The sequence below is a fragment of the Marinagarivorans cellulosilyticus genome (assembly GCF_021655555.1).
GTDB lineage: Bacteria > Pseudomonadota > Gammaproteobacteria > Pseudomonadales > Cellvibrionaceae > Marinagarivorans > Marinagarivorans cellulosilyticus.
This window is the reverse complement of record NZ_AP023086.1, coordinates 4,200,086-4,315,428: the sequence shown is the minus strand read 5'-3', so window position 1 is coordinate 4,315,428 and position 115,343 is coordinate 4,200,086. Positions and strand designations below refer to the sequence as shown.

Below are 115,343 nucleotides of genomic sequence, written 5' to 3'. Positions count from 1 at the left end.
ATCCTCAAGAAAGAATCAGTTTACTTGAACCCTATTTGGAAGAAAAAAGCAGTAATAAAAATGATGTGTTGAAAGTTTTTTTTGTGGCAGAAGCGTTAACTGTATTGGGTTGCAGGGGGGCATTAGCAAAATTATTGGAGCTTGTTAAAAGCAGGTTCCATCATAAAACAGGGGTTGTATCTCCACATAGAATAGATGGGCGAGAGCAGGTTTATGATGAGCTTTTACAAAGCCTAGTGATTTTTTCTGGTAAATTAAATTCGGAAGATGCTGCGCATGAAGAGCTCATATCAATAATTTCTATTATTCTGGACATTACGATGGAGGAAGAGTTGGAATTCGATTACGAATTATTTGTCCCTGTAACCTTTAATTCTGGTTTTACTCTACCGTCTAGATTGTTGTTTGAGCGATATAAATCGGCTCTTGAAGAACATGCTAATCAATTGAGGCGCCGCAGTGATCAGGTATCAAAAGAAAAGCTTGAGCAGTGCACTGCTATATTTCATCATTATCAAGGGGGTCATGAAGTTCCCCGCTAGGAGGATTTACCAATATGGCTGCTAATTATTGCCACCAATGTGGAGGAGGTTTGCATCTTGGCAAGGTTGCAGGAGATGGCATTCTGAGGTTAAGTTGTGAGCGCTGTGATTTTATTTTGTATGAAAATCCAAAAAATATTTGCTGCGGGCTAGTTGTGGATGGCGAAAAGCTAATGTTGTGTAAGCGGGCAATCGAGCCTAGAATTGGCCGATGGACTTTGCCTGGAGGCTATATGGAGTGCGGAGAAACATCAAAACAGGCTGTCGCAAGAGAAGTTAAGGAGGAGACTGGCGCGGATGTTTCGGTGAGAAAGTTAGTTTCTATAGTTAACGCCAGCTCTCATAATCAGGTATTTTTTTATTATTCTTGTGAATTGCAATCGGATTTTTTAGATTCAACTCCAGAGTGTTTGGAGGTGCGGCTCTTTAATCGTGATGAGTTGGAAGGGCTAGATTATGCCTTTAGCCCGATTAAGAAGGTGGTTCATTACTTCCTTAGTCAACAAGATAGCTCGAATTTCGATATATTTGAATTGGATGTGTAAATAATGATCGCTGGGGCGGCTAAAGTGGCACACTGAATCTGGCCACCAAATTAAAGGTGTTAAACTCACCTCATCAGCAATATAGATGAATCATGAGTAAACCCGGTTAGTAGGGGCAGTCACTCTAAGCTCGTTTGATTTCTTGCCCTCCCGCCAGCGCCCCGCTCAAACCGGCACCGGGTTGGCGATGGATTTTACCAAGTTCCCGAAGGGACTTCATTCACTACCTATGCACGCCCAGGCTCTACTATTCAAATGAATATCGGAAATAAAGTTGATTCTGGGAAAAAATTATCAAAATACGAGATATACAAACGAACTTACCTCCCCGGCGACGTAGTTCCGAACTATGCTCTCCACCCTGCACCAGAATTAAACATTAACGGCGGGGCGAATGTTAGGACAGTAAATCAAGCAACACATATCAATGAAATGCTAATGCCAAATCAGGGCGCGGCACATTGGTCGGCTTGTTGTTCGATACTCAGAACTGACTGGGAATATAATAAGAAATATCCATCTCTAGCATTAGGTCCAGAACCGACAAAGCCTTCATGGGGAGGGAAGTCGCTTAGTTTGTATAATCAAACACGGCCTAAGAAACCTAATCAGCTATATCGTTGGCTAACGAAGGATAACGAATAATGTATTTTCAGGATAATAGTCGATATCAGTATGATGAGCTATTTGATGCCGCAGCACTTGAGATCAAAAATGTAGGATGGCTGGATTCCAAATTTGAATATAGTCAGGGGAGTGTCTCACAGGCGAATATTGATAGGATCTTTGATCTTTGTCGTTCGCCTGTGAATTTAACAAAAGGGTCACACAACACCTACAGGGACAGTCACTCTAAAAACCACTGTTTTTGGCCCTGAAACCAGCGCCATGTCCCACTCAAACCGGCACAGGGTGGCACTAACCTCCGGCACGGTGGGGCATCGGGGCCAGTCCCTACATTATGATCGAAAAATATTGTCGCGACTGCAGAGCCTAAAGTCTAATGTAGCTCGAGATGTGTGTGGTAACCCCCAATTAGCGATGATTATTAGTTGTTCAATAGATTTGTTGGCAAGCGCACTAATTAGAGGAATACTTAAAGCAACACTGTAGACAGTTTTATGAGGCAATAAGCCCGTAATCACTCAGCTCATCGTACACATTACAGACTTTAATCGATTTCAGGTTTACACCTAACCTCTCAAAAACTCTTGAGAGCAGATGCTGGTTGGACTTTCGTCGCTTCCAGCTCGCTATCGATATGACCGTTTTCTCAGCCGTTTGTTTTTTATCTCTATCCTCAAATTTTAATAGATTGAGAGCCGTTAATGATGCATTGACCTGATTATTGATGGCCTCCGAACGGCGTGATTGGCAATGTGTCAAGCCGGTGTATTGTTTAGCATCCCTGAATAAAAATTCGATTTGAAATCGAGCCCTGTAATAAGATATTAATGTCAGTGCGTCTAAATTTTTATCTGTCGAGAAAAATATCGCTCTTGTCGATACGGCTGAGTCCGACGATCGAAGAAGTACTACGTGTACCTCACGCTTCAATGAAACGCTATACGCGATGGCGCTGTATATTTCAGTGTCATTTTCATAGGATCCAATGTACTGAAAGCGCGATAGATCATTTTCAAAATTGATTTTCCCGTCGTATTGCTTGGGCCTCCCGCAGCCCGAGTATTCTCCCCCATAAAGCCATTTTAAGTTAGCATCGACTCGTAGCTTGCCGATCATGTGCAGCCCTGTATTCACAACCCTGTTCACAAATTTATACTTGCTATAAAATGAATCAGCGGCTAGATACTGAATCTCTAAACGCTTCAATTCATCCGCCATGTCGGCAACATGGTCAGCATAAAGGTCGGCGCGTGTTTTACCTTCTACATCGATGGTTTGCCGCGCATCAATCGAGTAAGCCGTATGGCTTTTAATATTCACTGCGCTAATGAGTGACGTTTCTAGTCCTCGTTCACTAGCCCCTTGGGCACCGTTATAAAACCAGCCTAGCCCCTCTGTCTTTTTACCTGACTTTTTCATAAAGCTCGCGTCAATGGCTGCAATATTTTCCTGCGACCGTCCCAGTGAATGCAAGAGAAGCTCTGTGTTGAATTGCGCAAATGGAAAATCACGTCGATACCAACGCGCGAATCGCTTCTCACTCATATCGCTATAGCGACTCATATTTCTGAATGTCGCTCGACCGTGAAATACAACCAATGTGGCAATCAGGCCAGCCATAAATACACGTTGAGGCTTATTGATACTAGGCATTAAACTGAAAATAGTGTTTACTAGTTCTGTCATGGGTAAATCTTGTGGGTTGTTTGATTTCAGAAACCAAATTATCTCAAAATTTATCCATGACACCTAATAACATAGCAAAATTCTATACCCTTCCTGCCGACCCTACATGACTACTTTGGGCCTATTTGGGTGCTTAAAACTGTCCGAAGTGTTGTTAAAGAACAGTTTAAAAAAAGAGATTTTTATTATTTGGTGTCAAGATACGTTCGCAGGAATCAATCTGCTCTGGCGAGCACATTGGGGTCGTAGATCTGTGCTTGAGTTTTGGAACTTCGCCGAGTCTATATACTCAGAATGTTTAAGTAATGTTTTTTTGTTAACAATAATATGCGTCTAGACATTTTTTTTTAACGTTAGTTTCAGTTTTTATTTTGGTTATAACTAAAGAGTATAGTTGGGTGATTATTTTGTGCTTTTAATGGGGCTGCGGAATAAATAAGTTAGTCTAGGTTTTCTTAAAAATTTAAAGTATTAAATATATTTCGGTAATATGTGATTGCTATTTTAAGGGTGGCTCCACAACTCCATTCTTAGTGTCACGCTAACATCAGCGTTGCGTAAGGTTTTCACCTACACATTCAGTCAGTGGAATTCTCGCTCGTGCGCTCTAAGTCGTCAACCGCTTTATCGCGCTGTTCTTTTACGTCGATGGCCATTGCCTGTAACGCTCTTCAGTTTCGACATCAAAGCTTGTTCGGCGACAATTATGATGACCGGTTGGTTGTAACACTAGGCCTTTGTTTTCCATAGCGGAGTTCAAAGGGGGGCTGGTTTACATATCACCAACCGACAAGAGGAACTGTGTATGCAGCATCGACAATAAGGTGGCAGCCAAGAAACAGCTGCGGCTAAAGCTGGTATCTACGTTCGTTCTGGGCGGCAAATCGTAGCATCGGATTCATTACACCATGAGCGCGATAGGGATTGGCGCACACGAGAAGATCCGCTTGAGACCGTATGGCATAGCGAGCTCGTTCCGATACTTGAGCGTGAAGCCTTATTGACCGGCACCACCTTGCTGGACTATTTGGAGGAGCATTACCCCGAACTCTATGATCAGCGCAGCGCGCCTTGCGGCGTCGCGTCAAGCATTGGAAAGCCTTACATGGCCCAGGCAAAGACGTTATTTTTCGTCAGCAGGCCGTGATAGCACAACAGGGGCTTTCCAAGTGATAGGCTATCACGAGTAAAGGTGAGCCCTTCTAGAGCCTGCTTTATCAATTTAGACTAGCCTACAGCGGATGGTGCTCGGTGACCGTTGTGCAAGGTGGAGAAAGCTATGCGGCACTCATCTGTGGCTTGCAGCGCGCACTTACAAACTGGCGTCGCACTGATAGTATAAGTGCGGCACGCAATACTCGAGAAAACGTATGGGTAGAGGCCTACTGAGCGCTGTGCGCACACTACCGGACCTAACCCACCCGCAATAACCTGAAGTAGTCTCATGAGAACTGCTGATTCGGACTGAATGGTTGTGCGGACCTGTTCTATATTCACTGCTGTTTAGTGTGGTGTTGAAGTTTCTTAATGCGTGTTTTGTTATCCTAAATTTAGTCATTTCTAAACTGAACACCTTGTTAATCCCTTAGGAGGATGGCGTTTATCGAGTATTTAGACTCTGATGTTGATGTGATAGAGCGTGTGGTTATCGTTGAGTGCTTAACCTAAACTATGCTCAATGTTGGCTTGATGCGATTGTTTTATTGTGTCTCCCTTACATGGTAGTTGTTATTTACGAAGTTGAAGATGCAGCTCATATCGAGGTAGAAAGGCGTCGACGATGCGGTTTGAAGTTTTGAGTATATTGGCCTTATTTGGTGATATTTCAGGTTAATTTCAAAGTCCAATAAAAGATATATAAAACAATGAGTTATGTTTTTCTTCTCACCACACTGGGGGTGTGGGGGTCGTAGGTTCAAATCCTGCTGTCCCGACCATATTATCCGTTGATTATCAACGACTTAGAAGCCTGCTTTTATAGCGGGCTTTTTTGTGTCTGATTTTTGTTGCCCTAGAGTGTGTTTCTCCCCTAATCGGCGGCGCTGCCAGTCGTTATTTGGCTGATCAGCCGCTTATTCCTCTCAACTTTCCTCACGCCGCTAGGCTTAACTTAGCTTGGGTATATGGCTTGTTGTTCTAGGAATGCATTTTGATAGCCTGCGGTCATAAGGCAGCGAGCTACAGCTTTATTTGAAAAATATTGCTGACTCTGAAACAGGGGGGCGGATAGTTTTGATTTTTTTAGAGTGAGTGTCCCTTTTCGTTATTCCGGTTTTGCTATACCTAAAAGAGAGCTGTTTGTTGGAGTGTGTTATGACTAAGTCCAGAAAGTTAATAGTTTCGCTGGATCAAACGTCTTGGTTCCAGCCGCTCGCCTCTCGAATCCAGTTTCCCGAATCCCGCTTCGTATTTTCTGCCCCCGCTTCAAATTTCTTCCGCCTCTAGCGCCACCACCTGCCGCTGCGCCTTACTAAATTCCACCCCAATGCCATAAATAGTCCAGCCTTCTTTTACATATTTCTGCGCATAATTATTGGCTTTAATTTGCGCTAGCGCATTACCCAGGGGCTTATCTTCCACCACTTTAAATTCAAAGATAAACGTCGTGCTATTAAATTGAATAGTCATATCCACTTTGCCATTCACACTAGAATCTTCCACCGCCACCTGCAAACCTAAAGCCGCAAAGTGGCTGTAAAAAATGCTCGCGTAGTGGCCTTCGTAGTTATTAATGGGATTGTTGCGGTACCAATCGTGGGGGATGCTGGCGTATAAAGCTTTTAGGTGTTGCTTTAGTAATTCGAAATTGCGGGTTTTTAGAGCTTTTAATATTCCCATGCTGCTGAGTAATGCGGTTTCGGCATCTACGCCTAGGGCGGGCAATAGCGCCTCATTTAAACTGCACTGCACTTCTTGGTTGGGGTAACTTAGCTCGTAAACCCATTTTCCGTGGGTAAATTCTTCGCGGTTCTTAATAGTCAAGTAGCCCGTTTGAAAAAGTAGTGCTTCTGTACCTATATTTTCTACATCAAAGCGTGAAATTAGCGCCTCACTGGTTTGTAAGAAGTTAAGCTTAGGGGTAAAAAAGCAGCGCTCTTTGAGCATCTTTATCAAAAAAGTAGGTGTCGCGCTTTCAAACCAATAGGGTTTAAATTCGCGTTTTTCTAATAGTAAAAGCACATCAAATGGGTTGTACACAGAGGCGCCAAGCCAATTATAACCCTTATACCACTCACGAATTTTGTCGCGGTCTAGGCCTGCGAGTTCAAACTCAAATATCTCATCAATATCAGTATCGGTATAACCACAAATGGCAGAATATTTGGCATCTAAGGTAATATCGTTTAAATTATTTAAACCACTAAACAAACTCACCTTGCTAAATTTGCTCACACCCGTTAGCAGCACAAATTTTAAAAACGGGTCGGCGTCTTTTATTACGCTATACAGGTTTTTTAAGCCCTCACGGTTTTGGGTGGCTATTTCGGTGTTTTCGATGTTATCGAGAATGGGCTTGTCGTATTCGTCGATGAGCAATACAACGCCTTGGCCGTATTTTTTGTGGGCGCCTATTAGAAGCGTGCGAAATTGCCCGAGAATATCATCAGTGGGGTGTATTTTTACACCCAAACGCTCAGCATTACTGCGTAGCTGGTAGCCAATGCGCTCATCGAGTGCAGTACGCCCTTGTGCAACGCCATCACCGAAGCTAAAGCGCACCACAGGGTTTGTTATTTCCCAGTCCCATTTGTCTTCAATAAAAAGGCCGTTAAATAACTCACGCCGCCCTTCAAATAATTGTTGTAGGGTGTCTAAAAATAAACTCTTACCAAAACGGCGTGGGCGGGAGAGGAAATAGAATTTACCTTGCTCTATCAAGGCGTGGGCGTAGGGGGTTTTATCAACATAGTAATAACCGCCGTTAATAATTTCGCTTAACGATTGAATGCCAATAGGGAGTTTGCGTTTGCTTGCCATGTGTTGTGCCTAGCCCGTGATTACGCACCCAGTATAACAGTTTGAAAAGCTGTCGCCGAAGACTCAGGTGTAAGCTTTTTTGCAGGCGGCGGTTTGGGGCTGGCGAGAAGCCTTGGCGTTACTGATGCTAATGGCCTTGCCTCCGCCGTTATTGTCGTCAGTTGTTACATTGGCGCCGCTAGCATTCAAGTGCGTTCTGGCGATGCAAGCCTCGACGCGAAGTGGCGCACCTCCTTAGTCTTTAGAGTGTAGGGTTGAAAAGGTGTCATTGTTGGCGGTGCTGTTGGTGTCGACGGGGGCGTTGTTTGCACTGCCTAAGTTGCCCGATGGCCTTTTGGTAACACATAGCATTACTATTGTTACCTACGCTATTGCAGTTGCCGGTGTTATTGGTATTGTTGTGTTTGTTGCCAGCTAGTTGCCACTGATGGTAGTGCGCAAGTTGTCGCCGCGAGAGGCTATTGGCTTTCAAAGGTGACGTCGGAATAGGTGGCTGGCGAGTAAACATTATTACTTTGTACCTTACCCGCGTAGTGGGTAGTTTTGAGTCGAGAGAAAAGCAGTGTCTACGACAAGTCGTCAAGTCTTTGGTCTTACGGTGTTAAATAATAATCACCGTGATATTCGAGCGCTAAGGCGCGAGCATGGCCAACCTAGCCATCATGGCAATAAGCTGTGGCGCTCGAGTTTGCTTCTGATGGATTACCTACAGGAATTCCCTATTGAGCAAGGCGCTCGCGTTTTAGAGGTGGGTTGTGGCTGGGGGTTGACCGGCATTTATTGCGCTAAACAGTTTGATGCGCAAGTTACCTGTTTGGATGTGGATGCTAGCGTTATTCCGTTTGTGGAACATCATGCCGCGTTAAATGGCGTATCGGTCACGCCTTGGGTTAAAGGGTATCAGGCGGTGACGGCTGCACAATTAGCGCAATTCGATGTCATTGTTGGTGGCGACATTTGTTTTTGGGACAACCTAGCACCTTTGCTATTTAACTTATTGCGGCGCGCGCAAAAACAAGGTGTGCGCTCAATTATTACCGACCCTGGTCGGCAACCATTTACCGATATGGCTACGCGCGCTTGTGAAAAGCTCGATGCCCTTTGCGACGCTTGGTTTGTTCCACATCCTTATAATGCTCGCGGTTATGTGTTGGATGTTCCTGTGGCATAGTGTGTCCATTAAAGCCCATTGTCGATGGATCAAAAAACTGTATGAAAACCGTCTTAGCTTGTGTAAGTGGCATTTTTTTTAGTGTGGCGAGTGTGCTTGCCTGTGCCGGCGGGCAAACAGCTAGTGCGGATTATGCTGTTGTGCTGCCAGAGCAAAAAGGTGCGATAGCCACTGTGCAGCCTTTGGCAACGCAGGCGGCTGTTGATGCTTTTAATCGAGGTGGCAATGCCATTGATGCGGCATTAGCGGCGGCATTCACGCTAGGTGTGGTCGATAGCCATAATTCGGGTATTGGTGGCGGTTGTTTTATTTTGGCGCGCTTAGCTAACGGTGAAATTATTGCAATAGATGGCCGCGAAATGGCGCCAGCCAAAGCGCACCGTGCACTTTATTTAAAACCGCAAAGCGCAGCCGAACTGGCGCAAGGCGTTACGCCTGAGGTTAATCGTGGCCTTAGTAAAACGGGGGCTTTGGCGGTGGGGGTGCCAGGTTCGGTACAAGCGCTATACGATTTACAACAAATGGGCGGTAAGCTCAATTTTGCCGATGTTTTATCGCCGGCAGCCGAACTTGCGGAATTGGGTTTCCCTATCGATAACACCTTGGCTAAGCGGCTATCGGCCAAAGCGGGTGATATTGCTAAATTCCCCGCAACAGCAAAAGTATTTCTAACTCCGCAAGGCAAACCTTTAGCCGCGGGCGCTGTACTAAAGCAGGCTGATCTGGCGGCAACGTACCGTTTGTTAGCAAAGCATGGGCCGCAATGGTTTTACCGCGGCGCTTTTGCAGCTAAAACAGCGCAATGGATGCAAGCCAACGGGGGCATGGTGACGGCAGAGGATTTTGCCGCTTATAAAACAGTGCACCGCAAGCCGGTACATAGCCAGTTTATGGGTTACGACATTTACGGTTTTGGGCCGCCTAGTTCTGGTGGCGCACATATTGCGCAAATGCTTAATATTTTGGCGGCAGAGCCTTTGGCCAAAATGCCCGAGGCCGAACGCTACCATGTTATTGCCGAAGCAATGAAGCTGGCTTTTGCCGACCGCGCCTATTGGTTAGGGGATGCCGATTTCAGCCCTGTGCCGCGCGGCTTAATCTCGCCAGAATACGGCGCCAGCTTGCGCAAGCAAATAGATTTATCTAAAGCGGCTGATGTGAAAGGGCATAGCCTTCCTCCTGGTGCCAGTAAAGACTTCTTTTATCAGCAACTTAATAAGCACACCACGCACCTAACGACGGCCGATGCCAAGGGCAATTGGGTCGCGATTACGACAACATTAAATACCAGTTTCGGTAGTAAGGTGATTGTGCCGGGAACCGGCGTATTGCTGAACAACCAAATGGATGATTTTTCGGCGTTGCCTGGGGTGCCCAATGCATTTGGTTTGGTTGGTGCTGAGGCCAACAGTATTGCGCCAGGCAAACGGCCGCTTTCCAGTATGAGCCCCACATTAGTTCTTAAAAACGGTGCGCCGGTACTTACTCTGGGGGCAGCCGGTGGTCCCACAATTATTTCCCAGGTTCTACAGGCGCTAGTCAATACGCTGGCTTTAGATAAACCTTTACTTAGCGCTATAGATACACCGCGTGTGCACCATCAGTGGCGGCCCAATTGGTTGTTTACCGAGTTGCCGCTTGATGGCGAGGTGGCAAAAGCACTTAAGGCCAAAGGACACCCTTTACGCGCGGCTGGTGATTTTGGTGGCACGCAAGCGATATCGTTTAAAGATGGCAAATTTACGGCTGTAACCGAGCCCAGAGTTATAAGGCGCAACCAGAGGGCTGTCCCCTAGGTTATGTGGTTTAAAAACCTGTTTGATAACGGTGGTAAGCGTTTTCGAGCTCTTGTGCCGTGCGCATTCTTTTTATCGCTTCAAAAAAAGGTTTTGCTTCGGGGTAGTTGAGTTGTAAATACATTAGCCACTGTTTAAGCCGGTTGCCTGCGTACTTGGGGTCGTAGCTTTCTAGCGTAGAAAGGTGGTATTGCCATACTTTGGGCAAAATGTGCTGCCAAGGCATAAAGCAGTATGCTTGGTTGTTGTGCAACGCTTTTACCGCAAGTGCTAAGTCTGGCGTGGCTAATAAACCGCGCCCCAGCATAACGTCGGTACAGCCAGATTCGTCAAGGCATTGTTTTACATCGTTAGGTGTCCACATTTCACCGTTGGCGATAACGGGAATATTCAAGGCGCTTTGTATTTCGCCTATGGCATGCCAGTAGGCCGGTGGTTTATAGCCATCCACTTTGGAGCGGCCGTGGACGAATAGCTCTGCAATACCGCCGCTGGCCAGTGCTTGAGCATTTTCGATGTAGCCTTCTCTGGCGTTAAAGCCCAAGCGCATTTTGGCGGTTACGGGTATGTGTTGCGGCACTGCGGTGCGCACTGCACTTGCAATGTCGTGCAGTAAGTTGGGTTCTTGCAATAGGCAGGCGCCGCCTCGGCTTTTGTTAACGGTTTTTGCGGGGCAGCCAAAGTTTAGGTCGATACCAATTGCGCCCAAGTCGGCAAGGCGCTTGGCGTGCTCTGCTAAATTGGCGGGGTCGCTGCCTAATAGTTGCACGCGCACAGGGATTTTAATAGGTTGGGTTAGCTCTGGGCACAGGCGGTAAAAGACATGGTCGGGCAGGCGGCTTTGCGATACCCGGATAAATTCGGTTACGGCATAATCCACACCGCCAATCGCGCAGTAAAGTTTGCGAAGGTTGTGGTCGACTACCCCCTCCATGGGGGCAAGAAATATACGCATGAGAGGCCGCGCGCTGGTTAAAAAACGGGCGCGGATTGTATCATGGTCATGAAATGTGTCATCCTGCGCGGCCTTTTAGGTGGGGCTGGGCTTAGGTGCTGCTGCAGTAAAGCGCTGGCTTTTGGCGCCTAAAACCTTGTTTTTATTAAGGCCTTCGCTGCCATTGTGGTGGGCGAAAGCCTAGCGTTTTGACTGTTTTCAAGCTCAAAATCGCAATAATTCTAGGATAAGGTGGTCGCGTTTTTTTGTGTTTGAGGTAGAATGTGCCCGCTTTTTGCAGGGGTGCCGACGGTGCACTCAAGTGTTAACAGGGCGTTTAACGCCAAATTGGCTGCGGAGTTAGAACATGCAACAAACAATAATGGAACAAGGTTTTGACCTGATGATCTTTGGGATGGGCGCGGTATTCGTCTTCCTAACGTTGCTCGTCTTTTTAACGCGTACGATGTCTTGGTTTGTGAATCGTTATATTCCCGAGCCGGAACAGCCCATCCCCGTCGAACCTGTTAAACCTGCTGCATCAACAGCACCTGTTGATCCTAAAGTCCTAACCGTTATTCAGGAAGCTATTCATCAGCATCGCGCTAAGCAGGCCCGCTAATTATTTGAGCCAGTACAAAAGCGCTTCAACACTTGTGTTGCAACCCGAATTGTAGAGAAGAAATTATGACTAAAGTTCAAAAGCCATTAGGTATTACCGATGTTGTCCTGCGTGATGCGCATCAATCATTGTTTGCTACGCGCATGCGCATTGACGACATGCTGCCAATCGCAGAAAAACTCGATAAAGTGGGCTTTTGGTCTTTGGAATCTTGGGGTGGGGCGACCTTTGATAGCTGCATTCGCTACTTAGGGGAAGACCCTTGGGACCGTATTCGCGAACTTAAAAAAGCCATGCCCAATACGCCGCAACAAATGCTGTTCCGCGGGCAAAATATTTTAGGTTACCGCCATTATGCGGATGACGTGGTCTTCAAATTTGTAGAGCGCGCAGCCCATAATGGTGTTGATGTCTTCCGCGTATTTGATGCCATGAACGATATGCGCAATATCGAAACCGCATTAAAAGCAGTAAAAGAAACTGGTAAGCATGCGCAAGGTACTATCTCTTATACGCTAAGTCCTGTGCACACTATGGACTTATGGGTAGAGCAGGGCAAAAAAATCGAGGACATGGGCGCCGACTCTATCGCCATTAAAGATATGGCCGGTCTGTTAAAACCCTATGAAGGTTACGAGTTGGTTAAACGCCTTAAAGAATCCTGCGATATTCCTATTCATATGCAGTGCCACGCGACGACGGGCTTGGCCCATGCCACCATTCTTAAGTGCGTGGAAGCGGGTATTGATAATGTCGATACCGCCATTTCTTCAATGTCGATGACTTATGGCCACAGCCCCACCGAAACCCTCGTGGCTACACTTGAGGGCACCGAGCGCGAAACGGGGTTAGATCTCGCCTTGCTGCAAGATATCGCGCTTTACTTCCGCGATGTACGCAAAAAATACGCTAAGTTTGAAGGCGCGCTTAAAGGTGTGGATGTACGCATTCTTACTGCACAAGTGCCAGGCGGCATGCTGACCAATATGGAAGGGCAACTTAAGGAGCAAGGCGCTGCCGATCGTTTGGACGAGGTGCTTGAAGAAATCCCGCGCGTACGTGAAGACCTTGGCTTTTTGCCTTTAGTAACGCCAACTTCACAAATTGTTGGTACACAGGCGGTTATTAATGTTTTAAGTGGCAAGCGCTACGCCACTATTTCGAAAGAAACCCAAGGTGTTTTACGCGGCGAATATGGCGCGACGCCAGCCCCTGTTAATGCCGAGCTACAAGCCCAAGTACTAGAGGGCAAAGAACCCATTACTTGTCGCCCAGCCGATTTGATTGAGCCAGAACTAGACAAGCTTGCGAAGGCGCTAAAAGACGAGGCGCAAAAGCGCAATATTTCGCTAGCCGCTGGCGATAATGAAATCGACGATGTACTGACCTATGCGCTGTTTAATCAGGTAGGTTTGAAATTCCTAGAAAACCGCAACAACCCAAGCGCATTCGAACCTGTGCCCACCGGTAGCGAAAGTGCTGTAGTTACCACCGATGGCGGTGAAGAGATTTACACCGTTAATGTGGAGGGTACAAGTTATACCGTAACGGTTAATAATGGTGGCGATGTAACAGGTGTTGTGCCTGTAGCTGGTGGCGCAGTACCTGCAGCGCCAGCCGCTGCTGGTGGTGGAGCCGGTGCACCAGTTAAAGCACCGTTGGCGGGTAATATTGTTCGCGTGCTGGTTACGCCAGGCCAGCAAGTACAAGAGGGGCAGCCTGTTGTGATACTTGAAGCGATGAAGATGGAGACGGAAGTCAGTGCTCCGGCGGCAGGTGTCGTAGGTGAAGTTAGCGTGCGCGAGGGTAACGTTGTTACCGTTGGCGACACTTTAATCACCATCGCTTGAGGTTGATACGATGGAGAATTTATTAGGTTTATGGTTCGAGTCCGGCATCTACCAAATGACTTACGGTCAGGCGGGGATGATGCTTATTTGTTCTGGTTTGTTGTTCTTGGCTATCAGAAAAGGGTTTGAACCTTTGCTGTTGGTGCCAATTGGCTTTGGCGGCCTAATGGCTAATATTCCAGGCGCGGGCTTAGCTTTTAGTGCGGCAGAAAATGCCATATTAGCGGGCGATCCTGGCTTTTTGTTAGATGTTTCGCGCTTACTTGGTGCAGAAATAGGTGCGAGTGCACATGAGCTTGTGAAGCTTTATGGTGCGTCTAATTACGAAACTCATCATGCGATAACCGAGCTGGCTAGCGCGGCCGATTACCACGATGGCATGTTATATAGCTTCTATAAAGTGGCTATTGCCAGCGGTGTTGCCCCCTTGTTAATTTTTATGGGTGTTGGTGCAATGACCGATTTCGGCCCTTTGTTGGCTAACCCTAAAACACTATTTTTAGGTGCTGCGGCGCAGTTCGGTATTTTTGCTACGGTAATTGGTGCGGTATCACTTAGCGCTTTTGGCCTGATGGACTTTAGCATTGCAGATGCCGCGGCCATTGGCATCATCGGTGGCGCCGACGGTCCAACGGCCATTTATGTGGCCAGTAAATTAGCGCCCGACCTACTCGGTGCGATTGCGGTAGCGGCTTATTCTTATATGGCGCTAGTGCCATTAATTCAGCCGCCCATTATGAAATTACTTACTACCAAAGAAGAGCGCAAAATTGTGATGACGCAATTGCGACCAGTGTCTAAGCGCGAAAAGATCTTCTTCCCGATGGTGCTGTTGGTTCTGGTGGCATTAATATTGCCTTCTGCTGCTCCGTTATTAGGTATGTTCTGCTTGGGTAACTTAATGCGCGAGTGTGGTGTTGTCGATCGTCTAAGCGATACTGCTCAAAACGCATTAATTAATATTGTTACCATTTTCTTGGGCTTATCTGTTGGCTCGAAGTTAGAAGCGGATAAATTCTTAGACCCTAAAACGCTGGGTATTTTATTGCTCGGTATAGTGGCCTTTGGTATTGGTACCGGCTGCGGTGTTTTGATGGCTAAGTTGATGAATAAGGTCAGCAAGCAAAAAATTAACCCGCTTATTGGTTCTGCGGGCGTTTCTGCTGTGCCGATGGCTGCGCGGGTTTCTAATAAGGTCGGCCTAGAAGCCAACGGGCAGAACTTCCTGTTAATGCACGCAATGGGCCCCAATGTGGCCGGTGTGATCGGCTCGGCGGTTGCTGCTGGTGTCATGATCTCGATTGTAAGTGGAATGACTGGCGTTTAAAGCGCCAAAAATTTTGAGTAAAACCTTGCTAGAAGGCAGGTTTTTTATAATTTAGGCGCGCAAAGTGATAAACTGCGCGCCGTTTAGACAAGCCCAACTATTTCGGAGCCCAACCTATGTTAAGACGTACCAAAATTGTCAGCACCCTTGGACCTGCCACCGATGAACCCGGTGTATTAGAAAAGCTGATATTGGCCGGAGTGAATGTTGTACGCCTTAACTTCTCCCACGGTAGCCCTGAAGACCACAAAAAACGTTGCGACATGACCCGCGAATACGCGGCTAAGCACGGTCGTCACGTGGCGGTATTGGGTGACTTACAAGGTCCTAAAATTCGTATTGCTCGCTTTGCCGATGGCCCTATTGAATTAAAACTTGGCGATAAGTTTGTATTGGATGCCGATTTAGAGCGCGATGCTGGCAACCAAAACCAAGTGGGCATTGACTACAAAGAACTGCCCAATGATGTTAACCCAGACGACTTATTGTTGTTGGACGATGGCCGCGTTGTTTTACGCGTGGACTCAGTAGAAGGTAACAAGGTTTTTTGTACTACCACTGTTGCTGGTAAGTTATCTAATAACAAAGGTATTAACCGCCAAGGTGGTGGCCTAACGGCGCCAGCGCTAACAGAAAAAGACCGCGCAGACATTAAAACCGCTGTGGCTATCGATGTTGATTACCTGGCTGTATCTTTCCCGCGCAGTGCAGAAGATATGCACCTAACACGCTCGTTGGTTCGTGAAGCCGGCGGCGATATCGCTTTGGTTTCAAAAGTTGAGCGCGCTGAAGCGGTTGAAGACGATGCTGTATTAGACGGCATTATTTTAGCGTCTGATGCGGTTATGGTTGCCCGTGGCGACTTGGGTGTTGAAATCGGTGATGCTGCACTAATTGGTGTACAAAAGCACATTATCGCTCGTTCACGCGCTTTGAATCGTGCGGTAATTTCTGCCACACAAATGATGGAATCAATGATCAGCAGTTCGTTGCCAACTCGCGCAGAAGTTTTTGACGTAGCCAACGCGGTACTCGATGGTACTGATGCTGTGATGTTGTCAGCTGAAACAGCGGCGGGTCAATTCCCAGTAGAAACCGTTGAAGCGATGGTTCGCGTTATTCTTGGTGCAGAAGGCCATCCACATGCAACTCAAGATGCTGCACGCGATATGCCAGAAACCATGGCAATTGACCAAGCTATTGCGCAGGCCGCTATGTTTACTGCAAACCATATGCCTGGTGTTGCTGCCATTATCAGCATGACCGAGTCGGGTTCTACCCCTTTCTTGATGAGCCGCTTTGGTGCTCGCTTGCCAATTTTTGCATTATCAACGCATGCAAAAACTTTGCAAAAAACCGCTTTGTATCGTGGTGTTTATCCTGTGCCATTCCCGCTACACGATATTCCTTTTAGCGAAGCCAACGACCGCGCCGTTAACGAACTGCGCACTCGTGGTGTGGTAAAAGATGGCGATTTAGTGATCATCTCCCAAGGCGATACTCGTCAAAATGTGGGCGGCACTAACGCTATGAAAATTGTTGAAGTTGGCAAAGCCGCCATCTAAAGCGAATTGAAAAAGGCGCGCTAAGGCGCGCTTTTTTTTGCCTTAAATTTTATCCAACGACTCACTTAACAGCGGTTTTCTTCATGTATAAATATATTCGCCCATTACTGTTTAAGCTTGATCCAGAGGTCAGCCACGAATTGTCGCTGGATTGGATGGGTGCATTGGAGCGGCTAAAATTGCTATCGCTGTTCTCTTCAGAGCGAGTGCACGACCCTGTTGAAGTGTTGGGTTTGAAGTTTCCTAATGCGGTTGGGTTGGCTGCGGGCCTCGATAAAAACGGCGATTACTTTAACGCCCTAGGCGCCTTAGGTTTTGGTTTCGTCGAAATTGGTACCGTTACGCCCAAGGCGCAAGGCGGTAACCCAAAGCCCCGTTTATTTAGGCTAGAAGAAGAGCAGGGCGTTATTAACCGTATGGGGTTTAATAACAAAGGTGTAGAGCATTTAGTTAACCAAGTTAAGCAAACGCGCCGCTTTAATGGTGTGCTGGGTATTAATATTGGTAAAAACAAAACTACACCAGAAGAAAACGCATTAGATGATTATTTGATTTGTTTGGATGCCGTTTACCCGCATGCAGACTACGTTACGGTGAACATATCGTCCCCAAATACACCGGGTTTGCGCAATTTGCAGTTTGGTGAAACGCTTAATCAATTATTGGCGGGCATAAAAAAACGGCAAAAATTATTGGCTGCAGAATACGATAAGTATGTGCCGATTCTAGTGAAAATTGCCCCCGATATGACCGACGATGAATTAAAGGCAACCGCCGAAAGCTTTTTGGCGCAAGGTATTGATGGCGTTATTGCCACCAATACAACAATTGGCCGCGAAGGTGTTGAGCTTTCGCCTCACGCTGAAGAGGCTGGCGGTTTAAGTGGCCTGCCCGTTAAAGATAAATCGACGCATGCCATTAAAGTATTAGCGCAGGCGCTAGATAATAAAATCCCGATTATTGGTGTGGGTGGTATTTTGTCTGGCGATGATGCAGCAGAAAAGCTAGCGGCTGGTGCCAGCTTGGTGCAGTTGTACAGCGGCTTTATTTATCGTGGTCCAGAGCTAGTCGGCGAGGCTGCCAGTGCATGCGCAAAACATCGCCGTACACCTTCCTAATAGTAAAAGCGGGAGCATACCCTTTGTGGTTTCAGGGGGTGTTTTGCCGTCTATTAGCCGCTAAAGCGAAAAAAGGTCACAATTCGTCAGGCTGTTGTCGCTTATATCAACATATGTTCGGTTGAGGTATTCATCTTGATGTACAGTCAGTAAAGAGCGGCTGTTCAGAGGTGGAGATGCGACTATTTTCGAGCTATACATTACTATTACTTTGCATTGCTGTTGTTGGTTGTGCGCAAAATCGACCGGTTGCGAGTGTGCAGCCGGTGATAAAGCCCAGTATAGATTTTTCTGCCCCGCAATATTTTGGCGCAGCATTAACGATCGAAAGTGAAGATGAACTATTCACTTTAAGTGACGAGCAACGCCGCGATTTCTTAGAGTTTTATAATCACTTCTTACGTCAGAACTCGCCGGGCTATGAGCGCGTTTTTGATTATTTAGAGCGCGAAACGCGCAACTTTAACTACGAATCTAAAACCTATACCGCGGCTCAAACGTTGGCCAGCTTAAAGGGTAATTGTATGAGCTTGGCGGTGTTAACCACCGCGCTGGCTAATGTGGTGAAGGATGTCGAAATTCGCTACCAGCTGGTGGATTCTTCGCCGGTATTCTACAAAGAAAGCGATGTGGTGGTTAAAGGCGTGCATGTTCGTTCTAAATTGTACGAACGGTTGTTGGCAAATAATAATGTTTACCTTACCCGTTCGAGCTTAGTGGTCGATTATTTACCCGATGACAAAACGCGTTTTATTGGCAATATCACCCGCGATAAATTCTTAGCGCTTTATTACGGTAATCGCGCTGTTGAATTTATGGCGCAAGAACAGCTTGCAGAAGCTTATTGGTATACCCGTAAGGCACTAGAGTACCAGCCTGAAGATGCCGCCAATATTAATACCATGGCAGTGATTTTTCGCCGCGTAGGTGACGAGGCTAAAGCCGAGGACATCTATGTTTACGGTTTAGCCGTAGCAGACAATAAATTGACCTTGCTTAAAAATTATCGTTTGTTATTGCAGGCCCAAGGCCGTGAAATCGATGCCCAGCGTATTGCTCGTGAAATGGCCGATTACGATGATCCAAGCCCTTTTGGTTGGCTAGATGCTGCCAATGTTGCTTACAATAATGGCGATTATCGCGAAGCCGAAATGTTTTACCAAAAATCCATCGATGCGGCGCCATACCTCGATTACGGCTACTTTGGTTTGGCTAAGGTGAAATACCACCAAGGGGAGTTAATTGGCGCTAAACGCATGTTAATTAAGGCGATGGAAAACACCTTCAAAGAAGAAGGCCGAGAGCTGTACCAAGCTAAGCTCTCGCGTTTAGAAAAAGAAATTTAGCGGCTTGTTAGCTGGGCTGCGCTTGGAATTGCGCGCCACTAACGCCAAGGCTGGCGGGGCCCAATAAATACAAGTAGCGGTTGGCGTGCGCACTGGGGGCTGTAACCTCCGATGGGTTCTCGGCGGGATAGGCTTTAGCGCGCATTTGGGTGCGGGTGGCGCCAGGGTTAATTGAGTTAAAGCGTAAGTGGGGGTGCTCGCTGTATTCGTCGGCAAGTGTTTGCATTATGTTTTCTACTGCTGCTTTGCTAGCGGCGTAAGCACCCCAGTAAGCCCGCCCGCGATAACCTACAGTAGAACCGGTAAAAACCACGCTCGCATCGGTCGATTTTTTCAGTAATGGCAGCAAGCTTTGTGTCAACATAAAGGGCGCCGTCGCGTTAACTTGCATCAGTACTTCCCACTCGCTAGCGCTGTATTGCTCTGCCGGCGCATTCGTGCCCAGCGCGCCAGCGTTATGCAGCAAGCCATCAATCAAGCCAAATTCTTCGTTTAGGGCATCTTTGAGCTGTTGGTAATCTTGTTTGGTGGCGCTTTCGAAATTGATGGGGAAAATAGCGGGCTGTGGGCCACCCAGCTGCTCAATGGCATCGTATACAGCTTCGAGTTTTTGCATGGTTCGCCCTAGCAAGACGACAGTGGCGCCGGCTGTAGCGCACGCGATAGCAATGGCTTTGCCAATCCCGTCGCCAGCGCCTGTAATTACAATAATACGGCCTTTTAATATATCTTTGCTGGGGGGCGTGTAAGCAAGAAAGTCGGTTTGATGAGTCATAAAAGAAATCACTTCTGTTAGTGCTGCTACATAAGCGCTGTTGTGCTGAGTTAGCAGGTTAACCTTTTGGCTTGTGCAGTTGTTGAATAATGGGCCAAATTTCAGTGGCGCAGTCCACAGTATAATCGGCCTGCCACTGATGGTGGCAGTTTTGTGTGCTGGTAAAGCCATAACCTACGGCAATAGTTTTCATACCTGCGTTTTTCCCGGCCTGAATATCACGTAAATGGTCGCCCACATAGACGCAGTGCGCCGGTGCACAATTGGCTTGTTGGCATGCGAGCAATAGGCCTTCTGGGTCTGGCTTGGCGGCTTTTAGCGCATCGGGGCTCACCGTGGCCGCAGGAGCAGTGGCGAATTGAAATTGAGCCATCAACGCATTGGTGTATAGCGCGGGCTTATTTGTTACAACCCCCCAGTGAATCCGTTCGTCGCTAAGCATCTGTATAAGCGGTTCAATGCCCTTAAAGGTAAAAGTGTACTCGGCAATATTGGCTAAATAATAATCGAGCAATGCTTGACGGTAAAATTGATGCTGGTCGGCCGTTAAACCCTCTCCAAAGCCAAGCTTAATCAATGCATTGGCACCATTAGAAACCTCTGCGCGGGTTATGTGGTCTGGCAGGGGAGGCAAACCTTCTGCTTGCCGTACGGCGTTTAGTGCTGCACCAAGGTCTTTGCTGGTGTCCATTAAGGTGCCATCTAGGTCAAAAAATACCGCTTCAATCATTGCGCTTTAGGCTCTTTTAAGTAAGGGCGACATTTAAGCTCGAATGCGCCAGCGATACAAGTTGCGCATGCGTACGGGACAATCATTTAACTTTAGAGGCGTAACCGCTAGACTAGCGCCTAGGAGGGCTTGTGCCGATGAGATTTCAGTTTTTACTGCAAGTGGTGAGTGTATTTTGGGTGGCGTCGCAGGCAAATGCGGCGACCTTCGAGGGGGCGTGGGTACAAGGCGCGCTTATTATTGGGCAGGCGAAGGCCGGCGAGCAGGTCTTTTATCAAGGCCGCGAACTTAAGCAAAGTGCTCAAGGCCGGTTTGCTTTGGGGTTGGGGCGTGATGCACCTAGCCGCGTTTCCGTATTGGTTAAAAAAGGCGAGCAGCAAGAAACACTAAGTTTCGACGTGCGTCAGCGTGAATACAACATTCAGCGCATAGAAGGCGTAAAACAAAAGCACGTAACGCCACCGGCAGAGCTAACGCAGCGTATACAGCAAGAATCTGCGGCGGTAAAAGCCGCGCGTAAACGCAACGACAATCGCACAGATTTTTTATCCCATTTTATTTGGCCGGCAAAAGGCCCAATAACAGGTGTTTATGGCAGCCAGCGCTTTTACAATGGTACACCCAAAAGCCCGCATTACGGTGTTGATATTGCCGGTCCAACAGGTGCAAAAGTAATTGCGCCAGCAGCCGGTGTTGTAACATTTGCTAATGACGACTTGTATTATTCTGGCGGCACCTTAATTGTGGATCACGGGCATGGCGTTTCGTCGACATTTATACATTTGAGTAAATTAGAGGTAGCCGTAGGCGATACGGTAAAACAAGGCGACCTAATTGCCCGTATTGGCGCTAGCGGCCGTGCGACAGGACCACACCTTGATTGGCGCATGAACTGGTTTAATGAGCGTTTAGACCCGCAGCTACTATTCCCCGAAAATTCAAAACCCGAACTTCCTTAATAGCCAAACGATGATTAGAGAAAAAACATGCTAGATAAAAAATTGCTAAGTATTCTTGTATGCCCTGTAACCAAAGGGCCATTAATTTGGGATGCCCCCAACAACGAATTGGTGAGCCTATCGGCCGGCTTAGCCTACCCAGTGCGAGACGATATTCCCGTAATGTTAGAGGGCGAGGCCCGAGAAATTACTCTAGCTGAAAAAGAAGCTTGGCAAAATAAATAAAGGAATTGTTATGAGCGATACAATTTTTAGTAAGATTATTGCAGGCGAAATTCCTGCGCCGCGCGTATACGAAGACGAGCATTGCATTTGCATTAATGATATATCCCCGCAAGCGCCAACCCATGTTTTAATTATCCCTAAAAAACCAATTGCCAAATTGGCGGATGCTCAAGACGAACATCAAGCGCTACTGGGCCATTTAATGCTGGCAGCTGGTAAAATCGCACGCCAGTTGGGTGTTGATGATGCTTTTCGTTTAATTGTGAATAACGGCGAAGGTGCAGGGCAAACGGTATTTCATTTACATTTACATTTGTTGGCCGGTAAAGCTTTCGCCGAAGGTTCGCTGGCTTAGTTGAGCGTACTGATACTGTCGGCATACGATGCCCAAAGTCATCGCCGGTGGCATAAAGGTCTAGTTAAACACCTTGCATTTTCCTTTACTATTATGGCGCTGCCTGCGCGCTTTTTTAGTTGGCGAATACGCGGTAATGCGATGACTTGGGCATTTGCTAATAGGGCGGCGCTATTGGCAAAGCCTTGGGATGTCATTGTAGCGACCTCCATGGTGGATTTGGCAACCCTCAAAGGTTTGGTGCCAGAATTGGCCCATGTGCCAACGCTGCTTTATTTTCACGAAAATCAATTTTCTTACCCCGCTAATACAGCGGCTGGCCAGACTGTGCATAGCATAGAGCCACAAATGGTGACTTTGTACGGCGCACTTGCGGCTAACCAGGTAGTATTTAATAGTGCGCATAACCAAAAATCCTTTTTGTTGGGGGTTTCGGCTTTACTCAAAAAACTGCCGGATCACGTGCCGGGGGATATTATTGAGCAACTAGAGGAAAAGTCACAAGTTATTCCCGTACCGCTTGAGCCGTCGTGTTTTGAATTGGCCAAACTGCGGGCAGCGTTAAATAAAAACCAATCGTCATCAGCGCAAGAACTCACAATTTTGTGGAATCACCGCTGGGAGTACGACAAAGGCCCTGAGCGCCTATTGGCTATTGTTACAGCGCTGGCACAACAAACCCCTAGTATGCACATGCGCTTCCATATTGTGGGCCAACAATTTCGGCAGGTGCCTGCAGCTTTTTCACAATTAAAAGCAGTATTAACAGAGCAAGGCTGGTTAGGGGAGTGGGGTTTTTTGCCGTTACAGCGCTATCACTCAGTATTGGCAAGTAGCGATATTGTTTTATCAACCGCGTTGCATGATTTCCAAGGTCTAGCCGTTTTAGACGCCGTGGCTGCCGGCTGTACGCCGCTGCTACCCAAACGCGTGGCTTACCCCGACTTTTTCAGCGCGGAATATTTATACTTGAGTGAAGAGGGCGCAACCTACAGCAACGAAACATCAAGTGCAGTAAAAGCCCTTGTGGCGTATGGCAGTGGTGTAACCGCCTTAAATGCACCAGATATTACGCAATATAGCTGGCGGGCATTAACGCAGCAGTACCAAAATGCAATACATCAACTTGCAAGCCAATAACTTGCGAATATAACAACAACGAATTCTTAAAGAGCATTTATGGCCCTTAAATCCAAAGTGTACAAAACCAGTTTGATAGTGAGTAATACGGACAGTCATCATTACAATACTTATGATTTTAAAGTTGCTTGTCACCCGTCAGAAACTGAAGGCCGCATGTGTTTGCGCTTAGCGGCTTTTGCACTATTTGCGCACGAAAATCTTAGTTTTACCCGCGGCCTTTGCGCCACCGACGAGCCGGATATTTGGCAAAAAGATGATACCGGTTTAATCGAGCGCTGGATTGATTTGGGATGGCCAGACGAAAAACGAATAGCGAAAGCCTGCGGCCAAGCGAGCGAGGTTATTGTTATTGCCTATGGCCGCAATACGGCACCTTGGTGGCAAGGCTTGGCGGATAAAACACCGCGCTTTAAACGTTTAACAGTAATTGATGCGGGCGAAAGCATTATCGAGGATTTAGCGCCCCTGGTGGCATCCAGTATGGCGCTAACAGCAACCATTAGCGATGGTATTTTATGGTTAAGTAATGGCGTAGATACTGTAGAGATGCCGCTCATTTACTTAAAAGGCGCTTAATTAAAATGGTTTTAGGTTTAACCAAGCCGCGCCACGTACACCGCTAGAGTCGCCATGCTTAGATTGTACAACTTGGGTGTCGCACTCTTTACCAAATACCATTTTTGGTAGCATTTTGTTTATAGCAGGGTATAGCTTTGGCCAATTAGAAACCCCGCCACCGAGTACAATAATATCTGGGTCTAGCAGGTTGACTACCATTGCTAGTGCCGCAACAACCTGTTGTTGGTATTGCGCTAAAATGGCGAGAGCATTTTTTTCACCGTCTTCGGCCCGATGAATTATTTTCTGAACATTAATGGTCTCGCCGGTTTTTAGCGTGTAGCTGGTTTGTAAGCCGGTGCCGCTAATAAATGTTTCTATGCAGCCAGCTTTGCCGCAGTAGCAAGGCCTTGCGTTGCGTTCGGCGTCGCTAGCGGTCGGGTGGTTAATATGCCCCCATTCACCTGCTAGGCCGTTGGGGCCGATTAATGCTTGCTGTGCGATACTAATACCTGCGCCGCAACCCGTGCCTAAAATCGCAGCAAACACTGTTGCGTGCCCGCTGCCAGCACCGTCGACAGCTTCGGATACCGCTAGGCAGTTTGCGTCGTTCATAATTTTAATGGGGCGTTTTAATAACAGCTCCATATCGGCGGTCATGGCTTGGCCATTTAGCCATGTGGAATTGGCATTTTTAACGCAGCCTGTTTTACGGCTAATCGTCCCTGGAATGCCAATGCCGACAGGAAGGCTGTCTAGCTTTAAGTGTGCTTGGGCCTCTAAAACCAAAGTTGTAATGTTGTTAAGTGTGGCGGGGTAATCGTGTTGTGGCGTTGGGGTTCTTTTTCGATAGTGTTCTTGGCTATTTTCGTCGAGCACAATAACTTCTGTTTTTGTGCCACCAAGGTCAATGCCTGCATAATATTGCATGGTTGTCCTCATCTTATAGACTTTAGAGGTTAGTTTGGTATTGGCTCGAAAGACCACGCCAGAATGCGCGTTATCTTTTGGCCTTGTTTCATTTCTATTTCTTTAATGTTTGCGGCGTGTAGTTTTTGTAATAGCTTTTTGGCGGGCTTAAGGTTATCGCTTTTAGAAACTAGTGTTGTAAACCAGCGGCATTGCTTTGAATAAATATGGCTTTCTTTAATCATTGTGCGCAAAAATTTATGCTCGCCGCCTTTGCACCATAGTTCTGCATTCTGGCCGCCAAAATTTAGTGCCGGTAATGTGGCTAACGAGGCACTTTGAGGGGAGGCGCTTAAGCGTTTAGCTTCTAAGTTGTGCCGCTTTTTTCGGTTACCTTTTAGCGCTTCATCAAGCGAGGCGTGAAAGGGCGGGTTGCACACGCTCACGTCAAAGTACTCATTATCGTGAATAATGCCGGTAAAAATATGCGATTTATCACTTTGTAAGCGTAAGGTTAAATTGCCTTTTATCGATTTATTTTTTTCGACTATGGTTTCCACATTGTTTAAGGCGGTTGGGTTGATATCGCTTGCGGTGCAATGCCAGCCGTAAGCTTTGCAGGCAAGCAACGCATAAATGCCATTGGCGCCAGTGCCAATATCCAATAGCTTAATTTTTGCGGCTGCTGCGTTTGTATCGCCCACCTTGAGTAAGTCGGCTATGTAATGCAGGTAATCGACGCGCCCTGGTACCGGTGGGCATAAAAAACCGTCTGGAATATCCCAAGCATCTATGTTGTAGTCTTTTTTTAGTAGAGCCTTATTCAGGTTTTTTACCGCCGCAGGGTCGGCAAAATTAATAGCGCTATTGCCGTATATGTTTTGCACAATATACGGCTTAAGATCGGGGCAAGCGATGGCAAGTTGCTCAAAGTTATAGCCGTCGCGGTGAATGTTGCGTGGGTGTAAGCCTTTGCTACCGCTATGTGCTTTTTTGCGTGATGTTTTTGGTGGTGTAGTCACAGTGGGTGGCGCGCTTCTGATAAAAGGTCAGTATAGTGGGCGAGTATACCTGTTGTCCCAAGTCGCGGCCATCTCCCCTAGCTTGGGGTAATCTATAACCATTAGGAGCGTACCATGCACCACTTTCGAGTGACTATTGCCTACAAAGGTACGCGTTATTTCGGCTGGCAAGCGCAAAGCGCCACTACTCGCAATGAAGTAAAGCCCACCATTGAGGGCACCTTGCGCAACGCATTAAGTGATATAACCCATCACCAATCGTGTACCGTATCGTGCGCTAGCCGAACCGATGGCGGGGTTCATGCGCAAGGTCAAGTTGCCAAAATCACTCTGCCCATTGCGATTAGTGCCCAGCATTTATTGCAGGGTTTAAATTCACTACTACCTACCGATATCCGTATTCTTAATTGCGAAGAGTCAACGCAGGCGTATCAGCCTAATCGCCATAACTCGGGTAAAGAGTACCATTATTATTTTTCGGTTTCTGCAATTGATAATACGGCCGTATCCGAAATTGCTTTTCATTACTTGAATGTAAATCCCACCTTCGATCCAGCGCTTATGCGCGAAGCATGTAAGCTTTTTGTTGGCTCGCACGATTTTAGATGTTTTAGCAGTCACGATAAAAAGCGGCTATCAACAGTAAGGGATATTTTTTACTGCGATATTTTGCCGGCAAATTTCGCCCCCTTGGCAACAAATGTTTATTACCTCAAAATAGTGGGTGATGGTTTTTTAAAGCATATGGTGCGCTATGTGATGGGAGCCTTATTGGCATTGGATAAGAAGCGTATATCGCTATCTGACTTATCGTTAGCTTTAGAAGGAGAAGGGACGCTTAAGCTGAGTGCTAAAGCGAAGGCTAAAGGGCTTCATTTGATGGGGGTGTTGGATTGAGTTTTTCGATTCAGACGAGCGATTGCGTAAAATTGACGCTAAATATACTTTGGTTAGCCTGAAAGGACTCATTGGCTGGGAGGTGTTTAGGCCAACATTAAGCTTGGTTTGCCAAAAAGAACGTAAAAGTTCTGCAGACTGCAAAATTCGCGGTGTCGTCCTGATGTTAAAAGTGCTGATGCTTCCACTTTTGTATGACGTTTCAGATGATCAAGCCGAGTGCTAAATTTGATGTATGTTGTCTTTTATGCGTTATTAAAGTTAATAAGCGTGTTGTTTTGTAACCACGTCTTGTGTTTTTATTATCCTTCGAAAATACGTATTTAGATATGCCCTTTAATAAAGCATTCAGCTAGCTCTCGATACTATATTGTTAGGATCGTTAGACAATCGCGCATTGTATAGGTTTTTATGTTTTTTTGGGGCGCCCTGTATTATTAAATAAATTAGTTTTGATTTTTTGTGATTATGTCGAATAAAGAATTAACAGTATTGCTCATTGAAGATAACCTCATTATTGCTCGTCAGTTGTGTGATTTTTTGATGGGGGTGGGGTGGCTCGTGGAGCATTGTGTGAAGGGTGTACAAGGTGTCGAATTAGCGTTGGAGCAGGTATACGACGTGATTATTTTAGATTTAAACCTCCCCGACATGGATGGCTTACAAGTCTGTGAGCGCATAAAACAGCAGTCTCTTACACATATCCCTATGCTTATGCTTACTGCACGCGATGCGTTTGAGGATAAAGCCGAAGGTTTTGGCTTAGGGGCAGACGATTATGTAACGAAACCTTTTGAGCTGCGCGAGCTAGTATTGCGTTGTTCGGCGCTAGCGCGACGAAACTTACTACACCAAAATAAAAGCATAAAAATAGGGGAGTTAGAGGTTGATAGGGTGCAGCGCATTGCCAAGCGTAGCGGCCAAGCACTCAAACTTACAAAGGTCAGTTTTGATGTTCTTGCGGTATTAGCGCAAGCTTATCCGCAGCCGGTTACGCGTTCGCGCTTAATTCATGAAGTGTGGGGTGATAATCCCCCAGATAGTGATGCTTTGCGCACCCATATATTTAGCTTGCGCAGTGTGCTCGATAAACCTTTTGCTTCGCCAATGCTAACAACGCTTATTAATGTGGGCTATAAATTAGAGTCTCCCAGTGAAGTTTAAACAGGGTATTCAGCAGCGTATATCGTGGTTTTTTGGTGGCTTTGTCTTGGTGCTTGCCCTTAGTTACTCGGCCGCAAGCATTGTTGTCGCCTATATTATTGAGGATGAAGTACTGAATAGGCTTGTTAGTTTAGAAATAGAGCGAATGCAACGTCATTACCAAAAAACGGGCAGCATAGCGCCCCCAAGTGCCGCGTATTTTACCGTTTATGATTCGATTAACTCGGCACCTAGTGAAATTGCTCGTGTGGCAAAGGCCAATGCGGCAGGTGAAGTTTTTAGTGCATCGGGTAGGCATTACCATATTCGCAATTTACGTATCGGGCCTAGCTTACCAAGTTATGCCAATGCTATTTTGGTGGCTGATGTTACTGAATTACTTGCCGTAAGAAATTTACCCATAAATATTGTTGTTTTCCTTGCTGGCTTGATTGTATTGGCAATAACGATTGCGCTAGTAGGCGCTTTGGTTATTGCACAGCGTATATCAAGCCCAATAGTGGCGCTGGCTGAAAAAGTAGATGGTTATGAATATACCGGCTTGCTCAAAAATGGAAAATCGACAGGGGCGAAAGCAAAAGAGGACTTGGTTGTGCCGTTGGATAATGAGGTAGATTATTTAACGTTAACAATCGAAAGCACGTTTAAGAAATTGCAGGCTGTTATCGAAAGGGAAAGCCAGTTTAACCGCGATGTGAGTCACGAATTACGCACGCCCTTAACCGAAATTATCAATACGTTAGCGCTTACAGAGCAGCAAAGGTTAAATGCCAAAGCGGTGAGCCAGCTTGCATGTTCTGCCTATAAAATGAAAAATATTGTTGATGTTTTGTTGGCGTTAGCAAGAGCTGAAAGCACTAAAACGGACACTTTTCCTTTACTGCCGCTGATTGAAGAATGTGTGTTAAACCAATATGCCAAGATTAAAGAGAACAATTTTAAAATAGAGTGTGATCTTTCAGCTTTAACCGTTGTAGGTAATTAATCATTAGGTAAACCCCCAGCTCTGCTGGGGTGACTCCCATAGGTTCTACCTATACCGCGGTACAGGTAGTCTCTGATCTCGACCAAAAGATAAGAGATAAACCTATGCGAGATCCGAAGAGTTTGGCCCATACGAGATGGGATTGTAAGTACCATGTGGTGTTTATTCCGAAGAAGAGACGCAAGCTGTTATTTGGATCGTTACGACACCACTTGGGAGATATTTTTCATGAATTGGCGCGCCAGAAGGGTGTGGTTATCGAGGAGGGTCATGTGATGCCTGACCGTGTCCACACGTGCTTGAGTATTCCGCCGAAAATGTCAGTATCAAGTGCCGTTGGTTTTATAAAAGGAAAAAGCGCAATTTCAATAGCGAGGCGCTTTAAGGGTAAGCAGCGTAACTTTAATGGAGAGGCATTTTGGGCTAGAGGCTATTATGTGTCGACGGTAGGTCTTGATGAAATGATGGTGCGGGAATACATAAGAAACCAAGAGAAAAATGATATCCATCGGGATCAGTTGAATCTCGAGGTATAGCGCCTTGGGCGCTTAATTTGAGCCCTTCGAGGGCGTCATCCAATAAGCCTCCGGCTTTGCCGGAGGTCAGTTAACTATCAGTTGGTTCTTCTGGTTATCAGTAATTTAATCGATAATGCTATCAACCATAGCGGTAAACCTGCGTTAAAAATTTCGGTGAGTGAACAAACACTGCATTTTGAAAATACTGTTTTAGAACTTCCTTCAACCGATTTAACCGCCCCTAATAGCCGCCACCCAGAAAGTGACGGTCTAGGGCAAGGGCTATACCTTGTAATACGCGTATTAGAGGCTCTAGATTGGCAGTATTGCATTAGTACCTGTGCGGCTACTTATCGTTTTTCTATATTGCCAAAACTCGCGCGCCATCATTTAACGCGGATTTAACACGCCCTCGATTATGCTGGGGTTTTCGATTCAGGAGAGCCTTATGTTTAAAAAAGTAGCCGTATGGTTTGGCGTGTTTATAGTGTGTTGTGTGGTGGCAGTTATCAGCACAGCTACATGGCTAAGCACTTTAATGATGGGTGATGCCTTGCGCGAATCTATCCGTAACACACAAGCGTCAGACTTGGCTTATGTCAATAATGAGGTTAAAGGGGCGCGCGGGCGCATTCTTGCGGTGCTCACCAGTACGGGTTCTTCTGCGATACCTGGCAAAAACTTAGGTTACGAGTTAACCGAACTGTCGCGGGCCTATTATGTGTTTCAAACCAATGGTTTTGAGGTGGACGTCGCTAGCACGCTCGGTGGAGAGCCTGAAGTTGTTATCGACGGAGATGATATTGGCGTATACGATTATGCCTTCCTTAATGATGCAGCTGCGCAAGCAAAAGTTGCAAATACAACCCCTATCGCGAATGTTAATGCAGAGGATTATGCTGCAATTTACTTTGTGGGCGGTAAAGGGGCATTATTTGATTTTCCCGATAATAAAACGATTCAATCGGTTGTGCGTCATATGTTTCAGAAAGGCAAAGTGGTGGGTGCTATTTGTCACGGCCCTGCGGCCCTGCTTAATGTGGAGCTCAGTAATGGGGATTTTTTATTAGCCGGTAAGCAAGTTACAGGATTTACCAATGCGGAAGAGCTCTTTCTAATGCCGTCTGCAAAAGAAGTATTCCCTTTTTTACTCGAGAGCGAATTAAAGCGTCGCAATGCTCGCTTTTTTGCAGGCCCACTATACTTAGATAACATAGTTACCGACGGTAAACTGATAACCGGTCAAAACCCTTGGTCGGTGTGGCGCACGGCAGATGCTATGATTAGCGCGCTGGGGTATACGCCAGTGTCTAGGGCAATAACATCACAAGAGCGTGCCATAAATGTCCTTATGGCCTATCAAGACGGTGGCAATCCGGTTGCACAGCAGGTGATAGATGTTAGCTCCAAAAGCTGCGTAAATTGCCTAGATGGAAATCTAATTGTCATGCACGCACTGGTGGCTGCGTTACAGGGAAAAATAGGTAAAACGATAGATTTAATCGCCTTAGCCCGCAGAGCAAAAAAGCATGCACAAGGCTGACCGGGTAAGCAAGGTGGCCTGTAAAATCCCGTTAAAAATTATATTTTACGTTATTGCAATTGCGTCAGGAACCTAACTCGTGTTTTGCAAACACCGCCGGGCCGACCAGTAATAGTTGACCAATATGTCTAAGGTTTCCTCGTTTTTATAACCCTTAGCAAGACTTGAGCGACTTTAGATCAGAGCACCATTCACATGATAAGCGCTTGATCTAATCGATATTAACGGTGCCGTTGTTACAACGGATGCAATGGGGTGCCAAGTCAAAGTAGTCGATAAAGTCCGCTGTAAGGGAGGCGATTGTGCTCCAACTAAAAGACAACCAAAACGCGTTACGTACTGAAATAGAAGCGTATTACCACAAATTAAGACGCGAAGACTTTGCCAATATACCCCATGACACCGATGAATAAGTTGATAAAGGTCATGGTCGAATTGAGCAAAGAAAAACGCATCATGTAGAAAGTAGCGACTGGGTTAATTCAGCGAGAAAATGGTGCGATGCTAATTCACTGATTCGTGTCGAACACCAAAACAATAAAAGGCGAAAAAAGTCCTCAGAAGTTTCTTGGTATTTAAGCTCTTTGACAGTTGACGCGAAACGCGGGGTCTTTGCAGTTCGAAGCCACTGGCAACTCGATGTTACCTTTAAAGAGGATGAATGTAGGCTCGCATCTGGAGCGGCTGCAATGGCTGTTATAAAAAGGTTTTGGATGAATCTGCTAAAGGTTAACGATAGGAGTAAGCGCAGATTAAAACACCGAGTCATGGCCTCCGCTATTGATGATGACTATAGAGCAAAAATTCTACTGACTGTCTAATTATTACTAGGCGGCCCTGAGCTGACGGCGGCTTGGAGCTAGTCAGTAGCCTTGACGCTACCGATGCGAAAAGTGGGGCAACTAATGCGCATTATGGTAGAGCGGGATCTGCGGCCATAATAAAACCAACTGCCGCGTCGAATAGGTTTACATCGTTGATACGAAAGTGTCCTAAGCTACTGTTTATTATGGTTTTATTTTTCTGGCTTAGGCTCTTCTCCGCTTTAGTGAGGTGATCTAGTGGCTTCCATAGAACATGGATTGCTCGTCAGGCATCGATGATTGCCTTATTTTTAGCTTGAAGTACTCGGTATCCTTGATGCCTCTTGCTCGCTTGCGAATCATGCCAATGCTGACATTGCCGGCTTCAATTCTGGCGCTAGTCAGCCCGTGTTTTCCGTAGTTACAAATGCCTACGCTATGCTTCCTTAGTGACTTTGCAAATTTCTTGAGATAGAGCATATTCGTCTGTTCCGCGATGTCGCACCACTGCTCCAATGCATTCATCATGGCGTCATAATTCCCTGCATTCCACAAAGCTTGGAGCTGCTCTTTGAGTATATAAAGTGTATTGATATTGGAATTATTTTCGAGCAATGTCTGGAGTTTATTGGCTTGTTTATCATTTAACTTGTCGGCATTTTTTAACAACAGGTAGTGGGTACCTTTAAGCTGCTCTTTGCCTGCGCGATCCGCCTTTCTGAACTCGATCCTACGCTGATTGCTCATGGCTTTACTGTAGTTTTGCATCACATGAAACCGATCGAAAACAATGTCAGCATTAGGCAAGCATTCGCGTACCGATTTTTGATAGGCTGGCCCCATATCCATGGCTACCGCCTCTATGTTTTCAGCGGTTTGTGCTGGTAAGCGCTTTAGAAACGCTGTCAACACCTCGGCTTTACGGCCTGTCTCAACGCCAATTAAATGACCGGATTCCATGTCATAAATCACCGTCATATAATCATGGCCTTTGGCTCTAGCGACTTCATCGACCCCAAGATATTTTAAGTCAATTAATTTTTCAGGATTAAGTGCAGGCAACGTTTTCTCTAGGTGAAATTTATCCATATTTTTCACCGTTTCCCATCGTAGCTTTAGGTGCCGACTGACCGTGCTGATACTCATATGGCGACACAATCCGCTCACCAACTGGCAAAATCTTTGAGTATAGCGATTGCCTGTATCGACAAATTCGCAAGCCTCCATTAGACGCCTACCGCAAGTCGTCACAACTTGAGCGAGCTCAACTTCCAAATAGCACTCGAAGCCACACAAAGGGACATCACGGATCGTTCTGCGCAAGTATCGGTTGATGTTGGCCGCCTCATTACTTGACGGGTCAATCGCTCTATAACGACGGTCTCGCTTGCAGTGTATAGTCAATCTTTGCAGGGCCAAGTCATGCTGAACTTGTTTGACACGCTGACCAGGAAGGCTCAAAATTTTGCTGGAGATGTTAAGGCTCATATATTCGTTTAAGTGTAGTGGCGTGAGAACCTTACATTTCAACGGATATGGCGGGTCTTAGCATCTCTTTTTACCTCACTAAAGCGGAGAAGACCCCTGGCTTATTACTTGCTTTATCGAGCCGCTGAATGTGAACAATTAATAAGGTTAAACATGTCTAAATTTGCTTTACTTACGAAAATCAAATTCGCCACGCTAGGCGCTGCAGCTAGCATGCTAATGTCCACTCAAGCGTTCGCAGTTGACTGTGATGCCAGCGACTTCCAGGTCCTAGCGCCACTATCCGCCGACTACCTCAGTGCTAACGATTGCCAATCCGGCAGTAACAAGAAAAAAGATATAGACGCTGCCGTGACAAACTGGCTGTTCAATGACTGGTCACTTGCCGGTACTTTTGAATACGACACTGGCACCGAAACTGGAAGCCTTTCCGCCACCACGGGCACCAGCGGCAACTACTTTTGGGAGTTTGATAGTGCTGCGTTGAGCAACTTTGAAGATGCGATGTTTGTCGTAAAACAAGGTAGCGACAAACAGAGCGAAAACTGGTCAGCGTACTACTTTGCTGGCCTCGGCAACAATAGCGGCCGTTTCCAGCCAGACGAAGACTTCGTTGGCGACGAGTATTCATACGTTCGCATGTATACCCGCGGCGAAGCTCACTCGGTACCCGAAATCGATGCTGCCTCTGGCGGTATCGCTATGGCGCTCCTTATTGGCTTGCTTACGGTTGTGAGAGAGCGTAAGCGTTCACGCTCACTAACCTAAGCTATTCATCTTGTCGCCTTGTGTCGCCTTGACTGACCAAGGTCACAGGCGACGCCTTGTAGCTTAAGCCCCCTAAGCGCTGATATCTTCAGCGCTTTTTTGGTTCGTTATCAACATCCTCTTTTTGCTTGTATTTTTAGGAATAGTTAAGCCAGTAGCCCCGGCACTGGTCCGCGTACTAAGCTGGCTTTTCCAAAGCTGGTTACGTCCGAAAGACCGACCCCTTGTGCCAAGGATACATACACATCATTGTGTGCCAGTGAATTACCGGAGAAATCCAAAAACTGGCCAGTGTTAAATGCCCCCCCGAGCCCGCCCGCCAAGAAAAATGGAATGTTAGTTCGCCCGTGCTGTTGGGCACCGTTGTGCTCCGATGTCCATAAAATGACGGTATTGTCGAGTACGCTACCGCTACCCTCCGGAATCGACTTGAGTTTTTCGATAAAGTATTTGAAGCGCTCGGCATACCAACCAGCAATTTGTGCGCGTTTACCCGCGTTGGGGCCGAAATTATCGTGTGTGAGATCATGGTGGCCTTCATCGATGCCTAGCGAGCTAAAACGAATACCCGAGGCACCGTTCGCCCACTGCAAGGTGGCAACACGGGTTTGATCACAGGCGAAGGCATTGGCGATGATGTCCATCATGTTCGTGCCTTTAAGTCGATGTTGATCGTCTTGTGATCCGGGTGTGCCACGTAGGTTGGGCACCTCGCAGGCTGCCCCCGCCGAAGATTGCTGATCAAAATCGAGGCGCTGTTCGATTTCGCGAATAGCATTGATATGGGATTCAATTTTCTGTTTATCGGCGCTACCGACTCGCGACAAAACAGCATTCAGCTCATCCTGCACAGAATCGACAACACTTTTACGCCGGGCCAGTTCGGCGATCAACGCAGGGTCTGGTTGGCCGCCGCCCGGGGTGACGCCCTCGAATATACGCGCGTGCAAATTACCGGCGTTATTTTCTGGGAATATGGGCTCTTGCGGTTGGCGATAAACTTGCTGCCAAGCAAATGCGCCGCAATCGGCACCCGCGACAATCGATCGAAAACGCGTCTGCGTGGCGGGGTTAGCCATTAGCCGATCCGCTAAGAATTGGTCGATGGATTGACCGCTTGCTAGCCAAGTACCCGAAACAGCTGGGTTGCTGCCGTCCATAGGGTCAATCGAATCCGATGCGGTTAACAGCTGATGGATGACCGGCGGGTGGTCGTTGGGGATTCGGTTGGTGGTGTAGGTTTTTAAATCAATGCCGCGCAGATAGGTGATATCCGAGCGGACATCATTCAGGGTGCTTGCGGCCGAACCAAATTGCCAATTGGTTTGGCTGCCTACAGGCTCCACTTCGGGGGCGATGCCGTTCGGCGTGGTCATAATAATTACGCGTTTGGGTGCCGAATCCTGTGCATCTGCTTCTAGCACGGGCAGCAGTGCCGATGCCGCCCCAACGCCCATGCCACGAATTAAAGCTCGGCGAGTCCATTTATTTTTATCCGTTTTGATCAGAATACTCATAACAATGCTCCGATGACTCTGTGGCTTATTGCGCGGGTTCAGCGCGGCGAAAGCGGAATGCGTCCGATTGAGTGATGGCAATCATCACCTCGCGGATGTTGTAGTTTTCGTTGCTGGCTATTTGATTGATCTCGGCCAGCGCACAGCTGTCTTTTAGGCCTGGCTGACGACCAATCGCAAACCTAAACCATTGCACGGCATAGCAGGCCTGGGTGTCTACACTGGTGGATAAGATTTGCTGCAGCTCGACATGGCCATCGAATAAGCCATCGATATCGGTAGTTTCAACGATCTCGCCGGTGGCATCGACTGGCCAAGTGCCCACCATCGAGCGCCACTGACCGTGGTCGTCATAATGGTCAAAGCCAAAGCCAAGAGGGTCCATCAGTCGGTGGCAGCCGCCGCAAGCGGGGTTGGTCACATGCTCGGCCCAGCGTTCGCGCGGTGGACTATTGGGGTCGCCCTCTGGTGCCTCCGGAATAAAATCTGCCGGCGGCAGCGGAATGACGCCACACAATAGTTGCTCACGAACGAATTTGCCGCGACCAGACGGTGGGGTGTTAAAGCTCAAGAAGCCGGCACGGCTTAAAATGCCGCCGCGCTGGATGGGGGCAAGCGCGTATTTATCGAACCCGTTCGAGCCGAGCGCGGTGGCAGAACCTGTCACGCTGTACAGGTCTTTAGTGACATCGTTCAAGAAACCATAAGACACGGAAAACAAGTCTTTAAAGTCGCCGTTGTCGGCGTAAGTTAGCTCAGTCACGGTGCGTACGGTATCTTCGATGGCTGCGATTGCTTCGGCCTCGTTGGCGGCACCGGCCTCGGGGTAGGCGAGTTTAAGCCACTCTAGGTGGAAGCGCCCAACAGCGACCTTTGCGCGCGGGTCTTGCAGCATGCGCCGTGCTTGGCTTTCGATTTGCGCGGGCGTTTGCAGCTGGTTGGCTTGTGCTGCCGATAGCAGCGCTGCATCTGGCGCACTGCGCCACAAGAAGAACGATAGCCGAGCCGCTATCTCGTGTGACGATAAAGGCACTACGCCCGACGGTAGGTGTTGGTCTGTACCAAATTCCAAGTGATATAGGAAATAGGGCGAGGACAATACCGCTTGCAGCATAGTAGCCAACGCGGTTTCAAAGCCACCAGCGGAGTCTTGGAAGATCGCCAGCAAGCGTGCTCTGTCGTCGGAGGTTAACGGGCGGCGGTAGGCGCGGCTGACGACATTATCGATAATGTCGTTAACGCAATTAACGTCTTCAGAGGTGCACGGTGCCCAACGGTTTAGATTGGCCGCCGCAGATTGCGCTACAGTGGCGCCAACTTCCATATACTGGTCGGTTTGTAAGCCAGAGATAGGCACTTCAACATTGATATTGAAGTTGCCCAGCTTGCCGTCTTTGCCGAAGTTGCCGGTATAGTCGTTGGTGTCGTTGAACAGCTGTGAAACTAAGTTTTGATACTCAACACGCGTCAAGCGACGTAGGCCGCCAAAGGCTGCATCTTCGCCTTGCTCGCAAGCGGCAATATCGCCCGCAAGCGGGACTTGTTCAACGGGAGCCTCTTCGGGAATCCCGTTAAAGCCCGCGAAGTTATCGAGGATGTAATTAGCGACATCGATGCTGCACTGACCTTTACACCAAGACGCCTTGGTAGCCGGCATGGCGATATCGATAAAGCTTGCTAAATTGTCGAGTGAAGAGCAAGCGCGGCATTCAGATGCGGTAAGCGCGCCGCCGGTGATAGCAGCCTCGCCTTTTTCATTGCCGTGACAGCCAAGGCATTGCTGACGATAAATATCGCCACCATTGGGTTCACGATAGACGACAATAGCGGAAATTTTGGGGTTGTCGAGGGTTCCTGTCAGCTCGATTGTTAATGTACCATCGCTGACCTCAACACCATGGTATTGGATGTCATGTGCGGCTAAAGGGCCGACTTGGGCTACCAGATCTAAGCCCGTAGTTACGGCTGTGCCCTCAAGTGCGATGTCAAAAGCACGAGCGCCGGCGGTATCGTGGAAGACTTCCGCAAATTTAAGCGTGATATCGTAGATGCCATTGGCCATGGGAATTTCGTAAAGTAAATTGCCCGCGTTCCATCGCTCCGATTGATAAAGCGCATCATTGTCTGTGAGATCAATTGCGCCTTCCGTTGAATAGGTATTGCCTTCACTGAAATAGGCATCGGCCGCGTAGCGAATGCCATCTGTGCCGGTGATTTCCTCGCCGCCGGCATTAATCGCCAGCGCGACGACGGGGTCGAATTCGAATTCTTGGGGCTGCTCTACAACCGATTGAGAACTCGCAGTGCTTGAAGATTGGAGGCTGGAAGTAGAGCTGATGGGGTTCGAGTTGCTGGAGCTCGTTATTTCATCCTTGTTTGAATCCGCTCCGCCGCATGCAGCAAGAACAGACGCAAAGACCACCGTTAGTGACAGTTTTTGGAAACGAAACATAGGTTAGCCTATTGTTTGATCAGTGAATTATTGTTATTGAGTATTACTCGTGTGGTTAAAGTGCTTGCTAGTGCGTTAAGAGGCCCTTGCTTGCACTGAACGCTTTTCACCGCGCCGAAATCGAATGCCTTTCAATTAACCGTCTGAATCCGAGTTCGTGAATCATGGTAGAGCAGATACTGCTTGGTATTTATGATGGTATTCACGGTTTTACCCGGATTATTATTTTTTTTTATCTTTACTGCCTATATTTTTCTTTTTTTGGCCAAAATTTGTGTTTTTAGAGGCTTTTTATTGGGTTCTAATTATTGGGGGTATAGGACCTGTTGAACCGACGTATTCCTGAAAGCGGGATAAAAAATGATTCGTCACTAAATAAGGCGATTACACATTTTTATTACGCGCTATGCACACCAAGGCAATCCGGATCTTGTTGACTCCCATCCGCTTGACTCTCAATTGCGCTTTCTAGGATTAAGGCGACTTTTCATTTAGGAACACATCTTGCGATAGCCTGAACATTACGTATTTTTCGTCAAAGTTTGGGCGGTTTTTGATGTCGATTTCTCTGTTTCAACACCTGCGGCAAGTGCCGCAGACGATGACGCGCGATAAGGCAATGCGCGGTGCTAGGGCTATGTGGCACGGCAATTTGTCTGTGCCTATCCTGCTGCTCATGCTGCTTGGCATGATGACAATGCCGTTGCCGCCTTTTTTATTGGATGCATTTTTCTCGTTCAATATTGCGCTTTCTATCGTGGTGTTGCTGGTGAGCGTGTATACACTAAAACCTACCGATTTCGCCATTTTCCCGACGATTCTGCTAGTAGCGACTTTATTACGGTTGGCGTTGAATGTGGCCTCTACGCGCGTGGTTTTGTTGGAAGGGCATCAAGGTGGCGCAGCCGCCGGTAAAGTGATTCAAGCCTTTGGCGAGGTGGTTATTGGCGGTAACTTTGCCGTTGGTTTGGTGGTGTTTATTATCCTTGTGATTATCAACTTTGTGGTTGTTACCAAAGGTGCAGGGCGTATTTCTGAAGTAAGCGCGCGCTTTACCTTGGATGCCATGCCGGGTAAACAAATGGCGATTGATGCCGATTTGAATGCCGGGTTAATCGACCAAGACGAAGCCCGAATTCGCCGGGCCGAGGTTTCGCAAGAGGCCGACTTTTATGGCTCTATGGATGGTGCCAGTAAGTTTGTACGCGGCGATTCCGTAGCCGGTATTTTGATTCTTATTATCAACATTATTGGTGGTTTAATTGTAGGGATGGCGCAGCATTCGCTGGAGTTTTCGGATGCGCTAGAAAAATATGTATTGTTAACCATTGGTGATGGTTTGGTGGCGCAAGTGCCGTCTTTGCTGTTATCGACCGCCGCGGCAATTATGGTCACCCGTGTGAATAGCTCTGAGGATATGGGCAACCAGGTGACCGGGCAGATGTTTGCCTCGCCTAAAGCGTTGGGTATAGCGGCGTTTATTTTGGCCATTATGGGGTCCATCCCGGGCATGCCGCATGTGGCGTTTTTAGGTTTAGCGGCTATTTGTGGCTCGTTAGCGTATTACATTCACTTTAAGCGTGATGTGGCCGAGCTAGTGGACGAAACCGACGATCGAGGAATGGGCGCTAGAACCATTAATGGCGAACCAGCACCATTAATGCCTAGTGGCGGTGGTGGCAGTGCGCCGGCCTTAGAGCATCAGCAAGCCACCGACGAGCCGGTAGAAGTCAGTTGGGACGATGTAACACCGGTTGATATTTTAGGCTTGGAAGTGGGCTATCGCTTAATCCCATTGGTGGACAAAAACCAGCGCGGTGAATTATTGGGCCGTATTAAAGGCGTACGCAAAAAGCTCTCGCAAGACGTAGGCTTTTTGATTCCACCGGTGCATATTCGCGACAACTTAGACTTACTGCCTAATGCTTACCGCATTACCTTAATGGGGGTAGAGGTAGGGGCCGGCGAAGTGTTTGCCGACAAGTTTATGGCGATTAACCCCGGTGAAGTATTTGGCCCGGTGAATGGCACGCCAGCAAAAGACCCTGCCTTTGGTTTAGATGCCATATGGATTGACGATAGCCAAAAAGACCAAGCGCAAACCCTCGGTTATACGGTAGTTGATACAGCCACCGTTGTGGCAACGCATTTAAACCAGCTAGTGCAAAAGCATACCCACGAGCTAATGGGCCATGAAGATGTGCAGAAGTGGCTCGATTTATTAGCCGAGCAATCGCCAAAATTAGTAGAAGAGTTAGTCCCTAACACGCTTACCGTTAACCAGTTACTTAAGGTGCTGCAAAATTTATTGCGCGAGCAAGTGAGCATTCGCGATAAGCGCTCCATCGTAGAAGCGCTAGCCGCACACGGCGATAAAAACGCCGATATTGCGGCATTAACGGGCCATGCGCGCGTTGCACTTTCGCGGCAAATTGTGCAAAACATTATCGGTAACGAGCCCACATTAAATGTTATTACCCTAGATGCCTCGCTGGAACACTTGTTGCTACAGTCACTGCAACAAGCACAAAAAGTTGGCGCGGACCCTTCAAACTTTATCGAACCGCAATTAGCCGAAAGGCTTAATCAGTCGTTAATTGAAGCGTCCAATAAGTTAGAAGCTGCCGGTGTAGCGCAAATATTATTAGTAGCTGCACCTATTCGCTCGATGCTGGTGAAATTTACCCGCTTCAGCCTGCCAGAGCTTCATGTGCTGGGGTACAACGAAATACCCGATAACAAAGAGATTTCGATTCAAGCCAGTGTGGGCGGCGAACTGCAAAATGGGTAAAGCCCAAGGATAAGCACCCGCACAATAGGATTACAGCTTTAAGCCGAGTAGGTGGAGGTAGGTTATGACAACAAAGCGATTTATGGCGAGTGATATGAGCCGCGCATTAAAAAAAGTGCGCGAAGAGCTTGGCCCAGATGCCATTATATTGTCGAGCAAGCGCGCTGAAAAAGGCGTAGAAATTATTGCTACCTTGGACGATACACCACCATCACCGGCTAAAGCGGCCAAAAAGCGTTTTGCCGCATCGTTTGATGATGAGCTGGATCAACCGCTCGCCAGCGATACCGAGTGGGAAGAGCACCACAATGCACAGCGTGTGGCCTCGAATACTCGCGTTGCGGCGCTGGCTAGCGAGGCGCCAGCGGAACCTAATTACAATGCCGAGCCCAGCCCGCAAAAAGCGCGTTTTAGCGAATCGACATCGGCCAATGCCGAGCGCTTAGCCAGCGAAATACAAGCTGCGCACGAACGCATGCTAGCGGCAAAAGGGCAGGCTGCATCGGCTATTTCTATTACCGATGACGAATACGACGTACCGCTTAAGGCCAAAGCGCCAGCGCAAAAACATACCGAGCCGGCGCCAGAAATGTCACAAAACCGACAAGTAGCCAGCTTTGCTCAGCAGGTGAAAGCACGTGGCCTTGACGACGAACATAGTGCCGAACAAAACAAACAATTACACAGCTTGTACGACGAAATTGCAGAAATGCGCATGTTGTTGGAAGAGCAAATATGGCAAAAACAATACGCTCCGCGTGCAGAACCCAGCCCTTTAACGGGCCGCGCACGTCAGTTGGCAACGCAGTTAGAGCAACTGGGTTTATCGCAAGGTTTAATTAAAGATTTATTAGTTTGCGCCAATGATGAGGAGCGCTTGCCAAATTGCTGGCGCAAGGCGTTGGCGATGCTGGCGCGCAAGCTACCGGTCGACCCGCACGACCCTATAGAGCAAGGCGGCACGTTTGCTTTTGTTGGCCCAACCGGCGTGGGGAAAACAACAACAGTGGCCAAATTAGCCGCGCGTTATGTGTTAAATCACGGTCGCGGCAAAGTTGCCATAGTCACAACCGATACCTACCGAGTGGGCGCACACGATCAGCTCAAAGCCTTAGGGCGCATTTTACAAGTGCCTGTTCGTTCTATTGAGGGCGAGCATCAGTTGAACGCGGTGTTATCGAGCCTTAAGCAATACGAACTTGTGTTGGTCGATACCGCAGGCTTTCGCCAAGGCGACCCAAAACAAATTGAGCAAGAATCGTTACTAGATGTCTGCCCCGGCGTGCAGCGGGTATTGGTATTGGCTGCCAATAGCCAGCAGCAAATATTAAAAGCCTCTTTACATGCTTACGGCAATAGCCCTTTGCGCGGCTGTATTTTTACCAAATTAGATGAATGCGCCAGCTTGGGCGAAGCCTTTGGCGCCGTCTGTAGCCATGAAGTGCCAATGCTATATACCGCAGCAGGGCAAGAAATCCCCGATGATATTCACGTGGTTTCATCCAGCGATTTAGTCGCGCAAGCGGTTAAGCTAGCGCGCCAATACGAAAACAGCGCACAGGCGTTGTCGGCCACCTGATGTACGGCGATGCAAGTCTTTAAGCAGCCTCTATACTTGATGAGGCACGTTGTTTTTTTGTTAAGTCGGCCAGTCAAAAACATGGCCGTAATTGTTCTTAAACCAAGTCCCGCAAGGGCTGGCAAAGATATAAACATAGAAGGATGTCGAGTTCATGAGTAATCATCCCGTAAAAGTGATCGCCGTAACTGGTGGCAAAGGTGGCGTAGGTAAAACCAATTTATCGGTGAACTTAGGCGTCGCTTTAGCCGAAATGCGCAGGCGAGTGGTTCTCATGGATGCTGACTTGGGCTTGGCCAACGTCGATTTATTATTAGGTTTAAATGCGCAATTTAATTTGTCTGATGTGCTCAGTGGTAAGCGCAGCTTACAGCAGGTTATGTTGCACGGGCCAAGCGGCTTGAAGGTAATTCCCGCGTCGTCCGGTGTGCAGCAAATGGCATCGTTATCGCCTGCTGAACACGCGGGTATTATTCATGCCTTTAGTGAAATCGCCGATCAAATGGATGTGTTAATTGTCGATACCGCTGCGGGTATTTCCGATACTGTTATTAGCTTTGTACGCGCCGCGCAAGAAGTTGTGGTTGTTGTTTGCGACGAGCCCTCGTCCATTACCGATGCCTACGCCCTAATGAAGGTTTTAAATAAAGATCACGGCGTGACGCGTTTCAGAGTCATTGCCAATATGTGCCGCACAGTAGCAGAAGGGCAGCGCTTATTTGGCAAACTTAACGGTGTGTGCGAACGCTTTCTTGATGCCTCGATTCAATATATTGGCGCCATTCCATTTGATGAGAATTTACGCAAGGCGGTGCAGGCACGTAAACCTGTTTTAGAATTTGCACCGCGCACAAAAGCATCGCAAGCGATACGCGTTGTTGCGCAAAAGTTGGACCAGCTGCCGGTGCAACGCAATGCCAAAGGGCATTTAGAATTCTTCTTCGAGCGCTTGCTGTCGGTGAGCGGCCAGAATTGATGGTTGGCCAGTGAATTCAGGGGCCGCTATGTATTCGCCTGCGCAAGTTAAGCGCGATATAAATGTAGAAGACTACGCCTATCTTGTGAAGCGTATCGCTTACCACATGGTGGCGCGTATGCCGGCATCCGTACAAGTGGATGATTTAATTCAAGCGGGCATGGTTGGCTTGCTGGAAGCGGCGCAAAAATTCCAAGATGATAAAGGCGCAGGCTTTGAAACCTACGCGGGTATTCGTATTCGCGGAGCCATTGTTGACGAAATGCGACGTGGTGATTGGGCGCCGCGCTCGGTACATCGCAATTCCCGGCGCATTAACGAAGCCATTGCTAAAATAGAGGCCCAAACCGGTTCCGATGCTACGGATATACAAGTGGCGGATGAACTCGAAGTGACCCTCGATGAATATCACAGCATGGCGCAAGATTGCGCCAGCACTAAGCTCTTTAGTTACGAAGACACCTTTGACGAAGAAGGCGACGAATTACTCACCTCAGAAGATTCTAGACAACACCAAAACCCCGCCGATACAGCTCAAAAGCAAGCCATGAAGGTAGCGCTAACCCAAGTAATATCGGGTTTAAAAGAGCGTGAGCAAATGGTGCTTAGCCTGTATTACGAACAAGAGCTAAACCTAAAAGAAATTGGCGAAGTGCTGGGTGTTAGCGAATCGCGCGTTAGCCAAATATTAAGCCAAACGGCTATGCGCATTCGTTCGCGCATGACTGGCTGGCAGCGTTAGCCCTTCTTTTTAGCAGGTCAATATCGCTGTTTTCTCGCGCTTCTAGTGCTTTATTCGCGCTACCTTTGCGGCCCGCCAGACGGCATTCACAGGGGTGTTTTGTACGACTTTTATTTCCCCTCGACTAAATTACAACGAAAACTGGCTAGCTGCAGTTGACGAGCTAGACTTATGGTTACTTAACACGGATTTCTCGCTTTTAGTTATTGTTAACTGGATGTTTGTGGTGGCAATAGTTAGAAGCTCCAACCGTTAATTCAAACTCAGGGTATTCCGTTTGCGGAGGTTGCATTGGACAAGAATATGAAAATCCTAATCGTTGATGATTTTTCAACAATGCGTAGGATTATTAAAAATCTTCTTAGGGACTTAGGCTTCACCAATACGCAGGAAGCGGACGATGGAGCAACGGCGTTGCCAATGCTAAAAAGTGGCGATTTTGATTTTCTCGTCACGGATTGGAATATGCCGGGCATGACGGGTATCGAGCTGCTAAAGCAGGTGCGCGCCGACGAGCGGTTGGTGACCTTACCGGTATTAATGGTAACGGCCGAAGCTAAACGCGATCAAATTATTGAAGCTGCACAAGCTGGCGTAAATGGCTATGTCGTTAAGCCGTTTACCGCGCAAGTGCTCAAAGAAAAAATCGATAAAATCTTTGAACGCGTGGGCTAATCCGCAGGGTTAGCATCTATTGCTTGTAAGGCGTAAATTATGGACCCAACAGATAACTGGCATCACAACGAACGCTTTCTCGGTGAATTAAAAGACCGGTCTGCGATGCTTGTTGAGCAGCTACAAAAAAATGATTACGAAGAAGCCTCTGCGGTTATTCGTTCCATTATGGATTCCCGGGATGAACATTTGTTTAACTCGGTTGGCCAGTTAACACGTGCATTGCACAGCGCGATTGTTAATTTTAATGTCGACTCCGAAACAAATGGCGCAGCTACTAATGCTGAAGTGGCAGATAGTGAAATCCGCGATGCTTCAGACCGCTTGCATTACGTTATAAATATGACGCAGGACGCTGCCGAAAAAACCATGGACCGGGTAGAAACAGCGGCACCCATCGCTCTTAATTTAGGCCGAGAAGCCAAAACCCTAAAAGACGAATGGGATAAGTTGCGACGTAGAGAAGTTAGCAAAGAAGAGTTTGCCGAACTTTATTCGCGCATCGATGGCTTTTTATTGCAAATGACATTGGGCGCAGACGAGCTTAATGAAAACTTACAAGCCATTATATTGGAGCAAGGTTTTCAAGATCTAACCGGTCAAGTTTTGAAAAAAGTTATTGGCCTTGTTACTGATGTTGAAAATGAATTGGTTAACCTAATGCGCATAGCCGGTAAGGTTGAGGCCGTAACGGGCATATCTCGAGATACAGACCCAGTGGCTGCCAAAAAAGCCAATCTCCCGTGTGAAGCAGAAGGGCCGCAAATCCACGCCGATACGCGTGACGATGTGGTTAATGGTCAGGATGATGTTGATGACCTGCTATCGAGTTTAGGATTTTAAGGAGCATTTATGTCATTTGGTGAAGATGAAGAGATACTCCAGGACTTTCTTGTCGAGGCGGGTGAAATTCTTGATCAATTATCGGAGCAACTCGTCGAGTTAGAACAGCGCCCTGATGATAAAGATCTGCTCAATGCTATTTTCCGAGGTTTTCATACCGTTAAAGGCGGAGCTGGCTTTTTACAGTTAAATAACATGGTGACATGCTGCCATGTAACCGAAAACCTGTTTGATATTTTGCGCAACGGCAAGCGTCCTGTAACGTCTGAATTAATGGATGTCGTTCTACAGGCGCTTGATACCGTCAATTCGCAGTTTGATGATGTTCAGCACCGCAGGCCACCACAAGACCCTTCACCGGAATTAGTCAGTCATTTAGAGCGCCTTGTTTCGTGTGAAGATTTAAATGCGCCAGCAGCACAAGAAAGCGCCGCGCCACCAGCAGAGCCAGAGCCTGCCGCCGCAGCACCTAGTGAAGAAGGCTTGAATTTATCGGACGATGAATATCAAGAATACATAGATGCCATTGCCGATGGGCCTGCAGAAAAACCATCTAGCGATAATACTCAACCACCAGAGGCGGCACCTACAAGTGCGCCAGCGAGTGCCAGTAGTGACGAAATATCTGAAGATGAATTTGAAAATCTATTAGATCAATTACATGGTAAGGGCGGTGGCCCAGGCGCTGCACCTAAAGCTCCAGCCAGTGAGGCTCCTGCGCCAACCCCAGCTGCAACAACCAGTGAACCTGCTGCAGCTAGCAATGCGGACGAAATATCTGAGCACGAATTTGAAGCGCTATTGGATCAGTTGCACGGTTCGGGTAAGGGGCCTTCGGTAGCACCGGCTGCCCCAGCCGCTAAAGCGCCAGCGGCGCCTGCAGCAAGCGCAAGCGAAGGTAACGGCGATTTAATTACCGACAGTGAATTTGAAGACTTGCTGGATCAATTACACGGTTCTGGCAAAGGCCCTACTGTAAACGGGGCAAAAACGACGAAAGCTGAAGCGTCTGAAAAACCCGCAGAACCAGCAGCACCTGCCGCTAGCACGCCGCCGGCTCCTGCGCCAACACCAGCGCCTGCATCAACACCTGCACCGGCAGCGCCCGCCAATGTTACGGCGATTGCTGCTGCTAAGCCAAGCACTCCTGCACCTGCACCTAAACCCCGAGAGGCTGCTGTTGCCGCCGCTGCCGGCGGGGGTGGTGGCGGAGGAGCGCCCGCGCCAGCAGCCGAGGCAACGGTGCGCGTTGATACACAACGCCTTGACGACATTATGAATATGGTTGGCGAGCTAGTGTTAGTGCGCAACCGCTTAGTACGTTTAGGGTTAGATGCCAATGATGAATCCTTATCAAAGGCTGTTAGCAATCTTGATGTAGTGACTGCCGATTTGCAAACCGCAGTCATGAAAACGCGGATGCAGCCGATTAAAAAAGTATTTGGCCGCTTCCCGCGCGTTGTACGGGACCTTGCGCGTAACCTGAAAAAAGAAATTACCCTAGAGCTTGTCGGGGAAGAAACCGACTTAGACAAAAACCTTGTTGAAGCGCTCGCGGACCCATTGGTTCACTTGGTGCGCAATAGCGTAGATCACGGTATTGAACTGCCTTCTGTACGTGAAGAAAACGGCAAATCGCGCGTAGGGAAAGTGATACTCGCGGCTGAGCAAGAAGGTGACCATATCCTTCTGTCGATTACTGACGATGGCGGCGGCATGGACCCGAATAAATTGCGGGAAAAAGCTGTCGAAAAAGGCGTAATGGACCAAGATGCCGCTGGGCGTTTATCGGATGTTGAAGCATTTAATTTAATTTTTGCCCCTGGTTTTTCGACTAAAAACGAAATATCCGATGTGTCTGGTCGCGGTGTGGGCATGGATGTGGTGAAAACCAAAATCACTCAGCTTAATGGCTCTATAGATATTGAATCTAAGTTGGGCGAGGGCACGCGCATAGCCATTAAAGTGCCGTTAACACTCGCCATTATGCCAACGCTAATGATTATGCTGGGTAAGCAAACATTTGCCTTGCCTTTAGTGAGTGTTAACGAAATTTTTCATATGGATTTGCGTAAAACCAATGTGGTAGACGGGCAAGAATGCGTGACTATTCGCGAAAAAGCGATTCCCATTTTTCACCTGAAGCGCTGGCTGGTAAAAGGCCCTGTTTCCATTGATAACCCCGAAGAAGGGCACGTGGTTATTGTCAATGTCGGTACCAGGCGGGTGGGCTTTATTGTGGACCAATTAATTGGCCAAGAAGAAGTGGTCATTAAGCCTTTGGGCAAAATGTTGCAAGGTACGCCAGGCATGGCAGGGGCAACAATAACCGGTGATGGCACCATCGCTTTAATTTTAGATGTGCCCAGTATGTTAAACCGCTATGTTGGGGCGATGTAGCTTTAGCTTAATGCATTGCAATGCTGCTTTTTCTGGACAGGTATTGCTGGTTTTAATTAGGCGCGTTTGTACTTGTTTGAACTGTTATCTGTATTGGTTTGAATAATTGCTTTTAAATATTTTTTAATGCCGCTGTATATTCAAGTGGACTTTATGCATAACGATTTTAATTGCCATAAAGTGCCTTAATAAAGCGGGTTGCCGCAATGAATAATTGTAGGGTTGCATGTGATTTATACGGTTTTGGTTGTGGATGATTCTAATTTCTTTCAGCATCGTCTGAAAGAAATTATTAATGAGCACCCAGAACTCAAGGTTATCGGCATTGCAACAAATGGCCAAGAAGCCATAGAGATGGCCGATGAATTGCGGCCCGATGTAATATCGATGGATTACGAAATGCCGATGCTTGATGGTGTGTCGGCAGTTAAAGCAATATTGGCCAACCAAAAAGTGCCAATTGTTATGTTTTCGTCGTTAACCTACGAAGGCGCGCGCATTACATTGGATGCGCTTGAAGCCGGTGCCGTCGATTTTATATCAAAAAACTTTTCTGAAATTTCACAAAACTCATCGCGATTAAAGCGTCACTTGCATGAAACCCTTTTAACCTTTGCGAAACAGTTTAAACAGCAGTCGGCACCGGCAAGCCCAAAAGTGCCCGAGGCCAACGCGCCAAGCGCTTCAGTTTCCAGCGGTTTAACGCAAAATGGTGCAGCTCAAAGCGCGGCAGCGGCGCAACCAGCCGAGCCGGCTAAGCCTACAAGCTCGGCACGGGCATCACAGGCTAGGGCGCAGGGGCGCGGCGCTATTGTATCGGCTCCGCCATCGGCTAAAGGGGCGGTTTGCCGCCCCAATGCAGCAAAATTATTAATTATTGGTGCCTCTACGGGTGGGCCTGTTGCGGTTCATCAAGTATTAGATGCATTACCGGTGAACTTTCCGTTGCCCATTATTGTGGTGCAGCATATGCCGCCCAATTTTACCCGCGCATTAGCGGAGCGGTTAAATCGCGTGTGTGCGCTTTCGGTGAGCGAAGCTGTATCGGGTGACAGGCTAAAGCCTGGCCATGTGTTAGTGGCACCCGGTGGTAAACAGTTAATTATCGACCCGAAAGAAAAAGGTTGTGTCAAATTGATGGATGGCGATGATCGCATGAGCTACAAGCCCTCTGTTGATATTGCTTTTGTTTCGGCAGCGAATGTTTTTGAACGGCAGCTACACGGTATCGTACTTACCGGCATGGGAGCTGATGGCTGTGAAGGCGCCAAAATATTAAAACAAAAAGGCGGCACATTATGGAGTCAAGACCAAGCCAGTTGTGTGGTTTATGGTATGCCTAAAGCGGTGGTAGACGCGGGTTTAAGCGATCATGTTATGCCACCAAGCGATATGGGGGCGGCACTTATTCGGGGGAGTTAACATGGATGGCTTGACCATACTTGGGGTTATTATTGCGTTTGCAGCGTTAATTGGTGGCAATTATTTAGAAGGCGGTGCATGGCACCTTTTAATTAATTACCCCGCTGCACTGATTGTTTTTGGCGGTACCATTGGGGCCGCTGTTATTCAAACACCCAAAAATATCTTATTGCGTGCGATTCACATTTTTAAGTGGGTATTGTCGCCGCCAAAATTCCAACAAAAAAAAACCATTAAGCAGATTGTAGGATGGTCCAATATTGCGCGCAAACGCGGTTTGTTAGGGCTTGACAACCTTATCGGTTCGGAAAAAGACCCATTTATTAAAAAGGGTCTTCAAATGTTGGTCGATGGTGTTCCGCCAGAAAAAATCAGAGGTATTCTGGAGCAGGATATCGAGCTTTTACGCCAGCACGATACAAGCGCCGCGGGCTTTTTTGAATCCATGGGCGGTTACGCGCCTACGGTAGGTATTATTGGTGCTGTTATTGGTTTGATTCATGTAATGGGCCATATAGGCAACCCAGAGGAGCTTGGCCCAGCATTGGCGATTGCTTTTGTGGCCACCCTTTATGGTGTGGCGCTGGCGAATTTGTTTTGTTTGCCTATTGCCAATAAATTGCGTGCGCATGTCGATCGCATAGCCGTGTGGCAAAAGTTACTTGTTGACGGCATGATTGCTATCGCCGATGGCGAAAACCCTAAAAACATAGAAGCCAAATTAAGTGGCTATTTGTTATGAGTTCCCGCCAGCAACAATTAACAGGCCCAGATCGCTGGCAAATAAGTTATGCCGATTTACTGACATTATTGTTGGGTTTTTTTATTGTTATGTACGCTGTTGCCTCGATGGAGGCCGATAAAAAAGCCGAAGTTATCACAGCCTTACAAGAAAAGTTTTCCAGCACTAAAGCACCTGAATCTAATGGCCCAGTAACGCCTGCGTTAACCTCGGGTGATATACCATTATTAATCGATACCGAATTTGAAGTGGAGGCACAAGGGGAGTGGTTGTACTTAGAGGTCGCGAGTGAAACCGTATTTGCCAGTGGCAGCGCCGATTTAAAAACGTCGGCCAAACAACAACTCGATGCCTTAGCCGATTGGCTAGCAACAACCGAGGGCGTAGTAGAAATAGAAGGTCACACCGATAACCAACCGATTAATACTGCGCAATATGCCAATAATTGGGCTTTATCAAGCGCTAGAGCCGTAGCTATTGTAAATTATTTAACGCTTAATCACGCTATACAAGGGACGCGCTTTCGAGCCGTAGGTTTTGGTGAATACTCACCGGTAGCCGATAACTCGACCGTTGCGGGCAGGCAAAAAAATCGTCGTGTTGTTATTAAAGTAGAAAATAAACCTTTGTATATCGCGCCGGTTAATGCCGGTAACTCAGCGCCTAAAGCCCCTGCGTCACAAACCGCAGCGCCACAAGCTGCAACGGCGTCTATTGCGCTAAGCAAAAATCTAGAAGCAACAACACAAAAAATAAATACATTAGCCGAACGTTTAAAAACAAAAGGCATAGACCCCGCGCGCAAGGCCAATGGCGGCCTCAAATTTACTGGCGGCGAAGAATAAACTCTTCTAATTCTTATTACCCTCATAGCTTTTTTTGTATTGGCATTAAACTTGTTTGGGCTTTATGAATAAGTCTGAATAATGGCGTGAAATGGGTAGGGCGCAGATGGAAATCTGGACGGTAGCAAATCAAAAAGGAGGTGTAGGTAAAACCTCGACCACCGTTGCACTAGCGGGCATTGCGGCCAGTGAGGGCAAGCGAGTACTGATGGTGGACCTCGATCCGCATGGTTCGTTAAGTATGTATTTTCGGCAAGAACCGGACTATACCCACAAAAGCAGCTATACCTTGTTCGAAAAAAAAGACCAGCTCAATAGCGAATTAGTGCATGGGCTGGTGCGCGTTACACCCTTAAAAACCCTGCAATTATTGCCGGCGGCAACCGCTTTAGCCACCCTAGAGCGGCAAATGCATGCCTGTGAAGGCTTAGGCATGGTGATATCAAAAGCGATGGCGCAGGTAAAAGAAGACTACGACTTAGTCGTACTCGATTGCCCGCCAGTATTAGGGGTTTTAATGATTAATGCTTTGGCTGCCTGCCATCAGCTGATTATTCCTGTGCAAACAGAGCACCTAGCCATTAAAGGCCTAGAGCGCATGCTGCACACGCTAAAAATGCTGGCCCGCTCGCGCCCTAAACCGTTGCCTTACGTTATTGTGCCCACGATGTTTGATCGCCGTACGCAAGCTGGCGTACAAAGTTTGCGGGTGTTGCGTAACGAATATGGTGATCAGGTATGGCAGGGTAAGGTCGTTATCGATACGCGGGTGCGCGATGCCAGCAAAGCCGGCGTGCCGCCTCATTTATTTGCGCCTTCAAGTGCTGCAGTGGCATGTTACCAACAGCTTTATCGGCAGTTGATTGACCATCGAGTGCTTACCGGCGGCGAATCGCAAAAAACAGCAAATTAGCGACGACTGCCCGCTTACTTGGGCCAGTGCCAACTATACTGCTAGCAATGCTGCGACCGATCGCTTCATTTCATCATAATGCGAGATGTATAAGCTTATGCCCATACCGCCGCCAGAAAACGATAACAATCTAGCTGCCGCCCCCTTGGGGGACGATGCGCTGCAGGATTATATGTCGAGCCTGTTTTTAGGCACGGATACTTTAGAGGAGGGCGACAATAACGCTGACGAAGATCAAAGCGCAGCAGCTCAAAACAGCCAGCCGGCGGCTGTAGTAGCCATCGAGCCAAAAGCAGTAGAAGCAAAACCAGAACAGCCAAAACAGGTACAAGCATCGCCACAAACATCTACACCAGAACAAGCAGCACCTACACCAGCACCGGCAACAACCCAGCCCGTACCTGCACAGCCTTCTTTTGAAGAATGGGAAAATCGCAGCCCTGCTAATAACCCTGTAAGCCCACCTAAGCCTTTAGCTGCGCCGCAACAAGCCCATGCCGAACCAATTGTACGCATAACGGCAGAGCAAATACCAAGCGATGTGCCCTTAAGTGACGAGCAAAAAAAAGGGCTGCAAAAACTGCTCGACCAAAAGCTGCTTATCGCGCCAGAGCCACTCGGCGAAAGTGTGCCCAATGTTGAACCGGCGCCTGATAGGGCACTGGCACCCAGCATTGAGCTAGCTCCCAACATTGAACTTGCGCCCAAAACTGTACCGATTGAGCCAGAAGCGCCTGCAGTAATTGCTGCCCCAGTAATACCGCCGGCAGTGCCACGCGAAGAGGTGGCGGCAATAGTTGATAATAAGCTGCCTGAAGAGCTACCCGATAAGGCTGTTGCGCCACTCAATACCACGCATCAAGTACCGCAAGCCAGCGAGCCCAAAGATTCAGCATTAACAGCACCTGCAGTGCCTAATTATCGCGAGCACTGGATACAACAATTGCCCGATTGGGGTCAATCGCGGTTTGATGTTTTATTGTTTAGTGCGCGTGGGGTTACCTTGGCGATCCCTCTTATCGCTTTGGGGCATATTTATTTGCAAAACGCGCCACTAAACCAAGTGCCGGGTTTGCCGCCTTGGGTCATTGGCGTTAAACCTTTGACGCAAGGTCAATTAAAAGTCATTGATGCGGGGGCTTTTTTTACGCCCGATAGACCCAACCGCTTGAATACCGACGAAGATATACACCTTTTATCAATAGCCGATAGCCAGTGGGCGTTTGCAGTCGATAGCGTGGCTAACCCCGTAACCATTGGCACTACCGATGTGCAGTGGCGCCCGCTCAGTGCCGCAAGCCCGTGGTTGGCCGGCGCTATTAAGCAGCATATGTGTGTATTGGTTGATACCCCCGCTTTGTTAAAGCTCCTTTCGCGCTAATTTCCTGCCGCAAAAACAATGCTCAAGTTGTGTTATGGCGACTGGCACAGATGCTGCTGTCGTCTATAGTTGAAGGAGTAACGATTTAATATTGACAGCTTCTTTGCTCGAGGATGTGGTACATGGCGACGCAACTAACAAATTCAAAAATCAGTGAAGATCCCGTATTGCAGTGGGTGACTTTTCACCTAGCCGGGGAAACCTACGGCGTCAATGTAATGCAGGTTCAAGAAGTATTGCGTTATACCGAGATCGCGCCAGTGCCAGGGGCGCCGCATTATGTTATTGGCATTATTAATTTACGCGGCAATGTGGTTACCGTTATTGATACGCGCAATCGCTTTGGTTTAACGCCTGGCGAGCTAACAGATAATACTCGCATCGTTATTATTGAAGCCGAAAAAAACGTAGTGGGCATATTGGTCGATAGTGTGGCCGAAGTTGTGTATTTACGGCAGTCCGAAATAGAAACTGCGCCTAATGTCGGCAACGAAGAAAGCGCGAAATTTATTCAGGGTGTTTGCCATAAAAACAACGAGTTACTCATACTCATCGAATTGGATAAACTAATTACGGACGAAGAGTGGGCTGCAATAGGCGGCTTTTAACGTCCTTGGAGTACTAACGTGAACGCAGTGCAAAGTCTAATTATTATTGCCGTTGCCATTATTGGCTTTAGCGGTATTTGGCTTTGGCTGCGCCGCCGCTTAAAAACAATCGCGCAAGATTGCGCACAGCTGCGCGAAGAGCTGGCAGTGTTAAAAAAAGATCAACACCTTGCGTTGCAAGGTAGCTATGGCATGGGGCAGCGCATGTTACGGCTAGAGCGCCGGTTCAAATCTTTAATCGAAGCTCCTCAGCCAGAGCCCGTCGTCGAGCAACCCTTTTCGTACACGCAAGCCACGCAAATGGTGGAAGAGGGCGCCGATGAAGAAGCCATTGCCGCCACTTGTGGAATTTCGCGCTCAGAAGCCCATTTAATGCGTAAGCTGTGTGCCCAAGGCTTTGCCGAAAACCCCGCAGAAGCGTAGGCTTAACCCTTATTGCGTTTTAACTGTGCCAGCAGCAAATGCTGCAATTAATACAAAGCCACTTGAAACCCACAGGCAAGCCTCTAGCCCCCACCATTGAAATACCGCCCCCGATAAAACCGTACCTAGCAAGCGGCCAGCGGCATTGGCCATATAATAAAAACCCACATCTAACGAGGTGCCGTCGTGGGTCGCTAAGCGCACGATTAAATACGAATGCATGGACGAGTTAACCGCAAAGACAGCACCAAAAACAAATAACCCCAAAATAAACACTACGCTAAAAAGCGCATCATTGGCACTGGCTTGGCTAATGAGTAGCGTAAGGGCTGCCGGTATTACCGCTAAGGCAAAAGCCCATTGGGCGCTAAGTTTGCCATCGGGTAGGCGTTTGCGAATTATTGTGGGCGTTAGTGTTTGTATAAAGCCATAGGCAATAACCCAAGCGGCAAAAAAGCCACCTACCATGGCTGGGCTCCAGGACCAGTAGTGGCTTAAAAATACAGGTAGGGCAACGACAAACCAAACGTCCCGCGAGGCAAATAAAAATAACCGCGAAAGCGATAAAGCATTAATTGCCGGTGATTTAGACAACAGTTGCGTAAACTTCGCTTTTTGTTGGCTTTGGCCAAGGTTTTTATTCAGCAATAGCAAGCTGCTAAACAATGTGCCGGCTAATAAAATAATCATGGCTACAATAGCGCCACTAAAGCCCCAAAGGCTTAGCAACAATGCACCAATAAAAAAGCCTAGCCCTTTTAATGCATTTTTTGATCCCGTAAGAATGGCCACCCACTTAAATAATTTGCCTTGTGCTTTGTGGGGCACCAGTTGTTTGATGGCACTTTTGGCGCTCATTTTATTTAGATCTTTGGCAATGCCCGACAACGCCTGAGCGGCCATCACCCACGGAATGTTAAGCCAATGCGTGGGTGCTAATAGCATGGTTAATGCTATTAGCTGCAATGCGATGCCGATATTCATGGTGTTATTTAGGCCAATACGCGCCCCTAACCAGCCGCCCACTAAATTGGTAACAACGCCAAAAAACTCGTAAAACAAAAATAACAGGGCAATATCCAGCGCGCCATAACCTAGCTGGTGGAAGTACAGCACCACCAGCATGCGCAAAGCACCATCGGTTAAGGTAAAGCTCCAATAGTTGGCGGTAATTACGCCATATTGTTGTAACGCCGATAGCTTAAGGGAAGGAATTATCGACATTTTATTGGTCGTGCAGGCCAACAAAGCGCGCTAATTCGGCTGTGCGGTTGGCATAGCCCCATTCGTTGTCGTACCACAAGTACAGTTTTAATTGGGTGTCGTTAATGACCATTGTCGATAACGCATCAACAATCACCGAACGCGGGTCGGTGCGGTAATCAATGCTGACTAATGGTTTTTCTTCGTAACCTAAAATGTCTTTTAATTCGCCTTGGGCGGCCTCGGCAAAAAGTGCATTGACGGTTTCTACGGTGGTGGCTTTGGCAAGCTCGAAAACGCAATCGGTCAGCGAGGCGTTAGCCAGCGGTACGCGCACGGCGTGGCCATTTAACCGGCCTTTAAGCTCTGGGAAAATTTCGGTAATGGCTGTGGCCGAACCCGTAGTTGTAGGAATTAAGCTCATGCCGCACGCGCGAGCGCGGCGCAGATCTTTATGAGGGGCATCAATAATTGTTTGGGTATTGGTGAGGTCGTGAATGGTAGTCATGGAGCCATGCACAATACCAAGCTTTTCGTGAATCACTTTAACCACAGGGGCCAAACAGTTTGTAGTACAAGAGGCCGCCGTTACAATGGCGTGCTCTGCAGGGTTAAATAATGTGTGGTTTACGCCCATTACCGCGTTCAAAATGCCTTCTTCTTTAACCGGGGCGGTAACAACAACGCGCTTAACGCCTTGTTTGGTATAGGCTTCTAGTAGGCTTTTTTGTCGCATTACGCCGCTGGCTTCAATCACTAAATCGCAATCTGACCAATCGGTATCGTTGATGGCGGCATTTTGAGAGCAGCGAATGCGGTGCTGGCCTACCGTTATCTCGCCGTCGGTGGCATTGGCTTCGTGCTGCCATTTGCCGTGAACAGAGTCGTAATTGAGCAAGTGGGCCAGTGTTGCTGCGCTGCCTGCTACATCGTTAATGCGTACAAAGCTCACTTCGGGCCAGTCGAAAGCGGCGCGCAATACTAAGCGCCCAATGCGGCCAAAGCCGTTAATACCTATTTTAATCGTCATAAATCAGTTCTTTTGGTCGAATGTTCAAGTCTTTGTGTTGGCTAGTGTGAATGTCTGTTATGACATTTTGGTGGCTATTTACAGCTATCGCTAAAAGCTAAAACATTATGGCTGGCAAACGTGTATGTGCCTTGCTGGGGGCCAATTTTAAACCTTAAGCGTTCATAATGCTCGGCCAGTTCGCCGCCAGTTGTAATTAATTGCAGCGGTGTGTTTACGCTTGAAAGCGGCGCGGCTTTAGCGCCTTCGCACAGTTGCATAACCCGGCGTGCTATAGCCTCACCTGAATCTACCCATTGAATGGGGTAGGGCGCGGCAGCGGTAAGTTCTTCGCGAAGTAACGGGAAGTGGGTGCAAGCTAGTACAACGGTGTCGAGGGTTTGGGTGGCATCCAGTGCCAATAAAGCATGCAGGGCACGGGTTATTGTGTGTTGGTCTACGGCGTTGCCCAACAGTTTGTTTTCGGCCTGAGCCACCAAGGCTGCGGCGCCGTATAAGTGAACACTTGTGTCTTGCGCATAATTCGCGATCAGTTGTGCGGTATAATCGCGCGCCACGGTTGCGGGTGTTGCCAGAATGCCAACGACATGGCTTTGCGATTGCTGCGCCGCGGGTTTTATAGCGGGTACAACGCCAACAAATGGAATGGCAAAGTGCTCGCGCAGCGGGCCCAGTGCCAGGGTGCTGGCGGTATTGCAGGCCACCACAACCAAATCGGGCTTTATGGCATTTATGCTGGCAGCTATAACCTGCACAATACGATCACTCAACCAAGCATCGTCTTTATCGCCATAGGGGAACTGGGCAGTATCGGCAATGTAGCTGCATTGCGTAACCCCAAGCCCTTGCGCTTGGGGGTGTTCGAACAGCTCTCGTACAATGCTCAAGCCGCCAAGGCCTGAGTCAAAAAAGGCAATGTGCATAGTGCGGTTGGGGTATCCAAAGTAGGTAGCCGGCAAATGTAACAATTTTAATGCTGTTTTGCAGGTAAAAGTGGCGCGCCGCTTAGCTAACTAAAATTATTTGTTGTTTTAAGGTGTTTGAAAAACATGTTTGAAAGTACATTACAGTCCGTTTTATTTATTGTTGGCGTAGTTATTATTTTGGCTTTGGTCGCCGTGGCGGGCTTTTTACATTGGCAACTGCATTTGCGCAAAAAGCGCGATGCTTTGTTATTGGCCGAGCAAGAAGCCAAAATCAGCAAAAATCGTGAAGACGCTATCAATAGCCTTCGTATTATTGGCAAAAGTTACATGGCCGAGCAGGTAGAGTTAGGCGAAGCCAGTATTCGCGTTAGCAACCTTATGGATTACCTTTCCCTAACGGAATCTCAACGCGCGCCATACCGCGTGTTTGACGAGGTAAACGCCAAAATTAAACACATCCCCATTTTACAAGCTTGGAAGGATTTGCCGGCTAAGGAAAAACGCGCACATTTAAAAGCCATCTACCGCGCCGAAAATGAATACAAAGACTTTGCCCGCGATGCCGCTAAAAGCTTGGCGAGCTTCGAAATCGTAGAGGCCACTTTTTATTCGGCTTAGTGTTTGGGGGGGAGCTATAACAGGAGCATACTGTTTTAAATTCTGGGCACAAAACGAGTACCCAGAAACACTATAAGAAAGATCGAAAAAGTCGAGCGCGTGCATTGTGCTTGGTCGGCAGGTACTACCGTGTAATGCAGAATGCAAAAGGTTGCGGAACCATTTTCTGACTACGCTCTTTTGTCATTGGCCCGCAATTAGCTTGCTCGTAAGTGGCGCTGGCCATAAACGATTGTATTTCCCCCATTGCGTTTTCTAATGTAACTTCAACCATTACCGTTGCAGCTGTTGGATAAATATAGCTATAGGTTACGCTGTTTTCCCAAATGCTTTCAGCGTTGCCAAAATCAACTCGTCGGGCCTGTTGAATATTCGATAGGAGATTTTTTTCGTAATTAATAGACTGTCGGTAAAAGGGCTTCTCATCGTGGGAGTCAAAATATAAAACCTGACTAACTTTGCCATTATCGTAGTGCCGCTGTGTTGTGGGTAACATAGCGGAAAAGTTGGGGAAGTCACTGTCACTATCGACCGTATCAAAGTCAGATGGCTCTGGGAAATTGGGGTCTAACTGTTCGTTCACACCACCCCAATCACCGAGTGTTAATCTGCTCAAACTCGAAGTGTCGCCCCAAGATTGAAATGTGTACAGTGTCATAAATCGCGATTCACTGTCTGGTTGTGTTTCCTGCGTGGCTTGCACTAGCGTGTGCTCAACAATATCCCAGTTGGAACTACTGGTATTAAAAAAACGGTAGCTATTAAACGACAATAAATTCTCTTCAGACGTTTCTGTAGGCGCGGCGCTATTGTCGATGGTGGGTTCGAGGTTAATTGAAGATATGTGCGAAATCTCATCGCTTTCATCATATTCAAACAAAGTAGTTCTATATTTTGTACTAATTTGCATACCATAAGGGCCACGCAACAGCCACCAATCGGCTGCAACTAGCCGCCAGCTTTGTTGAGGTGTCTCTGAGGGTGGTTGCGCCTCGTCCGAGCTGCATGCGCTTAGTCTGGCGCTGACCAGTAGCGTTGCTCCAATTTTATGCATTACTGTATTCCCTTAAAGAAAAAATGTTATTTTGAAGTATTACATTTTTCCGCTAACACCTGTAGCCGCTTACTCATTTTGTTTGCACAGCACTAGCCCTCTGCGCGTTAATTTTGCGCAAGCATGAGGGCTTGCTCTTCCTTATGCGTATGAAGATGGTAAAGTTCGCAACTCACAATTATTAGCGGGCAGCAGCATGTCGAAAACGTTTGAAATTCAAGGGCTCATTCACTCCATTGGGGAAACCACCGAGTACGGTAATAACGGTTTTACCAAAAGAGAGTTTGTTATTAAGCTTACAGGCGATGATGAGAACAGCGCGTACCCCAACCACATTGCCTTGGAATTAATCAAAGACAAATGCGCCCTTATCGACGGCTACAAAGAGGGGGATGAGCTTAAGGTGTCGTTCAGCCTTTCGGGTCGTTTGTGGTCCGGTGGTGGTAAGCCAGAGAAGTGCTTTACCAGTTTGCAGGCCTGGAGAATCGAGGCCGTAGGGGCTTCGCCTGCAGTTGCGCAGCCGGCGGCAGAGGAGGCTTTTGCTCCTGCGCCTACTACTAGCGCTTTTAACAGCACGGCGTTTGATGATGATATTCCTTTCTAACGATTACCATTAGTTAAAATGTAAGGTTTTGACTTGAAAGCCCCTACGCTAGGGGCTTTCAAGTTTTACAAGCGACAAATGACAAACAACAAATTAAAAGTGCAGCCCCTTGAGCATGTAGCCATTTGAACAGGGGCAGTGTCTACCCTCTAGTTTTTTTATCTTACCGTATTGCATACCCAACCCTCGCACAGATATAACCTGGCACTATGCCAAGCACCCCAAACATCGCGCCGCCTGCGATAACAGTAAGCAGATCTGTTATAAGCCGAGTATTGAGTATGAGGGCTGTGGCAGAGTTGATTTCTGCAAGTGTGCTCAGCCCTGAAACCAAGATAAATAATGCAGCAGTTGTGATGAAGCCCAGCATGGCCGAGAACCGTTGTAGTACTTTCCCTTGTCGCGCTCCGCGTTGGGTGTGTACAACGATAAAAGTGGTTACCGCTGGGATGATACCCACAATGGGGGAGAAGACTATAAATAGCATGCCCATGCTGGCGGCAGCTTTGGCTCCGCCCTCTAGCGCGATAAATGGAAAGGTGAGCAGTGCGAGGGTGCCACCGCCAGCTAGTGGCCCAAGTAGGGCGAAGGTGAAAAAAGCTTTCATGGTGTCTCCTTATTATTTATTGGGTGATAGATGGTTACCGCTAAGTTTGAGGTTTTTTGGCGCTAACGCAGTAATAGCCAAAACGCATACGGTTGCATGCAAGGGCAAGCCCCCACGCAGGCGCTAATAAGTGATGCCAGTGCTCTGGGTTGCGGTCGGCTTGCAGCAATAGTTGAGTGCCGTAGCGCAATACCATCCACGGGATGTAGAGTGCGGAGGGCAGCACTCGCCAGCTGAGGTCTTGAACGTGAATTTCCTCAAAGCCTGAGCTTTCCATTGCCTTGATAGTGGCTGTAAGCTCGGGGAAGTTGCCTAGCGCCCAGTGTTTACAGGTCTGCCGGTAGCATAGGTGTGTAATGGCATTCATTGGTGCAGTGGTTTTAATAAACCCATCGCATAGGGCTAATGTGCTGCCTGGTTTGAGCAGGCGATAGGCTTCGTTAATTAAGCTTTCTTTGTTGCTTTCGCTGCTGTGGCAGGCGCTTTCTATGGCATAAGCGCCATCGAAGCTCTCGTGGGGTAGGCCTGTTTGATGGTAGTTGGCAAGCACATAATGTAACTTGTGGTGTTGAGGTTGTTTAGCGCTGATCACTTGCGCCTCTTTAACTTGGTTGGCAGCAATGGTTACGCCGGTAATGTGCTTAATGGCCGGCAATTGAGCGGCAAAACGCATAGTGCCGCCAAGGCCGCAGCCCATGTCCAGTAGGCGATTACGCGACCCTTTAAGTTGCAAACTATTAATGACTTTGCGGTTGGTGTTTTCCAGCATGCTTTCTAAATTGAAGGGGTTGATACCCCATTCGTAAGTGCCGAAGTGCATATTGAGTTTTTGGCTCCAATCCCGGTAGCCGTCACTGGTTTGTGCATAGTAACTAGAGATGCGCTGAGCGTTTTGCTGTGCTGTGTTGGTGTCTGCTTGTTGCTTATTGCGGGTTTCTTTTGGCTGGCGCCAAGCTTGTTCGCTGGGGTTATTAACGCGCAAAAATTTAGGTAGATGTAAGTGAGTCATGTTGGCCTCCAATGCAAGATTTGAAGCCAGTGTAAGCGCAGCCAGTGGCAAAACCTTCCGAGTTGATCATTGACGAGCCAAAAACCGTTAAAAAAATAAAAAGCTATATATTACAGTGGGTTATATTTTTTCTGGATGATAATCTGGGAGTGTTTGAATGTAAAAAAGCGTTAGCTATGTTGTTTTCGGTATTGGCTTGGGGTTTGGTGGGTGGTTGTTTTGAAGGCCGCATAAAAGGTCGATTGGGAGTTAAACCCCACACTTAAACCGACCGATAACACGGAGGCGTTAGGTTCTGCGAGCAGCATTTTTTTGGCGGCATTTAGGCGGTGCAAACTAATGTAGCGCGATACGCTCATACCGAATTGGGTGTTCACTAATTCTGATGTTTGATGGTTGCTTAGCGATAATGCCTGGGCAAGCCTGCTAAGGTTAAGCGTGTCATCTTTGTAGAGCGCTTGCTCAATCATTAGGGCTTCAATTTTTTGGCCGAGATGCTCGCAATTCTCATTTTGCAGTGTGGATTTGGCATAGCTTTGGGCTACTAACTCCACGGCTTTTTGCAGTAAGTCGGGGTAGCGCATTAACATCCAAAGCAGCGATGCAAAGACGCAGGCACTGATGGCGGCATAAGTCATCACGTAGATCTGCTCGCCCCACCAAGAGGCAACAACCGCAGCCATAAAAATAATTAATGCCGCGATTGTAATGCCCGCAAGTGCCAGCTGTTCTACCTCAAGATTTTGCCGCTGCCCTTTATGCGGGCGCAGGCGCACAATCAACCACAGTGCGGCCGCTCCTCCCAGAAAAAATGCCAGCGGTATAGCAATAGGGCTAGGCAACACAGCACCAAGAAGCGGAAGCGCGGCTAATGCTATGTACTTTTTACCGAGCTTGGCATCCGGTGTGATTAACGTAGAGTAAAAAGCAAAGAAGGTGATTGTGGAGCAGTAAAGCACGACTGAGTAAGCGCGCGACTCAAAAAGGCTGTTCCCCGTTGCGAGCGCCCAGCCATGCCAGGCTTGTAGTACAGCAATACTGCCCAGCATAGCGCTACAAGCCAACCGCGAGAGCGCGCTCTTTTCAAAGGCCTCGCAAACCCATTGGTATGTACACCAAAGCAGTAGGCAGGTGATGATATTGAAGCCGATAGACCATTGGCTAAGGAGTGAGAGCATGGGGGGAATCCATTTAGGGCTGTTGGGCGACAAGGGTGAAACACGCAATACGGGCATACAAAACGAGGGCGCGTGCCTTCCTTACTATTTCAAAATGATACCAAACCACAAGGTATTAGCCATGCAAGAATTAAGTGAAGTATTCGTAGTTCAAGGTGTGTCATGCGTATAGCCTAGGTGAGAAAAGTGCAAATTCTACTGGGTGCAGCATTGTATTCTCACTGTATTCTTGAAGCCTTTCACTGCACCGATCTTGTTTTCTTTTCCCTCATAACGTCATTTCTTCGCCTTCAATCATCGCTGTAATCGGCTTTGCTTTATTGCTTTATTGGTGGTTGAAGTGATGTTTTTTCGGCTTGCCCGTTTTTTTAAGCTAGGCTGAATTAAATAATGCCTAAAAAGTTGTGGGTTACGGGCATTTTTTTATTCTAAGCCTTAAAAAACTGTGGCTTAAGTTTGTGTAGGGAGGGGGATTAGTGGTTGATATTGAAGTGGCTGCAGCGTTAGGTGCAAGGCTTGAGCAGTTGCGGTTGCAAGCGAATATTCCGCAGCAGGTGTTGGCGCAAGAGCTGGGGATTTCTGAAGGGACTTACCGCAGTGCCATCAAGGGCAAGGTTAAGTTGGAGGTGTTTGTGGGGTTGCTTAGGTTGCTCGGTGCAAGCGACGGGCTAGATAATCTTTTACCACAACAGCCCTTTAGCCCTATGGCGCTGTTAAACAATGCCGGCAAGCAGCGCCGGCGTGCGCATGGCACATTGGCGCAAGGGTTATATTTTGCGGACGGTAATGCCGAAGGCTTTGCGCGATGATCCCTGCCGCAGAGCCGCCAGCTTTGAGTGATGCTGCATTAGCAGTTGCAGCCCCAAAGGTATGGAAGGTGAATTTCGGCAAGCGCACGGTTGGCGCATTGTCCTTTGAAGCGGCCAGCCAGTGCTGGGCGTTTGAGTATGCCCCGCGCTGGATTAAAACAGGGTTTTCGTTGGCGCCAGTGCAGCTGCCGTTGGCGTCGCGTGTTTATTCGTGTGCATCGCATGAGCAAGCTTTAAATGCCGCAAGGGCGCAGCCTATTGTGTATGCCGCATTGCGCGATATTTTTGATTTGCCGGCGCTGTTGCCCACAGGGCATTCGTCGGCGGCATGGCCTAATGCTATAGGCCTTGAATGCATTGAGCCGGCCGCTAAAAAGGTAGCTGCTGAAGCTTTTGATCCGGTGCTATCGCAGGCGCAAGCGCTGATGTTTGCAGCCTCAAAAGCGCAAGGTGGCGCAGCGCAAATTTCCGTTTGGGTCGATGAGCAAAGCAATTTTAGTTTTTCGGCTTTATGCCCAGGGGCAGGCTTTACGCCTTGGTGTTTAAGCGTTTCGGGTGATGCGCAGGGCGGCATTGATGGTTGTCGGACAAAATATTGTTATTACCTGATGGCACAGGCGGCAGGTTTGACCTGCGTGCCTACTCGGCTATTAGAATCATCAGGCCTACCTAGTAGCGCATTGCTTGTGGCTAGGCACGATTTTACTCAGCAGGCGTTTCAGTATTTTATGCCGTTTAAATATTTGCTGGGGCCAACTATTGAGCAGGCTCGTCAAAAGTCTGTAATCACCGAATACCGCCACGTGCTGACTATTGCAGCGCAGTGGCATTGCTCTAGGCAGCAGTTGTTGCTGTTATTTCGCCGCATGGTCTTTGCTGCGCTTACCCGTAATGGTGGTAGCCCGCTAGAGAATTTAGGCTTTTTAGTGAACGAGGCCGGCAAGGTAACTTTGGCGCCGGCGTTTGGGTTTACACCCAAGCGGCCACCGCCAGCAAAAGCCGATGTTTTGGAATGTAAGGATTTGCTTAAGGTGGCGGCAGGCTTTAAGTGCCTGCAAAAACAGGCGAGCCAAGTTATTGATGAGGTGGTGGCAGTCGTTGAGCAATGGCCCACGTTTGCCAAAACTGGCGGCCTGCCGCACGAGAGCATGCAGCGTTTACAGCGCGCACACCGCCTGTTTTAGTGCTGCGCTATGGTTTATGCGCATGCACAATATAGTTAATGGCGACATGCTTTGATTCGTTAAAGCGTTGGGTGATGGGGTTGTAGCCTAAGCCTGTAATTTGCTTAACCTGCAAACCCGCCCGCCGGCATGCGCCGGATAGCTCTGCTGGGGTAATAAACTTTTTATAATCGTGTGTGCCGCGCGGCAAAATGTTCGCCACATATTCGGCGCCGAATACGGCAATTAGATAGGCGAGGGGGGTGCGGTTGAGTGTTGAGAAAAAGACATCGCCGCCGGGCTTTGTGAGTGTGGCGCAGGCGTTAATAACGCTTTCTGGGTCGGGCACGTGCTCTAGCATTTCTAGGCTGCAGACAATATCAAAGGTGCCGGCATTATCAGCGGCGTGTTGTTCTGCGGTGGTTTGTTGGTAATTAATGCTTAAACCGCTTTGGCCTGCGTGCAGGCGCGCAACGTCTAGCGGGGCTTCGCCCATATCTATGCCGGTTACTTGGGCGCCGCGCTGGGCCATGGCTTCACTTAATAAGCCGCCACCGCAGCCTACATCTAATAGCTGTTTACCGGCGACTTTGGCGCAGCGATCAATAAAATTCGCGCGCACAGGGTTCATTTGGTGCAGCGGTTTAAATTCCCCTTCGGCATCCCACCAGCGATTTGCCGCGCGCTCAAATTTTGCGATTTCAGCATTGTCGACATTGGCGTTGTGTTCGGTGTGTTGTGCCGTTGCTGCGGTCATTTGGCTATCCTTCTAAAATTAGTTTTTGGGCTTGGCCATTTTTTGTTGCCAAGCCAATGTATTGCGCTTGATGTCGGTTTCGTTAAGCGTTGTAAGCAGTTTATTGCGTAACAGGCGCTTGCCGTCCACCCATACGTCGGTGACGTTGCGGCTTTGGTTGGTATAAACCAGTAGTGATGCCAAGTTGAAGGTTGGCAAGCTGGTGATCTCATCGAGTGATATGGCAATAACATCGGCCATTTTGCCAGCTTCTAGGCTGCCTGTTAGGTGATCGATGCCCAGTGCTTTGGCGCCATTTAGTGTGGCCATTGTGAGTGCATCATAGGCCGAAATAGCTTCGGCATTGTTGGCAGTAATTTTGCCAGTTAGCGCTGCGGTTTGCATTTCGCCGAACATGTCTAAATCGTTATTGCTGGCGGCGCCATCGGTGCCTAACGCCACGGTAATGCCGGCATCAAGCAGCGCCTGCGTAGGGCATAGGCCGCTGGCTAATTTTAGGTTGGATTCGGGGCAGTGAATAACGCTGGCGCCATTTAAGGCGGTGATATTAATATCGCTGTCGTTGAGTGCTGTCATGTGCACGCACTGTGTGCGCGGTGTCAGTATGCCGAGCTGTTGCATGCGGTCTATGGGGCGCTCGCCATGTGAGGCTATGGCATCGTCTACTTCGCCTTGGGTTTCGTGTAGGTGTAGCTGAATAGGGGCTTGCAGCTCGGCGCTTAGCACGGCAATGCGTTCGAAAACTTCATTGCAAACGGTGTAGGGCGCATGGGGGCCAAAACCAATGGTTATGCGCTCGATGGCGCGGTAACTATCGTGCAGGGCAATGCCTTTGGTAATGGCTTCGTCTGGGCCTTGTGCCCAGGGTGTTGGGAAGTCTAAAACGGGGAAGGTAATTTGTGCGCGAATACCACTTGTGCGTGCCACTTCGGCAGCGGCTTCTGGGTAAAAGTACATATCGCTAAAGCAGGTGGTGCCGCCTTTTAGCATTTCGGCCACCGCAAGCTCGGTACCATCGATAACAAATTGCTCGTCAACCCATTGGGCTTCGGCGGGCCAAATATGGTCTTCTAGCCAGCGCATTAGCGGAAGGTCGTCGGCATAGCCGCGCAACAGGGTCATTGCGGCGTGGCCGTGGGCGTTGATTAAGCCAGGCATAATCACGTGCTCGCCAAGCTCTACATGTTCTGCGGCGGTGTACTTCGCTTTTGCTTGAGCGCTAGGCTCGATAGCGAGGATTTTACCTTGGTCGATAATCAGGCTGCAGTTTTGCAACGCGGCAGTGCGTGGGTCGCCTGTCATGGGCAGTATCCACTGGGCGCTAATGATTAGCTCGACGTTATTATCGGTAGTTGCTGGCATACAAAGCTCTTGTGTTAAATGGGTGTACTCAGCTTATGGGCTTAGTGCAGTTGGTCGTTGCTGGCAAAAATGCGATCTAGATCTTCGCCGCCAAGCTGGTAGTTTTGGCCGCAAAACTGGCAATCAATCGCGATGGTTGCTTGTTCTTTGAGTAGCGCGTAAGCATCAAGCTTGCCGATGGCGGCTATGGCATTTTCGCTGCGCTCTTGCGAGCAGCTACAGGCAAACTGTGCCGGTACATTGCTTGCGGTGCGTAAGGTAAATTCATGAAATAAGCGCGTAAGTTGCGTTTCGTGCGATAGGTTTAAGCTTTCTTCGGTCGTTAGTGTGTTGACTAGGGTGACGAGTGTTTGCCAGTCGTTTGCGGCTCGCTCGGCAGGCTCAATGCCCGAATTATCACGGTATTCGGCTTGTCGGCTTACGGCAGGCAAGCTTTGCAAAAATAAGCCGCCGGCGCTGTTCTCGTCACTAAATAACCACAGTTTGGTGGGAAGTTGCTCGGATTGAGTAAAGTAATGGCTTAGGCAATCGGCAATGGTATCGCCTTCTAGCGGCACAATCCCTTGGTAGCGTTGCCCTTTAATCGGGTCGATGGTAAGGGTGAGCACACCGTTGCCAACCAACTCGCGCAGCGGTTTACCTTCTATATCGGCGTTTGTCACTATGGCGCCATCGTTATGTTCTTGTTGGGCGAGCTTTACGATGCCGCGCAAGCTTCGCTCGTGGGTGGCTTCGGCCATAATCATGGGTACTAAACCATCACCGCGAATTTGCAATGTTAGCAAGCCTTCAAATTTTAATATGCCCGCTAGCAAAGCGGCGCCGCTTAAAAATTCGGCCAGCAATGCTTGTGCGTTAGCGGGTAAATGTTGGTGCTCGGTAGCCGCTTGAACACTCTTTTTCAGTGTCACCATCTCGCCACGCATATCGCAATCGTCAAAATAAAAGCGGGTGATGGAATCGTCTGAAGTGTTTTGCGTGCTTGCGGCACAAGCGGTTAGATCGGCGTCGGGCTTTTGTGTGGTCATATTGGGTCAGTTGTTTCCAGCGGGTATTAGCTTGCTTAAACGTCGAATTTTATAGACGTATTCAGTTTTGTGCGCAAAATGCGTAATGGCCGAATTTTATCATGCGTGGCTGCGCTAGGTGGTGAGTTTTAGCCACGCTTTAATGGGTGATAAAGCGGTGGCTTGTGTTTTTCGTTTTTATTCGTCTTGCACGCTATTCACATTGATAAACCGGTGAATTTGCCGGCGCTGCTTTTTATTGGGTTTGGTATCGTGGTGGCTTATGCCTAAACCTGCGGCTTTGCGTTCTAAGGCGAGTTGTTCGCGCTTGGCTTGGCTTTCTTCGGTTTCGGTGTATAGCAGCGCGGCTTCTGGTGCGCCGCGGCGCTGTTCGGATAGCCCCGTGACTAAAACCGTTTTTTGTACATGGCCTTGCGTAATGGTTAGCCGCATATCTAATTGGAGGTCTTTGCTGGGTTTTACGCGAGCACCGTCCACATGGACTTTTCCACCGTCGATGGCCTGCTTGGCTAAGCTGCGGGTTTTATAAAAGCGGGCCGCCCATAGCCATTTATCAATGCGTACGCGGGTCAGTTCGGTTGTTGTCATAGTTTGCAGTGTTGTGGTTTATGTGGCTGTGGTTGGAATTATTTTGTCAAAGTCTTCGATGTACACAAAGTCTTGGTCGCACGCTGGGCGGGGTTCTTGTTGGGAATCTGGATGGGTGATACACACTAAGTGGGCAATGCCAAATTCTCGTGCCTTTGCGACAATGCGTGGCGTGTCGTCAACAAAAAGTGTGCGGGCTGGGTTAAAGCGCTCGCTGGCGTGCAACTGCAGCCAAAACTCTGGCGCTTCTTTGGGTATTTGATAATCGTGAGATGACACCACAACATCTAAGTGTTGATCGATTTTGGTCACTTCCAGCTTAATTTCCAAACCGCTGCGGTGAGCATTGGTCACCAAAATGACCTTTTTCTTTTGCGCTTTTAAAAAGCTTAAAAAGTGCTCGGTGTGCGGCCGTACTTTTATTTTTTGTTTTATTTCCCGCTTAAGTGAGGGGATATCCATTTGAACCAGCTCAGACCAGTGATCCAAACAATACCACTGCAGCGTGCCTTCGTAGGCTTTAATTTGCGTGTGCAGTTTTTCTCGAGCTTGGCTGTAATCAAGTTTATGATGCTCTGCGTATCTTTTGGGTAAGTGTTCAAGCCAAAAGTAATTGTCGAAGTGCAAATCCAGCAAAGTGCCGTCCATATCCAGTAGCACAGTATCAATAGCGCTCCAGTCCAGTGGACAATGGGCGTCGGGCGATTCTGGCACTGGTGTTGTAATGGGTAAATCAGTCATAGGGCTTTAGCAAACCATTAATCAGTCGGAGTTAGTATGCCTACCCCCCCAGAAATATTAAAGCGTGAAACGGCGTGCCAAAGCCGTTTGTTTAAAGCCGAAGCCTTGCAGCTAAGGTTTAGTAACGGTGAGGTTCGTGATTACGAGCGCTTAATGGGAAGCCATGCCGCGGTGTTAATTGTGCCCGTTTTGCCTGATAACCGCGTTGTGATGGTGCGTGAATATGGCGCTGGTGTAGAGCGTTACGAGCTAACCTTGCCTAAGGGCAAAGTGGATGCCGGTGAAACCTTCGAGGAGGCCGCTAATCGCGAATTACAAGAAGAGGCGGGTTATGCCGCCACGCGCTTAACAAAGCTTAAGTTGATGTCGCAGTCGCCAAGCTATATGCAGCACACCACGCAAATTGTATTGGCGCAGGGCTTAACGCCTAGCCGGCTCGCCGGCGACGAGCCCGAGCCATTAGAGGTCGAGATACATTCGCTGGATAGCCTTGCAGAGCTTATTGCGCGCGCTGATGTTACCGAAGCCAGAACAATCGCTGCACTTTATATGGTGCGTGAGCTACTGCGAAGCGTTTGAACGCTTGCGCTCAGTATTTATTATGATGTTTGATGTGGCTATAAAAAATACAGGGTGTATTAATATTGAGCAGGCAAACCGTTGTTTGAAAAAGCTGGCGCCTAAGTCGTTGCATGCCACATAAAAATCTCATGCTTTAGTATGTTTTTAGCTATGATGGTTTAACTTAATTGTGAGGGTGACTACGAGGTTGCCCCAGTAAAGCTGGCGTACCTTGATTAGGGTATGCATAAAACAAAAAATAAGCGCAAATATGGGGTCGTCAAGCATTACAGTTATGTAACTGTGGCGACCATACGCGGTAATAAATAGAGGCTTTAATGCGTTACTTATCAGCAAGTGCAGTGCAGAATTCGTCGTCGATGGCGGCTTTAGGGGCAAACTTGAACGATTCTCGATTGCTTAAACAGCAATTGGCACGTGAAATTACCTCGCTTGAAGGGCAGTTATTTCGTCTGCGGACCCGCAACGACATGATCGATTACAATACGCTGCAAACCTATGAAGACATGATATTGAGCCGTAAGCGTATGCTCGATGGCTTGCTCTGGGATGAGGACTAGCGGATCTAGCCCTCTTGTAATACGGTATTTTCGGTATGTTTTAAGCGCAAAACCCCCTTATTTAATAACAAAAGCGTTCCATTCTTTCGTCAAGTAGCGTTAATGAATGGAACGCTTTTGTGTTTTTGGCCTCTGCTTTTTTGCTTCGACCTCAATATTCACGCTATCATCGCCGCCGTTCTGGCGAGTTTCGCCTTTCCGTGTTTTTAGATGTCGCAGCGTGATGTGGCATACGCTACCAACATTAAAGCAACCAAGTGATGAATTAGGTTATGTACCACAGTTATTTTGGTATCGAAGAACAAGCGTTTTCTATTGCGGTTAATCCCCGTTATATGTACATGAGTGCTCAGCACCGCGAAGCTTTGGCGCACCTGCTTTATGGTGTTAATAGTGGCGGCTTTGTGATGTTAACCGGGGAGGTGGGCACGGGCAAAACCACCACCATACGCTGCTTATTAGAGCAATTACCGGCTAATGCCGATGTGGCAATGGTGATGAATCCCGCCGCGAGTGCTCGCGATTTAATGTGCAGCATTTGTGATGAGTTTGGGGTTAGCTACGATGTTGATGAAACGAGCATCAAGATTTTAACCGACAAACTCTACGACTTTTTATTGCGCAACCACAGCAATGGCCGCAATAGCATTGTATTAATTGATGAGGCGCAGCTATTGCGCATCTCAACACTTGAGCAAATACGCTTGCTGACCAATCTCGAAAGCAATACTCAAAAAATGCTACAAATTATTTTGGTCGGTCAGCCAGAATTAAACGAGCTGCTGGCTAAGCCTGCCTTGCGGCAGTTATCGCAGCGTATTACGGCGCGTTACCACCTGCGCCCACTTACAGTTGAAGAGACGGGCGCTTATATTCGGCACCGGTTGAGTGTGGCCGGTATGCCGCCAGGGCGGGATCCATTCCCTGCGAATGTGGTAAAAAAAGTACATGCCATTAGTGGCGGTATTCCGCGTTTAATCAATATATTGTGCGATCGCATGCTGCTGGGTGCTTTTACTCAAGAGTCTACCGAAGTTGATAAAACCATATGCCAGCAAGCCACTGAAGAAGTGCTGGGCGACCCTAGAGAGCGTGCATTCAAACGAACCCCAGCGTTGTCACACCCTCTTATTTATGGCGGTTCGGCGGTGTTGGTTTCTTTGGTGGTATCCACGTTGATTTGGTTGTTAGTTACCCACGACGACAAACCCGTTGAACCCGTGGTAGAGCCTGTCGTGGCCACTGTGGCTATTGCTCCAGAGCCGGAAAAGCCTGCGTCTGCTCGCGCATGGGTGCGCAACCAAGATCAAGCCTTAGGGCAATTGCTAGATTACTTGGGTGAGTCCGAGGGGTCTTCTGTTTACCCTTGTTGGTTGGCCAGCAAAAAAGGTTTGCATTGTGAAACGCTAGAAGCCAGAACATGGAATGACTTCCTAGAGACAAACCGGCCGGCTGTGCTGTCGTTGAATACGCCATCTCGGCATGCGGCTTTTGTGACTGTGATTGCCATTAACGACAATACCGCAACGACGCTAATTGATGGCGAACAGGTAGAAGCAAGCCTTGATGAGCTGGGCGCCTTATGGACCGGCGAATATGTGATTATGTGGCAGCGGCCAGAAAACTTCGAAAAAGCGATTGGCCTGGGTTCGTCTGGTCCGCTTGTAGACTGGTTAGCCGGGGAGTTTGCCAAGCTTGATGAGCAGCGCACGCCCTTAGCTAAAAGTAGCTTCAATAAAATGCTTGAACGCCGCGTTAAGCTTTTTCAACGCAGTTATCGCCTTGAGGATGACGGCTTAGCTGGGCTGCAAACATTGTTACGCCTTGGTGAAGCCCTTGGGCGCGAAGTGCCGCTGCGCGCGATGACGCCCGTGAATGAGCCCTTATCGGCAATGGAACACTAAGTATGTCGTTAATATTGGATGCTTTAAATAAAGCAGATCGTCAGCGAGACGATCAAGAGCCTGTGCCTAATTTAACGACCTATCATGTTGCCCCAAGCAAGCCTAAACCCGTTGCCGGCATTGCCAGCTGGATGCTTTATAGTATTTTGGCTTTATTGGTGTTGGTGGTTATCGGTTTGGCGTTACTGTTGCTGCAAGGGCGCGGTGAGCGAGGCCCTGCCAGCGTTGTAAGTGCCAGCACAGCCACTACCGAAGTTGCCGATAAACCAAAGCCCGAGCCCATAGCCGTTGTGGAGGCTGTTGCGCCACCGGCAGTAGCAACTGGGCTAAATGCGCGTATTAAAGGCCTGCGCACAGAGGATAATAGCCCGCGAGGAGGAAACGCACCTAGCGATCGTCGCGAGCCGGCTATTTCCGCGGAAGTGGCTGCTATTTATGGGCAGGTGGGCGATACAGGGGTAACGGCGCCAAAGCGTGACGTTGTGGATGGTTTATATCAAAGCGAAAAAGCTAGCGCCCCGCGTAAAACGGCGCAAGCTAGCCCGAAAAAACCGGTGAATCCATTGGTTGATGATCAAGAGCTGCAAGCATTGTGGGAACAATCACAAGCGGAAGGGGCTGCCCTTACACCACCGGCAATAGATCCTTATGCCAAGCTGCCGTATTTGCACCAATTACCTGAAAGTTTTCAAAACCGTATTCCTACGTTGATGTATCACAACCATATATTTTCTGCCAAGGCGAGCGCGGTGATTTTGAATGGTAAAACGTATCGTAAAGGTGAGGAGATTGCTACAAGCTTGGTCGTAGAGGCCATTACAGAAGAAGACTTGATACTCAGCTATCTGAACAAACCCTTTCGTTTAGCGGCGCTCAGTAGCTGGGTGAAAATGGACTAAATCTTTGCTTGGGCTTACAGAAAAACGTAAGCCGACAAGCCGATAAGCAGTGCAATCATAAGTGCGCTAAAAGCGTATATCAGCACTGGAGGTTTACGTGTTTCTTCTTCCATTTCGCTGCGGTTGCCAGGCGATGTTGGCCGGGTAACCCACTGCTTTGGGATAACGGTAGGTTCATCATCCCGTGGGGTGGGTGCTGAGACGGCGGGTTTAGCCGTAGCTGAGCGCGGTAAATCAATGCCGGGGCCAAAAACTCGAAAGCTGTATACATCCAGCCTAACTTTATCGCCTGCGCGCAAGACCGCTTCTTCTACGCGTTCGTCGTTTACAAAAATACCGTTGTCGGTATCTAGGTCAACAACATGTAACCCTTCGGGGCTAATGGTAAAGCGTGCGTGCTCTTTCGAAAGGTGTGTTCCAGGGAAGGCGATATCGCAACGCTTGCCGCGGCCGATAACTACCGAGCCCGATTCGCCCATGCGCAAAGGAAATTCTTGGCCAGATAAAAAGCGTGAGTTAGCAATGAGAGACCACTCATAATCTTGGGCTTCACTGGCTGGGTCAACAATGGTGATTTCAACATCGCCAAATTTTAAAACGTCGTGGCAGGCTACAGCGTGTTGGTTAATAGCACTACCATTAACGGAAGTGCCTTCGGCGCTTCCGAGATCTTTTAAGACAAATGTTTGCCGCGCACCGGTTAGCTTCGCATGCTGCGGACTTACGGATGCATCATTAATGACAAGACTATTGTCGTCGGCACTGCCGATAGTAAAGTTTTTCTCTACTACCCACACTGGGTCTTGTCGGTTGTCGTTGAATCGTAACTTGAGCATTCTCACCCCTATTTAAGCGGCCAAAGTATACAGCTTCATTGAGGCAAATATAAAGAGCCTATGCAGTGTGAAATTAATGGCTGTCTGTGGAAGTTGAGTTTTCTGCAGTTCTTGTGCAAGGCACTGAGCTTGACTGATGAATTGTACGGGAGTTGCGTGAATAATGAATTTCCTGCAGCTCCTTTGCATCTTTGGCGGTAGAATACATACCCTGTATTTTTGTTGTACCCAACAAAGGCGAACTAAAGGCGTATTGACGAGTCTTTGGGCAGCTATTTATTCGCCCCTCATTGCTATTTTTAAGGACCATTATGATCGACCGCATGGCCTCGGGCTGGTTGAATTTTGTTGTTAACCACCCGCGCTGGGTGTTGGCTTGTGTTGTGTTAGTTTTAATGGCTGCAGTTGCAGGCCTGCCGAAACTGCGCTTGGACGCATCATCCGACTCTTTAACACTAGAGCGCGACACCGACTTAGATTATTTCCGAGAAGTTAGCCAACTGTATGATAGCGGTGACTTTTTGGTGGTGACTTACGCGCCCAATACTCCGTTGTTTGAAGATGCAGCATTGCAGCAGTTGCAAGGTTTGCATGCTGAGCTTGCGGCCATCGAGGGGGTGGCTTCTGTCAACAGTATATTGAATGTCCCTTTACTTTATAGCCCCAAACGAAGCTTGCGCGAAATGGCAAAGGCACCGCGCAATTTGCTCGACGCCGATGTGGATAGAGCTTTAGCGAAAGCCGAGTTTTTGCAAAGCCCTATTTACCGCAAAATGATTTTAAGCCCCGATGGTGAAACGACGGCTTTACAATTGAATTTGGCGGTTGACCATCAATTTATTGCGTTGGTAACCGAGCGCGATAATCTCCGCCTTAAAAAACGCACACAAAACCTAACCGCAGAAGAAGATATGCGCTTGCAGGCTGTATCGGCCGAATTTTTGGCGCACCGCCTTGCCGCCGAGAAGGCCTCGCATGCGCGGGTGCAATCTGTGCGCGATGTGGTGGCGCAATATCGCGGCGATGCACAAATTTTTGTCGGCGGCATCACCATGATTACGGCCGATATGATTAGTTTTATTCGGCAAGATTTAATTGTATTTGGCGGTGCTGCGCTGTTGTTTATGGTGATTGTATTGGGGGTGATTTTTCGCTCTGTGAAATTTGTATTGTTGCCGATGATAACCTGTGTAAGCGCAGTAACCATGACGCTGGGTATTGTGTGTTGGGCCGGTTGGCATTTAACGGTGATATCGTCGAACTTTGTCGCGTTACTACTGATTATCGCGCTGGCGATTATTATTCACCTTGTGGTGCGTTATCGTGAGTACGAAAGCGAACAGCCACAATGGACGCAAAAACAGCTTGTGCTAGCGGCCTGCGGTTACATGGTTAAACCTTGCTTGTATACCGCATTAACCACCATTGTGGCTTTTGTATCGCTGGTAATCAGTGATATTCGTCCGGTGATGGATTTTGGCTGGATGATGACAATAGGCCTTGTGCTAGCGACGATTCTTGCTTTTGTACTCTTCCCCGCTGTATTGGTTTTATTGCCGCGCGAAGCGGCTAACAAAGTACAGCAGGGCAGCCAGAGCAAGCCGTTTACCGCCTATTGCGCGGCCGCTGTAGAGCGCTTAGGGCACGGTGTATTGCTAATAGCGTGCGGCATTTTGCTGCTGAGTGTATGGGGTATATCGCGCTTACAAGTTGAAAACCGCTTTGTTGATTACTTTCATGAAGAAACCGAAATTCACCAAGGCCTTTCCCTGATAGATCAAAAACTTGGTGGTACCACGTCGCTCGATATTATCTTGCAGCCAGAGGCCGCTACCGCGCTGTTAACGCCAGAATCTGTACCGGTAGAGTTTACCGACGAAGACGACCCTTTTGCCGAGGCCGATGCGTTTGACGAGCAAGACCCCTTTGAAGCGCCAACCTCTGAAACCGAAGACGACCCCTTCGCCGAGGCGGACCCTTTTAGCGAACAAGGCGAGCAAAAGAAAAACAGTGTGTGGATGACTGTTGCGGGCTTGCAGCTGGTCGATCGCATAACGCAGTATTTAGACTCGCTGCCCGAAGTGGGTAAGGTGCAGTCGTTGGCGACGCTTTACGAGGTGGGCAAAGATATTAATGGCTCGCTCAATAATTTTGAATTAGCGGTTATGGCGCAATCCTTAACGCCAGAGATCGACCAAGTATTAGTGCAGCCGTACTTGGATCGAGATACCGATCAAGCGCGCATCACTATGCGTATTATCGATACTTACCCAGGCTTGCAGCGTGCCGAACTGGTTGAACGTATTCATGCCCATTTGGCTGAAATGGACGGGGTCGATATTGAGCATGTACGCTTTAGTGGGCTGCTTATTTTGTATAACAACATGCTGCAAAGCTTATTTAGCTCGCAAATTGTCACTTTAGGGGCGGTGTTTTTAGGCATTGGCTTGATGTTTGTTTTGCTGTTTCGCAGCGTGTTAGTGGCAATAGTGGCGCTGTTACCGAATATGCTGGCTGCCAGTGCCATTCTAGGCGGGATGGGTTTGGCTGGTATTCCGCTAGATATGATGACGATCACCATTGCGGCCATCACGGTCGGTATTGGGGTGGATGATACTATTCACTATATTCACCGTTTTAAAACCGAGCTGGCAGTCGATGGTGACTACATGAAAGCAATGCACCGCGCCCACAGGTCCATTGGGCGGGCAATGTATTACACCTCGGTAATCATTATTTTTGGTTTTTCAATCATGGTTTTATCTCAATTCATCCCAACTATTTACTTTGGTTTGTTAACGGGCTTGGCAATGCTGGCGGCTTTATCTGGCGCACTATTCGTTTTGCCTCAGTTGATTATGCTGACACGTCCTTTTAAAACGAATTCGCGTTAACTGGCTATTGGCGGCTAAACTTAGGGAAAACAAGAGGATTGACTATGAAGAAAATAACAACCCGCATCACTCCAGATGGCACCCTAGACGTACTATCGCAGTGGGAGGTGGCTAGGTTGGCCAAAACCTCCAGCACGCAGATGTACGATACTTTTAGGCGCTGTGCCCTAGCTGTGCTGAATACTGGCAGCGAAATGGATAATACCCAAGAGGTGTTAGATGCCCACAAAGATTTTGCCGTATCGCTAATACAGCAGGAGCGCGGCATTAAGCTTGAAATTACCAATGCGCCGGCAAATGCTTTTGTTGATGGCAAAATGGTTGCTGGTATCAAAGAGCATGTGTTTGCAGCCCTGCGCGACTTGGTTTACATCAATAATGAGCTAATGGCCAATTGTGCGTTAGACATGGAAAGCCAAGAAGATATCACCAACGCGGTTTTCCATATTTTGCGCAATGCTGGTGCTTTTAAAGGCAATGAACGCGGTAATTTAGTGGTGTGTTGGGGGGGGCATTCTATTGGCGAAACAGAATACCAATACACTAAAAAAGTGGGTTATGAAATGGGCCTGCGCGGCCTAGATATTTGTACTGGCTGTGGGCCAGGGGCCATGAAAGGGCCAATGAAGGGTGCTGCCATTGCGCACGCTAAACAGCGGCAAGCTGGGCGTTATATTGGTATTACGGAGCCCGGCATTATTGCCGCCGAGTCGCCCAACCCTATTGTTAACAGCTTGATTATTATGCCTGATATTGAAAAACGCTTAGAAGCGTTTGTACGAACAGGGCATGGTATTGTGGTATTTCCTGGCGGTGCTGGCACCGCTGAGGAAATTCTTTATATTTTGGGTATTTTACTGAACCCCAAAAACCAGCATATTCCATTCCCGCTTGTTTTTACCGGCCCTAAAGAGGCGGCAGGGTATTTCGAGCAAATAGATGACTTTGTCGCAAAAACGCTGGGCAAAGAGGCGCAAGCTTTATATCAAATTATTATCGACGATCCCAAAGCGGTCGCCCGAGCGCAGCGCGATGCGGTGGAAGCGGTGCAAACTTATCGGCGTGATAATCAAGATGCCTATTACTTTAATTGGTTGCTAACGATAGACGAAGATTTTCAGCGACCGTTTAAACCCACCCATGATTCTATGGCTGCTTTAAATCTAAGCAAAAATCAGCCGGTTCATAAACTGGCAGCTAATTTGCGCAAAGCATTTTCCGGCATTGTTGACGGCAATGTAAAAGCCGATGGTATTAAGGCTGTTGCCGAATTGGGGCCGTACCATATTAGCGGTGAAACCGACATCATCGAGCCTTTAGATGCTTTACTAAAAGCTTTTGTCGCGCAAAAACGCATGAAAATACCTACCCAAGAATATGTACCCTGTTACAAAATTGTGCGTTAGTTTGTGGGCGGCGTTTAATGCCGCCCCCTTTAGTTTTTAAATTTGGTTTTAAGCGTTGTTTGATATTGTGGTGAGGATGTATGAGCGATAACTCATTTTTAGATTTGTTAGGTGATGATGTTACGCCAATAAAAGCTGAACCTCGCGTTACGCTACAAAAAACAACGGTTGATGCGACAACCCTCAAAGAACGGCGGCAAACAGCTCAACTGGAAGCTGCCGCACCGGAAGACCCATTATCTGGCGAACCGATTGAAATGGTCGAACCTTTGTCCCTTATTAGCTTTATGCGGCCAGGTGTTCAGCACGGAGTTTATCGCAATGTGCGCATGGGGAAATACAAAATCGATGCCCGTTTGGATCTGCATAAATTAACGATGGATAGGGCACGCAAGCTGGTGTACCAGTTTGTTAAAGATTGCGTAGGTAATGATGTTCGTATGGCATTAATTACGCACGGCAAAGGTGAGGGGCGCGAGCAACCCGCGCTGCTTAAAAGTTGTGTGGCCTATTGGTTACCGCAAATGGAAGAGGTTTTGGCTTTTCATAGCGCGCAGAAGCAGCATGGTAGCTATGGCGCAACCTACGTATTGCTTAGAAAAAGCGATGCCAAAAAACTGAGTAACCGTGAACAACATCAAAAGCGCTAGTGACGCGTCCTTCGAACAGCCGGCATTAAATATTCTATACGAGGACGATGCGCTGGTTGCGGTGTGTAAACCGGAAGGTTTGCTGGTACATAAAAGCAATATCGATAAACACGAAACGGTCTTTTTACTGCAGCAGCTGCGCGATCAAATCGGTTGTTACATATACCCGATTCACCGCCTAGATAAACCCACCTCTGGCGTTATTGTTTTTGCGAAAACCCCCGAGGTTGCAGCGGCCATTAAATTGCAAATGGAAAGCAATCGTGCGACAAAAGAGTATTTATTGTTATGCCGTGGATACTGCCCAGAAAGCGGCCGAATTGATCACCCCTTAAAGCCTATTGTTGATTTCAAAAATAAGCGTGGTAAACCGCAGGCGCAAAAACCAGCGCAAGAGGCTGTGACCGACTTCGAGCGCTTAGCGACCATTGAAATTTCCGCTGCAATCGATAAATACCCCACTAGCCGTTTTTCTTTAGTAAAAGCACGTTTGCAAACGGGGCGAAAGCACCAAATTCGCCGGCATTTTAAGCATTTATCACACCCGATTATTGGCTGCCCTAAATACGGAAAGTCGAAATATAACCATTACTTTGCTCAGCACTTTGGTGCAGGGCGGTTGCTATTGCATGCACACCAGTTGGTGCTTGAACACCCAGTGTCGGGTGAAGAATTAGTTTTTTGCGCTAATTTAGAGGGCGCATTTTTGAGTGTGATAGAGCGGTTTGGTTGGTTGGATTTAGTAACCGCAAACGATGCGCTAGAAGGATGTTTTTAATAACTTGTTTTCAAGCCTAGCATAGGCCTGAAAACAAGTACGTTTTAAGCGGGTTAGCTATTTTTTACCATGGCAGGTATGTCGCGGCGGCCATCGAAGTCGATATTCATTGCGTGACAAACTGCGCTGTATACATCGCCTTCGTCCATGTGTTGGTTGGGCGTGGCTTCCCCAGTGATTCTATCAAAGCCGTAGGTGTGGGCTGTATCTGTGTTTATACCTCCGTACACACGGTTGCCTTTAATGAATGGGCTTAGCAGTACGTTGCCGTTATTAAGGTCGTGACCCGAGCCGCCCTCACTGACTTTCTCTCGACCAAAATCCGTAGCAATATAAATAAAGCTTCTATCCCATAACGATTGTCCTGCGCCAAATTCAGTAGTTTTGAGCAAGCTAATTAATTTATCGGTCATGTTCATAACGCGCCCCCACATTGCATTTTGAGCACCTCGATGATCAATGTGGGACCAATCAAAGGCCAGTGGCGAGGTTACAGCGCCAATGGCGGGGTTGATATACGGCGTATCTGAAGGTTCGATTGTTGCAGTACAGGATATGCCCGACTTAATTAACAAATAGGCTAGGGCCGTTTGTGCTTCAAAGGGGTCGTTTTGTAAATTGGGGAAATACGAAAAAAGCGTTTCAGCTTCTTGTGATTGTTCTAATGCGTAATCACTTAGGGGCTGTCCATTGGGCGATTGCTTGAGCAGTAATAATTTATTGATTAATTCGGCGCTTTCTAATTGCGGCATTAAAGTGTCGCGGTTATGAAGGTAGTTGGCGACTTTAGGGCGGGCATTAAAGGCTTTTCGGTGCTCGCTGGTTTGATCAAGTTGTTGGCGCAGTTGTCTGGCGCGTGCTATTAGTGCCGCGTTAGGGGCATTGTTAATGCCTTTGTGCCCGTGGGTTGCAAAAGCCATAAAGCGTGGGTCTGCAATAATTTCGGGGCGCGCTTTGGCGGCAAGGGTTTTGTCGTTACCTTCACCGCCATAGTCGGTGCTGGCCATATTGGCGTTTGGTAATAATAAGTCCATACCGTATTGCATGGCGACGGCCTCTTGCAGGGTGCGGCCGGCATTAATATCGTTACCTGTTACTGAACGGCGCGAGGCAATTTGGTGATTAACGCTACTGCATTGCTGCGTCATTACTGCCATATCTTGGCTGTGCTTTGATAAAAAATTACTCATATCGTAGCCATCGCCTAGCGGGATGGCATCTTGTATGAGGTTGTTCATTGGTTTAGGGCAACGAAAGTTGGAACTGTTAATTTGCTGAATTTGGCTGGCAGTAAATGTGTTAATACCGGTCGATGACTCAGTGTCTAAAATGGGTAAAAAACTGTCGACAATGCTCGCGCCGCCGTTGGCACCAATAACAAATAAAAAGCGACGCTCACTTGGCGCAGAAATATTTTCAGCTGACCAACCCTTGGTGCTTGCCATTGTTGCAGAACAGGCTGCCATGGTTTTTATAAATCGGCGGCGGCTAGCAGTATTTGTAATAGATTTCATAATGTGATCCCCTCGATTTATAAAAAGATAAATTCGCTGCTGGTGGCGATGGTAAAGCAACTCAGTTTTGCTACGTCGGCATTGCTAATGGCATTGCCTTGGGTATCTTGAGTTAATTCTTGTAGTAGCGTTAACTCTTCTTGCGTGGGGTCGCGTGCTAGCAGGCGCTGATAGAGTAGAGTGTTTTGTAGATCAAGCGCAGCAAGGTAGTCGTTGTTGCGCGGTTCTGCCATTGCTGATAAATCGTACTGGGTGAAGACAGTGGCAGTACTTTGTTGATCAATATCGACTTTATTGCTACAGGCTGCTAGAACAACCCGTTCGGTAACCACTGCACTGATCGCCGATGGTGATTCTATTGGTTCATATTGTGTCAAGACAAAAGGCTCGTTGCCGCCAAGTGCGCTTAAATGCACCTGATCAAAACATGATAAAGAACCCAGTTCGTGGCATAGCTCGTCTTCATTTAGGTCCAGTGCGTAGGCTAAATCATGTTTAATCGCTTTTACGCGTTTCCAGTGCGCCTTTTCGCTAGGAGGCGTTTCAGTTATTGGCGGGTAGGATGATGCGCTGCTGTTATTCGCACTGCTAATTGCCGCGGCCTCGCTGCTAATGCTTGATGCTGCTGTTTGGTTATTTTTATTGCCACCGCAACTAGCGGTAATTGCTGTTAGGCCAAATACGACCAACAGATAAAGTGTATTGTTTAAAAAGCGTTTTTTTTGACGGCAAAGAAAGCGCATTATTTACCTCCAAAAGCGAGAGTGTCGATTAAGCGATGAATCAGTTTATTTGCTGAGTAATTGTCGGCATCGATGGATTGCCATAAGGCCTCGAATTCTTCTTGGTTGGCGGGGCTAGGTTTTTGCCCTGTCGCGTAAGTGAAGAATATCTTTGCTAAATTCTGTTTAAATGCGTCCGAGTTTGCCGCTTGTTGGGCCCAGTCTTTTAAATCGACAACAGGCTGGCCAAATAGATAGCTGTCGCTTTCCCATTGGGTGCCCTCAGGGTAATAGCTGCCGTAGGGGTTGCCGCCAAATAACGGGTTCGATGCGTAGTCTTCGATACCGGCATAAGCTGAAAAGGCATAGGCTAGTGGGTCGAGTGTGCTATGGCAGGCGGCGCACTGGGGAGCATCAACGCCTTTGTTGTCAACATCCCTTGGTTCTCCTTCGACAGGCATTAAGCCTTCGCTTTTGGCGATATCTAAGCCCAAATATGCGCGGTAAGCCTGTGAGGCCGTGTTGCGCGGTAGCTCGGCAAACATCGTGAAATAAGCGAGAAACCATTGTGTCGAAATCATGCCTACGCGCTTTTCTGTAATAAGTGGCTGGCCTGATCCTAAATTAAGTACGCCAGTCTCGGGGTCGACTACAGGTCGTTCGCGAGGAATAACTGCAGTAATTAGGTTGCCATCGGTATCGACATGATAGTTGGCCAGCAGTAAATCACGGGCATCGTTGTCGTTAGTGAGTGCGTGGCTAAATAGCCTGTAATCCCATTGGTAATCTGCTATGCCTAGCACCCCGTCGAGCCCTAGTTCGTACAGCGGTCTTATGCGTTTGTCGGCAAGCCGGTGTAAGGCTTCATGTTTCCAGTAGTCGCTATTTAGGCATTGTCTGAGCTGGGCGTGAACAGCTTCCGCTTTATTGTTCGCGGCTAAAAAGTTTCTTTTTTGTTCATAGCGTGCTGAATGCCCGCAAAATAACAGCATGACTTTGTTAAGTGCGTAGCTAGGATCCCATTGCAGGTTGTTATTTATCGGTTGGCTATTGCTATCGGCATCGGCGGGGTGAGTCCCTTGGGATATTTCTGTGTTATTCAGCTCACCATCGCCATCGCTATCCAAGGTATTTGCGGTAGTAAGAGCCTCGGGTAGAAGGTTTGTGAATGTACTGGGGCTATAGTCGGGGTTTGCATGCAAAATACTTTTTATCGATTCGCCGTAAACATTCAATATAGGTGGCTCGGAATGACACTGAGTGCAAGTGATCAGCGTGTTACAGGTTGCCGCGTCTTTGAAAACATCACAAAAAATGGATGGTGCTTCAGGTCTTGCATGGCTTTGCATAGCTAAGCCTAGTGCGCCAACTGGAATGGCGAGTTTAAGATAGTCAATCAGTGTCATTTGCTGTCTATATCCTTTAGGTTAAGGGAAGGGCGCTAATCTTCGAACAATGTCGGCAGCACCGGCTAGGTGTTGTTTATGTTAACGTGACTAATCAGCCATCTACGGCTTTGTGCTCCTCGACTTTGCACGCGCGCTCAGCGCGTGAATGCCTAAAAACAATCAATCAGGCCCGCTCCGAGTGAGCAATAATTTTTTATGGCTGAATAGTTACATGTTAATAATGTGGAGCGCTTTTGTTGGCCGTTTTTTTGGGGATTGGTTCCGTGGTGTGCGAAAACTGATGATATTTATTGTGATATTGCTAGCGCCACTGCGAAGTTTTAAGGCTTCGCTTTTCGACGGGGGATGTGTGGGGTTGGTATGGAGGGACGCATCACACTGGTGTGATGCGCTTTAGGCTTTAAGCCGCTTGTATTTGGCTAGTCGTGGTCTGGGCGCTGTGGTTGCTGGGTAATTCAACTTGTGCCCAAAGGGTGTCAGCTAATATTTGGGTGTCTTTTTTATTTGAATATTGAAGCCAGTCTACAATAGCTTTGGCTACATCGGGGTACACAACGCGCTTGCCTTTAAAGCCCGTTAGCCATTGTCTTACGGCTTTGGTGTCTAACGAATCCATTGTCATTGCTAATTGCAGCTCTTCAAGTGCGCGCGCGTTCGAGAGTTGCTCCATTTGCCCATGCAGTGGTTTGACCAGTAATTTTTTGCCCAGCTGAATGGCTTCGCTGGCTAATTCAAAGCCTGCATTGCAGATAACGCCACTGGCGGTAGATAAATCAACTTGAAAGCCTTCACGTGAAAGCGGCTTAAGCTGGATGTGGCCATGGCTTTGGTAGCGTGCATAAGGCCCGTAGATAACAAATAAGTGATCTTTGAATGGTTCTAATAATTGGATGACATCCTCGTGTGATTCAAACCCTAAATACACAACGATTTTTTTAGCATCAACGGGCAGGTGCGTTTCGTGTATTTCAGCAATGGGCGGTAAAATGGCGTGCCCGAAGTGGTGCCAGTGTAGGCCAAGGTGAATATCTGCTGGGGCAAAATGCTTCATTATTGCGCGTGAAACTAAATTGTCGCCGCGGCGAGGCACATCGTTAAAAAAAGCATATTGATGCCCTACACCAATGCAGGTTTTTTTCTGTTTGCGTGCCGCCCAAGCTGTGATGGGTTCAAAGTCTGTGAGTACAAAATCATATTCAGACAAATCAAGGTTTTTGATGTCGGCAAATAATGTTTTTAAGCTGTTACTGTGAATGGTTTTGGTGATATTAAGCTTGCCTGATTCATGAATAAAGGTGAGGCCTTTATAGCATTGCCAGTTGCCAAATATGTCCATGTCAAAAAAGTTTTCGCGCGGGCGGCCGGAAAACAAATAGTCGACTTCAATGCCGGCCTGATTAAATCGTTCAGCTAAGGCACGGGCGCGGGTGATATGGCCATTACCTGTTGCCTGCACGCCATAAAGAATTTTCATAAGTTATACCAAGCCGCTAATGAGTAAAAGGCACAAAGAACTGCCAAGTGTTGCGCCTGCTAGTGTGTCGGTTGGAAAGTGAACGCCAAGCATAACGCGCGCTACGCCCACCAATACAGCCCAAGGAAATAAAACCCAAGCCATTACAGGAAATGCCGAGCTAACCGCTACGGCCACCAAAAAAGCGGCTGATGTGTGACCCGAAGGAAAGCTAAATTTGTCGGACGGTTTAATTACGCTTTTATAGCCTGGTATGGCTTCTGGTGGCCGGTTGCGTTTAAATAAATTTTTAAAAATAAAGTACAAGGTGCGCTCTAATACAAAGCCCAGGGCCAGCAGTTTTACTAGCTCCCAGTGTTCGGCAAGCATAAAGCTTAGCCCAGCAAGTACGTAAAAAGGCCCGTTTGCGGTATAAGAAATGCCACGGCTTAGCCATACTGCAAATTGATGGTGTTTGCGGCGCAGGCACCAGCTAAATGTTTGTACATCGAGGTTGTGTATGTTTTGAAGTAAGCGCATAACGGAACCCTCTTTGTGGTATTTGCCCTTCATCTAACTCAGATTATGTGAGAATTGTTGCAAGGCTATGCACTTTTTGTGGCGATTTTGTGACAGTTAAATAGGAAATGCTGAAAGCTTGGGTTTACACGCCAAGATGATTATTTGGCTACGGGATTTTTTTGAATTACGCGAATAGCAGGCATAAAAAAGCCTGCTTAACATCGCGCTAAGCAGGCTTTTTATTAATCTTCCCTTCCTGTTGGGATTGCTGTCCATTTCGGCTTCCGGCCGGTCTCCGTGTCTATCGTCCGTGTAACTTCTAATCCTGCCAATACTTGGCATCAACTCATTATTGCGAGCATCTTGCTCGGCATCCGTTATTCCTATCCCTCCTGTGATGCTACATCCTATAGCTAATCCAAATTTCCTGCCGCTCCAGTGCGGTTGCTCTACCTGAGCGATTCCCTGAGTTGTTATCCAATTCCTGTGGCTTCATGCCGTTGCGTCCTTGTGGGGGCATTATGTCGAAAAGGTCGCTGCGCTTAAAGTCGTGTTAACCACTAGGTGTTGTAGGATATATCGCACAAATGTGTGTGGGGTGTAGCGGGGGGGGAGCAAAAGCGCGCAGCTAAGCCTGCGCGCTTAACTTTAGAGGGTGGTGTTAATGGGGGTGTTGTCGAGCAGTGCGGCATTGCCTTGCAGTGTTAATCGTCCTTCGCAAAACCAGCCGGCGGCTTGTGGGTAGATACGGTGCTCCTGCTCTAAAACCCGAGCGGCTAGCGTGTCTTCTGTGTCGCTCTCTAAAATAGGGACGCGAGCTTGCAGCACAGCGGGGCCGCCGTCGAGTTCGGCGGTCACGAAGTGTACGGTAACGCCATGTTCACTATCACCGGCTTCCAATGCGCGCTTATGGGTATGAAGGCCTGGGTACTTAGGCAGTAAAGATGGGTGAATGTTGAGCATGCGCCCTAAGTAGCGGCCGGTAAACGTGGGCGTGAGTATGCGCATAAAACCCGCGAGGATGACCAGTTCTGGCTCAAAGTTATCAATGTGCTGCGCTAGCGCAGCGTCAAAGGTTTCTCGGCTATCGAAATTTCGGTGATCTAGCGTGATTGCTTCTATACCGTGATTGCGTGCGCGCTCTAAGCCTTTAACATCTGGGCGATTGCTGATGACCGCCACAACGCTGCCGTTGATGCGGCCGTCGTTACAGCCATCAATAATCGCTTGCAGATTGCTTCCGCTACCGGAAATTAATACAACAATGCGCATGTTTTAGCCTTGCACGTTCTGCATTTCAACATGCGGCGTTTCTTGCGCGCTAGTTTCTATGCTACCGATAACAAAGGCTGTTTCACCGTCGCTGGCGAGTTGCGCTAGGGTAGCTTGCGCAGCATCGCTAGGTACCGCGACAACCATGCCGATGCCACAGTTAAAGGTGCGATACATTTCTAGGCTGGCGACATTGCCGTTTTGTTGGAGCCACTGGAATACTTCTGGCAGCTGCCAGCTATTGGCGTCGATAACCGCTTTAGTATTATTTGGTAGTACGCGCGGAATATTTTCTAATAAACCGCCACCGGTGATATGGGCTAGGGCGCTAACAGGTTGTTGCTTTAACAAGTTGAGTAATGGTTTTACGTAGATGCGTGTGGGGGCCATTAACGCATCGCCCAAAGTGCTATCGCCCAATTGCTGTGATAAATCCGCATTGGCCACTTCTAAAATTTTGCGAATTAACGAGTAACCGTTTGAATGTGGCCCGCTAGCGGCAATACCTATGAGGGTATCGCCGGCTTGTACTTTACTACCATCTAGTATTTCTGACTTCTCGACAATGCCAACGCAAAAGCCTGCAAGGTCGTAATCATCACCTTCGTACATGCCCGGCATTTCGGCGGTTTCGCCGCCAGTTAAGGCGCAGCCTGCTAGTTCGCAGCCGGTTCCAATGCCGCTTACAACGCTAGCTGCCATATCGACATTCAACTTACCAGTAGCGTAGTAGTCGAGGAAGAATAAAGGCTCTGCGCCACCCACGATTAAATCGTTAACGCACATGGCCACTAGATCGATACCGATGGTGTCGTGTTTGTTGAGTTGCATGGCTAAGCGCAGTTTGGTGCCTACGCCGTCGGTGCCAGAGACGAGTACGGGTTCTTTGTAGCCGGTGGGAAGTTCGAAAAGGGCGCCAAAGCCGCCGAGCCCTGCAAGGACTTCGGGGCGTCGAGTACGCTTAGCGACTGACTTAATGCGCTCTACCAGGGCTTCTCCAGCGTCGATATCGACACCAGCATCTTTGTAACTCAGTTGTGTTTTGTCTTGGCTCATGTTGTCCGGTTCTATACTGCGAATGAGGCCCAGCGGGCAAAGCGCGACATTCTACCAGCAATGGCGCAGCGCCCGCACGCCTTACCGGCCTAAAAACTGTTTTCTGCAAATTTATGCTTAGCCTAGTTATAAGGTTGGCGCATTAGCTGTGCACTGCTGCTATATGCCTTAGCGTAGGTTTGCTACAATCGCCGCCCCTTTCTATACATACGGAGTGCGACCGAGTGCGGCTACTAATCTTGGGTGTGCTAATGCTTGCCCTAACTGCGCCAACATGGGCTGGCTCAGAGTATTTTTCTGCGCAGGTTCCCGTTGCGAGCCAAAGCACAGCAGACCGAAAAACCGCATTAGTGCAGGCGATGGCCAATGTGTTGATTAAAGTCTCGGGTAGCCTTGATGCACCAGCAACAGAGCTAGGCATGAAGGCGCAGGCTAATGCGGGGAGTTATGTGCAGCAATTTCGTTATATTCAGCCCACGCAAACTATGCGAGAGCAAGGCATTGCACTGCTGCTAAAAGCAGATTTTGACCCAGGCAAAGTGCGGCAATTATTAAAAGAAAGCGGCCAAGGCGTTTGGCCGATGAACCGTCCACAAGCGCTGATTTGGGCAATAGAAGATACACCTGAGCGTGGCCGCCAAATTATTACTGACCCAGAGCATCCTTTGGTTAAATCGTTAGTGGCTCGCGCAAACGAGCGAGGTCTGCCGGTACTTTTGCCGTTGTGGGATTTAGACGATCAAATTTTATTATCGGAAGAACATTTATGGGCGCAAGATGAAGAGGCGATATTGGCAGCCTCCACCCGATACGATGTGAATACAGTGTTAAGCGCGCGCTATAGCCAGACAAGCGCGCAGCAATGGTATGCAACATGGCAGTTTCATCACGCCGGCGAGCGCAGAAGTTATGACTACAACACTTTTGATGCAAGCGAGCTCGGAGCGGTTGGGGTAGATCCGCTCGTTGCGTTTTTAGCGGAGCGTTACGCTGTGCAAAGCGCAAGCGATGAAAACGAGCACCTGCAAGTGATGACATTAAATGGTGTAAGCGATTATAAAGATTATGACAGTGCGCTAGATTACCTTGCCAAGCAGCCATTAATTCAGCAGGTGGCATTGGTGGCAGTGCGCGATAACCAGTTGGTGCTGCATATTTTGTTGTCGGCCTCTTGGGCGCAGCTAAGTGATGCTTTGGCGCTTGATCGCAAAATACGTTTATTGAATCCGCCCGAAGATTTACAAGCTGAAGCTATGCTTGGGGCGCCAGGTAGGCCAGCGCAATTCCAGTGGCTGGGGCGTTAGTTTAATGGCTGCTCTTTTGTTTGTTGCTTTTGAGGTATAGCGCTGTGCGCCCTAAAGGTAATAAGCCTCAGCCCCCCCAGCAGCTTAGTTTGGGCATTCAGTTGCAAGACGATGCCACCTTTGCAAATTACTGGGTGTCGCCAGAGAATCACCTTGTCAACCAAGTGTTGCAGCAATTTTGCATTGGGCAAGGGGATCTAAGCCTTGTTATTTGGGGGCGAAGCGGTTGTGGTTTAACACACTTAGTGCAAGCTTGTTCGCACCATAGTCAGCTGCCAATTGCCTACTTGCCGCTGCGCGATGCGCTCGATTTAAAGCCGGCAGATGTATGCGCTAATTTAGAGTCTTCGCCTTTGGTTTGTGTCGACGACATCGAATTAATAGCTGGTAATGCACAGTGGGAGTTGGCGTTCTTTCACCTCTATAACCGCTTGCGCGACAACGGTCACCGGTTATTGATGGCTTCTCATGCCAACCCCGCAACGATCGGCTTTGACTTGCCAGACCTTGCGTCTCGGGTATTGGGTAGTGTGATTTATCGCGTAGCGGGCCTTAGCGATGAAGAAAAAGCCAAAGCCTTGCAAATGCGAGCGAAAGCGCGTGGTATGCAAATGAATAAAGATGTGGCCAATTATATTCTTAAGCGTGCGCCACGCAGAATGAAAGATCTATTTGGTATTCTCGATCAATTAGATTCAGCCAGTTTGCAAATGCAAAAAAAATTAAGTATTCGATTTGTTAAAGATGTATTAGAGCGGTAGGGCTGGCAATCTGCGAGATTAGCCCCGCGTTGTCACTTCCAAAATTCGAATAGTCTCCATCGCTTCCTCCCTTGAAGTACCACAAATATCTGGCTCAGCTTTAAAGCCCTGGCACACGGCTGGGTAATCGGTTGTTTGCCAAATTTTGCATTGGTAATGTTCTAAATCAAGGTGAGTACAGATTTCTCCAGCCCGCTTGCCATTAGGCATGCCAAAATAAGGGCGCTGTATTGATGGTTCAATACAGCAGGCGCCACAGTGCGCTCTACATTCCATGGTGATTCTCGACTGAAAATAATTGGGGGTATTGTATGTTAAAAGTACTGGTTCCGATTGCCGATGGCAGCGAAGAAATGGAAGCGGTGATTATTATCGATGTCTTGCGGCGTGCAGGCATTGAGGTTTGCGTTGCTTCAGTAATGGCCGACAGAAAAGTCACAGCATCGCGCGGCGTAGAGCTTGTGGCTGATTGCCACATTGAATACTGTCAAAACAAACCTTGGGATATGGTTGTTATTCCTGGGGGAATGCCTGGGGCCGAATATATGGCCAAGTCGCAAGCTTTGCTGGATATTATTTCAGATCAAATATCCGCTCAGCGATGGCTAGCGGCGATTTGTGCGGCACCGGCAGTTGTTTTGGCGGCCAATGGTTTTATCACTGGAGCCTCGGCGACGTGTTACCCAGCATTTAGGCACATACTCGAGCAGCATAACGTCCATGCGATGATAGAGTCGGTATCTATCCATAACAAATTAATCACAAGTCAGGGGCCTGGTGCAGCGATGCAGTTTGCCTTAACGTTGGTTTCTTTGTTAGTAGGTGAAGTACAGGCCGATAAAATCGCACATGAAATGTGTTTTCAGCGAGAATAAAGCTTGCCAGTCGGCAGTTTGTTTGTTTAATGTTCAGATTGTTTGCTTGTTGAACGTGGCATGTTCCTCGCATTAGGTTTATTGACGAAACAAAAACGGCAATTTTTTGCCACCGTTGATAAAAACACATCAGGAGATGTTTTATGGCTGTCGCACAAACCAAGGCTGCTTTAGTAATGCAAGAACAAGCGGAACAACTGACGTCACATCAAGTAATTTCGCTACTTATGGATGGCGCAATCGAGCGCGCCAGTGGTTTAATTATGGCGATTCATGCCGGCAACGATGAAAATCGCGATATTTTAAATGCCAAGCTAAAAGCCATTATCAATGGTTTGCGTCAAAGTTTAGACTTTGAGCTCGGCGGCGCAGTTGCTCAGAACTTAGCGTCTTTGTATGAATATATGATTGAGCGGTTGACAGTCACTGAAGCCGACCAAGAGCAACTGCTAGAGGCGGTTACTGAGTCGCGACGCTTGATATCTGAAGTGAAGAGCGGTTGGGATAATATGGATTTGCGTGTGCCTGATTTAGCCCAAGGTGCCTAGTGTTAATTGCTCACTAAGCAAGGCGCTTTATTGTCGGCGCCTTGCTTAGCGATATTAGGCAATAAATAGGAAGTTTTTAATTAGCTCTTTCCCGCCTTCGGTTGCAAAGGATTCTGGGTGGTACTGAATGCCGTAAATGGGATAAGTGTCGTGCTGAATCGCCATAACTTCGACTTCCGAGTTGGATGCATCTGTAAGGCAATTGTTTAAGTAGTCTACTGGGTGTTTCCCCACTACCGCGGTAACCTTTAAGCAGGCCGGTAAAGTATCCGGTTTTGCCATTAGTGAGTGATAGCGCATTATTTCAATATAATTGGGTGTATTTAAAAATACTCCTGCACCTGAGTGCGTAATAGCGCTGGTTTTGCCGTGCATCGGTAGGGGCGCTTTTACGATATCGCCGCCGAAAACATGCGCAATACCTTGCATGCCTAAACATACGCCCAGTAATGGCGTTGTTTTACCTAGCGATTTTATAACCTCTGCGCAAACGCCAAAATATTCGGGGTCGTCGGGTGATCCAGGGCCAGGTGAGATAATAATGCGGTCGGGCGCTAGAGCTTTAATCTGATCAATGGTTAGCTCGTTGTTGCGTTTCACCATTATCGAAAATTGGCTGATCGTTTTTTTGTGCTGCTCTTCGCTGAGTATTTCGCCAATATATTGGTAGAGGTTGTAAGTGAACGAATCGAAGTTATCAATAATTAAAACTTTCATTATTTTTCTCCGCTCGCCGAGATAAACATTTTTAAAACGTTGTTGGTGCCGGCGAACTTTCGCTGTATTTCTTGGTATTCATCGGCGGCATTTGAATCGTATACGTTTCCGCCACACGTTTGAACATAGGCGTTTTCGCCTTTACTAAATACCGTGCGAATAGGAATGGCAAAAGTGCAATCGCCATTAAAACCAAAGTGCCCAACGGCGCCACCGTAAGGGCCGCGCCCCTCGCTTTCTATTGTATTAATGATTTTCATGGCTTCAATTTTGGGTGCGCCCGTTAGTGTGCCTGCAGGGAAGTTGCTGGCAAGGGCCGAAAACATATCGTGTTCTTCGGCCATAATGCCGACAATTTCACTGGAAATATGCTGTACATGGCTAAAGCGTTTTATGTCCATTAAACTGCGCACTTTTACTGTGCCAAATTTCGCTACGCGACCAATATCATTACGGTGTAAATCCACCAGCATGTTGTGTTCGGCAATTTCTTTGGGGTCGTTTAATAGTGTTTTGGCTAGCTCGCGGTCTTCGTTGGCGTTGGCGCCGCGCTTAGTTGTCCCTGCTAGTGGGTAAGTTTCCATTTCCCCTTGGCGCAAACGAAAGAGCAATTCTGGGCTGGCGCCAATGACTTTTTGATCGTCAAATTTCAAATAATACATTTGCGGCGAAGGGTTAGATTCGCGCAGCGCTTGGTAAATGTTGATGGTGTCGCCTTCGATATTAAAGCGCGTTTTAAAACCAACTTCACACTGAAAAATTTTACCATCGACGATATCTTGTTTTACTTTAGCAACGGCATTGGCGTGGTCCTCGCGCGTCATGGTGTCGCCAAGGGGAGTGATTTTTAGGGCTTTATCGCCGCCGTATTCACTGTTAATAAGTTGCTGTATTTCATCGATGCGATTGTCGGAATAGTAGAAGTAAGACACTTCGCCCGTCATTTTATCCAGGGTTAGGCCATCTTCGTACAGGCCAAATTTAAAGGCTTCAAACAGCTCGCTCGATTGAATGCTCAAGGAAGGCTCAAAATAATTCATTGCGTCGTAACCGATGTAGCCTGTTAATCCGCCGGAGTATTTGCGCGCTAAGATATTTTGTGGAATTAATTGGCGCAGCAAATAATAGGGGTTGTCGCTGTCGTGCTGTTCTTGAGAGCCGTCACTATTTTTTATCGTGAGAGTCTTGCCTTGCGCCCAAATCAGTTTTTTGGGCGCAAAGCCAATTACAGAGTAGCGAGATATGTGGCTATCTTCGCCAAGGGACTCGAGGAAAAAACATGTGGAGTAATGTTTTTCTATCTTTTTGAACAACGTAAAGAAATCATCAACGCCGTCAACGCTAATGTAGTGGGGTTTACGTGGAATAGCATGGGCTTTAATCATGGTTAAACCTTAAATTTTCCGGCTTTTAGCTCGCGCGATCCGCGAGTCACCGTGGCAATACCAACGCCTAGCTGCTTTGCTATGTCGCGTTGTGTCATGCCGGACTTTAATAGATGTGCGATTTCCAAGCGCGTTGCAATGTTTTGCAGCTCCCCTGGTGTTAGAAGGGCCTCGAGCATATCCGACATATGCGCGCTTGAGGTGGCGGACATAAGATGCTTGATTAGCTTTGCTTGTAATCGCTGATGGGCTTTTTCTGTACTCATGTGCTAGTACGTTATTGCAGGCGGCGGGTTATGTCAAGCGCTGAAATTCAGGCCAGCGCTTTAATCGCGGTGGCGAGTTTGTCTTGGCTGCTTAGGCTAGAAACGTGATCAGCGCCGCTTTCTAAGTGTTGTTTTACTTGCTCTGGGGTGTCGCAAGCCAAGATGTAAATATTTGAGTATGTTTCTCGCAGCTTATTATAGTCGCCGTTATCACGATGTTCTGAGCCGATAAAAATAACGTGCTTAAGGGTATTTTTATCGGTTGTACTAAGCAAATTTTTCACCGATGTAAACGTTTGGCAGGGTAGGCCGTCTTCGGTGAGGCTTTCTTGCAGAGTGCTGGCGTCTTCGGTTGAAACAATCGCAGTCATTTCTTGTTCTTGTGAAGTACGTTGCTCGTCTTGATTGTAAAGCTGCCAGAAGCAGAGTTTAAAATCATCGATAACTGCCGGTTTGTTTATCCAGTAAACATAAGGGTTGGCAATAATTTCGCTAAATTCGTCGAGTTGGCGAGCGCTTTCGGAGCCCATAATAATTTGGGGAATTAGTTTGCAGTCGTTTTCGGCGAGCAGTGTCCGGCTGAAATCTGCCGTTGCTTTTGGATCTGCGTGGCTGTGGAATACAACCGCTGAAAAAGGCGCGTTGTTATCAATAGCTGAGCGTAAGGTGCTTAGGCCCCGCTTAAAAAGGGTCTCTGTTGAAACGGTAAGTCCAAGCCTACTGAGCTCTTGTCGTTTGGAGTCTAAAACCCTAGGATTTTCGTGTACCAATAGAATGCGTTTGCCTTTAAGTGCTGGAATTAAGCTGGTTGCAATATTGCCTTCGGTTTTATCGGCGAAAGTCGCGCGGTAACGCAGTTGCGTACCTTGATTGTTTGAGGTGATGTCAAGGCTGCCTTCTTGCGCCTCGGCTAAACCTATCGCTAATGCGAGCTCTAAATTAAGTTGAATGCCGGTGGCTTGTTGCGCATTGAAAAGCGTGCGCTGGCCTGTGGGTTGGTGATTTGCCGCAATGCTTAGGTCTCCGGCTTTGCCCCTTTCTTGGATATACTCAACATCAATAAACAAAGCGCCTTCGTCGAGCTGACTAATAATCGCATTCATCATGCTTTGCACAATTTGAGTGAGGCGCTGGGTATCGCCAACGACTAAGTGCGGTAGGTTTGGCGAAAAAACGAGCTCAATATCAATATTCTTTTGGCTGGTCTCGTTGCTGTATTGGGTGATGATGTATTGCAATAAAGCCTTAGGGTTAAATGTTGAATCGCTAAAGTCGATGTCTTTGGTAAGGATTTGATAAAAATCACTCACATTGGCGTGCAGCTGTTGTAGGCGTGGACGCTTAGCCGGTGATGCGGGTTGCTGTTTTTGTTTTTCTGAATCGCTTTTGCCTATGTTTGCTGTGTCGCTGGCGCGTGGCGAGCGCTTGGTGTTGAGGAGTTCTTCGAGTTCTTTTTTTAGCAATAGCATGTAGTCTCTATGCAATTGCGCAGTGGCGCGGGTATCGCGCTTTTCTTCTTCGAGCGATTCTGTTTTGCGGGCGAGCGAGGCGCCGGACTCTAAACGCTCCCAGTAATTGTCGGCAATCTGTTCGCATTGATGGTGTAGTAGCCAAATAAAGAAGAATACAACTACGGCATAAATAACGCCGGTCATTTCGCCAGTAAATAATAAGCACAGTGCGCCGGGCGCTAAGCCGAGCAATTGGTATACGGTTAAAAATTGTTTATAGGGGGCGAAGGCATTGGCCGTCATAGAGAAAAATACGATGGTGTATAACCAAAGCAGTGGGCCTTCGTGATCGATGCCCACAATGAGTGTCTCTATCGCAACGATCAGCCCCCACCATGCCGCGCCTAATAATGTGGCGTAAAAATATCGCGTACGCCACAGTGCAGGTGCTCGTGGGTAGAGCGCTTCGAAGCGAAAAAGTAAATAGCCGCGCAGTAGGGTTGTGATAAGCAGGCCAATTGACAGCGCTATAGCTAGGCCTGGTTGCATGTCGACAAATGTTCCCACCGCCATGCACAATAAAAAGATAATAAAGTTGCTCATCAGGCCGCGCCGGCTGTACTTTGCCATGCGCTCATCGGTTTCTCGTAGAACCTGACGGTTTTTTTGAATTTTGAGTTGCGGGGTAAAAAAGCTAAGCATAATCACGCGCTGGCCGAGTGAGGAAAGGCGATTCTACCCTAAAATAGCGCCAGACCAAGTGTTGGTTGGCGCTAGGCAAGGGTATTTCGCTGAATGATCAGCCGAGTTTTGTTGTGAGCTCGGGCACAACATCAAATAGGTCGGCAACTAAGCCATAGTCGGCCACTTGAAATATGGGCGCGTCCTCGTCTTTATTAATGGCGACAATGATTTTTGATTCCTTCATGCCGGCCAGGTGTTGAATGGCGCCCGAAATGCCCACGGCGATGTACAGATCTGGCGCAACAATTTTGCCTGTTTGGCCCACTTGCATATCGTTGGGCACAAAGCCTGCGTCCACTGCGGCGCGCGATGCACCAACTGCGCCATTTAGCTTGTCGGCAAGGGCGTATAGCAGTTCAAAGTTCTCGCCATTGGCTAATCCGCGGCCACCAGAAACAACCACATTGGCAGCGGTTAGCTCTGGTCTGTCGGATTGTGCTAATGCCTCTTTAACAAAGCTTGAAAGCCCGCTTGCCGGCTGAGCTGTTAGTGTTTCTATCGTTGCGGAGCCGCCTTCAGTAGCAACTGGATCGAAGGCTGTTGCGCGCACAGTAAGTACTTTAACGGCGTCTGCGCTTTGTACTGTTGCTATTACGTTGCCTGCATAAATGGGGCGCTCGAATGTGTCTGGGCTAATCACCGCTTGAATATCTGAAATAGCTTGAACATCTAATAGCGCAGCAACGCGCGGCATAAGGTTTTTGCCGCCGGTGGTAGCTGGCGCTAATATGTGACTGTAATCGCTTTTGTTGGCTACGATTAATGGTGCGAGATCTTCGGGTAGTTGATGCTGGTAATGTTCGCTATCAGCAACAAGTACTCGCGCAATGCCCGCGACGCTTGTCAGCTGTGCGCTAACGCTTTCGCACAGGTGGCCTGCGACTAATACATTTATTGGGTTGCCGATGGCGGCTGCGGCTGCAATGGTGCTGAGCGTGGCGGCTTTGCAGTTTTTGTTGTCGTGTTCTGCAATGATGAGTGTTTTCATGAAATCACCTTCGCTTGATTTTTGAGTTTATCGAGGAGCTCGTCGACGCTGGCGACTTTTATGCCAGCTTGGCGCTGTGCTGGTGCGGCAGTTTTAAGAGTGGTTACGCGCTGAGCAGCATCAACACCGAGATCGTCTAACGTGATTGTTTCGAGCGGTTTTTTCTTGGCTTTCATGATGTCGGGCAATTTGGCGTAGCGAGGCTCGTTTAAGCGTAGGTCGGTGGTTACTACAGCGGGTAATGAAAGCTTGACCGTTTGCAGCCCGCCGTCAATCTCGCGGGTGACCAATGCGCTAGACTCTTCGATTTTAACCTCAGAGGCAAAAGTGCCTTGCCCTACGCCCCAAAGTGCAGCGAGCATTTGCCCTGTTTGATTATTGTCGCCATCAATAGATTGCTTGCCGAGTATCACAAGCTGCGGCGCTTCGCGGTCTATAACACCTTTTAGCGCCTTAGCGACTGCGAGAGGCTCTAATGCAGTGGGGGCATCAATATGGATGGCTTTATCCGCACCTAATGCCATTGCGGCACGTAGTTGCTCGTGGCATTTTGCATCGCCGGCCGAGACTACAATCACTTCGCTAGCAACGCCTTGTTCTTTTAGCCGTACAGCCTCTTCGACGGCAATTTCACAAAAGGGGTTGATGGACATTTTGGCGTTTGCGATATCTACGCCAGTGCCGTCGGCTGTGGGGCGCACTTTTACGTTGTAATCAACAACGCGCTTAATGGGCACAAGTATTTTCATGTTCAATACACTCCTACTGTTTTATAGGCATTTCTATTGTTGGGCTATACCCGTGGTAATGCGGTAACGCTTTGTTGCCAGCTTAACGGGTTAATGGTCAATTTGTACATCTCGTATTTATGGCCGTGGTTATACTGAAAAGTTCGCGTGTTATCACTGGAGTATAGCTTGGCCACAGAATAACTGAATGGCAAATACAGGCGGGCAGGGTGTTTAAGTTTGCTGGCAAGGTGAGGTGAAGCTGGTATGAGGGCTTAGTGGCTCTTATACTCGTATTACAAGCTGTGCTTTTTAGGTTTTGTTTATTCGCTATTTAGCGGCGATGTAATCTGGAATTGAAGGGGAACATGATGAGTGAAGAGCAACAAGTAGAGCGTGATTCTATGCCCTATGATGTGGTGGTGGTTGGTGCCGGCCCTGCGGGTTTAAGTGCTGCTTGTCGGCTTAAGCAGCTGAACCCGGATGCTTCAGTTTGTGTATTGGAAAAAGGCTCGGAAGTCGGTGCTCATATCATGTCCGGTGCCGTGCTTGAGCCGAAGGCTCTGGCTGAGTTATTCCCCGATTGGAAAGCGATGGATGCACCAGTCAAAACGCGGGTTATTGAGGATGAAATATTATTGCTCAATGGCGCAGGCAGTAAAAAAATCCCCCATTTGTTTGCTCCTAAAACCATGCGAAATGAAGGCAATTATATTGTTAGCTTGGCTAATGTTTGCCGCTTTTTGGCCGAGCAGGCCGAGGCGTTAGGGGTAGAGATATTTCCAGGTTTCGCTGCCAGTGAAATTTTGTATCGCGAAAATGGCAGTGTTTATGGCGTAGCGACCGGCGATATGGGTATTGGGAAAAGCGGAAAGGCCAAACCGAGCTTTGCTCCTGGCATGGAGCTGCATGCAAAATATACGATTTTTGCGGAAGGTTGTAGAGGCCATCTAGGTAAGCAGCTTATCGCGCGTTTTAATCTAGATGCCGGTAAAGAGCCTCAGCATTATGGGTTAGGTATTAAGGAATTGTGGCAGGTCAGCAAAGAAAAATCGCGCCCTGGTTTGGTAGTGCATACCGCGGGTTGGCCGCTGAATGAATCTGGCACTCACGGCGGTGGCTTTTTATACCATCTAGAGGACAACCAAGTTGTTGTGGGTTTGGTGACCGACTTATCTTATAGCAATCCCCATGTTAGCCCGTTTGATGAGTTTCAACGTTATAAGCACCATCCAAGTATTGCTGCTCATCTTGAAGGTGGTGAGCGGGTTGCATATGGTGCGCGCGCCATCACCAAGGGCGGGCTTCAGTCGCAGCCTAAAATGCATTTTGCTGGTGGTTTATTAATTGGTGACGATGCTGGGACGTTAAACTTTGCGAAAATCAAAGGCTCGCATACTGCTATGAAATCTGGCTTGCTGGCTGCCGAGATCATTAATGAGGCTTTGGCGGCGGGACATGAAAATACCGACCTCGTTGGTTTTGATGCTGCTTATAAGGCGTCTTGGGCTTATGAAGAGTTGTATGTGCAGCGCAATTTTGGCCCCGCGCAGCACCGCTGGGGTAATGTGCTTGGTAGCGCTTATGCCTTTATCGATATTAATCTCTTTAATGGCCGCTTGCCTTGGACGTTATCTGATTCAACCCCCGATTACGCAACATTAAAGCGGGCTTCACAGTGTTCTGCAATTGCATACCCTAAGCCGGATGGCAAATTAAGTTTTGACAAATTATCGTCAGTGTTTTTGTCGAATACAAATCATGAAGAGGATCAGCCCAGTCACTTAAAGCTTGCGGACGAAACTGTTCCGTTGGCGAATAATTTACCTGAGTTTAACGAGCCGGCGCAGCGCTATTGCCCGGCCGGAGTTTACGAGATCGTTGATGGCGAGCAAGGTCAGGCGTTCCAGATTAATGCGCAAAATTGTGTGCACTGTAAAACGTGTGATATTAAAGATCCTGCGCAGAATATAACGTGGGTGGTGCCAGAAGGGGGCGGCGGCCCTAACTATCCGAATATGTAAGGTAAGACATTAAAAAAGGCGCTATGCGCCTTTTTTAATGTCTTAAAACTGAAATAAGGCTCACACAAGTCTGAGCTTTATAAATGAGGAAGCTTAAAATCCTCAAGAATGCCTACCAACGCGGCAGCTGCATTGCGGCGATGTGCTTCGTGAGTTTGAGTGGCTGTAGCCCAATCACCACTAATAATGGCTTCGAGCACGCTGCGGTGATCTTTGGTTGATTGTGTCGATTTCTCGCGTAGCTTAAGTGTGACTAAGCGTGCGCGATGTGCTTGGTCGCGCAAGGTAGCGGCCATTAAAGCAAGGCGATTGTTGCCGCAGTTTTCGACTAGCAAACGGTGAAAGCGATCGTCGGCGTTGGCCCAAGCTTCGCGGTTGTCTTTGCTAAGACTTGTTTCCATATCGTCGATGGCTTGTTCTAGTTCTGCTAGCTCTGCGCGGGCAGGGCGCTTGCGTGCGAGAATTTCGACGGCGGTAACTTCTAGGCTGGTGAGAAGTTGGTAAATTTCCCACATGTCTTCGGGCACTAGCGGAATAACGCGCATGCCTCGGCGTGGTATTAGCTCGATTAACCTTTCATTTTCAAGCCTAATGAGCGCTTCGCGCACAGGCGTACGACTAACGCCGAGATTTTTAGCAAGCTCAGGTTCTAGTGCTTGGTAGCCCGGGTAAAACTCGTTGGTGAGTATGGACTGCTTAAGGGTTCTATAAACCCACTCAACCCGTGAAATGCCTTCTTTTTCGATGGCATCATCGCTGTACTGTTCAGCTAAATTATTCATAGTTAGTGTGTCCCGATGGTACGACTTGTTGCCCTTGGTGGCTTGGTTCAGCCGAGCAGTTTTTTTATTGTGTTAAATGCGTGCTGCCAAATTGCAGTTGGCGGCATTCATCAAATACTTCTGTGCTTTCCCTGTCTGTGTTTATATCAAATGGAATTTTCCGCAGCAATAGTGTGGCGGAGTTCTAGTATTACGCTATCCATTTGTTGTGACCCAGCCCGCGAAAAACACCTTTATATCTTATTTTTGGTGCTTTTTTGCCTAGATATTGAGCTTTAGCGCTGGGTCTTCTTAATGTCGACGTTATTGGCCGCAATTGGGCTAAACCATTACGTTTTGTTTTTATGCGCGTTAAAAATGGCAAAACGTGACAATTTTCGACGCCAAAAAGTGCTTGGGTTACGTAAGTGTCACTCTTTGCTGATCGGTGACAAACTACTAGCAGAAGTGGTGCCACCTTCGTCGTTGTGGAGCATATTTGATGCCTTTATAACACCGGGATGCGGTTGCGTATCTTATTAATGCAAAGGTTTAAGCTGCGCTGTAAAAAGCTAAATACGCTTTAAAACTTGCTGATTAACGCTAGGTTAAGCACTATAGCGGCAGCTGCCGTCTGGCTGTTTTTTGGTTGGGTGTCAGAAAGTTTTTGGCTTGCGCTCTAAAGGTGGTGCGCGTTGGGATTATTTGGCGATAATGAGTGCGTTGTTAGCTTTTTCGACAGCGCAATGAGAGCGTGGCTGCTTGTGTTGGGCTTGGAGTAATTGCGCAGATTGTTGGTCAACAATTTTTTAGGGGGATGTATGAAGGCTATAAAAATTACATTAGTGATTGTTTTGCTTGTGGTGATGCTTGTTGTTGGAGCTGTATTTGCGGTTTTGATGAATTTAGAGGGCATTGTAGAGGATGCGGTAGAGACCAAGGGGCCAGAGGTTACTTTGACGCCGGTTAATTTGGGTGGAGTGAATATTAAGCTATTACAAGGCTTGGCAGAGCTGAATAACTTCGAAGTGGCTAACCCTGAGGGCTTTACGTCTGCTCACGCTTTTAAGGCAGACGTACTGCGAGTAAAGCTAGACCCTAGCGCTTTAAAGTCTGGCATTATTGTATTGGACGATATTACCGTAGAGGGCGTTAGCTTGGTTGCCGAGCAAAAAGGGTTAACGACGAACGTTCAGGAATTGCACAATGCTATAAAGCAATTTACGGGGCGCAAGGCTTCTGGCGCTAAAAATGAAGAAGCGGAGGCTTCTGGTAATGCGCCTGAGCCGCGCTTTATATTGAAGCATTTGTCTTTTAAGAATAATAGTATGAGCTTACTCACCGAGAATTACGGCAGTTATACCTTAGATATTCCAGCATTAGAGCGCAATAATTTGGGTGGCGATAAAGGCCTAACCGCCAGTGAGCTGGCCGTAGCAATCCTAGAGCCTATTTTAGACAGTGCAGAAAAAGCAGCTAAAACAAAACTAAAAAAAGTCGCAAAGTCAGAGGTCGAAGATAAGGTAAAGGCCAAATTAGAGGACGAGTTAGATGAAGATACAAAGGCCACTGTTGATAAACTAAAAGGAATGTTTGGGCGTTAAGCCTGCGTATATCTGTATGAAAAAAATACTTTCAATACTGTTGTTTTTAATTTTTCCGTTACTGGTTGCTGTGCCTGGGTATATGGGTTGGCAAACACAGCGTTATATGGAAAGTATGGCAACCTATATTGATCAGCTACCGGAGTACGCTGCAAGCTGGAGCGAGTACAAGCGCGGTTGGTTTAAAAGTGATGGCGTATTGCATGTGGTGCTTAAAGGGGCAAACCCTCTTTCTGAGTCACTTGATGTTGCCTTGCCTTTTAATGTAGAACTTTCGCATGGACCGGTTTTGTTGGGAAATAAAATACAATTGGGTTGGTTCCACTTGCAGGTGAGTTTGCAAGATAAAGATGAGGAGTATTTGCAGCGGGTCCTTAGTGTAAAAGAGGGTGGGCCGATATATCAGCTCGATGCGCGAATGGGTTTACATGGTCATACCAAGATAGAAGACCGTTGGTTACCGTTCGAATATAAAGAGGGCGATGTACAGCTGGTGGTACAAGCTTACCGAGGTGTTGGTAGTGTAGGGATCGATCGGGTGCTAAGTTATGCCTTTGAGGTGCCTAGTGTTGAGTTTATTAGTGAGCCTGCTAGTGATGCGATTGTTTTGGAGGCTGTAGGTGGTGATGTATCTGTTAACCTAGCGAAATTGCAGCGCGCAAATGTGGCGCCGGGGGCATTTAAGTTATCCATAGGTAAGGCCTCTTCGAAAAACGCTGACGATGCGTCGATGGGTTTTGTCGCTGAGGAATTTTTAATTACAGGAAATACGTGGTTGGATGACGCAGAAACATTATTTGGTACCCGTTCGTCCTTTTCTTTAAATACGTTTGTTATCCCCAGTGCCGAAGTTGATATTAAAAACATGGTGTTAGATGTCGCTTACGAAAATATTAGTTTGGTGTTTATCGAGCAATATCAAAACATTATTGCAAGTGCACCTGATGCTGCAGGGCCAAGTTATTGGCAGGAACATGTCGGGGCTTTAGTATTGTCGCAGCTATTGCCTTACTCGCCAGAAATATCATTAGAGGCCTTAGAATTTGATTCCCCTGAAGGGCATTTTTCTGCTGAGGCAAATTTATCGGTAGAGGGTTCTGCTATAGCAGCTGCTAATTTAACGCCCCAAAATCCTATGGCTGTGTTGCCTTATCTTATTTTCGCTTTAGAGGCTGTGGCTGATGAGAAGGTTGTTTCTCAGCTGGCGCGCCGTTATATGGCCGAACAAATGAATCAGCAGGATGGTATTCAAGATCTTACTGAGGCAGAACGTTCGGTATTACTGGATGAGCAAGTCGAGCAACTGTTAGGGCTGATAGTCGCGCAACAATTTACTGTCTTGCAAAACCAGCGTTATAGTGTGGAGCTCGATTATAAAAAAGGGCAGGCGCTATTAAATGGGCAGCCAATGCCGTTGCCGTTTTAAATTTTAATTCGTATGTTTATCTCTCCCATATTGGAAGCTGTTGTCCCTAGTCAACCGCGTTATAAACACGTGGCTTTTTTGTTTTTTTGCGTGGTTTTACTGGTGCTGGGGGCTCTTCCCGAGGTTGTGATTGAAGCTTTAGAGTTGCACCCGCTGCATGCTGCCTCCTATCGTTGGTTTACTGCTCATTATGTTCACCTTGGGCCTATACATGCATTGATGAATGTGGCGGGTTGCGTGGTGCTTTGGTTGTTGGTGGTGGCTTTTTTGCCCGGGCGCATTTTAATCGTGCTACTTTTGGTGTTGCCGATCGTGGTTAGTGCTGCCTTGGTATTTACCGCCAGCGATGCAATGAGCTACCGTGGGTTTTCGGGGGCTTTGTATGGTTTTTATGCGGCAGGGGTAATTTGGTATTGGTGGGAAAACCGTTTATTTGCAGCGCTGTTGGGCGCTTTTTTAATGGGCAAAATTGTTCTTGAGCAAATGCCGCATTTTGACAACACCTATCTGCTTGACTCTATAGGAGGTTTGGTCGCTGTTGATGCGCATTTGTGGGGAGCCATCGGCGGCATAGTTGTCGTTGTATTATTTTTATTCGGTGCAAAATTTAATATTTCTGGGTTTCTAAGCCCTTGGATTGTTGATCAATAAAAAATGAGGCGTTAATTTGCAATACTGTAGTCAGCGTTTTTTTCAAATAGTCGTGCTTGCATTGCTGTTTGTGACAGGGGGCGCTAGGGCGTCGGATGATGCTGTTGGCGTTTATGCCGCGTTTCAAGAGTCTGTGTTTCAAGTGCGCATTATTGAATTGGCTTCTGGCAGTCAAGCCTCGTTAGGTTCGGGTTTTATTATTGCTGATGGCACCTTGCTGGCTACCAATTATCATGTTGTTTCTTCAAAAATATTTGAGCCTGAAAAATACCGTATTGAAATAGAAAAGGACGATACTTCCTGGGTGCTTGATGTTGTGGCTGTTGATGCTGTTCACGACTTAGCGTTACTCGCGATTGCGGAAGATCCTGATGCTGACGAAACTGAATCTATAGACTCAGTAGAACCGGCGGGTTTAGTTGGGCGGCCTTTTATTTTGGATTCAGGTCTGCCCGAAAAAGGCGAGACACTCTATTCGTTAGGGAACCCGCACGATATCGGTATGACGGTTGTTGAGGGCAACTTCAATGGCTTGGTTGAGCACCGTTTTGTCGAACAAATACATTTTAGTGGGGCGATTAATCCAGGGATGAGTGGCGGGCCTGTTGTGAATAAAAACTCACAGGTTGTTGGGGTAAATGTTGCTACTTCGGGTAACCAAATTGGTTTTTTGGTGCCAGGTAGTGCATTAAGTGCATTGCTGGTAAACCATCAGGAAGCGCCAAGCGCCGAGCCGTTACTGCAAAGCATTGCAGATCAAATTGCCTCGCATACATCGTCGATGGTTGCTGCCGCGCTGGATACCGAATGGGAGCGGGCACAGCTTGGTGGAGTGATGATTTCCAGCTCGCCGCTGCCTTGGTTAGAGTGTTGGGGTAATAGCGATAAAGACAAGAAAGCGCAGACTTTTACCGTAAGTCGAGGTTGTCATAGCGGTCAGGCACTGTATTTATCACACGGTTTTAGCTCGGGCTATTTTGAGTACGAGTATATGTTCTTCGAAGCCAAGAGCTGGCCGTCTTTTAGTGTGTACCAATATTTGGCACAAGAAACGGGTCACGCGGTACCCGGTAATCGAGGGCCAACAGAGCAGTTGGCATCATACCGGTGCTTAGATCGTGAAGTAGAGAATGCGCAAGGGCTGCGAGCCCGAGTGAGTTATTGTGTTCGCCCCTATAAAAAGCTGAAAGGCTTGAACGATGTTTTTTATATGGCTGTTTCTGTCGATCGTGATCACGAGTCAGTCATGGCGCATTACACGCTATCGGGTGTTACGCAGGCGTCTGCGCAACAACTCTTGGCGCATTTTTCGGAGGTGCTAGCATGGCCCTCATTGTAGAGCGTATTAATCGGTCGAATCATGTACTAACGCTAAATCGCTTTTGCGAGCCAGTTGTTAGTGTTGGTCGAGGGTTTGATCAGGCGTTAATTGTGGATGATCTTTTCGTCGATGCGCAGCATGTGCAGTTAAGTGTTGATGAGTTAACGCACGCAATACAGTGCGTGGACTTAGGTTCTAAAAACGGTGTGTGGGTTGAGCCTGTTGTCGGTAAAAAGTATCGGCTTCACGGCAAGGCGCAATTAACCAGTGGCGACATTATTGTTATTGGTCGGACTCGCTTAAGGCTTTGCCACAGCGCGCACCACGTGCCCGAGGCGCAAGCGCTTACGCTGCGGCATAGGTTTATACATGCGGTTAGCATTTGGCCTGTGGTTGTTGTTATGGCGGTTATCGTTGCTATTGTGAGTATTGTTGAATCTTATTTGGCGCTGCCAGTGGCTACGGCATTAAAGCGTTACAGTCTTGAATCGTTGTATGTGGTTGCGGCGGTATTTGCTTACGGTGTTGCTTGGGCATCAGTTGGGCGAGCTTTGCGCGGTGATGGCCGCTTTGTAACGCAAGCGCTGGTTGCTGGGGCGGGGGTTGTCGTGTTGTCGGCGCTGAGTTTTACCGTGCCTTGGTTTGCTTACCATTTGCCTTCAGAAGCCGTTTGGGGCGTTGTTAACACAATGCTGACCGCGAGCGTATTTTTTATTGCAGTATTGGCCAGTGTCGCTATGGCAACTCGCCTGATGTGGCTAGGCCGGGTGGCTGCGGCTCTGTTAGTGCCTAGTGCGATGGTCTTGAACCTTGTAATTACTTACATCGATCGTCCAGAATCTGTCGCTAGAGTGCCTTACCAGAGGGTTTTAGTGGCGCCTGCCAGCAATTATCGCTCCGCCATTGGTTCCAGTGCTTTTGTGCTTGAGGCGCAAGCCCTTTATGGTCTCAGTGATGGCCCGGCGTCAAAAGAGTAAATCGTTTGAATTCACCTAATATAAAAAGAGAACCCCTTATGAAACTGAAATCTGTTGTTGCTCGTGCGGTAGTGTTAACGGTGGCGGCTACGGCCTCGGGTTGTAGCTGGGTAAGCCCTAGTGTTGATTCGCAATACGTTGCACTGGTTAAGGCGCAGGCTGTCGGTGGCTGCGGTAAAATTGGTGAAACGACCTCGAAAACATTATCTAAAATCGTTGTTGTCGGGCGCTCAGAAGATAAGCAAGCCAACGAGTTGATTACATTGGCAAAGAATCAAGCTGCCGTGATGGGCGGTGATACCATTGTTGCCAAAGGCCAGCTGACCGATGGCGAGCAGCAATTCCATGTTTACGATTGTCATTAATCAAATGGCAGCCCTTGAAATTAAGAAAGGCTAACCCCATCTTGGCAGGCACTTACCATTCTCATGCATAACAAAACACTGCAAATGATAGGAGCCTGATAATGACAGTCGAAGCAGCTGCTGAAACACGAGGTTTTGAAACCGAAGCCAAACAACTACTCCATTTGATGATTCACTCGCTTTATTCCAATAAGGAAATTTTCCTGCGTGAGTTGATTTCAAATGCCTCTGATGCTGCCGATAAACTCCGTTTCGAAGCTTTGGCTAACGGTGATTTGTACGAAAGCGATCCAGAGCTGGCTATCCGTATTACCTTTGACAAAGAAGCTAATACCCTCACCATTAGCGATAACGGCATAGGTATGAATCGTGACGAGGTTGTCGCGCACTTAGGGACCATTGCCAAGTCAGGTACTGCGCAATTTTTACAGAATTTGTCAGGTGACCAGAAAAAAGATTCACAACTGATTGGCCAATTCGGTGTTGGTTTTTATTCAGCGTTTATTGTTGCTGATAAAGTCGAAGTGTTTACGCGCCGCGCCGGTGATAAGGCTGAAAATGGCGTACATTGGGCAAGCCAAGGCGAGGCTGAATATACTGTTGCTACAGTAGATAAAGAAAAGCGCGGCACTGAAATTGTTTTGCACCTTAAAAAAGGTGAAGAAGACTTTGCCGATGGCTGGCGTTTGCGTTCAATTATTAAAAAGTATTCAGATCATATCTCTTTGCCGATTATTATGGAAAAGCAGGTTGAGGCTGAAGAAGGCGAAGAAAAAGCGCCTGAAGATGAAACCATCAACCGTGCAACGGCGCTGTGGACGCGCTCGCGCAGTGACGTAAAAGACGAAGAATATCAAGAATTTTATAAGCACATTAGCCACGATTACCAAGATGCATTAACGTGGAGCCATAACCGCGTTGAAGGTAAGTTGGATTACACCAGTTTGCTTTATGTACCTTCTAAGGCGGGGATGGATATTCAATATCGCGATGCGGCGCGCGGTTTAAAATTGTATGTGCAGCGCACGTTTATTATGGATGAGGCCGAACAATTTCTTCCGTTGTACTTGCGCTTTATTAAAGGTGTAGTCGACTCTAATGATTTGTCGCTGAATGTTTCGCGAGAAATTCTTCAAAAAGACCCTAATATTGATAGCATGAAATCTGCGCTAACTAAGCGTGTGCTTGATATGCTGGAAAAAATGGCCAAAAAAGATGCGGAAAAATACGCTGGCTTTTGGTCTGAATTTGGCGAGGTCATGAAAGAAGGCCCAGCCGAAGATTTTGCTAATCGCGAAAAAATTGCCAAGTTATTGCGCTTTACTTCAACCGTGAGCGAGTCTGGCAAGCAGGATCAATCGTTAGATCAATACATCGAGCGCATGGCTGAAGGCCAAGATAAAATTTATTATGTTGTGGCCGACAACTATAACACAGCAAAAAATAGCCCTCATTTAGAAGTATTTAAGAAAAAAGGCATTGAGGTGCTGCTGTTAACTGATCGTGTAGATGATTGGTTAATGGGACACCTAAACGAATACGATGGCAAGTCTTTCCAAGATGTTGGCAAGGGCGAGTTGGACTTAGGTGCTGTTGAAACCGAAGAGGATAAAAAGGCGCAAGAGGAAGCCGAAAAGCAACTTGAAGGTTTAACCGAGCGCATGACTAAAGTCTTGGCCGATGATGTGACCGCTGTTCGCATTACCCATCGCTTAACGGATTCGCCAGCGTGTTTGGTTGTAGCTAATGACGAAATGGGTGCGCAAATGCGCCGTTTGTTGGAATCTGCAGGCCAAGCCGTACCAGAAAGCAAGCCAACGATAGAATTAAACCCTGAGCACCCGCTGGTGAATAAACTGGATCAAGAGCCTGATGAAGACCGCTTCGCTGATTTGGCGAAAGTGTTGTTTGATCAAGCAAGTTTAGCCGAAGGTGGCAGTTTGAATGATCCAGCCGCGTACGTACAACGCCTGAATAAATTATTGCTTGAATTGAGCAATTAATTTTTTAGAATGGCTGTAACAAAACCCCGATAGCATCAGCTTTCGGGGTTTTTTATTGTATTGGGTGGATACGAATAATCGAGAGGATGAATTGTGGCTCTTAGTTCTGAAAGTGTAAGGCGTGTTGCCGTATTGGGTGGTGGTAGCTTTGGTACGGCAATAGCCAATATTATCGCGACAAATGGCCATCGGGCGCGCCTGTGGATACGCGATGAAGCAAGAGCGCAAGAGTGTCGTGAAACGCGCTGTAATCGGCAATATTTACCGAATTACCAATTGCACTCAGATTTAGCATTTTGCAGCGATTTAGCGCAATGTGTTGAAGGTTGTGATTTAGTGGTCATTGCTATTCCGAGTAAATCTTTTCGTGAAGTTGCTGAGCAAGTTTCTGGTTTATTAAAGCCTGGCACCATAGTTGTTAGTACGACTAAAGGTATAGAGATTGGCAGTTTTACCTTGATGAGCCAAATACTCGAACAAGAGCTGCAGGATGTCAAAATAGGTGTTTTAAGTGGCCCTAACTTCGCGGCTGAAATTGTGAATAATCAATACACTGCAAGTGTTGTAGCCAGCGAGCATCAAGAGGTGCTGGAGTTAATACCTGGTGTGTTTTCGTCGGGGACTTTTCGCGTTTATTCCAACCCAGACCGTTACGGTGTCGAACTGGCTGGCGCTTTAAAAAATATTTACGCAATCATTACTGGCATGGCTGCGGCATTAGGTTGTGGTCAAAATACTTTAGCGATGATCTTAACGCGAAGCCTGGCGGAAATGAGCCGTTTTGCCAATTGTTTAGGTGCCGATACCATGACGTTTTTAGGCTTAGCTGGCGTTGGTGATTTAATTTTAACCTGTACTTCTGATATGAGCCGTAATTACCGGGCAGGTTATGCGGTAGGTAAGGGGCAATCCTTAGATCAAGCCGTTAGCGATATTGGCCAAGCTGTGGAGGGTGTGAATACCTTGAAAACAGTTAAGCACAAAGCGGATGAGCTCGGTGTTTATATGCCTTTAGTGCAAGCGTTATATGCTGTTTTGTTTATGCAACAAAATATAGAAAGTATTATTCAGCAGCTAATGACAGGCGAGGCAAATACCGACGTAGAATACGACCGCTAACCTTGGTTTGTATTACAGGCTTTTTAAATATTCGATTAGCGCCCACTTTTCTACAGCGGTTAATGTGGTGCCAAAATTGTGCCCAGCATTGCTGTTGCCGTACAGTGAGGTATCAAATAGCGTTGTCGCGGCAGGTAGCGGTGCGCCCTCTGTAATTGTTGATTGGTAGCCCACCTTTCGGGTATCCAGTTGACGGCTTCCAGTATAAAAAAGTGTTGGCCGTTGCTCTTCTGGGGTAAGTAGATCCCACAAGCTAGGTACCGACCCGTTGTGTAAGTATGGCGCGCTCGTCCAAATACCGTTTAGCTGCCGCGCCTTATAGACTTTTTTATTTTCTAACGTTGGTCTAGGTAGGTTGAATTGAAATTCGGCGGCCAGTGCGCTCAGCGTATTAAATGGTTTCTTTAACATAACGCCTGCCGCGGCATTAATCACAAGGTCAATGGGCGCTACTTCGTCAGCGAGCTTCCCGCCACCGATAATGGCTAAGTTTTTGCCGGCTAAAAAGCCGCTACTAACCCTGCGGTCGACAAAGTTATTGGCCATTACCGGGTCAGTACCAATGCTCTCGATTGGGATTAGTGTTGCGGTGTACTGGCGCTTGTCATCTATATTATTTGCAACGATATGACATTGTTGGCAGTGCGCCTGATACAGTTTTTCCCCTTGTTGCATTTGCTCTTGGTTGAGCTCTCCGAGTAAGTCTTGAGGCCAAGAAGGGGCGGTAAGCTTGTAATAACGGCTTTGCATGTAGCCAAGGTTTTTGACTCTCACAGAGCTGGAGTAGCCGCCAAAAGAGTTAGCTTCCATTACGATGTTGCCGTAGACCGCCAGAGCGGTAGGCACGTTTTGTCCTAACGGTCCGGGCTCTTTGTTGGGGGCAGAGCCGTTCCACTGAACAACATCAAGGTGTGATGCGTCCCATAGTACGGGAATACTAACCGGAGCGTCTGGTGCGCGAACGTTGGTCGCAACGCCCAAAGCATCTACCGCGACGGTATTGAATATGATTCCAAATGCATCTAGTCGGCCATAGCCATATGGCGTTTGTGTTTTGTTGATGGCCAAGCGCTTGGCGGTTTTATTGTGCCATTGCGAAAGCGCTTGTTTGAGTTTTGTTGTGGGGATGTTAGGTATGGCTTTGGCGAAGCGTTCAAATCGTTCTGAGTCGCGCAATGTAAGCCCTACCGCCTGAAGAAGCGTTTGCTCGAATTGGACAAAATCCAATTGCCCCGCGCCGCCGTCAATGAGTATTTTGTGGGCGCCAAACTCTACTATGGCTGTATGGCAGGCGGCGCAAGTAAGGCCAGCCCAATCCTCACTTTCTTTGGCGTCAATACTAAAGCCTAAGGGGAGGCCGTAGGTGTTGTTTGTGGCATGTTGTTGCGGGATAAAACCAAGGGCTTCCATATTCTTGGCATCTATAAGCATGCTTGGCTTGTAAGGATGTTCTAGATTTAATAGCCAGCTTAATGGGAGAATTTGTGAGCCGAAGCTTGTGTGGCTCATCTGCTGGCGAATGTCTGCGGTCCAGTTTTGTTGGAGTGTGCGTATCTCCTCAGGCAAACTGTAATGCTTAAATTTGTGCTGCTGGGGTTTGTTGATTGTCAGCGCCCAAGCAATAATGATGACTATGACGATAAGTAGTGCTGTAAATCCTTTAAGCAAAGTGCGTATCATGTCAGTGTCTTTTGGGAGTTAGTTGTCAGAATGGTTGATCTGTGAATTTAGTGTATAACCTCGTCAAGCGAGCGCAAGCCTATGTGCATTTGGTGTATGGTTTTGCGCGGCAATACACGGTAAGTAGCCTTTTATTGTTACTTTTGGTGCCAGTGGCGCCCATATGTGCACAGCCTTTACTTGTTGATAAATTTTCGGCTAAAGACGACTGCCTGTCTTTTAATGTATCGAGGAGTGAATATCAGCAGCATTTATTATCAAATCGCCATTCAGATAATCGGTTTTCTGATTATCAGCAAATGGTCATTGAAACCATTGCGTTTGATCGGGTTGATGTTTTTGATGTTGCAAACCCTGATGAAAACAACCCGCTTTATCGCTTTGTTAATTCACTCAATATGCGTACGCGTGAGTCAACATTGCGCCCGCAATTGCAATTTGCAGAGGGCGATGCTCTCGATCCTGCAACGGTAACTGAAGCCGAGCGAAATTTACGTGCGCAATCGTATTTGTCGGATGCTTTTATCATGCCCGTTGCAACTTGCAATAACAGGGTTCACTTATTAGTTGTAACCAAAGATGCTTGGACTACTCAGCCCATTGTTAGCGCTAGCCGCGAGGGCGGACAAAGCAAATCGAGAGTGGGGCTTGTAGAGGGTAACTTTTTAGGCTCGGGTAGCGAAATTTCAGTGGTGTTAACAAAGGACGACCAGCGCAGTTCTGTCGCTTACCGTTTTGAAAAAGATTATATCTTGGGTAAGCCGTTATCTTTAGGGTTTGGCTTTAGTGACAACTCCGATGGTTATGCGCGGTCTTTTCGTTTTGCCAAACCCTTTTATACCGACGCGACGGTGTCATCTTTTGAATTCAGTGTTGACCAAAATCGTGCCCGTGTCACTACAGAGCAAAACGGCAAAGAGGTTGCGGCATATGATATTGATAGCGATGAAAAAACGGTATTTGCAGCTTTTCAGCAGCGTTTTAATGCCGGTAGTGTTAGCCGCATTTATGCCGGTATTACGCAGCGACAAGAATTATATGCAGGCTTTACTGGTGAGGATGCTTTGCAACCTCAAAAGCTCGATGATTTAAGTTTTCCGTGGCTGGCCTTGGAGCATCAATCGACTGATTATGTCGTAATGAAAAACATCAACTATATCGAGTCGGTTGAAGATTTACGCGTAGGCGCCTATTGGCAAGCTTCTATGGGTTATAGCCCAGAAAATAAGAATCAGCGCGCAGCCGTTGTTGGTAGTGGTACTTACAAACAGTTATTTACTTTACCGAAAGCCGTGTTTTCTATTGTATCTTCGCTGGATGTTATTCATTACAAAGACAACGGCTCGGTTAACGAGCAAAGCGATACTTACTATTCTGCTTTGTTGTCCGCAGATTATCGTTGGTTGCTCGATGAGCGTCAGCGTTTAGTGGCTATAGGTAAGTACCAGCAAAGCCAAGTAGCAGGTATTCACGATGCATTGAGTTTGGGGGGGGCAGCCTTGGTGCGTGGTTATCCTGCAGATTATGTTTTGGGTAATAAGGTTTATGGCGGCTCTTTTGAATACCGTTATCACACCGATTGGCATTTGCTAAATATTATTCGTATCGGTTGGGTGGGCTACGTTGATGTTGCGACGCTACGGAATGACCATTTTGCCATTGATAACGGCGGTTACGATGGTGAGCTGCTCAGTAATGTCGGTGTGGGCTTGCGCATAATGTCTAGCAAAACCCACGTCAGTAATATTGTGCATATTGATTTAGCTGCGCCTACAGGCTACAAAAAAGAAGCTGGTAATTATCAGCTGCTGTTGCGCGCGGAGCAGCGATTTTAGCTGCCCAAGCGGCGGCAGATTTGGATCTGCCACAGGCGGCTTATGCTGGCTCTAACTCTTTGCAGCAATCCTGATATTGCTGGTAGTAATCTTTTAGGTACTGATCAAAAGGCTTTTGCGAGCCAGCTTCTTCGGTATATTGCAGTTGCAATGATTCCTCGCTCATATCGCTATAGCGTTTATAAAGTGCATTGTCGAGTGGCTTGCGGTTGAATGCGGCTTTGTGGGATTCGGCCTGTGCTAGGCCAAATTCTATGTGTGATGCACCGTTGCCTATTGCTTCCATCACTTGTCCAGAGGGTGTCTTTTCTGGGTGTCGAAGCTTATTTTTAGCTGTCTCAATGGCCGCGGTGTGTGCATTACCATCGCTGGAAGCGGCATTTAGCATGTCGGCGATAGGTTGCATACCCTCTAAGATCGCTACCCCCCAATCGCTCAGTTTAATGGCTTGCTTGTCGGTATTGATTAGCTCTATGTTGGGCTTGCGGCCTTGTGTGACCACGGTGCTTTGGTTGGTCGCTGTGTTTTCGAATTCTTTGGCATCGCATTTTGGACTGGGAAGCAAAAGGCAATAAACCAAGAATGTATCTAAAAAGCGTATTGATGAGTCGGCAATGCCTACACTGCTGAACGGGTCTAGATCTAAGCAGCGAACTTCCAAATATTCCACACCTCGTTTGCATAGGGCTGTGAGCGCGGTTTCACCGGCGTGTGCTGTGCGCTTGGGGCGAATAGGGCTGTAAAATTCATTTTCAATTTGCAGGAGGCTTTGGTTTAGCTGCCGTTTGCCGTTGCTCTCTATGTTTGCGTAGTTTTGATAGGGGGTGTGAATGGCTGAGCTTAGCGTGCTGGTATAGGACGCTAGTGTGTTGTAGCAAACAAAAAGAGATGATTGAGCCGAGCTTTGGTAGCCTAGGTCACCCATCCTTAAGGAGGTGGCATAAGGTAAACCAAGTGTGTTTTTACCCATATTTTGCAGGTTGTGGTTGCGCCCAGCAACAAAGCTTGCGTCTACCGTGGGAGATGCACCAAATAGGTAGATAAGCAGCCAGTAATAACGCCGAAAGTTGCGAATCAAGTGAAAGTATTTTTCGGTAATGTAGGTGTCTAGGCTTTGCGTGCTTTGCTCTTCTTTGTGCAGATGGGCCCAGAATGCGCGCGGCAGCGAAAAATTGTAATGCAGGCCGGCAACCGTTTGCATGGTACGGCCATAGCGTAAACCTAAGCCTTCCCTATATATGGTTTTCATGGTGGCTCGGTTGCTGCTGCCGTATTGCGCTACAGGAATGTCATCATCGCTTGGTAGTGCGCAAGGCATACTCAAAGGCCATATCAGTTCGTCATCGATATTGTCGTAGCTATAGTTGTGCAAATTGCACAACTCTTCCAGTGTGTGCTGGCTGATATGTGTGGGGGGGGTAATAAACTCAAGTAAGGCTTCACTAAAGTCAGTTGTGATATGCGGGTGCGTAAGTGCCGAACCCAAGCGCTTAGGGTGGGCCGCTTGGCTAAGCTTACCGGCATTGGTGACCCTAAGGCCTTCTTTTTCAACCCCCCGCAATAAGCCGCAAATTAAAGGGTGGTTGGGCTTTTCTGCTAGAGTATTAAGTGTGTGTTTTGCCAAGGGGCCGAGCGTTAGAGTACTCATTGCTGCACTGGATTCTCTGTGGGTTCTGGTGCTGTTGGCAGGCAGGGGGTGCCTTTGTCGTTGGTTGCGCATAGTAGTGTCTTGATGCGCAGTTGTGGATTTTTAACGGTTAGCTCTACCTTGGTGTTGATAGCGTCGTCTTTGAAGGTGGTTTTGTAAAGGCCGCTTGCGTCGCTGCCATCAACCCACTCTTGGTGTTTATTTAAAAATAAACCGTCATTATTTTGTAAAAGATAAACTTCTGTCATGGTTGACTGTCAATTAAGCTATTGGAAGATAAGGGTGAAAAATCAATATGTATGGCAGCATAGCGGCCTCGTATATTGAGAACAAGCAGCAGAAAAAGTTCTCGACGATTGAGTTTGTGCTTTGTTGCCCAAAAGTTGGTTTTAACAAGCTATATTTAATATTAACTATTTGCATGTAAACAACATATGCGCGATATTGTGCGGCTTGCAGCGATGCCAAGCCCGATGTTTTGCTGCCATATGTGCATTTTGTTTAAGGGTTAAACACTTGGCTGAACTAGTAATCAATAATAATGGAGAAAGCCGGTGACTGCCGAATCGCTAAAAGCAGCGCCAATTGTGCAAGCCGCAGCAGCTTACTCAGCTAAATTCGGCGAGGCCATTCGTAAGGTGCCTGTTGGCCTTTGGCGCCAGCTTGTAATGGTGCTGGTTGCACTTTGGATATGCCACACGCTTGCACGACTATTTTGGGTCGTTGTACCCGTACCTGCTCAGCCTGTTGCTGATGTTGTTCCTAAATCT

Annotated in this window: 107 protein-coding genes and 2 pseudogenes (2 of these 109 running past the window's edge); 68 read left to right on the top strand and 41 right to left on the bottom strand. The window is 47.8% G+C overall.

Annotation, left to right across the window (positions count from 1 at the left end; genetic code table 11):
* From MARGE09_RS17750 to MARGE09_RS21810, 4 genes and pseudogenes are all read left to right on the top strand, one after another.
* On the top strand, positions 1–542 hold the 3' portion of the coding sequence (locus MARGE09_RS17750) for a hypothetical protein (RefSeq protein ID WP_236984260.1). 115 nt of this gene lie to the left of the window's left edge; only the last 542 of its 657 coding nucleotides appear in the window; the start codon falls outside the window, past its left edge; its stop codon occupies positions 540–542.
* A 14-nt stretch (positions 543–556) separates the two neighbouring features.
* On the top strand, positions 557–1,087 hold the full coding sequence (locus MARGE09_RS17745; protein WP_236984258.1) for an NUDIX hydrolase: 531 nt from the start codon (positions 557–559) through the stop codon (positions 1,085–1,087).
* Positions 1,088–1,294: 207 nt separating this feature from the next.
* A pseudogene (locus MARGE09_RS21765) lies at positions 1,295–1,732 on the top strand (putative adhesin); the annotation flags it as partial.
* Positions 1,732–1,965, top strand: coding sequence for a DUF7919 family protein (locus MARGE09_RS21810; protein ID WP_476703460.1), 234 nt, complete (start codon positions 1,732–1,734; stop codon positions 1,963–1,965). The pseudogene MARGE09_RS21765 and the gene MARGE09_RS21810, both read left to right, overlap by 1 nt.
* Positions 1,966–2,206: 241 nt before the next feature.
* On the opposite strand, the gene MARGE09_RS17740 is transcribed toward MARGE09_RS21810, so the two are convergent.
* A complete protein-coding gene (locus tag MARGE09_RS17740; protein ID WP_236984256.1) occupies positions 2,207–3,400 on the bottom strand; it encodes a transposase in 1,194 nt (397 codons plus the stop codon).
* Between the two features lie 2,424 nt (positions 3,401–5,824).
* The gene (locus MARGE09_RS17735; protein WP_236984247.1) at positions 5,825–7,378 is read right to left on the bottom strand and encodes an ATP-binding protein; all 1,554 of its coding nucleotides are present in this window, start codon (positions 7,376–7,378) and stop codon (positions 5,825–5,827) included.
* A 93-nt stretch (positions 7,379–7,471) separates the two neighbouring features.
* Between MARGE09_RS17735 and MARGE09_RS17730 the strand changes: the two genes are divergently transcribed.
* The 4 genes from MARGE09_RS17730 to ggt all read left to right on the top strand — a co-directional run bounded on the left by MARGE09_RS17730 (position 7,472) and on the right by ggt (position 10,345).
* On the top strand, positions 7,472–7,630 hold the full coding sequence (locus MARGE09_RS17730; protein WP_236984245.1) for a hypothetical protein: 159 nt from the start codon (positions 7,472–7,474) through the stop codon (positions 7,628–7,630).
* Positions 7,631–7,640: 10 nt separating this feature from the next.
* Positions 7,641–7,796, top strand: a complete 156-nt coding sequence (locus MARGE09_RS17725; RefSeq protein ID WP_236984243.1) for a hypothetical protein — start codon at positions 7,641–7,643, stop codon at positions 7,794–7,796.
* Between the two features lie 144 nt (positions 7,797–7,940).
* Positions 7,941–8,549: a class I SAM-dependent methyltransferase gene (locus MARGE09_RS17720; RefSeq protein WP_236984241.1), complete on the top strand. Its 609-nt coding sequence runs from the start codon at positions 7,941–7,943 to the stop codon at positions 8,547–8,549.
* A 41-nt stretch (positions 8,550–8,590) separates the two neighbouring features.
* Positions 8,591–10,345 (top strand): gamma-glutamyltransferase, encoded by a 1,755-nt coding sequence (gene ggt / locus MARGE09_RS17715; RefSeq protein ID WP_236984239.1) that lies wholly within the window; start codon positions 8,591–8,593, stop codon positions 10,343–10,345.
* A 10-nt stretch (positions 10,346–10,355) separates the two neighbouring features.
* Here ggt and MARGE09_RS17710 read toward each other — a convergent pair whose 3' ends face one another.
* Positions 10,356–11,300, bottom strand: a complete 945-nt coding sequence (locus tag MARGE09_RS17710) for a tRNA dihydrouridine synthase (RefSeq protein ID WP_236984237.1) — start codon at positions 11,298–11,300, stop codon at positions 10,356–10,358.
* Positions 11,301–11,646: 346 nt separating this feature from the next.
* Here MARGE09_RS17710 and MARGE09_RS17705 point away from each other — a divergent pair, with 346 nt between their 5' ends.
* From MARGE09_RS17705 to MARGE09_RS17680, 6 genes are all read left to right on the top strand, one after another.
* Complete coding sequence (locus MARGE09_RS17705) at positions 11,647–11,901, top strand: OadG family protein (protein WP_236984235.1); 255 nt, start codon at positions 11,647–11,649, stop codon at positions 11,899–11,901.
* A 65-nt stretch (positions 11,902–11,966) separates the two neighbouring features.
* Positions 11,967–13,751 carry a sodium-extruding oxaloacetate decarboxylase subunit alpha gene (oadA, locus tag MARGE09_RS17700; RefSeq protein WP_236984233.1) on the top strand — a complete coding sequence of 595 codons (1,785 nt, stop codon included), beginning with the start codon at positions 11,967–11,969 and terminating at the stop codon, positions 13,749–13,751.
* A gap of 10 nt (positions 13,752–13,761) precedes the next feature.
* A complete protein-coding gene (locus MARGE09_RS17695; protein WP_236984231.1) occupies positions 13,762–15,078 on the top strand; it encodes a sodium ion-translocating decarboxylase subunit beta in 1,317 nt (438 codons plus the stop codon).
* A 116-nt stretch (positions 15,079–15,194) separates the two neighbouring features.
* Positions 15,195–16,643: a pyruvate kinase gene (pyk, locus tag MARGE09_RS17690; protein ID WP_236984229.1), complete on the top strand. Its 1,449-nt coding sequence runs from the start codon at positions 15,195–15,197 to the stop codon at positions 16,641–16,643.
* A gap of 83 nt (positions 16,644–16,726) precedes the next feature.
* Positions 16,727–17,761, top strand: coding sequence for a quinone-dependent dihydroorotate dehydrogenase (locus tag MARGE09_RS17685; RefSeq protein WP_236984227.1), 1,035 nt, complete (start codon positions 16,727–16,729; stop codon positions 17,759–17,761).
* A gap of 176 nt (positions 17,762–17,937) precedes the next feature.
* Positions 17,938–19,107 carry a tetratricopeptide repeat protein gene (locus MARGE09_RS17680; protein ID WP_236984224.1) on the top strand — a complete coding sequence of 390 codons (1,170 nt, stop codon included), beginning with the start codon at positions 17,938–17,940 and terminating at the stop codon, positions 19,105–19,107.
* 7 nt (positions 19,108–19,114) lie between these two features.
* On the opposite strand, the gene MARGE09_RS17675 is transcribed toward MARGE09_RS17680, so the two are convergent.
* Together MARGE09_RS17675 and MARGE09_RS17670 are read right to left on the bottom strand one after the other, a co-directional pair.
* Positions 19,115–19,882, bottom strand: coding sequence for a YciK family oxidoreductase (locus MARGE09_RS17675; protein WP_236984222.1), 768 nt, complete (start codon positions 19,880–19,882; stop codon positions 19,115–19,117).
* 58 nt (positions 19,883–19,940) lie between these two features.
* A complete protein-coding gene (locus tag MARGE09_RS17670; RefSeq protein ID WP_236984220.1) occupies positions 19,941–20,612 on the bottom strand; it encodes an HAD family hydrolase in 672 nt (223 codons plus the stop codon).
* A 137-nt stretch (positions 20,613–20,749) separates the two neighbouring features.
* On the opposite strand from MARGE09_RS17670, the gene MARGE09_RS17665 reads away from it, so the two are divergent.
* Genes MARGE09_RS17665 through MARGE09_RS17645 form a run of 5 tightly spaced genes read left to right on the top strand, consistent with a single transcriptional unit; the run spans position 20,750 to position 23,870 of the window.
* A complete protein-coding gene (locus tag MARGE09_RS17665; protein ID WP_236987409.1) occupies positions 20,750–21,571 on the top strand; it encodes a M23 family metallopeptidase in 822 nt (273 codons plus the stop codon).
* Positions 21,572–21,598: 27 nt separating this feature from the next.
* Positions 21,599–21,796, top strand: coding sequence for a Trm112 family protein (locus tag MARGE09_RS17660; protein ID WP_236984218.1), 198 nt, complete (start codon positions 21,599–21,601; stop codon positions 21,794–21,796).
* 10 nt (positions 21,797–21,806) lie between these two features.
* The gene (locus tag MARGE09_RS17655; protein WP_236984216.1) at positions 21,807–22,151 is read left to right on the top strand and encodes a histidine triad nucleotide-binding protein; all 345 of its coding nucleotides are present in this window, start codon (positions 21,807–21,809) and stop codon (positions 22,149–22,151) included.
* A complete protein-coding gene (locus tag MARGE09_RS17650) occupies positions 22,152–23,291 on the top strand; it encodes a tRNA-queuosine alpha-mannosyltransferase domain-containing protein (protein ID WP_236984214.1) in 1,140 nt (379 codons plus the stop codon).
* Positions 23,292–23,330: 39 nt separating this feature from the next.
* The gene (locus MARGE09_RS17645) at positions 23,331–23,870 is read left to right on the top strand and encodes a YaeQ family protein (RefSeq protein WP_236984213.1); all 540 of its coding nucleotides are present in this window, start codon (positions 23,331–23,333) and stop codon (positions 23,868–23,870) included.
* On the opposite strand, the gene MARGE09_RS17640 is transcribed toward MARGE09_RS17645, so the two are convergent.
* Together MARGE09_RS17640 and rlmF are read right to left on the bottom strand one after the other, a co-directional pair.
* Complete coding sequence (locus tag MARGE09_RS17640) at positions 23,871–24,782, bottom strand: ROK family protein (protein ID WP_236984211.1); 912 nt, start codon at positions 24,780–24,782, stop codon at positions 23,871–23,873. It lies immediately after the preceding gene.
* A 29-nt stretch (positions 24,783–24,811) separates the two neighbouring features.
* Positions 24,812–25,783, bottom strand: a complete 972-nt coding sequence (gene rlmF, locus MARGE09_RS17635; protein ID WP_236984209.1) for a 23S rRNA (adenine(1618)-N(6))-methyltransferase RlmF — start codon at positions 25,781–25,783, stop codon at positions 24,812–24,814.
* A gap of 114 nt (positions 25,784–25,897) precedes the next feature.
* Here rlmF and MARGE09_RS17630 point away from each other — a divergent pair, with 114 nt between their 5' ends.
* The 7 genes and pseudogenes from MARGE09_RS17630 to MARGE09_RS21760 form a co-directional block, all read left to right on the top strand.
* Positions 25,898–26,680: a tRNA pseudouridine synthase A gene (locus MARGE09_RS17630; RefSeq protein ID WP_236984207.1), complete on the top strand. Its 783-nt coding sequence runs from the start codon at positions 25,898–25,900 to the stop codon at positions 26,678–26,680.
* Positions 26,681–27,148: 468 nt separating this feature from the next.
* Positions 27,149–27,844: a response regulator transcription factor gene (locus MARGE09_RS17625; RefSeq protein WP_236984205.1), complete on the top strand. Its 696-nt coding sequence runs from the start codon at positions 27,149–27,151 to the stop codon at positions 27,842–27,844.
* Entirely contained in the window at positions 27,834–28,829 is a 996-nt protein-coding gene (locus MARGE09_RS17620) for a sensor histidine kinase (protein ID WP_236984203.1), read from the top strand. The genes MARGE09_RS17625 and MARGE09_RS17620 overlap by 11 nt, the downstream gene beginning before the upstream one ends.
* A gap of 104 nt (positions 28,830–28,933) precedes the next feature.
* The gene (gene tnpA, locus MARGE09_RS17615; protein ID WP_236984201.1) at positions 28,934–29,365 is read left to right on the top strand and encodes an IS200/IS605 family transposase; all 432 of its coding nucleotides are present in this window, start codon (positions 28,934–28,936) and stop codon (positions 29,363–29,365) included.
* 156 nt (positions 29,366–29,521) lie between these two features.
* A complete protein-coding gene (locus MARGE09_RS17610) occupies positions 29,522–29,752 on the top strand; it encodes a hypothetical protein (protein WP_236984191.1) in 231 nt (76 codons plus the stop codon).
* 43 nt (positions 29,753–29,795) lie between these two features.
* The gene (locus MARGE09_RS17605; RefSeq protein WP_236984189.1) at positions 29,796–30,890 is read left to right on the top strand and encodes a type 1 glutamine amidotransferase domain-containing protein; all 1,095 of its coding nucleotides are present in this window, start codon (positions 29,796–29,798) and stop codon (positions 30,888–30,890) included.
* 428 nt (positions 30,891–31,318) lie between these two features.
* A pseudogene (locus MARGE09_RS21760) lies at positions 31,319–31,711 on the top strand (ISAs1 family transposase); the annotation flags it as partial.
* Positions 31,712–31,948: 237 nt separating this feature from the next.
* Here the strand turns inward: MARGE09_RS21760 and MARGE09_RS17600 are convergent.
* Positions 31,949–33,181, bottom strand: coding sequence for an ISL3 family transposase (locus MARGE09_RS17600; protein ID WP_236981837.1), 1,233 nt, complete (start codon positions 33,179–33,181; stop codon positions 31,949–31,951).
* Positions 33,182–33,334: 153 nt separating this feature from the next.
* Here MARGE09_RS17600 and MARGE09_RS17595 point away from each other — a divergent pair, with 153 nt between their 5' ends.
* Positions 33,335–33,949 (top strand): VPEID-CTERM sorting domain-containing protein, encoded by a 615-nt coding sequence (locus MARGE09_RS17595; protein WP_236984187.1) that lies wholly within the window; start codon positions 33,335–33,337, stop codon positions 33,947–33,949.
* 146 nt (positions 33,950–34,095) lie between these two features.
* On the opposite strand, the gene MARGE09_RS17590 is transcribed toward MARGE09_RS17595, so the two are convergent.
* Positions 34,096–35,466 (bottom strand): DUF1552 domain-containing protein, encoded by a 1,371-nt coding sequence (locus MARGE09_RS17590; RefSeq protein ID WP_236984185.1) that lies wholly within the window; start codon positions 35,464–35,466, stop codon positions 34,096–34,098.
* 25 nt (positions 35,467–35,491) lie between these two features.
* On the bottom strand, positions 35,492–37,918 hold the full coding sequence (locus MARGE09_RS17585) for a malectin domain-containing carbohydrate-binding protein (protein ID WP_236984183.1): 2,427 nt from the start codon (positions 37,916–37,918) through the stop codon (positions 35,492–35,494).
* 556 nt (positions 37,919–38,474) lie between these two features.
* On the opposite strand from MARGE09_RS17585, the gene flhA reads away from it, so the two are divergent.
* The 14 genes from flhA to MARGE09_RS17515 all read left to right on the top strand — a co-directional run bounded on the left by flhA (position 38,475) and on the right by MARGE09_RS17515 (position 54,258).
* Positions 38,475–40,709, top strand: a complete 2,235-nt coding sequence (flhA, locus tag MARGE09_RS17580) for a flagellar biosynthesis protein FlhA (protein ID WP_275068730.1) — start codon at positions 38,475–38,477, stop codon at positions 40,707–40,709.
* 64 nt (positions 40,710–40,773) lie between these two features.
* Positions 40,774–42,288, top strand: coding sequence for a flagellar biosynthesis GTPase FlhF (gene flhF / locus MARGE09_RS17575; protein ID WP_236984181.1), 1,515 nt, complete (start codon positions 40,774–40,776; stop codon positions 42,286–42,288).
* A gap of 154 nt (positions 42,289–42,442) precedes the next feature.
* Positions 42,443–43,264 carry a MinD/ParA family protein gene (locus MARGE09_RS17570; RefSeq protein ID WP_236984178.1) on the top strand — a complete coding sequence of 274 codons (822 nt, stop codon included), beginning with the start codon at positions 42,443–42,445 and terminating at the stop codon, positions 43,262–43,264.
* Positions 43,265–43,292: 28 nt separating this feature from the next.
* Positions 43,293–44,006, top strand: a complete 714-nt coding sequence (locus MARGE09_RS17565; protein ID WP_236984177.1) for an RNA polymerase sigma factor FliA — start codon at positions 43,293–43,295, stop codon at positions 44,004–44,006.
* 291 nt (positions 44,007–44,297) lie between these two features.
* On the top strand, positions 44,298–44,681 hold the full coding sequence (cheY, locus tag MARGE09_RS17560; RefSeq protein ID WP_236984175.1) for a chemotaxis response regulator CheY: 384 nt from the start codon (positions 44,298–44,300) through the stop codon (positions 44,679–44,681).
* A gap of 39 nt (positions 44,682–44,720) precedes the next feature.
* Positions 44,721–45,524 (top strand): protein phosphatase CheZ, encoded by an 804-nt coding sequence (locus MARGE09_RS17555; protein WP_236984174.1) that lies wholly within the window; start codon positions 44,721–44,723, stop codon positions 45,522–45,524.
* A 9-nt stretch (positions 45,525–45,533) separates the two neighbouring features.
* Positions 45,534–47,924, top strand: a complete 2,391-nt coding sequence (locus MARGE09_RS17550) for a chemotaxis protein CheA (RefSeq protein ID WP_236984172.1) — start codon at positions 45,534–45,536, stop codon at positions 47,922–47,924.
* A gap of 228 nt (positions 47,925–48,152) precedes the next feature.
* Positions 48,153–49,346 (top strand): protein-glutamate methylesterase/protein-glutamine glutaminase, encoded by a 1,194-nt coding sequence (locus MARGE09_RS17545; RefSeq protein WP_236984171.1) that lies wholly within the window; start codon positions 48,153–48,155, stop codon positions 49,344–49,346.
* A gap of 1 nt (position 49,347) precedes the next feature.
* Positions 49,348–50,088, top strand: coding sequence for a flagellar motor protein (locus MARGE09_RS17540; protein ID WP_236984169.1), 741 nt, complete (start codon positions 49,348–49,350; stop codon positions 50,086–50,088).
* On the top strand, positions 50,085–50,933 hold the full coding sequence (locus MARGE09_RS17535) for an OmpA/MotB family protein (protein WP_236984167.1): 849 nt from the start codon (positions 50,085–50,087) through the stop codon (positions 50,931–50,933). The genes MARGE09_RS17540 and MARGE09_RS17535 overlap by 4 nt, the downstream gene beginning before the upstream one ends.
* 91 nt (positions 50,934–51,024) lie before the next feature.
* A complete protein-coding gene (locus tag MARGE09_RS17530) occupies positions 51,025–51,846 on the top strand; it encodes a ParA family protein (RefSeq protein ID WP_420828074.1) in 822 nt (273 codons plus the stop codon).
* A 97-nt stretch (positions 51,847–51,943) separates the two neighbouring features.
* Positions 51,944–53,227, top strand: coding sequence for a chemotaxis protein CheW (locus MARGE09_RS17525; RefSeq protein ID WP_236984165.1), 1,284 nt, complete (start codon positions 51,944–51,946; stop codon positions 53,225–53,227).
* 122 nt (positions 53,228–53,349) lie between these two features.
* A complete protein-coding gene (locus tag MARGE09_RS17520; RefSeq protein WP_236984163.1) occupies positions 53,350–53,835 on the top strand; it encodes a chemotaxis protein CheW in 486 nt (161 codons plus the stop codon).
* An 18-nt stretch (positions 53,836–53,853) separates the two neighbouring features.
* Positions 53,854–54,258 (top strand): DUF2802 domain-containing protein, encoded by a 405-nt coding sequence (locus tag MARGE09_RS17515; RefSeq protein ID WP_236984161.1) that lies wholly within the window; start codon positions 53,854–53,856, stop codon positions 54,256–54,258.
* A gap of 9 nt (positions 54,259–54,267) precedes the next feature.
* On the opposite strand, the gene arsJ is transcribed toward MARGE09_RS17515, so the two are convergent.
* From arsJ to murI, 3 genes are all read right to left on the bottom strand, one after another.
* Positions 54,268–55,482 carry an organoarsenical effux MFS transporter ArsJ gene (arsJ, locus tag MARGE09_RS17510; protein WP_236984159.1) on the bottom strand — a complete coding sequence of 405 codons (1,215 nt, stop codon included), beginning with the start codon at positions 55,480–55,482 and terminating at the stop codon, positions 54,268–54,270.
* A 1-nt stretch (position 55,483) separates the two neighbouring features.
* Positions 55,484–56,491, bottom strand: coding sequence for an ArsJ-associated glyceraldehyde-3-phosphate dehydrogenase (locus MARGE09_RS17505; protein ID WP_236984151.1), 1,008 nt, complete (start codon positions 56,489–56,491; stop codon positions 55,484–55,486).
* A gap of 74 nt (positions 56,492–56,565) precedes the next feature.
* On the bottom strand, positions 56,566–57,414 hold the full coding sequence (gene murI, locus MARGE09_RS17500; RefSeq protein ID WP_236984149.1) for a glutamate racemase: 849 nt from the start codon (positions 57,412–57,414) through the stop codon (positions 56,566–56,568).
* A gap of 126 nt (positions 57,415–57,540) precedes the next feature.
* Here murI and MARGE09_RS17495 point away from each other — a divergent pair, with 126 nt between their 5' ends.
* Positions 57,541–58,035 (top strand): DUF2489 domain-containing protein, encoded by a 495-nt coding sequence (locus MARGE09_RS17495; protein WP_236984148.1) that lies wholly within the window; start codon positions 57,541–57,543, stop codon positions 58,033–58,035.
* Positions 58,036–58,159: 124 nt separating this feature from the next.
* Here MARGE09_RS17495 and MARGE09_RS17490 read toward each other — a convergent pair whose 3' ends face one another.
* A complete protein-coding gene (locus tag MARGE09_RS17490; RefSeq protein WP_236984146.1) occupies positions 58,160–59,089 on the bottom strand; it encodes a hypothetical protein in 930 nt (309 codons plus the stop codon).
* 196 nt (positions 59,090–59,285) lie between these two features.
* Between MARGE09_RS17490 and MARGE09_RS17485 the strand changes: the two genes are divergently transcribed.
* On the top strand, positions 59,286–59,693 hold the full coding sequence (locus MARGE09_RS17485; RefSeq protein ID WP_236984144.1) for a DUF3127 domain-containing protein: 408 nt from the start codon (positions 59,286–59,288) through the stop codon (positions 59,691–59,693).
* 163 nt (positions 59,694–59,856) lie between these two features.
* Here MARGE09_RS17485 and MARGE09_RS17480 read toward each other — a convergent pair whose 3' ends face one another.
* From MARGE09_RS17480 to MARGE09_RS17470, 3 genes are all read right to left on the bottom strand, one after another.
* The gene (locus tag MARGE09_RS17480) at positions 59,857–60,300 is read right to left on the bottom strand and encodes a hypothetical protein (RefSeq protein ID WP_236984142.1); all 444 of its coding nucleotides are present in this window, start codon (positions 60,298–60,300) and stop codon (positions 59,857–59,859) included.
* A gap of 40 nt (positions 60,301–60,340) precedes the next feature.
* Positions 60,341–61,309 carry an SAM-dependent methyltransferase gene (locus tag MARGE09_RS17475; RefSeq protein WP_236984140.1) on the bottom strand — a complete coding sequence of 323 codons (969 nt, stop codon included), beginning with the start codon at positions 61,307–61,309 and terminating at the stop codon, positions 60,341–60,343.
* 170 nt (positions 61,310–61,479) lie between these two features.
* The gene (locus MARGE09_RS17470; protein ID WP_236984138.1) at positions 61,480–62,487 is read right to left on the bottom strand and encodes an AraC family transcriptional regulator; all 1,008 of its coding nucleotides are present in this window, start codon (positions 62,485–62,487) and stop codon (positions 61,480–61,482) included.
* Positions 62,488–62,963: 476 nt separating this feature from the next.
* Between MARGE09_RS17470 and MARGE09_RS17465 the strand changes: the two genes are divergently transcribed.
* Together MARGE09_RS17465 and MARGE09_RS17460 are read left to right on the top strand one after the other, a co-directional pair.
* Entirely contained in the window at positions 62,964–63,296 is a 333-nt protein-coding gene (locus MARGE09_RS17465) for a helix-turn-helix domain-containing protein (RefSeq protein ID WP_236984136.1), read from the top strand.
* Positions 63,293–64,480, top strand: a complete 1,188-nt coding sequence (locus tag MARGE09_RS17460; RefSeq protein ID WP_236984134.1) for a HipA domain-containing protein — start codon at positions 63,293–63,295, stop codon at positions 64,478–64,480. The genes MARGE09_RS17465 and MARGE09_RS17460 overlap by 4 nt, the downstream gene beginning before the upstream one ends.
* Before the next feature lie 7 nt (positions 64,481–64,487).
* On the opposite strand, the gene ubiG is transcribed toward MARGE09_RS17460, so the two are convergent.
* The 5 genes from ubiG to yrfG form a co-directional block, all read right to left on the bottom strand.
* Positions 64,488–65,216 (bottom strand): bifunctional 2-polyprenyl-6-hydroxyphenol methylase/3-demethylubiquinol 3-O-methyltransferase UbiG, encoded by a 729-nt coding sequence (ubiG, locus tag MARGE09_RS17455; protein WP_236984132.1) that lies wholly within the window; start codon positions 65,214–65,216, stop codon positions 64,488–64,490.
* An 18-nt stretch (positions 65,217–65,234) separates the two neighbouring features.
* Positions 65,235–66,578, bottom strand: coding sequence for a TRZ/ATZ family hydrolase (locus tag MARGE09_RS17450; RefSeq protein ID WP_236984130.1), 1,344 nt, complete (start codon positions 66,576–66,578; stop codon positions 65,235–65,237).
* A gap of 41 nt (positions 66,579–66,619) precedes the next feature.
* Positions 66,620–67,606, bottom strand: coding sequence for an Hsp33 family molecular chaperone HslO (gene hslO, locus MARGE09_RS17445; RefSeq protein ID WP_236984128.1), 987 nt, complete (start codon positions 67,604–67,606; stop codon positions 66,620–66,622).
* Between the two features lie 177 nt (positions 67,607–67,783).
* On the bottom strand, positions 67,784–68,179 hold the full coding sequence (gene hslR / locus MARGE09_RS17440; protein WP_236987406.1) for a ribosome-associated heat shock protein Hsp15: 396 nt from the start codon (positions 68,177–68,179) through the stop codon (positions 67,784–67,786).
* Positions 68,180–68,212: 33 nt separating this feature from the next.
* Positions 68,213–68,935 carry a GMP/IMP nucleotidase gene (gene yrfG / locus MARGE09_RS17435; protein WP_236984126.1) on the bottom strand — a complete coding sequence of 241 codons (723 nt, stop codon included), beginning with the start codon at positions 68,933–68,935 and terminating at the stop codon, positions 68,213–68,215.
* A 36-nt stretch (positions 68,936–68,971) separates the two neighbouring features.
* Between yrfG and nudE the strand changes: the two genes are divergently transcribed.
* The 4 genes from nudE to MARGE09_RS17415 all read left to right on the top strand — a co-directional run bounded on the left by nudE (position 68,972) and on the right by MARGE09_RS17415 (position 72,880).
* The gene (nudE, locus tag MARGE09_RS17430) at positions 68,972–69,514 is read left to right on the top strand and encodes an ADP compounds hydrolase NudE (RefSeq protein WP_236984118.1); all 543 of its coding nucleotides are present in this window, start codon (positions 68,972–68,974) and stop codon (positions 69,512–69,514) included.
* A gap of 320 nt (positions 69,515–69,834) precedes the next feature.
* Complete coding sequence (locus tag MARGE09_RS17425) at positions 69,835–70,077, top strand: hypothetical protein (protein WP_236984116.1); 243 nt, start codon at positions 69,835–69,837, stop codon at positions 70,075–70,077.
* Between the two features lie 272 nt (positions 70,078–70,349).
* Positions 70,350–71,981, top strand: coding sequence for an ExeA family protein (locus tag MARGE09_RS17420; protein ID WP_236984114.1), 1,632 nt, complete (start codon positions 70,350–70,352; stop codon positions 71,979–71,981).
* A gap of 2 nt (positions 71,982–71,983) precedes the next feature.
* A complete protein-coding gene (locus MARGE09_RS17415) occupies positions 71,984–72,880 on the top strand; it encodes a general secretion pathway protein GspB (protein WP_236984112.1) in 897 nt (298 codons plus the stop codon).
* 14 nt (positions 72,881–72,894) lie between these two features.
* Here MARGE09_RS17415 and MARGE09_RS17410 read toward each other — a convergent pair whose 3' ends face one another.
* Positions 72,895–73,716, bottom strand: a complete 822-nt coding sequence (locus MARGE09_RS17410; RefSeq protein WP_236984110.1) for an FHA domain-containing protein — start codon at positions 73,714–73,716, stop codon at positions 72,895–72,897.
* Positions 73,717–74,027: 311 nt separating this feature from the next.
* Between MARGE09_RS17410 and MARGE09_RS17405 the strand changes: the two genes are divergently transcribed.
* From MARGE09_RS17405 to MARGE09_RS17390, 4 genes are all read left to right on the top strand, one after another.
* Positions 74,028–76,610 (top strand): efflux RND transporter permease subunit, encoded by a 2,583-nt coding sequence (locus MARGE09_RS17405; protein WP_236984108.1) that lies wholly within the window; start codon positions 74,028–74,030, stop codon positions 76,608–76,610.
* Between the two features lie 44 nt (positions 76,611–76,654).
* Positions 76,655–78,016: a nucleotide 5'-monophosphate nucleosidase PpnN gene (gene ppnN / locus MARGE09_RS17400; protein ID WP_275068729.1), complete on the top strand. Its 1,362-nt coding sequence runs from the start codon at positions 76,655–76,657 to the stop codon at positions 78,014–78,016.
* Between the two features lie 80 nt (positions 78,017–78,096).
* Positions 78,097–78,666 carry a DNA endonuclease SmrA gene (smrA, locus tag MARGE09_RS17395; protein WP_236984106.1) on the top strand — a complete coding sequence of 190 codons (570 nt, stop codon included), beginning with the start codon at positions 78,097–78,099 and terminating at the stop codon, positions 78,664–78,666.
* Positions 78,644–79,444, top strand: coding sequence for a pseudouridine synthase (locus MARGE09_RS17390; RefSeq protein WP_236984104.1), 801 nt, complete (start codon positions 78,644–78,646; stop codon positions 79,442–79,444). The genes smrA and MARGE09_RS17390 overlap by 23 nt, the downstream gene beginning before the upstream one ends.
* 53 nt (positions 79,445–79,497) lie before the next feature.
* On the opposite strand, the gene MARGE09_RS17385 is transcribed toward MARGE09_RS17390, so the two are convergent.
* The 7 genes from MARGE09_RS17385 to purM form a co-directional block, all read right to left on the bottom strand.
* Complete coding sequence (locus MARGE09_RS17385; RefSeq protein ID WP_236984102.1) at positions 79,498–80,958, bottom strand: hypothetical protein; 1,461 nt, start codon at positions 80,956–80,958, stop codon at positions 79,498–79,500.
* A 17-nt stretch (positions 80,959–80,975) separates the two neighbouring features.
* Positions 80,976–81,701 carry a hypothetical protein gene (locus MARGE09_RS17380; RefSeq protein WP_236984100.1) on the bottom strand — a complete coding sequence of 242 codons (726 nt, stop codon included), beginning with the start codon at positions 81,699–81,701 and terminating at the stop codon, positions 80,976–80,978.
* A complete protein-coding gene (locus MARGE09_RS17375) occupies positions 81,701–83,086 on the bottom strand; it encodes a DUF1585 domain-containing protein (RefSeq protein WP_236984098.1) in 1,386 nt (461 codons plus the stop codon). Before MARGE09_RS17375 ends, MARGE09_RS17380 begins: the two co-directional genes overlap by 1 nt.
* A 403-nt stretch (positions 83,087–83,489) precedes the next feature.
* On the bottom strand, positions 83,490–84,563 hold the full coding sequence (locus MARGE09_RS17370; protein WP_236984096.1) for an MJ1255/VC2487 family glycosyltransferase: 1,074 nt from the start codon (positions 84,561–84,563) through the stop codon (positions 83,490–83,492).
* Positions 84,564–84,566: 3 nt separating this feature from the next.
* Entirely contained in the window at positions 84,567–85,082 is a 516-nt protein-coding gene (locus MARGE09_RS17365; RefSeq protein ID WP_236984094.1) for a phosphatase PAP2 family protein, read from the bottom strand.
* Positions 85,083–85,712: 630 nt separating this feature from the next.
* Complete coding sequence (gene purN / locus MARGE09_RS17360; protein WP_236984092.1) at positions 85,713–86,336, bottom strand: phosphoribosylglycinamide formyltransferase; 624 nt, start codon at positions 86,334–86,336, stop codon at positions 85,713–85,715.
* A gap of 3 nt (positions 86,337–86,339) precedes the next feature.
* Positions 86,340–87,392, bottom strand: coding sequence for a phosphoribosylformylglycinamidine cyclo-ligase (gene purM / locus MARGE09_RS17355; RefSeq protein WP_236984090.1), 1,053 nt, complete (start codon positions 87,390–87,392; stop codon positions 86,340–86,342).
* 251 nt (positions 87,393–87,643) lie between these two features.
* Here purM and MARGE09_RS17350 point away from each other — a divergent pair, with 251 nt between their 5' ends.
* Together MARGE09_RS17350 and hda are read left to right on the top strand one after the other, a co-directional pair.
* Complete coding sequence (locus tag MARGE09_RS17350; RefSeq protein ID WP_236984089.1) at positions 87,644–88,696, top strand: DUF2066 domain-containing protein; 1,053 nt, start codon at positions 87,644–87,646, stop codon at positions 88,694–88,696.
* Positions 88,697–88,740: 44 nt separating this feature from the next.
* On the top strand, positions 88,741–89,457 hold the full coding sequence (gene hda, locus MARGE09_RS17345; RefSeq protein WP_236984088.1) for a DnaA regulatory inactivator Hda: 717 nt from the start codon (positions 88,741–88,743) through the stop codon (positions 89,455–89,457).
* Positions 89,458–89,475: 18 nt separating this feature from the next.
* Here the strand turns inward: hda and MARGE09_RS17340 are convergent, their stop codons facing one another.
* Positions 89,476–89,733 (bottom strand): YkgJ family cysteine cluster protein, encoded by a 258-nt coding sequence (locus tag MARGE09_RS17340; RefSeq protein ID WP_236984087.1) that lies wholly within the window; start codon positions 89,731–89,733, stop codon positions 89,476–89,478.
* A gap of 35 nt (positions 89,734–89,768) precedes the next feature.
* Here MARGE09_RS17340 and MARGE09_RS17335 point away from each other — a divergent pair, with 35 nt between their 5' ends.
* Positions 89,769–90,332 carry a DJ-1 family glyoxalase III gene (locus MARGE09_RS17335; protein ID WP_236984086.1) on the top strand — a complete coding sequence of 188 codons (564 nt, stop codon included), beginning with the start codon at positions 89,769–89,771 and terminating at the stop codon, positions 90,330–90,332.
* 143 nt (positions 90,333–90,475) lie between these two features.
* On the top strand, positions 90,476–90,880 hold the full coding sequence (locus tag MARGE09_RS17330; RefSeq protein WP_236984085.1) for a flagellar export chaperone FliS: 405 nt from the start codon (positions 90,476–90,478) through the stop codon (positions 90,878–90,880).
* A gap of 54 nt (positions 90,881–90,934) precedes the next feature.
* Here MARGE09_RS17330 and MARGE09_RS17325 read toward each other — a convergent pair whose 3' ends face one another.
* The 6 genes from MARGE09_RS17325 to MARGE09_RS17300 all read right to left on the bottom strand — a co-directional run bounded on the left by MARGE09_RS17325 (position 90,935) and on the right by MARGE09_RS17300 (position 97,180).
* Positions 90,935–91,597, bottom strand: a complete 663-nt coding sequence (locus tag MARGE09_RS17325; protein ID WP_236984084.1) for an anthranilate synthase component II — start codon at positions 91,595–91,597, stop codon at positions 90,935–90,937.
* The gene (locus tag MARGE09_RS17320) at positions 91,597–92,982 is read right to left on the bottom strand and encodes an anthranilate synthase component I family protein (protein ID WP_236984083.1); all 1,386 of its coding nucleotides are present in this window, start codon (positions 92,980–92,982) and stop codon (positions 91,597–91,599) included. Before MARGE09_RS17320 ends, MARGE09_RS17325 begins: the two co-directional genes overlap by 1 nt.
* Positions 92,983–92,984: 2 nt before the next feature.
* Positions 92,985–93,248 (bottom strand): Trp family transcriptional regulator, encoded by a 264-nt coding sequence (locus MARGE09_RS17315; protein WP_236984082.1) that lies wholly within the window; start codon positions 93,246–93,248, stop codon positions 92,985–92,987.
* Between the two features lie 47 nt (positions 93,249–93,295).
* Positions 93,296–95,401: a hypothetical protein gene (locus MARGE09_RS17310; RefSeq protein ID WP_236984080.1), complete on the bottom strand. Its 2,106-nt coding sequence runs from the start codon at positions 95,399–95,401 to the stop codon at positions 93,296–93,298.
* A gap of 97 nt (positions 95,402–95,498) precedes the next feature.
* Positions 95,499–96,431: an electron transfer flavoprotein subunit alpha/FixB family protein gene (locus MARGE09_RS17305; RefSeq protein WP_236984078.1), complete on the bottom strand. Its 933-nt coding sequence runs from the start codon at positions 96,429–96,431 to the stop codon at positions 95,499–95,501.
* A complete protein-coding gene (locus tag MARGE09_RS17300; RefSeq protein WP_236984076.1) occupies positions 96,428–97,180 on the bottom strand; it encodes an electron transfer flavoprotein subunit beta/FixA family protein in 753 nt (250 codons plus the stop codon). The genes MARGE09_RS17305 and MARGE09_RS17300 overlap by 4 nt, the downstream gene beginning before the upstream one ends.
* 347 nt (positions 97,181–97,527) lie before the next feature.
* On the opposite strand from MARGE09_RS17300, the gene MARGE09_RS17295 reads away from it, so the two are divergent.
* Entirely contained in the window at positions 97,528–99,183 is a 1,656-nt protein-coding gene (locus MARGE09_RS17295) for an electron transfer flavoprotein-ubiquinone oxidoreductase (protein WP_236984074.1), read from the top strand.
* Between the two features lie 77 nt (positions 99,184–99,260).
* On the opposite strand, the gene MARGE09_RS17290 is transcribed toward MARGE09_RS17295, so the two are convergent.
* A complete protein-coding gene (locus MARGE09_RS17290) occupies positions 99,261–99,965 on the bottom strand; it encodes a GntR family transcriptional regulator (protein WP_236984072.1) in 705 nt (234 codons plus the stop codon).
* Positions 99,966–100,765: 800 nt separating this feature from the next.
* Here MARGE09_RS17290 and MARGE09_RS17285 point away from each other — a divergent pair.
* From MARGE09_RS17285 to MARGE09_RS17250, 8 genes are all read left to right on the top strand, one after another.
* The gene (locus tag MARGE09_RS17285; protein WP_236984070.1) at positions 100,766–101,548 is read left to right on the top strand and encodes an AsmA family protein; all 783 of its coding nucleotides are present in this window, start codon (positions 100,766–100,768) and stop codon (positions 101,546–101,548) included.
* Between the two features lie 16 nt (positions 101,549–101,564).
* The gene (locus MARGE09_RS17280; protein ID WP_236984068.1) at positions 101,565–102,974 is read left to right on the top strand and encodes a DUF945 family protein; all 1,410 of its coding nucleotides are present in this window, start codon (positions 101,565–101,567) and stop codon (positions 102,972–102,974) included.
* A gap of 12 nt (positions 102,975–102,986) precedes the next feature.
* Positions 102,987–103,625, top strand: coding sequence for a rhombosortase (gene rrtA / locus MARGE09_RS17275; protein WP_236984067.1), 639 nt, complete (start codon positions 102,987–102,989; stop codon positions 103,623–103,625).
* Between the two features lie 16 nt (positions 103,626–103,641).
* Complete coding sequence (locus MARGE09_RS17270) at positions 103,642–104,964, top strand: S1 family peptidase (RefSeq protein ID WP_236984065.1); 1,323 nt, start codon at positions 103,642–103,644, stop codon at positions 104,962–104,964.
* Entirely contained in the window at positions 104,949–105,923 is a 975-nt protein-coding gene (locus tag MARGE09_RS17265; RefSeq protein ID WP_236984063.1) for an FHA domain-containing protein, read from the top strand. Before MARGE09_RS17270 ends, MARGE09_RS17265 begins: the two co-directional genes overlap by 16 nt.
* A gap of 38 nt (positions 105,924–105,961) precedes the next feature.
* Positions 105,962–106,288, top strand: a complete 327-nt coding sequence (locus MARGE09_RS17260) for a DUF4156 domain-containing protein (RefSeq protein WP_236984061.1) — start codon at positions 105,962–105,964, stop codon at positions 106,286–106,288.
* 101 nt (positions 106,289–106,389) lie between these two features.
* Positions 106,390–108,291 carry a molecular chaperone HtpG gene (gene htpG / locus MARGE09_RS17255; protein WP_236984059.1) on the top strand — a complete coding sequence of 634 codons (1,902 nt, stop codon included), beginning with the start codon at positions 106,390–106,392 and terminating at the stop codon, positions 108,289–108,291.
* Between the two features lie 93 nt (positions 108,292–108,384).
* Positions 108,385–109,410 carry an NAD(P)H-dependent glycerol-3-phosphate dehydrogenase gene (locus MARGE09_RS17250; protein ID WP_236984057.1) on the top strand — a complete coding sequence of 342 codons (1,026 nt, stop codon included), beginning with the start codon at positions 108,385–108,387 and terminating at the stop codon, positions 109,408–109,410.
* A gap of 12 nt (positions 109,411–109,422) precedes the next feature.
* On the opposite strand, the gene MARGE09_RS17245 is transcribed toward MARGE09_RS17250, so the two are convergent.
* Entirely contained in the window at positions 109,423–111,090 is a 1,668-nt protein-coding gene (locus tag MARGE09_RS17245) for a di-heme-cytochrome C peroxidase (RefSeq protein ID WP_255711696.1), read from the bottom strand.
* Positions 111,091–111,131: 41 nt separating this feature from the next.
* Here MARGE09_RS17245 and MARGE09_RS17240 point away from each other — a divergent pair, with 41 nt between their 5' ends.
* Complete coding sequence (locus MARGE09_RS17240; RefSeq protein WP_236984055.1) at positions 111,132–112,925, top strand: BamA/TamA family outer membrane protein; 1,794 nt, start codon at positions 111,132–111,134, stop codon at positions 112,923–112,925.
* A 40-nt stretch (positions 112,926–112,965) separates the two neighbouring features.
* Here MARGE09_RS17240 and gshA read toward each other — a convergent pair whose 3' ends face one another.
* Entirely contained in the window at positions 112,966–114,573 is a 1,608-nt protein-coding gene (gshA, locus tag MARGE09_RS17235) for a glutamate--cysteine ligase (RefSeq protein WP_236984053.1), read from the bottom strand.
* Positions 114,570–114,821 carry a hypothetical protein gene (locus MARGE09_RS17230; RefSeq protein ID WP_236984051.1) on the bottom strand — a complete coding sequence of 84 codons (252 nt, stop codon included), beginning with the start codon at positions 114,819–114,821 and terminating at the stop codon, positions 114,570–114,572. Before MARGE09_RS17230 ends, gshA begins: the two co-directional genes overlap by 4 nt.
* 306 nt (positions 114,822–115,127) lie before the next feature.
* On the opposite strand from MARGE09_RS17230, the gene gspC reads away from it, so the two are divergent.
* Positions 115,128–115,343, top strand: partial view of a type II secretion system protein GspC gene (gene gspC / locus MARGE09_RS17225; RefSeq protein WP_236984049.1) — the start only. 744 nt of this gene lie beyond the right edge of the window; only the first 216 of its 960 coding nucleotides appear in the window; its start codon is at positions 115,128–115,130; the stop codon falls past the right edge of the window.

What these genes read in the sequence shown, in the direction of transcription:
- MARGE09_RS17640 (WP_236984211.1), bottom strand. Translation starts at nt 24,782, where the DNA reads ATGCAATATTATGCAGGCATTGACCTTGGTGGCACAAAAACAGAAGTT.
- pyk (WP_236984229.1), top strand. Translation starts at nt 15,195, where the DNA reads ATGTTAAGACGTACCAAAATTGTCAGCACCCTTGGACCTGCCACCGAT.
- MARGE09_RS17485 (WP_236984144.1), top strand. Translation starts at nt 59,286, where the DNA reads ATGTCGAAAACGTTTGAAATTCAAGGGCTCATTCACTCCATTGGGGAA.
- MARGE09_RS17590 (WP_236984185.1), bottom strand. Translation starts at nt 35,466, where the DNA reads ATGAGTATTCTGATCAAAACGGATAAAAATAAATGGACTCGCCGAGCT.
- gshA (WP_236984053.1), bottom strand. Translation starts at nt 114,573, where the DNA reads ATGAGTACTCTAACGCTCGGCCCCTTGGCAAAACACACACTTAATACT.
- MARGE09_RS17325 (WP_236984084.1), bottom strand. Translation starts at nt 91,597, where the DNA reads ATGAAAGTTTTAATTATTGATAACTTCGATTCGTTCACTTACAACCTC.
- MARGE09_RS17335 (WP_236984086.1), top strand. Translation starts at nt 89,769, where the DNA reads ATGTTAAAAGTACTGGTTCCGATTGCCGATGGCAGCGAAGAAATGGAA.
- MARGE09_RS17330 (WP_236984085.1), top strand. Translation starts at nt 90,476, where the DNA reads ATGGCTGTCGCACAAACCAAGGCTGCTTTAGTAATGCAAGAACAAGCG.
- ggt (WP_236984239.1), top strand. Translation starts at nt 8,591, where the DNA reads ATGAAAACCGTCTTAGCTTGTGTAAGTGGCATTTTTTTTAGTGTGGCG.
- MARGE09_RS17420 (WP_236984114.1), top strand. Translation starts at nt 70,350, where the DNA reads ATGTACCACAGTTATTTTGGTATCGAAGAACAAGCGTTTTCTATTGCG.
- MARGE09_RS17695 (WP_236984231.1), top strand. Translation starts at nt 13,762, where the DNA reads ATGGAGAATTTATTAGGTTTATGGTTCGAGTCCGGCATCTACCAAATG.
- MARGE09_RS17265 (WP_236984063.1), top strand. Translation starts at nt 104,949, where the DNA reads ATGGCCCTCATTGTAGAGCGTATTAATCGGTCGAATCATGTACTAACG.
- MARGE09_RS21810 (WP_476703460.1), top strand. Translation starts at nt 1,732, where the DNA reads ATGTATTTTCAGGATAATAGTCGATATCAGTATGATGAGCTATTTGAT.
- MARGE09_RS17680 (WP_236984224.1), top strand. Translation starts at nt 17,938, where the DNA reads ATGCGACTATTTTCGAGCTATACATTACTATTACTTTGCATTGCTGTT.
- MARGE09_RS17475 (WP_236984140.1), bottom strand. Translation starts at nt 61,309, where the DNA reads ATGACTCACTTACATCTACCTAAATTTTTGCGCGTTAATAACCCCAGC.
- MARGE09_RS17535 (WP_236984167.1), top strand. Translation starts at nt 50,085, where the DNA reads ATGAGTTCCCGCCAGCAACAATTAACAGGCCCAGATCGCTGGCAAATA.
- MARGE09_RS17410 (WP_236984110.1), bottom strand. Translation starts at nt 73,716, where the DNA reads ATGCTCAAGTTACGATTCAACGACAACCGACAAGACCCAGTGTGGGTA.
- MARGE09_RS17295 (WP_236984074.1), top strand. Translation starts at nt 97,528, where the DNA reads ATGATGAGTGAAGAGCAACAAGTAGAGCGTGATTCTATGCCCTATGAT.
- MARGE09_RS17340 (WP_236984087.1), bottom strand. Translation starts at nt 89,733, where the DNA reads ATGGAATGTAGAGCGCACTGTGGCGCCTGCTGTATTGAACCATCAATA.
- purM (WP_236984090.1), bottom strand. Translation starts at nt 87,392, where the DNA reads ATGAGCCAAGACAAAACACAACTGAGTTACAAAGATGCTGGTGTCGAT.
- arsJ (WP_236984159.1), bottom strand. Translation starts at nt 55,482, where the DNA reads ATGTCGATAATTCCTTCCCTTAAGCTATCGGCGTTACAACAATATGGC.
- MARGE09_RS17605 (WP_236984189.1), top strand. Translation starts at nt 29,796, where the DNA reads ATGTTTAAAAAAGTAGCCGTATGGTTTGGCGTGTTTATAGTGTGTTGT.
- ubiG (WP_236984132.1), bottom strand. Translation starts at nt 65,216, where the DNA reads ATGACCGCAGCAACGGCACAACACACCGAACACAACGCCAATGTCGAC.
- MARGE09_RS17380 (WP_236984100.1), bottom strand. Translation starts at nt 81,701, where the DNA reads ATGCGCTTTCTTTGCCGTCAAAAAAAACGCTTTTTAAACAATACACTT.
- MARGE09_RS17685 (WP_236984227.1), top strand. Translation starts at nt 16,727, where the DNA reads ATGTATAAATATATTCGCCCATTACTGTTTAAGCTTGATCCAGAGGTC.
- MARGE09_RS17285 (WP_236984070.1), top strand. Translation starts at nt 100,766, where the DNA reads ATGAAGGCTATAAAAATTACATTAGTGATTGTTTTGCTTGTGGTGATG.
- MARGE09_RS17260 (WP_236984061.1), top strand. Translation starts at nt 105,962, where the DNA reads ATGAAACTGAAATCTGTTGTTGCTCGTGCGGTAGTGTTAACGGTGGCG.
- MARGE09_RS17550 (WP_236984172.1), top strand. Translation starts at nt 45,534, where the DNA reads ATGTCATTTGGTGAAGATGAAGAGATACTCCAGGACTTTCTTGTCGAG.
- MARGE09_RS17350 (WP_236984089.1), top strand. Translation starts at nt 87,644, where the DNA reads ATGCTTGCCCTAACTGCGCCAACATGGGCTGGCTCAGAGTATTTTTCT.
- MARGE09_RS17670 (WP_236984220.1), bottom strand. Translation starts at nt 20,612, where the DNA reads ATGATTGAAGCGGTATTTTTTGACCTAGATGGCACCTTAATGGACACC.
- MARGE09_RS17460 (WP_236984134.1), top strand. Translation starts at nt 63,293, where the DNA reads ATGATCCCTGCCGCAGAGCCGCCAGCTTTGAGTGATGCTGCATTAGCA.
- MARGE09_RS17405 (WP_236984108.1), top strand. Translation starts at nt 74,028, where the DNA reads ATGATCGACCGCATGGCCTCGGGCTGGTTGAATTTTGTTGTTAACCAC.
- MARGE09_RS17625 (WP_236984205.1), top strand. Translation starts at nt 27,149, where the DNA reads ATGTCGAATAAAGAATTAACAGTATTGCTCATTGAAGATAACCTCATT.
- flhF (WP_236984181.1), top strand. Translation starts at nt 40,774, where the DNA reads ATGACAACAAAGCGATTTATGGCGAGTGATATGAGCCGCGCATTAAAA.
- MARGE09_RS17585 (WP_236984183.1), bottom strand. Translation starts at nt 37,918, where the DNA reads ATGTTTCGTTTCCAAAAACTGTCACTAACGGTGGTCTTTGCGTCTGTT.
- MARGE09_RS17450 (WP_236984130.1), bottom strand. Translation starts at nt 66,578, where the DNA reads ATGCCAGCAACTACCGATAATAACGTCGAGCTAATCATTAGCGCCCAG.
- MARGE09_RS17520 (WP_236984163.1), top strand. Translation starts at nt 53,350, where the DNA reads ATGGCGACGCAACTAACAAATTCAAAAATCAGTGAAGATCCCGTATTG.
- MARGE09_RS17505 (WP_236984151.1), bottom strand. Translation starts at nt 56,491, where the DNA reads ATGACGATTAAAATAGGTATTAACGGCTTTGGCCGCATTGGGCGCTTA.
- ppnN (WP_275068729.1), top strand. Translation starts at nt 76,655, where the DNA reads ATGAAGAAAATAACAACCCGCATCACTCCAGATGGCACCCTAGACGTA.
- MARGE09_RS17490 (WP_236984146.1), bottom strand. Translation starts at nt 59,089, where the DNA reads ATGCATAAAATTGGAGCAACGCTACTGGTCAGCGCCAGACTAAGCGCA.
- nudE (WP_236984118.1), top strand. Translation starts at nt 68,972, where the DNA reads ATGCCTACCCCCCCAGAAATATTAAAGCGTGAAACGGCGTGCCAAAGC.
- MARGE09_RS17530 (WP_420828074.1), top strand. Translation starts at nt 51,025, where the DNA reads ATGGGTAGGGCGCAGATGGAAATCTGGACGGTAGCAAATCAAAAAGGA.
- MARGE09_RS17665 (WP_236987409.1), top strand. Translation starts at nt 20,750, where the DNA reads ATGAGATTTCAGTTTTTACTGCAAGTGGTGAGTGTATTTTGGGTGGCG.
- MARGE09_RS17555 (WP_236984174.1), top strand. Translation starts at nt 44,721, where the DNA reads ATGGACCCAACAGATAACTGGCATCACAACGAACGCTTTCTCGGTGAA.
- MARGE09_RS17480 (WP_236984142.1), bottom strand. Translation starts at nt 60,300, where the DNA reads ATGAAAGCTTTTTTCACCTTCGCCCTACTTGGGCCACTAGCTGGCGGT.
- tnpA (WP_236984201.1), top strand. Translation starts at nt 28,934, where the DNA reads ATGCGAGATCCGAAGAGTTTGGCCCATACGAGATGGGATTGTAAGTAC.
- MARGE09_RS17660 (WP_236984218.1), top strand. Translation starts at nt 21,599, where the DNA reads ATGCTAGATAAAAAATTGCTAAGTATTCTTGTATGCCCTGTAACCAAA.
- MARGE09_RS17320 (WP_236984083.1), bottom strand. Translation starts at nt 92,982, where the DNA reads ATGATTAAAGCCCATGCTATTCCACGTAAACCCCACTACATTAGCGTT.
- MARGE09_RS17290 (WP_236984072.1), bottom strand. Translation starts at nt 99,965, where the DNA reads ATGAATAATTTAGCTGAACAGTACAGCGATGATGCCATCGAAAAAGAA.
- MARGE09_RS17315 (WP_236984082.1), bottom strand. Translation starts at nt 93,248, where the DNA reads ATGAGTACAGAAAAAGCCCATCAGCGATTACAAGCAAAGCTAATCAAG.
- MARGE09_RS17230 (WP_236984051.1), bottom strand. Translation starts at nt 114,821, where the DNA reads ATGACAGAAGTTTATCTTTTACAAAATAATGACGGTTTATTTTTAAAT.
- MARGE09_RS17365 (WP_236984094.1), bottom strand. Translation starts at nt 85,082, where the DNA reads ATGCGCTTACTTCAAAACATACACAACCTCGATGTACAAACATTTAGC.
- MARGE09_RS17705 (WP_236984235.1), top strand. Translation starts at nt 11,647, where the DNA reads ATGCAACAAACAATAATGGAACAAGGTTTTGACCTGATGATCTTTGGG.
- MARGE09_RS17745 (WP_236984258.1), top strand. Translation starts at nt 557, where the DNA reads ATGGCTGCTAATTATTGCCACCAATGTGGAGGAGGTTTGCATCTTGGC.
- yrfG (WP_236984126.1), bottom strand. Translation starts at nt 68,935, where the DNA reads ATGACTGATTTACCCATTACAACACCAGTGCCAGAATCGCCCGACGCC.
- MARGE09_RS17470 (WP_236984138.1), bottom strand. Translation starts at nt 62,487, where the DNA reads ATGCTCTCACTCCTTAGCCAATGGTCTATCGGCTTCAATATCATCACC.
- MARGE09_RS17305 (WP_236984078.1), bottom strand. Translation starts at nt 96,431, where the DNA reads ATGAAAACACTCATCATTGCAGAACACGACAACAAAAACTGCAAAGCC.
- MARGE09_RS17735 (WP_236984247.1), bottom strand. Translation starts at nt 7,378, where the DNA reads ATGGCAAGCAAACGCAAACTCCCTATTGGCATTCAATCGTTAAGCGAA.
- MARGE09_RS17245 (WP_255711696.1), bottom strand. Translation starts at nt 111,090, where the DNA reads ATGATACGCACTTTGCTTAAAGGATTTACAGCACTACTTATCGTCATA.
- MARGE09_RS17280 (WP_236984068.1), top strand. Translation starts at nt 101,565, where the DNA reads ATGAAAAAAATACTTTCAATACTGTTGTTTTTAATTTTTCCGTTACTG.
- htpG (WP_236984059.1), top strand. Translation starts at nt 106,390, where the DNA reads ATGACAGTCGAAGCAGCTGCTGAAACACGAGGTTTTGAAACCGAAGCC.
- MARGE09_RS17415 (WP_236984112.1), top strand. Translation starts at nt 71,984, where the DNA reads ATGTCGTTAATATTGGATGCTTTAAATAAAGCAGATCGTCAGCGAGAC.
- MARGE09_RS17375 (WP_236984098.1), bottom strand. Translation starts at nt 83,086, where the DNA reads ATGACACTGATTGACTATCTTAAACTCGCCATTCCAGTTGGCGCACTA.
- flhA (WP_275068730.1), top strand. Translation starts at nt 38,475, where the DNA reads ATGTCGATTTCTCTGTTTCAACACCTGCGGCAAGTGCCGCAGACGATG.
- rrtA (WP_236984067.1), top strand. Translation starts at nt 102,987, where the DNA reads ATGTTTATCTCTCCCATATTGGAAGCTGTTGTCCCTAGTCAACCGCGT.
- smrA (WP_236984106.1), top strand. Translation starts at nt 78,097, where the DNA reads ATGAGCGATAACTCATTTTTAGATTTGTTAGGTGATGATGTTACGCCA.
- MARGE09_RS17540 (WP_236984169.1), top strand. Translation starts at nt 49,348, where the DNA reads ATGGATGGCTTGACCATACTTGGGGTTATTATTGCGTTTGCAGCGTTA.
- MARGE09_RS17645 (WP_236984213.1), top strand. Translation starts at nt 23,331, where the DNA reads ATGGCCCTTAAATCCAAAGTGTACAAAACCAGTTTGATAGTGAGTAAT.
- MARGE09_RS17630 (WP_236984207.1), top strand. Translation starts at nt 25,898, where the DNA reads ATGCACCACTTTCGAGTGACTATTGCCTACAAAGGTACGCGTTATTTC.
- murI (WP_236984149.1), bottom strand. Translation starts at nt 57,414, where the DNA reads ATGCACATTGCCTTTTTTGACTCAGGCCTTGGCGGCTTGAGCATTGTA.
- oadA (WP_236984233.1), top strand. Translation starts at nt 11,967, where the DNA reads ATGACTAAAGTTCAAAAGCCATTAGGTATTACCGATGTTGTCCTGCGT.
- MARGE09_RS17655 (WP_236984216.1), top strand. Translation starts at nt 21,807, where the DNA reads ATGAGCGATACAATTTTTAGTAAGATTATTGCAGGCGAAATTCCTGCG.
- MARGE09_RS17425 (WP_236984116.1), top strand. Translation starts at nt 69,835, where the DNA reads ATGCGTTACTTATCAGCAAGTGCAGTGCAGAATTCGTCGTCGATGGCG.
- MARGE09_RS17565 (WP_236984177.1), top strand. Translation starts at nt 43,293, where the DNA reads ATGTATTCGCCTGCGCAAGTTAAGCGCGATATAAATGTAGAAGACTAC.
- MARGE09_RS17570 (WP_236984178.1), top strand. Translation starts at nt 42,443, where the DNA reads ATGAGTAATCATCCCGTAAAAGTGATCGCCGTAACTGGTGGCAAAGGT.
- MARGE09_RS17525 (WP_236984165.1), top strand. Translation starts at nt 51,944, where the DNA reads ATGCCCATACCGCCGCCAGAAAACGATAACAATCTAGCTGCCGCCCCC.
- MARGE09_RS17385 (WP_236984102.1), bottom strand. Translation starts at nt 80,958, where the DNA reads ATGAAATCTATTACAAATACTGCTAGCCGCCGCCGATTTATAAAAACC.
- MARGE09_RS17740 (WP_236984256.1), bottom strand. Translation starts at nt 3,400, where the DNA reads ATGACAGAACTAGTAAACACTATTTTCAGTTTAATGCCTAGTATCAAT.
- MARGE09_RS17600 (WP_236981837.1), bottom strand. Translation starts at nt 33,181, where the DNA reads ATGAGCCTTAACATCTCCAGCAAAATTTTGAGCCTTCCTGGTCAGCGT.
- MARGE09_RS17675 (WP_236984222.1), bottom strand. Translation starts at nt 19,882, where the DNA reads ATGACTCATCAAACCGACTTTCTTGCTTACACGCCCCCCAGCAAAGAT.
- MARGE09_RS17370 (WP_236984096.1), bottom strand. Translation starts at nt 84,563, where the DNA reads ATGAAAATTCTTTATGGCGTGCAGGCAACAGGTAATGGCCATATCACC.
- MARGE09_RS17300 (WP_236984076.1), bottom strand. Translation starts at nt 97,180, where the DNA reads ATGAAAATACTTGTGCCCATTAAGCGCGTTGTTGATTACAACGTAAAA.
- hslO (WP_236984128.1), bottom strand. Translation starts at nt 67,606, where the DNA reads ATGACCACACAAAAGCCCGACGCCGATCTAACCGCTTGTGCCGCAAGC.
- purN (WP_236984092.1), bottom strand. Translation starts at nt 86,336, where the DNA reads ATGCGCATTGTTGTATTAATTTCCGGTAGCGGAAGCAATCTGCAAGCG.
- MARGE09_RS17310 (WP_236984080.1), bottom strand. Translation starts at nt 95,401, where the DNA reads ATGCTTAGCTTTTTTACCCCGCAACTCAAAATTCAAAAAAACCGTCAG.
- MARGE09_RS17595 (WP_236984187.1), top strand. Translation starts at nt 33,335, where the DNA reads ATGTCTAAATTTGCTTTACTTACGAAAATCAAATTCGCCACGCTAGGC.
- MARGE09_RS17710 (WP_236984237.1), bottom strand. Translation starts at nt 11,300, where the DNA reads ATGCGTATATTTCTTGCCCCCATGGAGGGGGTAGTCGACCACAACCTT.
- MARGE09_RS17495 (WP_236984148.1), top strand. Translation starts at nt 57,541, where the DNA reads ATGTTTGAAAGTACATTACAGTCCGTTTTATTTATTGTTGGCGTAGTT.